A 111,526-nucleotide genomic window follows, 5' to 3' on the forward strand; every position below is an offset into this window, starting at 1 on the left:
GCGAAGGCGATGCACGGCTCGGCGACCTCGAATTCTCGATCATCGACACGGCCGGCCTCGAGGAGGTCAAGGACGCCTCGCTGGAAGCGCGCATGCGCGCCCAGACCGAAGAGGCGATCCGGCTCTGCGACGCCGTCCTGTTCATGGTCGATGCGCGCGTCGGCCTGACGCCGGCCGATCATGTCTTCGCCGATCTCGTCCGGCGCTCCGGCAAGCCGGTGATCCTTGCTGCCAACAAGAGCGAGGGCAAGGTCGGCATGGCCGGTGCCTACGAGTCGTTCGGGCTCGGTCTCGGCGATCCCGTGCCGCTCTCGGCCGAGCACGGCGAGGGCATCAATGAACTTTATGAGGCTCTGGCGGCGCTGATGCCGGTGCCCGTCTATGACGACGAGGAAGAGATCGAGGATACCGGCGAGGACATCGTCGATGATCCGAACAAGCCGATCTCGGTCGCCATTGTCGGCCGGCCGAATGCCGGCAAGTCCACGCTGGTCAATGCACTGATCGGGGAAGAGCGCATGCTCACCGGCCCCGAGGCCGGCATCACCCGTGATGCCATCTCCGTCGATTGGGACTGGGGTGGGCGCAAGTTCCGCCTGGTCGATACGGCCGGCCTGCGCAAGCGCGCGCGCATCGACGACAAGGTCGAGAAGCTGTCGGTGGCCGATGCGCTCAGGGCGATCCGCTTCGCCCAGGTCGTCGTTGTCTGCATGGACGCCGAGAAGCCCTTCGAGGACCAGGATCTTCGCATTGCTGATCTCGCCGCCAAGGAGGGCAGGGCGGTCGTGCTCGCCTTCACCAAATGGGACCTCGTGCCCCACAAGGGCGGCAAGGCGGCGAAGCTGCGCGAGGAGGCCGACCATTGGCTCCCGCAGATCAAGGGCTGCCCCGTCGTGGCCCTGTCAGCGCAGACCGATCAGGGGCTTGATCGCCTGATGACCGAGATCATCGCGGCGCGCGTGCCGTGGCAGAAGCGCATTCCGACCAATACGCTGGTGCGCTGGCTGCAGGAGACGACGGATCACCATCCGCCGCCGGCCGTCTCGGGTCGTCGCATCAAGATGCGCTACATGACCCAGGCAAAAACTCGCCCGCCGACCTTCGTCGCCTTCTGCTCGCGTCCCGAGGCGCTGCCGGAGAGCTATCTGCGCTACATGGTCAACACGCTGCGCGAGAGCTTTGACCTGCAGGGAACGCCGATCCGCTTCCATCTGAAGAAGACGGACAATCCTTATGCCGAGACCGGCCGCAAGATTCAGTGACGTGGCGCGTCAATCGTTCCCGCAGTTTCAACGGTAGACAATACGCCATTTCGTGAAATTTGCAGGCTGGCCGATGTGTGGCGTTGCTGCAACGGTATTTGACGCCGATTCTGATATTCTTCAGTCGCTCCAGGAACGCTTGGCCTGGATAAAGCTGCATTGAGGATATGGAATGAAGAAGCACCTTCTCCTGGCGTCCGCCCTTGTCTCGGCAAGCGTCCTCTGCGCGACGTCTGAATCGTTTGCCCAGCAGATCAATCGCTCTCCGGCTCCGGTCGCCGTGATGAGCTGGACCGGTTTCTATGCCGGCGTTCAACTCGGCTATGGCTGGCAGGGGCAGGTCTCCAATCAGGTCTATGCCGACCCCACTCTGGTGGCTGGCGGTTCGAGCATCGGTGCTGTCTACGGAGCGGGCGGCGTTGTGGGCGGCGCGCATGTTGGCTGGAACTATCAGCTCAACAGCCTGGTTCTCGGCATTGAGACCGATCTCGATCTGGCAGGCATCCGGCGCAGCCAATCGCCGCTGCTGTCATATTCGGTCGGCACAACACTCGACCCTTCGGGCACGAATGCTGGCGTCGCACGTGTCCAGGCCGACTGGCTCGGCTCTTTGCGGGCCCGGTTCGGTGTTCTGGTGTCGCCGAACCTCCTGCTCTACGCAACAGGCGGTCTTGCCTATGGCGGCTTGAAGAGCTCGGTCGTTGCCGATGGTTTGGTCAGTCTCGCTCTCAACCGGACAGCGGTCGGCTGGACGGCCGGCCTGGGTGCCGAATGGGCCTTCTCGCGCAACTGGACGGCCCGGCTTGAATATCGCCATATCGAGTTGGGTACCCAGCAGCTGAACATTCCGGCTGGCGTCATCAGCAACAATGCCGCCGTCTACCGCTCCAACCTTGGGCGCTTCGAGGTGGTGCGCGCGGGTGTCAGCTACCGTTTCTGAGCTGCAGTCTGTCGCGCGTTCGATGCCGCCGGATCATGTCCGGCGGCATTGCCCGTTTGGGCGCTAGCTGCCCTTCTTCAGGGCTTCACGCCGTGTCTTGAGGGTTGCGGCAAGGCTGCCGGAGAACGTGTGGTTGCCGACATGGTCGAGTGACGCCGCGAGATCGCACCAGACGGTGTGCCCAAGCCCGCGCCAGCGACGGAAGAAGGCATGGTCTTCGGCAACGAAGGTCCTGGTCTCCGGGTCGACGAAGGGGTCGAACAATCCGTAGAAGTGGCCGGCGGTCTGCGGCGTCACATAATGCGGGATGTCGGGCCGGTATTTCAGGTCCGGCAAGGACGCGCTGAGGGCCTGCAAGGCGTCCCGGCGGATCAGGAGAAGCCCGGCTCCCAGCGCCTGAACGGGTGCGAAGTCTCCCCGGAGACCTTGTGGCAGCGCTTCGCCGCTCATCACTTTCGGATCGTCGAACACAACGGAATAGTCCTGGACCGCGCGATGAAAGTCGTCGAGATCGCGGGGGGCGAAACGCTGCGTCCGTTCGTTCGGATAGGACTTCTTCGGGTAGGCGGCGCCCACGACCGGTTCGCCGAACTTGATCAATCTCAGGATGGTTGCCGGCTGGAATCGCACATCGGCATCGATGAAGAGCAGGTGGGTCGCATCGCGGTCGCCGAGCACGTCAGCGACAGCAAGATTGCGCACCCGCTGCACCACGGGGTCGCCCGGCAGGAACAGGAAGCGCGCCTCGATCTTGGCCGCGCGCAGTGCGCGGTCGAGCGCGATCAGCGAAGCCGCGCAGTCGGTATAGAGCTTGCGGTCATAGGCCGGTATCGCGATGACAATCTGGGTCTTTTCGGAAGCCATTGAGGGACCCTTCATGACAGCGCCCGCTCCAATGTGAGCGGGCGCGATGGTGCGTCTAAGGGGGACTTTAGCAGCTTCGCTGAAGCGACGGCTATGACCCAACCGCCAAGGGCTCAGTAACCGACGGTGAACCGCTTGCGGCTGTGCTTGGGTGTCTCCAACTCGTCCACCAGAGCGATCGCGAAATCCTCGGCCGAAATGGCGCTGTTGCCGGCGCCGTCGACGAGCAGATTGTCCAGGCCGAGCCGGAACTTGCCGGTCCGCTCACCGGGGCTGATCACAGCCGAGGGCGACAGGAAGGTCCAGTTGAGGCTTGCCTCCGTCTTCAGGAGGTCGAGGAAGACACCGCCGGCCTTCGCTTCGGCGAGATAGATTTCGGGGAATTGCGGTGTGCTGAAGAGCTGCACGCCGGGCGCAACCTCCAGGCTGCCGGCACCGCCGACGACCAGATAGCGCGGCACGCCACTGTCCTTTGCAGCCCCGATCAGGGTGTCGGCGTCGGAGGCGAGATAGTGAACCGAGGACATCACCGCATCATGGCCGGCATAGGCGGTCGCAAGGGCCTTGCGGTCGAAGGCGTCCACGGCCTTCGGGGTCACGCCCGGCAGCACGGCGATCTTGTCGATGTTGCGGGCGAGCGCCGTGACCTGATGGCCGCGGGACGAGAGTTCGGCGAGGATGCGCGATCCGATCATGCCGGAGGCGCCGAGCAGGGCAACTTTCATTGAGTGTCTCCATGTGGTAGTAACCGATGGCGACTAGGTGCAATAAGGTGAGCGACCTGTAAAGAAGGCACTTTTTGGTCACGAGGTCACCTTGGAGGAACCGCCCATGCTCAAGCCGAATGTCTTCAACGCCCAATGCTCGACACGAGTCGTCCTCGACCGTGTTGGCGACAAATGGGCCGTTCTGATCCTGATCCTGCTGCACGACGAGCCCCAGCGCTTCAATCAGTTGCGCCGCCGGATCGACGGGATCTCGCAGAAGATGCTGTCACAGACGCTGAAAAGCCTGGAGCGCGATGGCCTGATCAGGCGCACGGCCTTCGCGACTGTTCCGGTCACGGTCGAATATGCGATCACGCCGCTTGGCCGGACCTTGCATGCCGCAGTCGATGCCCTGCGCATTTGGGCGGAGGCCCATCTCGGCGAGGTGCAGAAGGCGCAGGCGCGCTACGACTCGGGTGACGCTGTCAGCGAGGCTGCATGACCCGTGTCTGGCCGGCCAGTCTCAGGCCGGTTCCTGGAAGCTTTTCAGTGTCTTGGTGGGATAGTCGAACAGCTTGCCGGTGAAGCTGACTTCGGGAAGGCAGAGCGACAGGATGGCGCGGGCCGGCTCTTCCGGCTTGTCGAGCGTCTCCGGATCCTCGCCCGGCATGGCCTGCGCGCGCATGGCGGTGCGGATCGGGCCGGGATTGAACAGGTTGACCCGGATGGCCGTCGTCTCGGTCTCGGCGGCGTAGGTGCGGGCAAGCGCGTCGAGCGCCGCCTTTGTCGCCGCATAGGGCCCCCAATAGGCACGGCAGCGCCAGGCCGCGCCTGAGGTGACGAACACCGCGCGCGCCGCATCGGCAGCCTGCAGCAGCGGATCGAACGAGCGGATCAGCCGCCACTGCGCCGTCAGGTTGATGCCGACGATCTGGTCCCATTCCTTCGGCGCGACGTGCCCGAGCGGCGAGATCGGTCCGAGGATCGCCCCATTGGCCACCAGGACGTCCAGCTTGCCCCAGCGCTCGTGAATGGCGAGGCCGAGACGGTCGAGACCGTCACCGTCGCGCAGGTCGAGCGGCACCAGCGTCGCTGGCTGCCCCCCCTGTTTCTGGATCTCGTCGTCGAGGGATTCCAGCCCGCCCTGGGTGCGCGCCAGCGCCACGACATGAGCGCCTGCGGCGGCGAGCGCCAGCGCGGTCGCCCGTCCGATGCCGCGGGACGCGCCCGTCACGCAGGCGATGCGCCCGGCAAGTGGCCTGTTGGTCATGGCAGGTGAATTCCGGCTCAGCTCGCTTCGGCGAGCAGCGACAATTGCTTGGCGCCTTCGCCGATCAGATCGGTGATCGTGGTCGGATAGTCGCCGGTGAAATAATGGTCGGTATATTGCGGGAGAGCCGCGTTGCGGCCGGTCTCGCCAAGTGCCCTGTAGAGCCCGTCGACCGAGATGAAGGCCAGGCTGTCGACGCCGAGATAGTCCTTCATCTCCTCGATCGACATCTTGGCAGCCAGGAGCTTGTCCTGGTCGGGCATGTCGATGCCGTAATAGTCCGGGAACTTGATCGGCGGCGAGGCGATGCGGAAATGCACTTCCCTCGCGCCGGCATCGCGCATCATCTTCACGATCTTGCGCGAGGTCGTGCCGCGCACGATCGAATCGTCGACCAGGATCAGCCGCTTGCCCTCGATCACCGCCTTGTTGGCGGAATGCTTCATGCGCACGCCAAGCTCGCGCACCGACTGGGTCGGCTGGATGAAGGTCCGGCCGACATAGTGATTGCGGATGATGCCGAGCTCATAGGGAATGCCGGAGGCCTGGGCATAGCCGATGGCCGCCGGCACGCCGGAATCGGGCACAGGCACCACCACATCGGCTTCCACGCCGGCCTCGGCCGCCAGGTTGGAGCCGATCTGCTTGCGCAGGCCATAGACATTCTTGCCGTCGACGATCGAATCCGGACGGGCGAAATAGACATATTCGAAGATGCACGGCCGCTTCTGGCGGGGCGGGAAGGGCTTGATCGATTCAATGCCCTTCTCGTCGATGATCACCACTTCGCCATTGGCGACCTCGCGCACGAAGCGCGCGCCGATGATGTCGAGGGCGACCGTCTCCGAGGTCAGGATATATTTGCCGTCGAGCTCACCGATCACCAGCGGGCGGATGCCGAGGGGATCGCGGGCGCCGATCAGCTTCTTGTTGGTCATGCCGACAAAGGCATAGCCGCCTTCGATTTGGCTGAGCGCGTCGATGAACCGGTCGGAGAAGCGGTTGCGGCGCGAGCGGGCGACCAGATGCAGGATTACCTCGGTATCCGAGGTCGCCTGGTAGATCGCACCATCGGCGATCAGCCGGCGGCGCAGCGTCAGGCCGTTGGTCAGGTTGCCGTTGTGGCACGCAGCGAAACCGCCGGTCTCAAGCTCAGCGAACAGCGGCTGCACATTGCGCAGGATATTGCCGCCAGTGGTGGAGTAGCGGGTGTGGCCGATGGCGTTGTCGCCGGGCAGGCGCTCGATCACCTCGCGGCGGGAGAAATTGTCGCCGACCAGACCGATGCGGCGCTCCGAGTGGAAGCGCTGGCCGTCGAACGACACGATGCCGGCTGCTTCCTGACCGCGATGCTGAAGGGCATGGAGCCCCAGCGCCGTCAGGGCCGCGGCATCCGGATGCGCGAACACGCCGAACACGCCGCATTCCTCGTGAAGCCGATCGGCCTCCGCGTCGAAGGCCTCACGATCGACCTCCTGGTACGCATGCTCCAGGTCCGCCTCGTGATGGCGGATGTCCATGGGTCGCGTCATGACGTCCTCGTCTGGGTCAAGGGTCCGATCGTCGGCCCATCGCGATATATGCGGGCCGATACGTCGGTTGGAAAGGTCGGTCCACCCCATGCACGGCGGCCATGCGCGCCAGGCGCGCATGGAGAGTGATCAGGGCCGGCGTGCCGGCGGCTGGGCCGCTGGCGGCGCGGCCGGCGGCGTGGTGCCATCGGCGGGCGGTGTCGCGGGCTGCGCGCGATTGAGGCGCTTGAGGATGTCAGACCCTTCAATGTCCTGCGGCAACTGGGAGATCAGCCAATCCTTGGCGCTGTCGAGCACCACGAAGGACTTGGCCTTGGTCATCCAGTCCGGGCGATTGGTGTTCGGCACCAGCCAGGTGAAGAAGGCGAAGGCGACGACCACGATGACCATGCCGCGGGCAAGGCCGAACAGGAAGCCGAGCGAGCGGTCGAGCACGCCGATCTTGGAATCGAGGATGGCGTCCGAAATGCGGATCGTGATCAGCGAGACCACCACCAGGACCGTCAGGAACACGCCCGCAATGACCACAGCCTTGGCGGCGAGCTCGTTGGGGATCTGGGTCTGGGCCAGCGGCAGGAGCCTCGGAAAGGCCCACCATGTCGTGAGAGCCGCCAGACCCCAGCTTGCAATCGACAGGACCTCGCGAACAAAGCCGCGCACCATGGCGAGAAGCGCCGAGATCAACATGATCACGGCGAGGCCTATGTCGAGATAGGTGACCGGCATCGGCGGTGGCTCCGGGGCAGCTTTGACTACGAGTCGTGTGCGCGCGACAGTCGCGCTTATAGCGGGGCGATGGTCGTCCGTCACCCCGTCAGAATCCCGCAAGATGTGCATAAAGTTTGGGCTCGCCACCAAAGCAGGCGGCGGCGATCATCGGCGTTGTTGCATTGCACACGGAGCCGCCATGATCACGCGCCGAAGCCTCGCCCTCGCGCCTCTCGCGGCCATGGCCCTTGCCGCCCCGGCCTTGGCCCAGACCCGCACGAAAGTTCGGTTCTCGCTGAATCTGCCGCGCAACGGCTCAAACCTGGCCTTCCTGTTCGGTCGCGACCGCGGCTATTTTGCTGACGAAGGCATCGAGATCACCGACATGGACCCGGCAAGCGGCTCCGATGCGCTGACCCGTGTGGCATCCGGTGCCTATGACGCGAGCTTCGCGGACACGACCGGCCTTCCGGATCTCGTCAGCCGGGCGCCCGATGCGGCGCCTCTGTCGGTCTTCAATATCTTCCGCGTGACACCAGCGTCAGTTGTCACCTGGTCGAAGGACAAGCTGACCAAGCCGGCCGACCTCGTCGGCAAGACGCTGGGTGGACCGATCACCGACAATGGCTATCGCCTGTTCCCGGTCTTCTTCAAGGTCAATGGCCTCGACCCCGCGAGCGTCAAGTTCAACAACATGGACCTGCGCATGCGCGAGCCCGCGTTCATCCGCCGCGAGGTCGATGGCGTCACCGGCTTCGATTCCACGATCTGGCTCAATCTCAAGCTGCTTGGCGTGAAGCGCGAGGACATTTCCATCATGTCCTATGCCGCCCATGGCCTCGACATCTATGGCAACGGCATTCTCGTGAGCCGCAAGTTCCTGCGCGACAACGAAGCGGCGATCCCGCCACTTCTGCGCGCCGTGGCGAAATCCTGGCGCGAGGCCGCGAAGGACCCGAAGGCTGCGGCAGCCGTGCTGACCAAGATCGACCCGATCATCCGCGCCGATATCGAGGAAGAGCGGTTTCGCTGGGTTCTGGAGCATCAGGTGATGACGCCGGAGACGGCAGCCACCGGCATCGGCCCGGTCGATGTCGGGCGCCTGCAGAAGGGGCTCGACCTGCAGGTCGAGGGCTTCGGCTTGCCGGCGAAGATCCCGGTCTCGCGCATCTGGTCGGACAAGTACCTGCCGGCACTCGATCAGCGGAAGATGGCGTGACAGCGCTCAGGCCGGCGGCCCGAGCCGGATCGATTTCGGCGATGACACACCCATCGTGACATAGATGCTCATCAGCTGGTCCATGCCGACATCCGCCTGGACCACCCAGCTCGCCGGCACATAGATCAGGCCGCCACCGATCGGCACCGGTGCCGATGGGACGAGGATCGCGTGATAGCTTTCCTCGCCGACCATGATCGGCTCCGGCGTCGGCAGCAGGGCCAGCACGGCCGCGCCCTTGTCGCCGCCGAAGAACACCCAGACCGGGCTCATCGACTTCAGTCCGTCGGCATCCTTGCGGTCGACCATGGAGACGAAGCGCCGCGACAGGTCATAGACAGTGCCGATCAGTGGGATGCGCCGCATGATCTGGTCGAGTGCGGTCTCCAGGCGCTCCTGCAGCACGGTGGCCACAAGGCCCAGCAGATAGATCACCGCCACCATCACGCCGATGCCGATGAGATAGGCGATGGCCGCGGAGCTGGAAAAACCGAAACCGATTGATGTCAGGAAACGGCCGACGAAGGTGCCGGGCCCGACGAAGCCATAGACCAGCGTCACCGTCCAGACGACCAGTGCCACCGTGACCGCCAATGGCAGAAGCAGGAGGACGCCTGCCAGAAACACCCGTTTCATATTGCCCATCTCTCCGACCGAACCCCCGGAAGCTCTCGACGCCACACACAATGTGTCGGCGATCCGCATGGCGTCCAGATGGCGGGCTAGTCGTCCGATGATTTCGTGCGTGGCCGGCCGACACCGGAAGCCGCAATATCGGCGACCAGGGTGGAGAGGCCGGTAACCGCCTGGGTCGCCAGACCCGGCTCGGACGGTTCGCCCCGCGCGACGTCCGGCACGACGGCCTTGGTGAAGCCGAGCTTCTTGGCTTCCTTCAGTCGCGCGGCGGCCTGCGCCACCGGCCGAACGGCGCCCGAGAGGCTGACCTCGCCGAAATAGACCGAGTCCGCCGGCAGGACCGCGCCGGTCAGCGAAGAAACCAGTGCCGCGGCAACGGCGAGATCGGCGGCGGGCTCGGCAATCCTGAGGCCCCCCGCGACATTCAGATAGACGTCGTGGCTGCCGAGGCGGACGCCGCAATGGGCATCCAGCACGGCGAGCACCATGGAGAGCCGCGCCGGATCCCATCCGACCACGGCGCGGCGCGGCGTGCCAAGTGTCGAGGGTGCCACCAGCGCCTGGATTTCCACCAGAACAGGCCTTGTGCCTTCCATGCCGGCGAACACCGCCGTGCCGGGCGCGCCGAGATCGCGCCCCGCGAGGAACAGTTCGGAGGGGTTGGGCACCTCGCGCAGGCCCTTGCCGGTCATTTCGAACACGCCGATCTCGTCGGTCGGGCCGAAGCGGTTCTTCACGGCGCGCAGGATGCGGAAATGGTGGCCGCCTTCGCCCTCGAAGCTCATGACCGCATCGACCATATGCTCGACCACGCGCGGGCCAGCGATCTGGCCATCCTTGGTGACATGGCCGACCAGGATGACGGCCGCGCCCGACTTCTTGGCGAAACGGATCAGCACCTGGGCTGCGGACCGCACCTGGCTCACCGTGCCCGGCGCGCTCTCCACCTTGTCGGTCCACATGGTCTGGATTGAATCGATCACCACGAGGCGCGGCACAGGCCCTTCCGACAGGGTGGCGACGATGTCCTCGACATTGGTCTCGGCTGCGAGTTCCACGGGGGAGGCGGTCAGGCCGAGCCGATCGGCGCGCAGCCGCACCTGGCCGACCGCCTCTTCGCCCGAAATATAGACGACCCGATGGCCCATCCGGGCGAGACGGGCGGAGGCCTGGATCAGCAGGGTCGACTTGCCGATGCCGGGATCGCCGCCGATCAGGATCACCGAACCCTTGACGAGGCCGCCGCCGAACACGCGGTCAAGCTCACCGACCTGCGTTTCGGTGCGGGGGGCCTGGTCATTGACGCCATCAAGGCCGGCCAGCGCGAAGGTGCGGCCCTTCGAGCGCGAGGAACTCTTGACCGGTGCGCCGCCGACCCCCGTCGCCGCCACGCTCTCCTCGGCAATCGTGTTCCAGCCGCCGCAGCTCTCGCACTTGCCCTGCCAGCGGCCATAGGTGGCCCCGCAGGACTGGCAGACGAAGGTGGATTGAGCCGCGCGCGCCATGGGGTCCCGTTGATTCCGCCGTGCTTATGGCACGGATTGGCGTGAGATCAAAACGAGAACATGTTGGTTGTTTCTAGCGCCCCCAGCGCTCCAGCTCACCGATGCGCTCGTTCATCGCGTCGCGCACGCAATTGGCGATATCGGCTGACCGGCGGCTGGTCACCATGGTGCAGGAATTGCGGGTCTCGATCCATGCCCGCTGGCTGTCCCGCAGCGATTGCCCTGCGACTGCCTGCGCCCGGCCACCGGCCGCCCGATAGGCCGCCGCAACCGAGCGGTCCAGCCCATGCAGCGAGGGATTGGCGCAGATGACATATTCCGCGCCGACCAGGTCGGGCGTGCAGCGGAAGCTGGGGCCTGTCTGGGCGAGGGCGGGTAAGGCGACAAGTCCCGACAGGCAGGTCATGGCGGCGAGAAGGAAGCGCTTCAACACGTCAGTCTCCGGCGAAGGTGAAGTCGGAAGGGACTCAGTGCGCGACAACCCGATGGTAGCGCCGTCCGAGTCCGGTCAGGATCTCGTAGCCGATCGTGCCGGCGGCCTCCGCGATATCGTCGACGGTGATTCCGTCGCCGATCAGGGTCGCCAGATCGCCGCGCCGGATCAGCCCGGCTTCGGTCACATCGATCGCCAGAAGGTCCATGGATACCCGGCCGGCCAGCGGGCAGACGACGCCGTTGACCCTGGCGGAAGCGCCGGATTTCCGATCGGTGGAGCCCGCGCCGCGCAGATAGCCGTCGGCATAGCCAACCGAGACAATGGCTATGCGCGACAGATGCGGGGCGCTCCATGTCGCGCCATAGCCGATCGTCTCGCCAGCCCGCACTTCGCGCACCTGGATGACCGGGGCCGCCAGCGTCACCACGCCCTCCAACGGCTCGCGGTCGGCGCGAAAGCGGCCGCCATAGAGCGCGATGCCCGGGCGCACGAGATCGTGGCGGGCGGCGGCGCCGAGCGTGCAGCCAGCCGAATTGGCGAGCGAACCCGGAACACCGGGGTAAAGACCGCGAACCTGTGAAAACCGGTCGATCTGCTTCGGGGTCAGGATATGGCCGGGCTCGTCGGCGCAGGCGAGATGGGTCATCACCAGCGCCGGCTCGAAATCGAGGTTCTGCGGACCTGGCTCGGCGAGCAATGCCGCCTCGGCGAGGTCGAGGCCCAGCCGGCTCATGCCGGTGTCGACGTGGATGGCTGCAGGCAGCCGCCTGCGGACCGTACGGCAGAAGGCCGAGAAGGCCTCGATCTCGTCCCGGCTGCCCAGCACCGGACGGATGTTCAGGCTGGCATAGAGGTCGAGCGCACCCTCGAACAGACCGTTCAGGATGTAGATCACCGCCTCAGGGCAGACCTGGCGCAGGCGCCTGGCCTCGCTCGGATGAGCAACGAAGAAGGTCCGTGCGCCGGCAGCAGCGAGCGCCGGGCCGGTGGTCTCGATGCCGGTGCCATAGGCATCGGCCTTCACCACCGCTGCGCATTCGGCGCCGGTCGTCATCCCCGCGATCCGCCGGTAATTGCGGGCGATGGCGGCGAGGTCGATCGTCAGCCGGGCTCCGGCTTCGCTGGCGGCAATGGTCATGATGCTATTCAAACCGTTCCGGCAGGCGTTCGTCCTCGGCGAGGTCCGAGAACCGGGTGACATTGGCCTCGAATTGCAGCGTGACTGTGCCGGTCGGGCCGTGGCGCTGCTTGCCGATGATCACTTCGGCCTTGCCATGCACACGGGCCATCTCATCGCGCCACTTGATGTGCTCTTCCGTGCCGGGCTTCGGCTCGCGGCTCTGCAGGTAATATTCCTCGCGAAACACGAACATCACGGCGTCGGCGTCCTGCTCGATCGAACCGGATTCACGAAGATCGGACAGCTGTGGGCGCTTGTCGTCGCGGCTTTCCACCTGACGGGAGAGCTGGGAGAGCGCCAGGATCGGCACGTTCAGCTCTTTCGCCAACGCCTTGAGGCCCGTAGTGATCTCGGTCAGCTCCTGCACGCGGTTCTGGTTGTTCTTCGACGAGCCCGACAGCAGCTGGAGATAGTCGACCACCATGAAGTCGAGCCCGCGTTGGCGCTTCAGCCGCCGTGCACGCGCGGTGAGCTGGGCAATCGAGATGCCGCCGGTATCGTCGATATAGAACGGGATCTGCTGGATCTCGCGGGCGGCTTCCGTCAGCCGGTAGAATTCCTCCTCCTGGATGTCGCCGCGGCGGATCTTGTAGGACGAAATCTGCGCCTGCTCGGCCACGATACGGGTCGCGAGCTGGTCGGAGCTCATTTCGAGCGAGAAGAAGCCGACAATGCCGCCATTGACGGTCTTGTTGGTGCCGTCAGGCTCAAGATCGAACTTGTAGGCCTTGGCGATATTGAAGGCGATGTTGGTGGCGAGCGCGGTCTTGCCCATGGCCGGGCGGCCCGCGAGGATCACGAGATCGGAGGGCTGCATGCCGCCGAGCGTCTTGTCGAGATCGCGCAGCCCAGTCGAGATGCCGGAGAGCTTGCCGTCGCGCTGATAGGCTTGGCCCGCCATGTCGATGGCGCGGGTGACGGCATCGGTGAAGCGCTGGAAGCCGCCGTCATATCGCCCGGTCTCGGCGATGGCGAAGAGATTGCGCTCGGCCTCCTCGATCTGCACCCGGGGTGGCATGTCCACCGGCGCGTCATAGGCGACATTGACCATGCCCTCGCCGATCTGGATCAGGTTGCGCCGGATCGCCAGGTCATAGATCGAGCGGCCGTAATCCTCGGCATTGATGACAGTGGTCGCCTCCGCCGCCAGCCGCGCCAGATACTGGGCGACCGTCATGCCGCCGATGTCGAGCGTCGGGTCGAGGAAGGTCTTGAGCGTCACCGGCGTGGCGAGCTTGCCCGAGCGGATCAGCTGCGAGCCGATATCGTAGATCTTTTGGTGCAGGGGGTCGAAGAAGTGCGGCGGCTCGAGAAAGTCCGAAACCCGGTAGAACGCCTCGTTATTGACCAGGACAGCGCCCAGCAAGGCCTGCTCGGCCTCGATATTGTGCGGAGCCTGGCGGAACGGCAGGTCGGCGGAGCCGATGGGGCGCAGGGCGGGCAGGGCGGACATGACAGGCTTTCGACCGGACGAATGGGTTCGGGGCGATTGGTCTAGCAGGCCGGGGCGGCAATCGGCAGTCGGGGCGCTTCAAAAACAGTCGCCTCCACCCTTGATCATACTCTTGTGCTCGATTCTCACAGCCCACGAAAAGACCTGGCGCTGGAGCCCATTGGCCATTGACTCCCGGTCACACCCGTAGTCGCCCCCCAATCCCCAGGAGCCGGGCGATGCCGGATGTCAGGCCGGGAACACCTGACCAAGCAACGCTGTCCCGGATTGAAGCGTTGCCGATGTAAACGCCGCCAATTCACAGCTGGAAAATGGCGCATTTGGGCATTTCCTTGGCAACCGAACGTTAACACTAACGTGCGATCCCTTATGTGATCCCGCAAGTGCGGTGAACCATTCGTAAAAGGGGCGCCCCTCCAATGTTCAAGCGTATCGCACTTCCCGTGGCCGCCCTGGCGGCCTTCGCATCGTTCAGTAGCGTTCAGGCCGCCGATCTCGGCGGCGCCGTGCTGCGTGGTTCGGAAGTTGTGGCGCCTGCCTACGCGCCGGACATGTGGTCAGGTGCCTATGTCGGTGGCCAGATCGGCCTGCAGACCATCCACAATTCCGGCTCTCACAGCAACGCCACCAACGGCCCGCTGGCCGATGGCAATGGCACGCTGCGCTATGACTTCAACTACGATTACGCCAAGACCGGCTTCAGCTACGGCCTGCACGCTGGCTATCAGCGGCTGTTCAACTCGGTGCTGCTCGGCATCGAAGCCGACATCGAAGGTCCGATGAACGCCTTGTCGTCATCCTGGTACGCGGGCAATCCGGACTTCGGCGCCGGCAACTTCTACCAGCAGCGCATCCAGTCGAACTGGCAGACGTCGATCCGCGCGCGCTTCGGCTTCGTGCACCACGCCACGCTGTTCTACATGACCGGCGGCGTCGCCATCGCCAACTTCAAGTACTGCACCGTCATCGACTCCTGCCAGGGCAACGGAGCCCAGCACGTGGTCAAGTTCAACTCGACCCGCATCGGCTGGACGGTCGGCGCCGGCTTCGAGCACAAGCTGAGCTACAATTGGTCGGTGCGGATGGAATATCGCTATTCCAACTACGGCTCGCGCAACTGCTTCTCGGCTGACGCCTGCTCGATCAACGCCAACTCCTCCGACATCGCCAACAAGGTCGAGAGCCACGCTGTGCGCGTCGGCGTCAGCTACCTGTTCGGTGCGCCGCCGGTGGCAGCTCCGATCATGGCTCGCTACTGAAGCCTCGAAGAGGGGCGCTCGCCGCCCCTCATTCGCTTCGTCCCACATGAAAACGCCCGGCCGATTGGCCGGGCGTTTTTGTTGATCTCTCCAAGGTGACGAGGGCTCAGCCCTCGTCGCTCTCGCCGCCGAACTCTTCCGGATTGAACGTCTCGAAGGTCGGTTCCTCGGCGCGCTGGGTCAGGTCCTCGCCCTGCACCTGGCGCTCGGCCTCGCCGGTCGAGCGGGCGACGTTGACGGTCACCTTGGCTTCGACTTCCGGATGCAGCACGACGGTCACATGGTGAAGGCCGATGGCCTTGATCGGCGTGGTCAGGTCGACCTGCGAGCGGGCGACCGAGATGCCGGCGGCGGTGATCGCGTCGGCGAGATCGCGGGCCGAAACCGAACCATAGAGGTGGCCGGTTTCGCCAGCCTGGCGGATCAGCACATAGGACGTGCCGTCGAGGCGCGCGGCAACGGCCTCGGCTTCCGACTTCAGCTCGAGATTGCGGGCCTCGAGCTGGGCCTTCATCGTCTCGAACTTCTTGCGGTTGGCTTCGGTGGCGCGCAGCGCCTTGCCGCGGGTCAGCAGGAAGTTACGGGCATAGCCCGCCTTGACGTTGACGACTTCGCCCATGTGGCCAAGCTTGGCGACGCGTTCGAGCAGGATCACTTCCATTGGTCTTCTCCTAGAGTGTGTCTGAAGGTGGTTCTAAAGGCTTGGCGGCGGCGCGCTGCGCCGCGACCGAAGGTCGAAAAGGGTGTCGGCAAGGCCGGCCATGGCGACGAAGATCATCGGCCAGCCGATCACGAAGGTCAGCGCATAAAGGAGGCCGAGCGCGAAGCCGCGCATGCCCCAGCCGCGCGTCATGTCGTGGGCGAGCGCAAATCCAGCCAGTGCGAAGATGGCGAGCCCGACCGACAGCACGATCACCCCGACATGTCCGGGCATTCCCGACAGGAACGAGAGGAGCGAGCCGAACAGCATCGCGCCGGCGGCGGCCTTCGGAAGGCGAAGGCTCGCCAGATCCGGCCAGGGGCGGGGCAGGCGGCCTGAGGCACGCACGATCTTGGCGGCGACATAGAGATTGAGGGTCGTGACAAAGGTCCAGATGATCGCCGCCGCGATCGGCAGGGCGACGGCCATGAAGGCGCCGAGCATCCTCTGCCCGTCGCTGGCCGGCAGCGCCATTGCCGCGAGCGCGCGATCGACCGACTGGCGCAGCGACGCCTGGTAGGCGTCGAAATCGAACCCGAACAGAACGACGATACCGAAAAGCGTCAGCAGCACCGCGCCGAGCCCGATGACGCTGAGGATCGTGCCGGGCTCGGACCAGCGGTATGGCTGGTCATCGTCGGACCGGGCCGGCAGCGTCGCCACCGTCAGGTAGGACAGGATCCAGGCGGGCAAGCCGACCGACAGGAAGAAGAAGACGCCAAGCTGCGAGCGCATCGCGATCGACAGCGCCAATGCGCCGATCGTGCCGGCGAAGGCGCCCGCATAATGGCCCCAGCCGAGGCCGGCGATCAGGACGGGGAGGGCGGCGAAATAGAACAGGACGAGCGCGATCGCACTCCCCGACGCAAGCGTCGCGAAGAGGAGGGCGGACGCCAGTCCGGCGCCGAAGGCGATGGCGAGGGTCGGTCCCATCGTCAGCTGTCCCGCTCGTGTCAGAGGGTTAGGGGCTCATTCCCCAGCTTCAGCCGCGGCGGGTCATCCCGGCACGGCCGACGATCAAAAGGCACTGCACGTCGAAGATGCGATGGGCGGAACCGGCTGGCGGCTCCGCCCGTCGTCAGATCACTTGATCACGTAGGGCAGCAGGCCGAGGAAGCGGGCGCGCTTGATCGCCTGGGCGAGCTCGCGCTGCTTCTTGGCGGAGACCGCCGTGATGCGCGACGGCACGATCTTGCCGCGCTCGGAAATGTAACGCTGCAGCAGGCGCACGTCCTTGTAGTCGATCTTCGGCGCATTCGGGCCGGAGAACGGGCAGGTCTTGCGACGGCGGAAGAAGGGGCGACGGGCGCCACCGGAAGCGGATGCGGCAGTCATGGTCACTCCTCCGTCGCGATAGCGTCGACAACCGGCTCGACATCGGCGCCGTCACGGTCACGGAACCGGCGCGGAGCGCCGCCACCACCACCGCCACCACCGAAGCCGCGGTCACGGCCACCGCCGCCACCGAAGCCGCGGTCACGATCGCCGAAGCCGCGCTCGCCGCGATCATCACGGTCGCGCTTCTGCAGCATGGCCGACGGGGCTTCCTCGAGCTCTTCGACGCGAACGGTCATGAAGCGCAGGATGTCTTCGTTGATCGACATCTGGCGTTCCATCTCCAGCACGGCGGCCGAGGGAGCGTCGATGTTCATCAGCGTGTAATGAGCCTTGCGGTTCTTGCGGACGCGGAAGGCAATGGACTTCAGACCCCAGGGCTCGACCTTGGGAACCGAGCCGCCATTGGCCTCGATCACTTCCTTGTACTGCGTGGCAAGCGCTTCCGCCTGCTGGGCAGTGACGTCCTGGCGCGCCAGGAACACATGTTCATAGAGAGGCATTCGGCCTGTCTCCGGTTCGAGTACCGCTTCTCGTCGGCGCGAAGCCCCTCAAGCCCTGGACAGGCCCGACAGTATTCTCGAAGGCGGAGACACCGGACGACGGCACCATAACAATGCCTGCAAGGCGGACCTTGCCGTCCGTTCAGCCACCAGCCGACCGAAGCGAAGCGCGGCTTATACGCGAAAATGCCGGGGTTTCAAGGGGTGACGCTGCCTTTGCCGGCAGCCGCGGCCTTGAAGGCCCGGGCGGTTGCGGCGGCTCCCACCTCGAACGGCGTGACATCCGACCAGAACCGCGCTTTGAACTTGGCCGCATCGACATGATAGGGCCGGTCCCACTGGAAGCGCATCTCGACCATTCCGCGCAGAAGCGGCACGAAAAGGCCGATCGCGGGCAGCAGCCACAAGGGCAGGGCGCTGATCTTCGGGGTCATGCCGATGGCGCGTGCCCCGATCTCCAGGATCTGGCGCGGTGTCAGCGTCGGCGCCGACGGCATGTGCCACACCTGTCCGAAGGCATCGTCGGTGGCGTCCAGCAGGCTGACGATGGCGCGGCCGACATCCGGCACATAGGCAAAATCGTGCGGCATGTCCGGCGGCGCGATGAGAAAGGCACGCTTGCCCCGCGCGATCGCACCGAAGCCGACATCGCCGATATGGGACAGGCCGACGCCCGGCCCATAGAAGTCGGGCGCCCGCAATGCGGCCACGCGCACCCGACCCGCGGTGGCAGCCGCCATCCATTGCCGCGTGATCTCTGCCCGCACCGCCGGCTTGGCGCCGAAGCTGGTGAGCGGCGTGTCCTCGCGCAGCGGCGTATCCTGCGGCCCGTACATGTAGAGATTGTCGAGGAAGACCATGCGGGCTCCCGCCACCTCGCAGGCTGCCAGCAGGTTTGACATGGCCAGCGGCCATGACTGGCGCCAGACCTCTCCATCATAGGCGAAGCCGATCGTCACCACGACCTGATCGGCGCCGGCCACGATGCGCATCACCTGTCCGGCCTGCAGCACGTCGCAGGCCACGAAATCGACGCCGTCAGGCAGTTCGGCCGGTCGGCTGCGCTGGGCGACGCGGACCTGCCGTCCCTGTGCGTGCAACCGCTCGACGGCGGCCTTACCAACCGGCCCATAACCAAACACCACGATCTGTTCGCTCATGTCGTCCTCCAAACTTGCGATGGATGACCTGTAAGGCGAGGCTGGTCATGACGAAAATGCATTGTTATCATCGTCACCATGCGTGAAGTGAATTTAGCCGGTGTCGACCTCAATCTCCTGCCGCCGCTGGAGGCCTTGCTGCGGCTGCGCAATGTCACCCATGCCGCAGCCGAGGTTGGCCTGAGCCAGCCGGCCATGAGCCGCGCGCTGGCGCGGCTTCGCCATCTGCTCGACGATCCGTTGCTGGTGCGCACCGGCGCCGGCTTCGTTCTGACGCCACGATCCCAGCAATTGCGGCCGGCCCTGGCAGCGGCTCTTGGCGACGTGCGGGGCCTGTTCCGGCAGCCCGACTTCGATCCGGCCGGTGAGCGGCGGATGTTTCGCATCGCCTGTTCCGATTCCCAGGCGATCCTGATCCTGCCGGCGCTTATGGCGCGGCTCGCCCGTGAGGCGCCCGGCATCGACCTGCGGCAGGTGTCCTATTCGACCGATATGGTCCAGCGTATGGAAGCTGGCACCCTCGACCTCGCCTTCGCTCTGTCGACGACACCCTTGCCGCCCGGCGCTCGCAGCGAGGTGGTTGCTCATGACCGGCTGGCGCTGATCATGCGGCGCGGCCACCCGTTGGCCGAAAGGCCTCTGACAATTGCTGATTATGCGGCGGCGGACCATGCCAGCATTGCGATTCTCGGCGATGGCCAGTCGGAGCTCGATGCGACCCTGGCCGCGTCGGGTGTCAGCCGGCGGATCGCGATGGTGACGCCGCACTTCGCGGCCGCGCTGGCGACAGTGGCGGCGACCGATCTGGTGACGACGCTGTCCCACGCCTTCGCGTCCCGCATGGCCGATGCCTTCGGCCTCGTCCTGCGCGAGCCGCCGCTGCCGGAAACGGCCATGACGGTAACGATCGTCTGGTCGCATCTGCGCTCGGGCGATCGCCTGTTGACCTGGCTACGCAGCCTGATCCGGGATGTGTCGGCGGAGGTGCATTCTGAGGGCGGAGCGGGCGCGTGAGCTAACATCGAGTTTGCGGCTCAGCGCCGTCTTGCGCTTGACTCTTGGGGCGCATCCCTCCAATCCCCCGCAACTCTTGAGATCGAGACGTTTGCGGGGAACGCCATGTCAATCGCACTCACCTTTCCCGGCCAGGGGTCCCAGGCTGTCGGCATGGGCAAGGCCTTGGCCGAAGCCTTCCCGCAGGCCCGCGCCGTATTCGACGAGGTCGATGCGGCGCTCTCGGAAAAGCTGTCCGCGATCATGTGGGACGGACCGATCGAGACACTGACGCTCACCGAGAACGCCCAGCCGGCCCTGATGGCGGTCTCCCTCGCGGTAGTGCGCGTGCTGGAAGCCGAGGCGGGCTTCGATATCGGCCGTGACGCGGCTTTCGTCGCGGGCCACTCGCTCGGCGAATATTCGGCTCTCGCAGCCGCCGGCACTTTCTCCATTTCAGATGCTGCCCGGCTTCTGCGCATTCGCGGCAAGGCCATGCAGGCGGCAACGCCGGTCGGCACCGGCGCCATGGCGGCGCTTCTTGGCCTCGACTACGAGGCGGCAGTGGCGGTCGCGGCCGAGGCGGCCCAGGGCGAGGTCTGCCAGGCCGCCAATGACAATGGTGGCGGCCAGGTGGTGGTCTCCGGCCACAAGGCTGCGGTCGAGCGCGCCTGCGAGATCGCCAAGGCAAAGGGCGCCAAGCGCGCGATCCTGCTGCCGGTCTCCGCGCCGTTCCATTGTGCCCTGATGCAGCCGGCCGCTGACGCCATGGCCGAGGCGCTCGCCAAGGTCACGGTCAGGGCACCCGTCGTGCCCGTGGTCGCCAATGTCCTGGCGGCCCCGATCTCCGCGCCGGACGACATCGTCAAGAGCCTGGTCGCCCAGGTGACGGGCACCGTGCGCTGGCGCGAATGCGTCGCTGCCATGGCCGGCCTCGGCGTCACGACATTCTATGAAGTCGGCGCCGGCAAGGTATTGTCCGGCCTCGTCAAGCGCATCGCCGATGGCGCCGCCGGCATCGCCATCGGAACGCCCGAGGATGTCGCCGCGTTCAAGACCGCGCGCCAGGGCTGAGAAAAGGACGTCGTCATGTTCGATCTGACTGGGAAGACCGCGCTTGTCACCGGAGCCACCGGCGGCATTGGTGGCGCCATCGCCAAGGCGCTGCATGGTCAGGGCGCGACCGTCGCGCTCTCCGGCACGCGCCGCGAGAAGCTCGAGGAACTGGCAGCCGAACTTGGCTCGCGCGCCCATGTCCTGCCGACCAACCTGACCTCCCTTGAGGAGGTCGAGGCGCTGGTTCCCGCAGCCGAAAAGGCCATGGGCGGGCTCGATATCCTGGTCAACAATGCCGGCATCACCCGCGACAACCTGTTCATCCGCATGAAGGATGAGGAATGGGACCAGGTGATCGCGGTCAATCTGACCGCCAATTTTCGCCTGACCCGCGCCGCGTCCAAGCTGATGATGCGCAAGCGCTGGGGCCGTATCGTCCAGATCACGTCGATCGTTGGCGTCACCGGCAATCCCGGCCAGGGCAATTACGCCGCCGCCAAGGCAGGCCTCATCGGCATGTCGAAATCGCTCGCCGCCGAGATCGCCTCGCGCAACGTGACGGTCAACTGCCTGGCCCCCGGCTTCATCGAAACGCCGATGACCGATGTGCTGAACGACAAGCAGAAGGAAACGATCCTGACGCGCGTTCCGGCCGGCCGGCTCGGCAAGGCAGATGAAATTGCGGCTGCAACCATCTATCTTGTGTCGGAGGAAGCAGCCTATGTTACGGGTCAAACCCTCCATGTAAATGGTGGCATGGCCATGATTTAACAGGCTTTTTTGCACAATCCCAGGCGCGCTAGTCAAAGCTTGGGGCCTGTGCTAGAGAGCCTTTCGGTTCGGGCGAGGGGCTTCCCGGAGCGATCCAGATTTCACGGCGAAGCGGTTCGCCACCCCCTAGACTTTGAAATGCCGACACCGCGTCCGTCGAGGGCGGTGCCCAATCGTCGGATGGAACGAGGATAAACTAATGAGCGATATCGCTGACCGCGTGAAGAAGATCGTCGTTGAGCAGCTTGGCGTCGACGCCGAGAAGGTGGTTACGGCCGCGAGCTTCATCGATGATCTCGGGGCCGACAGCCTCGACACGGTGGAACTTGTCATGGCCTTCGAGGAAGAGTTCGGCGTGGAAATCCCGGACGATGCCGCCGAGACCATCCTGACGGTGGGCGACGCCGTGAAGTTCCTCGAGAAGGCCGCCAGCGCCTGATCTTCGCATTCGCGACATCGACAGTCGACGTTAGAAGGGCCGGGGCGCATCACGCAGCTCCGGCTTTTCGCACGCAAGATTTGAATGGGATGAGGCGGTGATGCGGCGGGTGGTGGTGACGGGGCTTGGGATGGTGACGCCGCTTGGCTGCGGCGTGGAAACCACCTGGTCGCGGCTGATCGAAGGCCGTAGCGGCGCGAGCAAGGTCGACAATTTCGACGTTTCCGACATTGCCGCCAAGATCGCCTGCCAGATTCCCCGTGGCGACGGCACCGGCGGCACCTTCAATCCCGACGACTGGATGGAGCCGAAGGAGCAGCGCAAGGTCGACCAGTTCATCGTCTTCGCGATGGCGGCGGCCAAGCAGGCGCTCGACGATGCCAACTGGCATCCCACCTCCCGCGAGGACCAGGTCAATACCGGCGTTCTCATCGGTTCCGGCATTGGCGGCCTCGATGGCATTGCCGAAGCGGCCCTCATTTTGCGCGAGAAGGGCCCGCGCCGCATCTCGCCCTTCTTCATTCCCGGCCGGCTGATCAATCTCGCCGGCGGCTATGTCTCCATCGAGCATGGCCTGAAGGGCCCGAACCACGCGGTTGTCACCGCCTGTTCCACCGGCGCCCACGCCATTGGCGATGCCGCCCGTCTGGTCGCCTTTGGCGATGCCGACGTGATGGTGGCCGGCGGCACAGAATCGCCGGTCAGCCGCCTCTCGCTCGCGGGCTTTGCCGCCTGCCGCGCGCTCTCCACCGATTTCAACGAGGAGCCGACCCGCGCCTCCAGGCCCTATGATCGCGACCGCGACGGTTTCGTCATGGGCGAGGGTGCCGGTGTCGTGGTGCTCGAGGCCTACGAGCATGCCAAGGCTCGTGGCGCCAAGATCTATGCCGAAGTGATCGGCTATGGCCTGTCTGGCGACGCCCACCACATCACGGCACCCGCCGAGGATGGCGACGGCGCCTATCGCTGCATGCTGGCGGCTCTCAAGCGCGCGGGCATCTCGGCGTCCGACCTCGATTACATCAACGCCCACGGCACCTCGACCATGGCCGACACGATCGAACTCGGCGCGGTCGAGCGCGCCATCGGCAATGCCGCCTCCAAGGTGTCGATGTCGTCGACCAAGTCATCCATCGGCCACCTGCTCGGCGCAGCCGGTGCGGTCGAGGCAATCTTCTCGGTCCTGGCGATCCGCGATCAGATCGTGCCGCCGACCCTCAATCTCGACAATCCAAGCGTCGAGACGGCCATCGATCTGGTACCTCATGCCGCGCGCAAGCGGTCGGTGGAGACGGTTCTGTCCAACTCGTTCGGCTTTGGCGGCACCAATGCATCCCTCATCTTCCGCGCCGCTGCTTGAGGGCTGACCGCCTTTCGCCACAATCGCTTCGCATCAGTGACCTGATGCGAACAGCAACGAGTCAGAGCCCCGACGCATGAGCGATTATCCCGGTCAGAACCAGCCGCCGAACGGTTCGCGCCCGGCCATCAAGTCGCCGCGCGCAGCCCTTGAGCCGGAAGCAGCCCCGCCGGCGCCGCCTGCCTCCCGTCATGCCCGCAACCAGTGGGTTGTCATCGGCAACCTGATCCTGACGATTGCGCTTGTCGGCCTCGTCGGCTCGATGACGAGCTTCTTCTATGCCCGCCGCGCCTTCGTGTCGCCCGGACCGCTGCAGCAGGAACGCGCCGTGTTCATTCCGCGCGGCTCCAATGCCGAGCAGGTCGCCGAGATTCTCGAGCGCAACGGCGTCATTTCGTCGTCGCTGGTCTTCGTCGGTGCCGTCCAGCTCTACGGCGTGCGCGGTGACCTCAAATGGGGTGAATATCTGTTCCCGCGCCGGACCTCGACCGCCGAGGCCATGGCGATCGTGCTGGAAGGCAAGGCGATCGAATACCGGGTGACCATCCCCGAAGGCCTGACCTCCGAGCAGATCCTCGGCCGCCTGCGTGACAATGATGTGCTGACCGGCGACGTCGCGCGCATCCCGCGCGAGGGCTCGCTGATGCCGGACACCTACAAGTTCACCCGTGGCACGACCCGCCAGCAGATCGTTGACCAAATGGCGGCGTTCCAGACCCGCGCGGTCCAGCAGATCTGGGACCGCCGCGCGAGCGACCTGCCGATCCGCTCGCCGGAGGAAATGGTCATCCTGGCCTCCATCGTCGAGAAGGAGACCGGCAAGGCCGACGAGCGGCCGCGCGTCGCCGGCGTCTTCGTCAACCGCCTGAACCGTCGCATCCGTCTGCAGTCCGATCCGACCATCGTCTATGGCATTGTCGGCGGACGGGGCTCGCTCGGCCGCGCCATCAGCCAGGCCGATATCCAGCGCCTGACCCCTTACAACACCTACCAGATCGACGGACTGCCGCCGACGCCGATCGCCAATCCGGGCCGTGCGGCCATGGAGGCGGTGGTCAATCCGCTGCGCCACCGCGATGTCTATTTCGTCGCCGACGGCACCGGCGGCCACGCCTTCGCCGAGACGCTGGAACAGCACAACCGCAACGTCGCCAACTGGCGCCGCATCGAACGCGAGCGCGCCAATCCCGAGACGGTCCCGCCGGCGACCCCGCCGGCACCGGTCGCGCCCGGAGCGCCCCAGCGCTGAGGGCGACCGCTACCGGTCGTCCAGGATCGCCAGCGCAACCAGCATCAGCATGGCGGCCGGAACGGTCTTGACCATGCTGCCGACCGGATCGAGCCAGAGCTGCGGCGCAATCATCACCGAGCCGGCGAGATAGCCGACCGTCAGGCCGATGCCGGCGATCAGTCCGGCCCGGCTCCAGCGCCGCCAGGCGATCGCGCCGCCAATCGCAATATCGGCAAGACTGGTCGCCACAGTCAGCATGTCGGCCGCCGGCTTCGGCATGCCCTGGGCCATGAGGATGGCGCTTGCCGCATCGAAGCTGACGGTCAGGGCCACCAGCCCTGAGACCAGCCAGAACAGCGCGAGCGATCCGAAGATCAGCGCCTTGGCGAGATAGAGCCGGCCGAACCATCCCTCCTGCACGGTGGCAGGCACGCGCCTGAGAGCCTCGTCGAGCGACAGCGGCTCAATGCCGGTCTCGGCACTCCAGACGGAGGGATCGCCGGCTACGCCGCGGCGAAGCTCTGCCAGCGCCGTGCTGCGCACGGGCGGTGCCCAGCCGAGACGGGCTGCGGCATCGCCGAATCTTGCGCCAATCCCGAGCAGGAAAGCCGGCAGTGTGAGCCGGGGAGCAGGCCCGCCAAACCTTGCCCGGAACGCCGCGACAACGCCGCCGACATTCGTGGGATTGCGCTCCATCACGTCGTAGCTGGCCCGCCAATGACGTTCACCCGTCTGCCAGCGGCGCGCTACGATGCTCACCGTGCGGCCGATATCGCTGATGGCGGTCGCCGCGAAGGTCCGGCTCGCCTCGGAGGCGGGCAGGTCCAGCGGCAGGGCCGCAAGCGCCCGGATCAAGGCGCTGCCGCCATAGGCCGCCGGAGCGATCACGAAGCCCGGGCGCAGCACGACGAAGGGCAGGCCGCTTTCGGCGATCACGCGCTCGGCCTCCCGCTTGGTCCGGCTGAAGGCCGTTGCGTCGTCGTCGGGATCGCCGGGCACGGAGAGGTGCAGGAGCAAGGGCGCCCGGCCGGACAGGGCCATCGCTTCGGTCAGCCGCCGGACGAAGTCCACATGGACAGCTTCGGTCTTGCCGCGGGGGCCGTCCTGCAGCACGCCGATGCAGTTCACGACCATGTCGATGTGCCGCTCCCGGATGATGCGGGCGAGGCCGGAGGCATCGAGCGCCATGATCGGCGCCTCGATGGCCGTCGCACCAAACCGATGGGTCTGAGCCTGCGTCAGCCGGCGCGCCATCGCCACGACGGGATATCCTTCCAGCATCAGATGCTCGGCCAGCGCCTGGCCGATCAGGCCGGACGCGCCAAGGATGGCGATCGTGGGCAGAGCGTCAGGCATGGCGGGTCACCTCCTTGGCCGTCACCAGGTCGGCTTGGCGATCATCAGCCAGATGATCAGCATCACCGAACCGAAGCCGGGCAGCCCGAGCACCAGCCACCAGCGGAAGAGGCGGTGATAATCGGCCGGCAGATCCGCGCCCGAAGCGGCGGAAGCCCGGGCCAGATCGCGCAGACGCATCTGGATCCAGACCACCGGCAGCCAGGCGAGGCCGGCAACGCCATAGAGCAACAGCGACCCCGCAATCCAGGCCTCGCTGAGCGGCAGACCCAGTTCCCGCACGAGCAGATAGCCGGTCACCGGCTGCGCGATCACGGCGCTTGCGGTGAACACCATGTCGGCCAGAACGACGACGGAGGCGGTGCGCGCGACGAAGGCGGCATCGCGGCTCCGATGGGCCATCAGCATGAAGAAGGCGATCCCGGTGCCGGTGCCAAGCAGGACCATCGCACCGACGACGTGCAGGTATTTGAGAACGAAATAGGTCATCGGCCGGGATCAGCGGGAGAATGGCCGCCCTTCGTCTCATCTTGGCCTCGCGCCGTAAAGCCCGCTCGGCCGATGTGCCTGGCCGCTTGACCTTCTGCGCTGGCCGCCCTAACGCCGTCGCTCAAGATCGAACTTCAGGGGAATCCATGGCTCTCTCCAGCATGACGGGCTTTGCGCGGTCCGAGGGCGTCGTCGGGTCGACGGTCTGGGCCTGGGAGCTCAAGTCGGTCAATTCCAAGGGGCTGGACATCAAGCTGCGTCTTGGGCCGGGCATGGACGCGGCAGAGGCCGCCATCCGCCAGAAGATTGGCCAGGCGGTCGCCCGCGGTTCGATCTTTGCCAGCGCCAGTGTCAAGCGCGAGGGCGCGACCTCCGAGGTCCGGATCAACGATGCCGTGCTCGCCCAGGTCATCGAGGCCGCCCGCATCATTGCCGAGCGGGTCGATGCCCGCGCGCCGGGTGTCGACGGCTTGCTCAATATCCGGGGCGTCATCGACATCGTCGAGCCGGAAGAAACCGAAGAAGAGCGCGCGGCCTTCCATACGGCCATTCTCGATGGTCTCGACCTCGCGCTGGAAGGTCTGGTCGCCATGCGGCAGGCCGAGGGCAGCGCGCTCGCCCGCATTCTGATCGAACGGCTCGACGAGATCGCAGCCCTGAAGCACCAGGCTGAGACCAATCCCGGCCGCAAGCCCGAGGCGATCAAGGCCAAGCTCCTCGAAAGCCTCTCCGCCCTCATGGAGACCGGCAAGGGCTTCGACCCCGATCGCCTGCATCAGGAGGCGCTGCTGATGGCCTCCAAGGCCGATATCCGCGAGGAACTCGACCGTCTCGACGCCCATGTGGCGGCGGCCCGCAAGCTGATCGCCCAGGGCGGTCCGGTTGGCCGCAAGCTCGATTTCCTGGCACAGGAATTCAACCGCGAGACCAACACGCTCTGTTCCAAGGCGAACGACGTGTCGCTGACCGCGGTTGGTCTGGAGCTCAAGGCGGTGGTCGAGCAGTTCCGCGAACAGGTCCAGAATCTGGAGTAGGGCCATGGCCGATCCCGTCACGGCCCGTCGCGGCCTCATGCTGGTGCTCACCTCGCCCTCGGGCGCCGGCAAGTCGACGCTGACGCGCCAGCTCCTGCAGACCGAGACCGAGATCGCCCTGTCGGTCTCCGTCACCACCCGTCCGAAGCGGGCGGACGAGATCGACAAGGTCCATTATTTCTTCATCTCGCCCGAGCGCTTCATCCAGATGCGCGATGCCGGCGAATTGCTGGAATGGGCCGAGGTTCATGGCAATTTCTACGGGACGCCGAAGGCCGCCGTGGAACAGGCCCTGTCGGCCGGCAACGACGTGCTGTTTGACATCGATGTCGCCGGCGTCCGCCAGCTCTCCGCCATGGTGCGCGAGGACATGGCGACGATCTTCCTTCTGCCGCCGAGCGTTGCCGAGCAGATCTCCCGGCTGAAGCGCCGCGCCAGCGACGAGGACCAGCAGATCCTCAAACGGCTGAAAACGGCGCGCACCGAGATCGAGGCCTGGAGCGACTTCGACTATATCCTGGTCAATGACGACCTCGACCGCGCCTTCATGGAGCTGCGCGCCATCCTTCATGCCGAGCGGCTGAAGCAGCGCCGCCGCCCCAAGCTCGATGCCTTGATCACAGAACTCGGCCGCGACCTCGACCGGGTGCTGGAGAACGGGGATCTGGGGCTGCTGGCGCGCAAGTGAGGGGGCTACATCGCCTCGTCATTGCGGAGACGCCGCCGCCTGTCGAGCACCGCCAGGAAGGCCAGCGCGACCAGGCTGAAGGCCAGGGCGCAGATCAGAACGGCGGAGGATCCGCCATGGGTCAGCAAGGCCGACAGCAGCGGTGGCGCCGCCGCGTAGATCAGGTTCAGCGGCAGGGCGATCCGCGCCATGGCCAGCGCATAGGATGACGTGTCGAAAAACACGAGGGGCATCGTGGCGCGGGCAACCGCAAAGGCCCCGCTGCCGAGGCCGAACAGCAGCGCGAACAGGCCGATGGACCAATATGCGCCCCCACCGGCAAGCAGGAGCACGATCCCGAGCGGCATGACGATCGCGGCGATCACGCCGGTTGTCAGCCCGTCCCAGCGGCCACCGCCTGCGATGTCCAGCAATCGGCCGCCCACTTTCAGCATGCCGATGACAGACCCAAAGGCGACCGCCTCCGCAGCGCCAATCCCCATTGCACGCAGGGTCTCGATGATCACCGCTTCGAATCCGACGGTGACGAAACCATTGCAGATGATCGCGGCGACGATGAAGCCGAAGGCCCCGCCTGGCGCCCTTGCCTGATGATCTGCCTGCGCGCGCGCGCTGGCGTCGGTGCCAGCCGCAGCTTGTGGCAGACCGAATTGCAGCAAGGGCACCGCGACAATCACCAGGCTCATTGCATAGATCGCAACCGTCGCGCGCCAACCGATCTGGGCCGACAGAAAGGCGGTCAGCGGCCAGAAGATGCTGGAGGCCAGGCCCGTGACCAGCATGAGCGAGCCGATCATGCTCTTGGCGCGCTTGCCGGCCACCGCGTTGAGATAGACATAGGCCGAGGTTGTCAGCGATGCCGCGCTGAACAGGCCAAGGAACAGCCAGCCAGCAAAGAAGCCGAAAGGCCCTGTGGCCAGGGCGAGGACCGTCAGCCCGCCGGCGCCTGTCGCGAAGCCGGCCATCATCACACTGCGGGCGCCGGCACGGATCAGCGCCTGGCCGAGCATCGGTGCCGCGAGCGCGGTGACGACATACATGACGGAGGTTCCCAGGAATATGCTGGGCAAGGCCATGGAGAGATCGCCGGCAAGGTCGCGACCGATCACCGGCAGCAGGCTCAACACGCCCCAACCCAGCGTCTGGGTCACGGCGAGCACGAAGAGGATCCTTGGAAGGCTAGGAGCGGGTGTGTCGGTGGGGGCGAACATGACCGCAATCTAGCGAGGTCCGTCTCGCCGCATGTGACAGTGCCGTGACTTTGAACCCATGCCTCTGCAAGGCTGCGGCTGTCCGGGCGGGTAGCTTATTCTTGGCCGGTTGTCCGGTCGGCAAGCCGCGCCAGCATCGCGAACTCGGCGATCGTCAGGTTCTCGGCCCGCTCCGTCGGATCGAGCCCCGCCGCCTCGATCAGCGGCAGGGGATCGCGCACGAAGCCCTTCAGGCTCTGGCGGATCATCTTGCGGCGCTGCCCGAACGCGGCAGCGGTCAGCCGCTCCATGGTCTTCACCTTGGCGGGCAGGGGATCGGCACGCGGCACGAGGTGAACCACCGACGATGTGACCTTCGGCGGCGGCACGAAGGCCGAGGGGCCGACATCGAAGGCGATCTTCGCCTCCGTCCGCCAGCCGCAGAGCACGCCGAGCCTGCCATAGGGATCGGAGCCGGGGGGCGCCACGATCCGCTGCGCCACCTCCTTCTGGAACATCAGCGTCAGCGACTGGAACCAGGGCGGCCATGCCTCTGTTGTCAGCCAGCCGGTGAGCAGGGGTGTCGCGACATTGTAGGGCAGGTTGGCGACGATCCGGGCCGGCCCCTGGCCAAGCATGGCGGCGGCATCGACCTCCAGTGCATCGCCTTCGATCACTTCGAGACGGCCGGGATAATGCGCCGCGATTTCGGCCAGTGCCGGCAGGCAGCGCGGGTCGCGCTCGATGGCGACGACGCGGGCCGCACCATTGGCCAGCAGCGCCCGCGTCAATCCGCCGGGGCCAGGACCCACCTCCAGAACGGTGACGCCCTCCAGCGGCCCGGAGGCCCGCGCGATGCGGCTTGTCAGGTTGAGGTCGAGCAGGAAGTTCTGACCGAGCTGCTTCTTCGCCATCAGCCCATGGCGGGCGATCACCTCGCGCAGCGGCGGCAGGTCGTCGATCGCGCTCATGGCCCCGGCGCCGTCAGCCGCCCGGCCAGCGCGATCGCCTCGATCAGGCTCGACGGTCGCGCGCGACCGGTCCCGGCCAGCGAGAAGGCCGTGCCGTGGTCCGGCGAGGTGCGCACGAAGGGCAGGCCAAGCGTGACATTGACGCCGGTGTCGAAGGCGAGCGTCTTCACCGGCACCAGCACCTGGTCGTGATACATGCCGAGCGCCACGTCATAGGTTGCGCGGGCTGCCGGATGGAACAGCGTGTCGGCAGGATACGGGCCGGTGGCGTCGATGCCCAGCGCCTTCAGCTCGGCGATGGCCGGGCGGATGACATCGTCCTCCTCGTGACCGAGCAGCCCGTCCTCGCCGGCATGCGGATTGAGCCCGCAAATCGCCAGCCGCGGCCGGGCCATGCCGAACCGCGTCCGCATGTCGTGATCGACGATGGCCGCGGTGTCGACGATCAGCGCTTTTGTCAGGCGCTGCGGCACCTCCGCGAGCGGCATGTGGATGGTCACCGGCACCACGGCGAGATCACGGCTCCAGATCAGCATGACCGGCCGCGACGGGCCCTGGCGGAAGGTGCGGGCGAGTTCGCCGAGATATTCCGTATGGCCGGGATGGGCAAAGCCCGCGGCGGCCAGCACCGACTTGGCGATGGGGTTGGTGACGATCGCCCGCGCGCGGCCCATGCGCACGTCCTCGACGCCCGAACGGATGGATTCGATGACGAGGCCGCCGGTCGCCGGATCAGGCACGCCGGGCCTGTCGGCGGCGCTGCCCGACACTGCGACGACGGGAAGGCCATAGGGGAAGGTCTCGAAGGCCTCGTGAACCTCCACCGGCACCACGGGCACACCGATGCCGAGCCGCGCGGCGCGGGCCTCCATCAGGTCTGGATCGCCGATCAGATAGAAGGGCGGCAGATTGTTGGCGGCGCGGTCGCGCCAGGCCATCAGCGCGATATCCGGCCCAATTCCGGCCGGTTCGCCCATCGTCACGGCAAGTGGCAGCATGTCAGTTGAGCGGCCGGTGGCCGTTCTTGTACTCGATCACCGCGGTTCGGCGGATGCGGGCGAGATAATCGTTCGAGATGCGCCGCATCTCGGCCGTGGTGATCTCTTCGCGTACCTGGTTGCGGGTGGCGGTGTCGTCGGAGCTTGCTGGCTGCTTGGAGCACACCGCCACCATCTCGATGCCCTGCGGCGTGCGGGAGGGCGGCGTCAGTTTGCCGATCGCGGTCTGATCCAGAATGGTGCGGAAGGCCGGGCTGAGATCGGTCGAGGTGCGGCGGATCGGGTCGCGCACGGCCGCGTCCGACATGGTGCGGACCTGGTCGATATCGGCGACGCAATTGCTGAACCGCCCGCGCAGCGCATTGGCTTCACCCATGCGGCGGGCGACGACGGCGGGCGCCGCGGTCTGCGGCACCAGCAGGATCACCTGGCGCAGGTTATATTCCATCAGCTGGGCATTGCCGGTTGAACGGCGCGAGATGGCATTGGCGAGCTGGGTGTCGGTCACGAAGATGGTGCGGCCGAAACGGGCGCCCACAATGTTCGACCAGGAGAGATCGGCGCGGATCTTGCCGCGATAGACGCGCGGCTCGATGCCCTGCGAGCGCAGAACCTGGTCGAAGGCGCGCACATCGATGCCCGAGCGGCTGGCGACCTGGGCATAGGCGGCATTGACCTGGGCCTCATTGGCCTCGACGCGGAAGCGCCGGGCCTCGGCGAACTTGACGCGGTCGTTGATCAGGTCGTCGAGCGCCTGGGCCGCGGTGAAGGGCCGGCCTTCGCGCAATTGCAGCAGCCGCTGGCGCTGCGGGATATCGAAGGACGTGATCGGCACGCCATTGACGACGACGGCGACACTGCCCTCCTGCGCCCGGACGGGGGCGGCGGCAGTCATCACCATCAACCCCAGCGCGGCAGCGACGGTCATGAGGGGACGCGAAAGGTCCATGGGCGACGTTCCTAGCAGGCGGGTGAGGATGATCCTGCCTCGTCCCTTGCGCAAGACGGTGGCGCAATCAGGGCAGGGCGGTCAGTTCACGGGCGGATTGAACCAGTTCGACACGTTCTGCGAGACGCCGATCTCGCCGACGGTACGGACATTGAAGCGGAACATGAAGCGGTGGACATCGCGCGTCTCCGAAGCGCCGCTCGAGGTCACGACGGTGGATGCGAAGTCACGCGAATAGAAGAAGCCGAACTGGAAGCAGTCGTCGAGATAGTTCACGCCGACAGTCACGCCTTCGATCTTGTTGCGCTCGGCGATCGCGATCGTCGGGTCGAGATAGGTCGCGGACAGGTTCTGGCGCTGGAAGGAGAAGCGGGCGGCGCCGTAGAGCGTCCAGTTCTGCGAGACGTTGTACGAAACGGCCGCGCCAATGCCGCTGCGCGGCACCTGGTAGCCGAGGATCGGCTGCTCGGCGAGATAGGCATAGGTGCCGGTAAGCGCGAAAGCGCCGAACCGGCCGGTCGCCTCGATCTCGCCGCGCTGCACGGCCAGCGTCCGCTCGTCGAAGCGCCCGCGTGCCGAGAAGCGGAAATTCGGGTTCATCTGATAGGTGAACCGGGCAACATAGTCGGAGCGGGCCTTGTCGAGGCCGGAATTGGCGCCGGCGCCCGTCGGATCATAGGAACCGGCGACGGTCGGATCGCCATAGGCGAACGAGTTCAGCCCGAACAGGCTGACCGACTGGCCGAACATCACGTTGACCGTCGAGCCGTTGACGAAGCGATGGGTGATGTTGGCGCCATAGTTCAGGCGGCCGCCGCCCTCGATCCGGTCCCAGCCAGAAAACTTGTTGTAGGAGAACAGGTTGGTGTCGTCGAACACCAGGCTCTGCGAGTCCTCGTTGGGCAGCCGGCCGATCAGCGTCTCGCTCGGGCGGGCGATGAACTGGACAATCGGCTCCACCGTCGTCGTGCCGTATTCGGTCGCCGCGATCCACGGATAGCGATAGGTGAGCCCGACCGTCGGCATGAAGCGGGTGAAAACCCGCTCGTCATTGCTGAGATTGGTGAACGAGCCGAGCACGCTGCCGACATTGCGCAGCTGGTAGCCGGCGACGTCGCCGCGCACCGAGACGAAGGGTTCCCAGACCTGGCCGAGCGCATCGGTGATCCGGCGGCGCCAGGCAACCTCAAGCGATGCACGCGTATAGGTGCCGTCAATGCCATTCACCAGGCAATTCGAGCGGGTCAGATTCGACGCGCTGGGCGCCAGTGCCGTGTTGCAGGTGATCGGCACGCGCGGGTCGCGCACGCTCACATCGGCGGATTCGCGCGTCAGGCTGACAACGCTCGAACGCCACGAGAACTCGCCACCCAGCACTGACTGGTCGAGCACCTTGAAATAGTCGAGGACCGGATGGGTCGTCGGCAGGACCTTGTTGTTCACATCGGTCGCGGTGATGCCGACATAGCGCGTGGTCGACAGATCGAACCAGCTTCTTGGACCCTGGCCGCGCAGGTAGAGCCTGGAATTGGCTTCCGTCTGACCCGGCAGCATCAACGAATAATCGCGCAGGAAGGCGGCATCCGAGAGGATATTGACCTCCCAGCCCATCTGCCAGCGCTCGGTGATGCGGAACATGCCGGTTGACTGCAGGACCCCGCGGAACGTGCGGTTGCCGACTTCCGGAGTGCCATCCGAATAGGAGAAGACCGAAGGGTCCTTCTGCCAGATCGCGGCGCCGCGCAGCGTGTAATAGCCGCTCTCGAAGCCATGCCGCCATTCGGCCACCGGCATGAAGCCCTGGCGCGAATAATAGCGCGGCGAGATCAGCAGGTCGTAATTCGGCTGGATGTTCCAGAAATAGGGGATCTCGACGCCGGCGCCCGTGCGGTTCGAACTCGAGATCGTCGGGAACAGGAAGCCGGACGCCTTCCTGACCGTCGGGTCGGGCGACCACATATAGGGCACATAGGCGATCGGCACGCCGAGGATCTCGACGCGCGATTCCTCGAAATAGATCGTCCGCTCGCTCTCGCGATGGATGATCCGCTTGGATTTGATCTGCCAGGACGGGGGCCGCGTCGTATCCGTGCGGCAGGCCTCGCAGGCCGTGTAGACCGCGCGGTCGAAGATCGTGGTCTCGCCACCCTCGCGGGTCACGTTCGCGGCGCCGATATAGCGCCGGTCCGGCGTTTCCAGGTTCAACGAACGGACAAAGCCGTTCTGGAAGCTCTGATCGAAATCGAGTTCCTGCGCGTGGGCGATATTGCCCGAGGGCTCCGTCACCCGGACATTGCCGACGGCGCGCACGCGGTTGGCGGTGCGGTCGTAGATGACCTCGTCGGCCTCGATGGTCCGGCCATCATAATAGATCTGGACCCGGCCACGCGCCGTCACGCGCTGGGTGCGCTCGTCATAGACCAGCTGGTTGGCATTGACCTGCATGGCCGCGTTGCGGCTTGGCGTCGAGGCAAAGGTCGGAGCGGTCGCTGGCGACGACACCGTCGGCATGCCCGCGGCATTGCGCGACGGCTCGATCGGCAGGACCTGTGTCGGGTCGCCGATCAGAACCGAGCGGGGCACGGGCTGGCCATCAGCGGAAATCTGGGCGCGCAGGGGCGCGAGCCCGCCCGACGCGACGATCAGCGCACAAGCGCTGACGGCTGCGGCCGTGACGGACCGGGCGATTCGGGCCGAGAAGCCGGTCAGGCGGGTTGGTGCGTTCAGCATCAACCGTCCTCCTGCTTCAATAGAACCATGAAACCCATTAACGCACCGATGAATGCGGGCGACCAGGCCGCGAGCATGGGAGGCACCAGATTGGAGCGCCCCAGGTTCCCGGCAAGTTCGGATCCCACGTAAAGCAAAAATCCGGCGACCACGCCACCCAGAATCGTCCGGCCCAGTCCACCAAGGCGTGCGAAGCGCAGACTTGCCGCAGCGGCAACCAGCACCATGGCGACCAGAAGCAGCGGCCGCGCCAGCAGCAATTGGTACTGCAATTCGAACCGGGCGCTGGGAAGTCCCGATTTTCGGGCAATCTCAATGAATTGCGGCAGTTCCCAGAAGGACACCTGTTCCGGCATCACGAAACTCTGGCGCACCTGCTCGGCTGTGAGCTGGGTCGCCAGTCGATAGGTCGCATGGGTCTCTGGCTCACGGTCGAGCGGTGTCACCCGTGCCTTGGCGAGGTCCCAATAGCCATTGCCGAGTTCGGCGGTCTCGGCGTCGATCCGTTCCTTGAAATGGCCGTCGACGTCATAGACCAGCACGCTGACGCCGGAGAGACGCTGGCCGCGGTCGGTGGCCGCCGCCGCATTGATCACGGCCTGGCCGCCGGGCATGGCCTGGCGGAGCCAGAAATCGGTGCGGGACTCGCCGAGATAGGCGCGTCCGAACAATTGCGATTCAAGGCGCAGTCCGCGCTCCCGGAAGTCCGAGGCGACGGGATTGTAGACGGTTGCCGCGAACACGCCGGTCAGCCCCGCCACCACGAGGGCTGGCGCTAGGAATTGCCAGGCGGAGAGGCCGGCCGCGCGCGCCACCACCAGTTCAAGCTTCCTCGACAGGCCGAGGAAGCACAGCATGGCGCCGACCAGCACGGCAAAGGGCAGGATCAGCTCGACGAAAGCCGGCACTCGGTAGAGCGCCAGCAGGGCCACGAGCTGGGTCGGGGCGCGCCGGGAATCCTCGACGCGCCGGAGCTGTTCGACGAAATCCACCACCAGGACCAGGCCGAACGTCCCCAGAAACGCGCCGGCGACGGCGGCCGAGAACTTCCGGGTCATGTAGCGCTGGAAGGTGGAGACGATCATGAGCCGCCGTTCGCCGCAAAGCGGGCCGCGAAGCGCTCGGCCATCCGGTCGGTGAACTCGCCGAAGGCGCGGCTGATCGATTGCGGCACGCGCAGCCGGACCCAGCCGAGCGCCATGGCGCCGAACAGCACGATGGCGATCAGCGGCACGCCATAGACGAGCGGAATGGCCCAGGGCCGCGTCGCGACCATGCCGGAGACCGCGAAACCCAGACCGCGCACCACCACCATGGCGGTGATGGCGCCGGCAACCGCGGTGCCGCGGCTTTGCCGCGTCGTACGTGCATGTCCCAGCATGGCGAACGCAATACACATCAGAGCCAGTGGGTAGAGCGGCGCGGCGAAACGGTCGTGCAGCTCCTGGCGAAACCGCCCCTGCCACCGTTCGAACATCGGATCGGCAGGGTTCGGATTCATGAGTTCGGAAGTGTAGCGTTCAGATGGTCTATAAATCGTTTCCGCCGTCTGCGTCAGCTTCGACAGGTCGAAGGCGTAGCGCTCGAACACCACGATGGACGCCTGCCCGGTCTTGGTGTCGCGGCGCTGCAGATTGCCGTTCTCCAGCACGAAGAACGTGCCCTGCGGCTGCTCGCTGATCAGGCCGCGCTCGGCCACATAGGTCATGTGGACGGCGGCATCGCGCGTGTCCGACACCACGATGCCGAGCAGCACGCCGCCAGGCGCCCGGTCGCGGATATGGAAGGTCAGGCCTCGCTCGGCCTGGGTGAACTGGCCGGGCCTGACGATAGCGGTGAGCATGTTCGCCTGGACCTGGGTCAGGAGCAGGCGGAAATAGCGGATGGAGGAGGGGGTCAGGTGCAGCGACAGGGCGCCGACCGCCACCATCACGATCACCGTCAGCATCATCAGGGGCCGCATGATCCGGCTCGGCGGCACGCCGGCCGCCGACATGACGATCAGCTCGGAATCGCCGTTCAGCTTGTTCAGCGTCTGCACGCAGGCCATGAACATGGCGATGGGGGCAATCAGCGCCAGCAGCACGGGAATGCCGAGGCTGGTCATCAGGAAGAACAGCAGGATCGTCTGGCCGCTATTGGTGACGAGATCGAGCCGCTGCAGAACCTGGGTGATCCAGACGATCAGGGTCAGCACGAACAGGCCGCCCGCGAAGGCAACGGCCGCTTGCCGGAAGATGTAGCGTTCGAGCGATCCCATTCCCGGCCCGATATCCCCGGCAAGCATGCACTGAGGAGCGCGGCGGGCGCGATCCTGTTCCGACATTCAGCCGTAGAAGGCGATCATGGCGGCGGCAAGATGGCGGAGCCGATTCCCAACGGACCGTCTCCCGTCCGCCACATCGCCGCTGTAGTGTGAAACCATACGTCGCTTCGTCGATTCTGTCCCTTGCCCAAGCTTGGACCATGCCAGACACCATCAAGATCGCCTTCCAGCCCCTCGCCACTCCGGTCTCGGGCCTCGCCGTCATCCTCGTCGGGTCGGACCTGAAGCCGTCAAAGAATGCGGCGGCGCTCCTTGCGCCAGCGAAGGACCTGCTCGCCAAGGCTGCAGCGGCCGACGGGTTCAAGGGCAAGGGCGGGTCGTTCCTCGACATCCTGGCGCCCGACAAGGTGGCGGCCGACCGGGTGCTCGTGGCCGGGGTCGGCAAGCCCGCCGACTGGAAGGGCATCGACATCGTCAAGCTCGGCGGCCAGATCACCGCCCGCCTGCCGGACGCAATCTCCGAGGCAACCGTTCTGCTGGACACGGCCGAAGGGCCGCTGACGCCCGATCAGGCGGCCGAGGTCGCGCTCGGCATCCGCCTGCGCTTCTATGCCTTCGACCGCTACAAGACCAAGAAGAAGGACGGCGACGAGGGCCCGAAGAAGCGCACCATCACCTTGCTGGTCGGCGACGAGAAGGCTGCCCGCAAGGCCTTCAAGACCCGCGAGGCCATTGCCGATGGCGTCGATCTCGCCCGCGAACTGGTCAACGAGCCGCCGAATGTGCTGTTCCCGGCGGAATTCGCCAAGCGTATCGAGGCCCTCGACAAGCTTGGCGTCGATGTCGAGATCCTCGGCGAGAAGGAGATGAAGAAGCTCGGCATGGGCGCGCTGCTGGCGGTTGGCCAGGGCTCGCGCCGCGACAGCCAGATGGCGGTCATGCGCTGGGATGGCGGCAAGGACGGCGAGGCGCCGATCGCCTTCATCGGCAAGGGCGTCTGCTTCGACACCGGCGGCATCTCGATCAAGCCGGGCGAAGGCATGCAGGACATGAAGGGCGACATGGGCGGCGCTGCCGCCGTCACCGGCCTCATGCATGCGCTGGCCGCCCGCAAGGCCAAGGTCAATGTCGTGGGCCTGGTCGGCCTCGTCGAGAACATGCCGGACGGCAATGCCTACCGCCCCGGCGACATCGTCACCTCGATGTCCGGCCAGACCATCGAGATCATCAATACCGACGCCGAGGGCCGTCTCGTGCTCGCCGATGTGCTCTGGTACGCGAAAGAGCACTTCAAGCCGAAGATGATGATCAACCTGGCAACCCTGACCGGCGCCATCATGGTGGCGCTTGGCCAGGAGCATGCCGGCCTGTTCTCCAACGACGACAAGCTTGCCTCAGCCCTTGGCGAGGCCGGCCTTGCCACCGGCGAGAAGGTTTGGCGGATGCCGCTGACGCCCGAATATGACAAGATCATCGACAGCCAGTTCGCCGACATGAAGAATTCCGGCGGCAGGCTGGCGGGGGCCATCACGGCCGCGCAATTTCTTCAGCGCTTCGTCGACACCACGCCCTGGGCTCATCTCGATGTCGCCGGCACCGCGATGAACAGCATCAAGGGCGATCTCAACCGCTCCTGGGGCGGCGGCTGGGGCGTGCGCCTGCTCGACCGGCTGGTGGCCGACCATTACGAGAAGTGAGGCGGGCGACGCCCTTCCGCACCGCAGCAATTCCGGCTGCGTGCCATGTGCGCAAAGGCATGACACGGGACGCGTCTCTCGGCATATGATCGGCTGAGAGGCGCCCCCGTGACGGAAATCCTGTTCTATCATCTGCTGAACCAGCCGCTGGAGAAAGTGCTGCCGACGCTTGTCGAGCGCTCCTACGAACGCGGCTGGAAGGTGGCGATCGAGGCGACATCGCAGGAGCGGGTCGAGGCTCTGGACAGCCTCCTCTGGACCTTTGCCGAGGAGAGCTTCCTGCCGCACGGCACCGACCGCGAGCCCGATGCCGGCACCCAGCCGATCCTGGTCACCAGCCGTGCCGACCTCGCAACCGACGCCGCCGTGCGCTTCCTCGTCGATGGCGCGAGCCTGCCGGACAATGCCGGCAGCTATCAGCGCGTGGTCCTGATGTTCGACGGCAATGATCCCGACGCCGTCGATCGCGCGCGCAACGACTGGCGCCAGGCCAAGGCCGGCGGCCATGCCTGCACCTATTGGCAGCAGGGCGATACCGGGCGCTGGGAGAAGAAGGCGTGAGCAGCGAGCCGGTCGCGCCGCCGCTCGCGCCCGAACCGCCGACCCGCGGCTTCATCGACACACTCGCCCGCTCGGAATTCATCCGCCTCGGCATCATCCTGTTCCTCACCGCCATGACCAACCAGCAGGCCGTGCTGCTGGCGGTGATCTGGGAGCATGTCGGCTTCAGCCACGCCAATATCGGCATTCTGCTGGCGATCTATGGCGTGCCGCTGGTGGTGATGAGTTTCCTGTCTGGCGCGGTTGCCAACCGTATCGGGCTGATCGCGACGATGAAGCTCGGCTGCGCGCTGACGACCTTCGGTCTGGCGAGCCTCTATGTCACCCACGATTCATTCGCGGGGTCGCTTGCCTCGCGGCTGATCCAGGGCTGCGGCTTCGCGCTGTTCCATGCGCCCACCATGACCTATGGCACCACGCGTCTGACGCAGGCGCGGTTCATCCAGCTGTTCGGCATTCTCTCGGCCATGGCGCCGCTGCCCTATGCCTTCGCCCCCGTACTGGCCGAGGCGATCTTCCACACATTCGGCCCGAGCGTGTTCTTCCTCATCGGCTCGCTGCCGGGTCTCATCGCGTTGCCCATGCTGTTCACGCTGCGCCAGGTCGAGAAGGCCGGCCCGGAAGTTGGCGGCATGCGGGCTCTCTTCAAGGCGGGACGCATCGTCCTGCCGATGATCGCGGCCGTGGTCTATGGCGGCATGTTCGGCTTCGTTGCGGCCTATATGGCGCCGGTTCTGATCGACCGCGGCATGTCGATCGGCGTCTTCTTCACCAGCTTCACCCTGTCGATCTTCGTCGTGCGCCTCGGTCTTCTCAGCCCGCTGGAGCGGGTCGACCGTCGGCTGGTCGTCGCCGGTGGCGCGGTCATCCTCGGCGCCGGCATGATCATGGCGGCCTTCGCCCAATCGGTCCCAATGGCGGTGCTGGCCGGAGCCGTGTTCGGGCTCGGCCATTCCATCGGCTTTCCGGTGCTGTCGGCGTGGATCTGCGATGGCATTCCCCCGGAGCGCCGGGCAACGCCGCTTGCGCTGTTCAACGCCACTTTCTTCGCCGCGATCTACATGATCGCGCTGCCGGCGAGCGTCGCCATCGAGGCGGCTGGCTATGTGCCGGTCATGATCGCGATCGGTGCGTCAGGCTTCGTGCTGGCCGTCGGCATGGTGCTGGTCTGGGCGAAACGGTTCGATTGAGACAAAGGGTCAGTCTCGCATTGCGTCCGCGATGGTGACGCTCACCTATCCCCGCCTGCGGGGAGAGGTGAGTGCCCATCCCGGACTCACCCCACCGCTTCCAGTTCCTCGCTCACCGCCAGCCATTCCTCTTCCGCGCTCGCCAACTGGTCGGCCTTGACCGCCCGGATCCGGGTGGCCTCGGTCGCATTGTTCGGATGCGCCTGGAAATAGCCGGGCTGGGCGAGGATGCGGTCGATCTTGTCGATCTCGGCCTTGAGCTTGGCCATCTGCGCCTCGATCTCGCCGATCCGGCGGGCAAGACCCTTGGCGTCGAGCCGAGGGGCGGCGGGCTTCGCTGCGCTGACCGCCTCGGCGGCGGCACTGGCTTCCGCCTTCTCGGCGGCCTTGCCCGTGCCCTTGCCGGGCTTGGCGTTGGGCGAAGCCGGCCCGCTCAGCACGATCTTGCGGTAATCGTCGAGATCGCCGTCGAACGGCTTCACCGTGCCGTCATTGACCAGCCAGAGCCGGTCGACGGTCGCCTCCAGGAGGTGGCGATCATGCGACACGATCATCACGGCGCCCGGATAGCCGTTCAGCGCATCGACGAGAGCCGCGCGGCTGTCGATGTCGAGATGGTTGGTCGGCTCGTCGAGGATCAGAAGGTGAGGGCCCTCGGCTACCGCGAGCGCGAACAGGAGGCGCGCCTTCTCGCCGCCGGACAGCGAGGCGACCTTGGTGTCGGCGCGGTCGGACGAGAAGCCGGTGCGGGCGGCAGCCGAGCGCACCTTGGCCTCCGGCGCATCCGGCATCAGCCGGCGCATGTGCTGGTAGACGCTCTCCTGGGGCCTCAGCTCGTCCAGCTGGTGCTGGGCGAAATAGGCGATCTTCATCTTCTCGGCGCGCACGACGCGGCCGCCCATCGGCTTCAGCCGGTCGGAAATGAGCTTCAGGAAGGTCGACTTGCCGTTGCCGTTGGATCCGAGCAGACCGATGCGGTCGTCATCGTCGATCCGGAGGCTAAGTTGGGTGAGGATCGGCTTGCCCGGCTCGTAGCCGACGGAGGCGCCCTCCAGATTGATGATCGGCGGCGAGGCCTTCCGCTCCGGCGGCGGGATGATGAAAGGCGGCACATCGGTTTCGACGATGGCCGTCACCGTATCCATCTTCTCCAGCATCTTCAGACGCGACTGGGCCTGGCGGGCCTTGGAGGCCTTGGCGCGGAACCGGTCGACGAAGGCCTGCAGATCGGCGCGCTTGTCCTCCTGCTTGCGCACGGCCTTCTCGCGCACCGCGATCTCGATGGCGCGCGACTTGGCGAAGGTCGAGTAGGAACCCCGCCACAGCGTCAGCTTGCGCTGGTCGAGATGCAGGATGAAGTCGACCGAGGCATCGAGCAGGTCGCGGTCATGGCTGATCAGCAGGATCGAATGCGGGTAGGTCGCAAGATATTGCTGCAGCCAGAGCGTGCCTTCGAGATCGAGATAGTTGGTCGGCTCGTCGAGCAGCAGAAGGTCGGGCTCGGCGAACAGCACCGCGGCCAGCGCCACGCGCATCCGCCAGCCGCCGGAAAAATCCGAACAGGGCCGCGCCTGTGCCTCCGCGTCGAAGCCGAGGCCGGCAAGAATGATCGCCGCACGGGCAGGGGCCGAATGGGCGTCGATATCAGCGAGCCTGGTCTGCACCTCGGCGATGCGGTTGGGGTCGGTCGCGGTTTCGGCTTCGGCGAGCAGCGCGGCGCGCTCCTTGTCGGCCTTCAGCACGAAGTCGATCAGCGTCTCGGGTCCGCCGGGCGCTTCCTGGGCGACACCGCCGATCTTGGCGCGCGCCGGCAGCTTCACCGTGCCCTCGTCGGCGCCATAGTCGCCGGTGATCACCTTGAAGAGCGTGGTCTTCCCCGTGCCGTTGCGCCCGAGGAAGCCGACGCGCGCATTCGGCGGCAGCGCGACGGAGGCCTTGTCAATGAGGACACGGCCGGCAACCCGGACAGTAAGGTCGTTGATCTGGAGCATATAGGGCTTTTGGCCGAGGCGACCGCGGGATGCAAGTCACGCTACCAATCACAAACCGGGATGGTACAAAGCGTCATGCGATTCCGCCGCTCCCTCGCTGCCGTTGTTCTGGCGTTTCTGCCCGCCGCCGCAGAGGCTCAGGAGGCTGTCCGCCTGAAAAGCGCCGAGGCCCGCTGGCAGTCCGGCGTGGTGCATGTGGTGGTCCAGACCGACGTCCCCGACCCCTGCATCCGGCTTGGACGCGCGCGCCCCGTCGGCGTCGTCCGCAACACCCTCTCAATTGATGTGCCGGTGCTGCGCGATACCACGCCTGCGTGCCGGTCGCGTGCCGCAGGCCCGCAATCGAGCGACTACAATTTCCCGAGCATCGCCCGCGCTGCCAACACGGTCGCCCTGCGCCTGGTGCGCGATGGGGCGGAGATCGCCCGCGACACCGTCCCGATCCGCCCCGCCGCCTTGCGATGAGCGAAGTGCGCGACAGCCATTCCCCGGTGCTGACGGCCATGCCGCTCCGGCCGGGCCCATTCTCAACCCCCTGCGGCCGTATCAAGAGCCGCGCCGTCGACAGGACCACGCCATGAGCACATCCATGCAGAAATATACCGCCGAGTTCATCGGCTCGGCCGCGCTGGTCATCGTCGGTTGCGGCGCGATCACGATGGGAGGCCTCGGCGGCGTGCTTGGCTCCGGCCAGCCCTTCGCCAGCCTCGCCATCCTGCCGATCGGGCTCGCCTTCGGCCTGACGGTCATGGCCATGGCCTATGGCATCGGCCCGATCTCGGGCTGCCACATCAATCCGGCCGTGACGGTCGCCGCCTTCGTCGCCGGCCGCATGCCGGCCTCCGATGTGCCCGGCTACATCATCGCCCAGTTCCTCGGCGCGATCGTTGGCGCGGGCCTGCTCTACGTGATGCTGGCTGGCAAGGTGACCGGCTATGACGTCACGGCCGCGGGTCTCGGCCAGACCGGCTGGTCGAGCTTCTCGCTGAGCTCGGCCGTGCTCGCCGAATTCATTGCCACGTTCCTGTTCATCGTGGTCATCCTCGGCGCAACCTCCAAGGCTGGCACCACGCCGGTCGCGGGCCTGGCCATCGGCCTGACGCTCGCCGTGCTTCACCTCGCCTTCGTGCCAGTCTCGGGCAATTCGCTCAATCCGTCGCGCTCGTTCGGCCCGGCTGTCTTCGTCGGCGGCCAGGCGCTCGCCCAGGTCTGGATGTTCCTGATCGTGCCGACGATTGCCGGCGCGGTGGCTGGTCTCCTGTTCCGCAACAAGACGCTCGAAGCCTGATCCCGTCGCGTCCACACCACCACTGAAACGAGCGACGCGCCGTCCCGGATGTCCGGGGCGGCGCGTCTCTGTCAGCGCGGGAACGAAGGTGGGGCCAGGTTTATCCCGCGCAACTACTGAATTGGCGTGTCAGCGGCAGACGCGGACCGGGCGGGGACGCGGACCCCAGGGCGTTTCGACCCAGCGGCGTTCGACCCAGCAATGGCGCGGCGGGGGCGGGCCCCAACGCGGCGGCGGCGGGCGGTAGAAGCCCGGAGGCGGGCCATCCCAGTGCCGGCGGGGACCCCAGTCGCCACGATAGGGCGGCGGGTAATATTGCACCGGCTCGGCGATCATCGGGCTGGCGATGCCGAAGCCGATCGCCACCTGCGCGTCGGCCTTGGAGGGGGCGGCCGCCACGGCGCCGAGGCCGGCGACGGCAGCAAGGGCTGTGAGAACCAGTCTGCGCATTGTCTGTCTCCTTCGACGGCGGGGGGCTCGGGGAGGGCCTGTCCGTCATGAGGTCAAAGCTAGGCGCCGCGCGCTGAACCCATTCTGATGCGTCGTTTCATCAGGGGTTCATGTCTGTAACGTTGGGTCACTGACGCCGCGCGGCTCCGCTGCGTCCTGACGCGGGCAGGGAGATTGCGACCGGCGTGGCGCGCTGGTAGAAGCGCGCCACCTCATCCCTTTCAACCGGCATCCAAGGACCTCAACCGATGGCCATCGAGCGCACGTTCTCCATCCTCAAGCCTGACGCAACGACCCGCAACCTCACCGGCGCGATCAACGCCGTCATCGAGAAGGCCGGTCTCAAGATCGTCGCCCAGAAGCGCATGCGCATGTCGCTGCCCGAGGCGCGCCGCTTCTATGCCGTTCACAGCGAGCGTCCGTTCTTCGGCGAGCTCGTCGACTTCATGGTCTCGGCCCCGGTCGTCGTCCAGGTGCTGGAAGGCGAGAACGCCATCGCCAAGTACCGCGAAGTCATGGGCGCCACCAACCCGGCCCAGGCCGCCGAGGGCACCATCCGCAAGCTGTTCGCCCTGTCGGTCGGCGAGAACTCGGTCCACGGTTCGGACTCGGCCGACAACGCCAAGATCGAGATCGCCCAGTTCTTCTCCGAGAACGAGATCATCTCGGCCTGACATCGACGAAATCGGCTTCATGCAAAGGCGGGCTTCGGCCCGCCTTTTTCGTTGGAACAGTTCTGGCATAGGATCGGGGACGAACGGAGTGTCCCCCGCCATGAACGCCCAGCCGAAGATCGAGCGCCACCCCTCGACCTGCCCGCATGATTGCCCGTCTGCCTGCTCGCTGCAGGTGGAGGTGATCGACGGCAAGACCATCGGCCGCGTCCATGGCGATCCCGCCCAGAGCTACACGGCCGGCGTCATCTGCGCCAAGGTCGCCCGCTATGCCGAGCGCATCCACCATCCTGACCGCCTGCTGCACCCGCTGATCCGAAAAGGTCCGAAGGGCTCCGGCGAGTTCCAGCGCATTTCCTGGGACGAGGCGCTGGCCATGACCGCCGAGCGGTTCCTGGAGGCGGAGAAGCGCTACGGCTCGGAGACCGTCTGGCCCTATTATTACGCGGGCACGATGGGCTTCGTGCAGCGCGATGGCATCAACCGGCTGCGCCACGCCAAGAATTATTCCGGCTTCTTCTCCACCATCTGCGTGAACATGGCCTGGTCGGGTTTCATCGCCGGGACCGGACGGCTCGCTGGCGTCGATCCGCGTGAGATGGCGAAGTCCGATGTCGTGGTGATCTGGGGCACCAATCCCGTCTCCACCCAGGTCAATGTGATGACCCACGCCATGAAGGCCCGCAAGGAGCGCGGCGCCAAGATCGTGGTCATCGACCTCTATCGTACCGACACGCTGAAACAGGCCGATCTCGGCCTCGTCGTGCGCCCTGGCACTGACGGCGCGCTCGCCTGCGCGGTCATGCATGTGCTGTTCCGCGATGGCTTCGCCGATCGGGAATATCTCCGCGATTTCACAGACGTACCGGAAGAACTGGAATCACATCTTCAATCCCGCGATCCCGCCTGGGCCGCCGCCATCACCGGCCTGACGGTCGAGGAGATCGAGGCTTTCGCCAAACTGGTCGGCGAGAACAAGCGCACCTATCTGCGCCTCGGCTATGGCTTCGGCCGGCAGCGCAACGGCGCAGTCAACATGCATGCGGCCTCCTGCATCGCGGCCGTCACCGGCTCCTGGAAAGTCGAGGGCGGCGGCGCCTTCCACAACAATGGCGCGATCTATCATTGGCGGAAATCGCTGATCGAGGGGCTCGATATCCGCAACCCCAGGATCCGCATGCTCGACCAGTCGCGCATTGGCCCGATCCTGGTCGGCGAGCCGGACGCGCTCCGCCGCCCCGATGGTTCCGACGGGCCGCCGGTCACCGCGCTGCTCATCCAGAACACCAACCCGGTGAATGTCGCGCCCGAACAGGCCAAGGTGGTCCGCGGCTTTGCCCGCGAGGACCTGTTCACCGTGGTCCACGAGCAGTTCATGACCGATACGGCGAAAATGGCCGATCTGGTCCTGCCGGCGACCCAGTTCATGGAACATGACGACATGTACCAGGGCGGCGGCCACCAGCACATCATGCTCGGCCTGAAACTGGTCGAGCCGCCCGGCGAATGCCGCTCCAACCATGATCTCATCTGCGATCTTGCCCGCCGCCTCGGCGCCGAGCACGAGGGCTTCGCGATGAACGAGCGCGAGATCATCGACTGGACGCTGCAGAATTCCGGCTGGGGCACCTTCGACGAGCTCGCCACCGGCAATTTCCGCGATGTCCAGCCGAGCTTCGAGGAGGCGCACTACCTCAAGGGCTTCGCCTATGGCGACAAGCGCTTCAAGTTCAAGCCGGACTGGCCGAAAGTGCCCTTCGCCAATATCGGGCCGCTCGGCCCGTGGAAGGACATGCCGGGCCTGCCGGACCACTGGGCGGTGACGGAGGAGCCGGATGCCGAACATCCCTTCAAGCTCGCGACCTCGCCGGCCCGCTCCTTCCTCAATTCCACCTTCGTCGAGACGCCATCTTCCAAAAAGCGGGAAGGGCGCCCGGAGGTGATGATCAATCCGGCTGATGCTGCCCGTCTCGCCATTGCCGACGGCGCGAAGGTCGAACTCGGCAATGTCAGGGGCACGGTGATCCTCCACGCCAAGCTCACCGAGCAGACCAGGGCCGGTACGCTGGTCGCCGAGGGTATCTGGCCGAACGATGCCCATGAGGGCGGCCGTGGGATCAACACGTTGACCAGTGCCGATGCGGTCGCGCCCTTCGGTGGCGCCGCCTTCCACGACAACAAGGCGTGGATCCGCCCGCTCTGACCTCAGGGCGGGCTGCGGCACGCCCGTCAGCACGATCCAGTCCATGACATGACGCGCCCCGCCGCCATGGCCGGGGGGCGGACGCCCGCGTGCGTCATGGTATTCGGGTGCTGTTCCGGCCTGTGATGACGTTGGGGAACTGTATCGCCGAAAGCCTTACGTTACGAAAACACAAGATTGCAAGAAAACCAGGCAATAGATTCAAGTTTGACGAGTCTCTTAAATCTCCTTTATTTTGCCGGCAGGCATATCGGCGCATGTTTCGCACAAACCTATCGTTCTCGGGCGCCCCAATGCATCGGGACAACGATCCACGATCGGATATTGGTGATTTCGTCAGCGTCGAGCGGCGCGCCGAAGTCCGCGTCATCATGAGCCTGCCTGGAACCTATTCGCTGGCCTCCAGCCGCGACGAGGCCGGCCGCCGCCGCGAGTTCCGCTGCCGCGTCATCAACATGTCGAGCAAGGCGGCGATGATCGCCTGTCCGGTCAAGGGACCGGTCGGCGATCGCGCCATCGTCTATGTCTCCGCCTTCGGCAAGCTGTCGGGCCGCATCATCCGGGTGCTCGAGGGCGGCTTCGTCATGAGCCTGGTCATGACCGATGACGCCCGCCAGCGCCTGTTCGGGCAATTGGCCTGGATGGAGGACCACAAGAACCACGACACCCACGACATGAGGCTTCATGCCCGCGTCGTGCCGCGCGATCCCTTTTCCATGCTGACCTTCGCCGATGGTGGGGTGCTGTCCTGCCTGATCATGGACATGTCGGCGACCGGGGCTGCCATCTCCGCCGATATCGTACCGGAGATCGGCACGTTGCTGATTGTCGGACGGTTGCGCGCGCGCGTCTGCCGGCACTTCCCGGAAGGATTCGCGGTCGAATTCCTCGACACGATCGAACCGGCGTCCCTGGAGCGACTGCTGCTGCAGAAGTGAGAGGCCCACCGCGCGCCGCGGGTTAGATCAGCTTGTATTCTGTCGCGATCATCCGCAGCGCCTGCGGATAGATCTCATGCTCGACCTTGAGCACACGCGCAGCCAGCGTCTCCGGCGTGTCGCCGGGAACCACGTCAACCTCGCCCTGGAGGATGACGTCGCCGGCATCGAGCTCGGCGGTGACGAAATGGACGGTCGCGCCATGTTTCGTCACGCCGTCGGCAATCGCGCGGGCATGGGTATCGAGACCCTTGTAGGCCGGCAGGAGCGAGGGATGGATGTTGATCATCCGCCATTCCCATTGGCCGACCAGCCAGGGGGTGAGGATGCGCATGAAACCGGCGAGACAGACGATGTCGATCCGGTGTTCGACCAGATGTGCCTGCACTGCGCGTTCGAAGGCCTCGCGGTCGCGGCCGAACGGCTTCTGGTCGACGGTGACGGCGGCGATGCCGTTCGCCTCCGCCGTGGCAAGGCCGCCGGCGCCCGGAATGTTCGAGATGACCAGCACGATCTCGGCGGGATAATCCGCGGCCCTGGCCGCCTCGATCAGCGCGGCCATGTTGGATCCGCGCCCCGAGATCAGGACGGCAACCCGCTTGCGGCTCACAGCGAGAGAGCCCCGGTGAAGGTCACGCGCGGCTCGGCGGCGGCTTCCGTCACCTGGCCGAGGCGCACCACCGTTTCGCCCGAGGCCTGAAGTGTCGCGATCAGATGGTCGGCATCGGCGGCGGTCGTCACCGCCACCATGCCGATGCCGCAGTTGAACGTGCGGACCATTTCCGACTGTTCCAAGCCGCCGACCTTGGCGAGCCAGCCGAAGACCGGCGGCACTGGCACGGCCGAGAGATCGACCTCGACGCCGAAGCCCTCGGGCAGGACGCGCGGAATGTTATCGACAAAGCCGCCGCCGGTGATGTGCGCTAGCGCCTTGATCGTGCCGGTCGCGCGATGGGCTGCGATCAGGCTCTTCACATAGATGCGGGTCGGCTCCAGCAGCGCTTCGCCAAGGCTCACCTCCGGCTTGAACGGGGCCGGCGCGTCCCAGGCAAGGCCCGAGAGCTCGACGATCTTGCGCACCAGCGAATAGCCGTTGGAATGGACGCCGGAGGAGGCAAGTCCGAGCACGACATCGCCGACCTTCAGGTCGCCGCGCGGCAGGAGCGTGCCGCGTTCGGCAGCGCCCACCGAGAAGCCGGCGAGATCATAGTCGCCATCGGCATAGAGGCCCGGCATTTCGGCGGTCTCGCCGCCGATCAGGGCGCAGCCCGCTTCCTTGCAGCCCAGCGCGATGCCCTTGACCACCTGGGCGGCAGCCTCCGGCGAGAGTTTGCCGGTCGCGAAATAGTCGAGGAAGAACAGCGGCTCGGCGCCCTGGACCACCAGGTCGTTGACGCACATGGCGACGAGATCGATGCCGATCGTGTCGTGCTTGCCCGTCTCGATGGCGATCTTGATCTTGGTGCCGACGCCGTCATTGGCGGCGACCAGGACCGGATCCTTGAAGCCCGCGGCCTTCAGGTCGAACAGGCCGCCGAATCCGCCGATCTCGGCATCGGCGCCGGGACGCGCGGTGGCGCGCACCAGCGGCTTGATCATGTCGACCATGCGGTTGCCGGCATCGATGTCGACGCCTGCCTCGGCATAGGTGAGGCCGTTCTTGCGTTTCTCAGTGTCTGTCACGGGCTGACTTTCCGGTTCAGAGGACCGGATAACCCCTGCGCGCGCCGCCCGCAACGGCCAAGGGGCGTGGCCTTGTCTTTTCCCCCGTGGCAAGGATGCTCGTCACATCAGAGTCGTTCTGCCTCAGCATGAATCCTGACAGAGTTGACCCGGCGCGTCTTGCAGGCGCATCACCGCCTGACGGGGGTATTTTCCATGTCCAAGACCATCACCGACGATCTGAAAACCGGCGCACTGGTCTACCACCGGCTGCCGAAGCCCGGAAAACTGGAGATCCAGGCAACCAAGCCGCTCGGCAACCAGCGTGATCTGGCGCTGGCCTATTCGCCGGGCGTTGCGGCTGCCTGCGAGGCGATCGTCGCCGATCCCTCGGCTGCCGCCGAACTGACCATCCGCGCCAATCTCGTCGCCGTCATTTCCAACGGCACCGCGGTCCTCGGCCTCGGCAATATCGGCCCGCTCGCCTCCAAGCCGGTCATGGAGGGCAAGGCGGTCCTGTTCAAGAAATTCGCCGGCATCGACGTCTTCGATATCGAGATCGACGCGCTCGAGATCGACCGCATCGTCGATGTGGTGGCAGCGCTGGAGCCGACCTTCGGCGGCATCAATCTCGAGGACATCAAGGCCCCGGAATGTTTCGAGGTCGAGCGGCGCCTGCGCGAGCGCATGGCGATCCCGGTGTTCCATGACGACCAGCACGGCACCGCCATCATCGTCGGCGCGGCCGTCACCAATGCGCTGGAACTGATGGGCAAGAAATTCGAGGACGTGAAGATCGTCGCGTCCGGCGCGGGCGCTGCGGCCATCGCCTGCCTCAATCTGCTCCGCGAACTCGGAGCCAAGGTCGAGAACATCTGGGTCTCTGACCTTGAGGGCGTGGTCTACAAGGGCCGCGAGAAGCTGATGGACCCCTACAAGGAGGTCTATGCCAAGGACACCAACGCCCGCACCCTCGACGACATCATCGGCGATGCCGACATCTTCCTCGGCGTCTCGGCCGCCAATGTGCTGAAGCCCTCCATGGTCCAGAAGATGGCCAAGGGCCCGCTGATCATGGCGCTCGCCAACCCCAATCCGGAGATCATGCCGGACGAGGCGCGCGCCGTGCGTCCGGATGCCATGATCTGCACCGGACGGTCGGATTTCCCCAACCAGGTCAACAACGTCCTCTGCTTCCCCTACATCTTCCGCGGCGCGCTGGATTGCGGCGCGACCGCCATCAACGAGCCGATGAAGCTCGCAGCCGTGCGCGCCATTGCGGGCCTTGCCCGCGAAGCGCCGTCCGATGTGGTGGCGCGTGCCTATGGCGGCGAGGTCGGAACCTTCGGATCGGGCAGCCTGATCCCGTCGCCCTTCGACCCCCGGCTGATCCTGCGCATCGCGCCGGCTGTCGCGAAGGCGGCCATGGAGACCGGCGTCGCCACCCGCCCGATCAAGGATTTCGACGCCTACCACGCCGAGCTCTCGCGCTTCGTGTTCCGCTCCGGCCTCCTGATGAAGCCGGTCTTCGACAAGGCCAAGCAGGCGCCGAAGCGCGTCATCTATGCCGAGGGCGAGGACGAGCGCATCCTGCGCGCCGCCCAGGTCGTGGTCGAGGACGGGCTGGCCTTCCCGGTGCTCATCGGCCGCCCGGCGGTGGTCGAGCAGCGCTTGGAGCGCTTCGGCCTGTCGATCAAGATCGGCCGCGACTTCGAGCTGATCGATCCGCAATCCGATCCGCGCTACCGCGACTATGTCGCGACCTACAACGAGCGTGTCGGCCGGCGCGGCGTCACCCCCGATGCTGCGCGCACCATCATTCGCACGTCGAACTCGGCAATCGCTGCGGTTGCACTGCAGCGTGGCGACGTCGACGCGTTGATCTGCGGCGTGGAAGGCCGGTTCAACACCCATCTGCGCCATATCCGCCAGGTGATCGGCCTGAAGCAGGGGGCCAACGCCCTTGCCGCGCTGTCCTTGCTGATCACGTCCAAGGGGCCGCTGTTCATCGCCGACACCCATGTCAGCACCAATCCGACGCCGGCCGAACTGGCCGACATGACGATCGCCGCCGCCGCCCATGTCCGCCGCTTCGGCCTCGAGCCGAAGATCGCCATGGTCAGCCATTCGGATTTCGGCTCCTACGACGATGCCGACGCCGAGAAGCTGCAGCTGGCGCTGAAGATGATCTGGGAGCGCGCGCCGGAACTGGAGGTCGACGGCGAGATGCACGCCGACACGGCACTGCTGCCGGACCTGCGCGAGCGCGTCTTCCCGCAGTCGCGCCTCACCGGCGTCGCCAATGTCATGATCATGCCCAACATGGCGGCTGCCAATATTGCTTTCCAGGTCATCAAGGTGCTGGCCGACGCACTGCCTGTTGGCCCGATCCTGATCGGCCAGGCCAAGCCCGCCCATATCCTGACCTCGTCGGTGACCGCGCGCGGCGTCGTCAACATGACCGCGCTCGCCGTCGTGGAAGCCCAGGGCCGCGAGTGATTCAGCTGTTACATGACGTAACGGCAGTCAAGGGACCATTAAGGCGATCCATCTAAAGTGCTGAATTGTCTTGTTGATCTCCCGGCTGGTCGGGGGTCGCGGAGACAGCGCAGCGGGGCTGCTTTGGGCGCGGATTTCGGGGCAAGGGGCCTGAATCTTCTGGCGGCCGCGGTCATCGCGGTTTTGGCGCCCGTGACCGGCTATGTCGGCGCCGAAACCTATCTGCACTATGGCTTGCAGCAGCATCTTGCCGCCACCGCTGAACTGGTTGTTCAGCGCATCGACGGATCGATCGACCGCGCATCCGCCAATCTGCGCACGCTTGCGGCCAGCCCCGACGATGTCTGCGGCCCGCAAGCGCGCGATCGTCTCCGGCTGCTGGTGTTCAACTCGCCGGTCCTGAAGGAAGTCGCCGTTTTCGGGCCGGACGACAGGATCCGCTGCAGCAACAACGTCGATATCATGCAGATGCAGACAATCGGCACCATGCAGCCGACGTCTCAGCAGGACATCTTTTTGTCGATCGCAGTCGTGCCGCCGACAGATCGCCGCGTGCTGCGCGTCATCATGAGGCGCGATCGCCAGCAGGCTTTCGGCGGGCTCATTCCGGTCGAACTGTTCGTGCCATCGACCATGATCCGCACGGGAGAGACCGGGCTCGGGGTCCAGATCGAGGCGGGCGAAAGCGTTCGCATGATCTCGGAGGGCTTCGAGGGCGCCGAGAACAGCGGCAAGGACACCCGTGGCGCAGCAACGTCCCGCCGCTATCCGGTCCGCGTGCTGGTCGCAGCCTCGGGGCAGGTCTGGCGGCAGGCGCACTCCCACGTCTACCTCATCGCCATCGCCATTGCCGGTGCCTTCGGTCTGCTGATTGCCTGGCTGATCGTGCTCAACGCCCGCCGTCGCGGCGATGACCCGATCGCCGGCATGCAACGCGCTCTCGATCGCGGCGAGTTCATTCCCTATTACCAGCCGATCGTCGACATCGACACCGGCCGCATCTGCGGCTGCGAGGTGCTGGTGCGCTGGCGCAAGGCCGATGGGCAGATGATCCCGCCGGGCTCGTTCATCGGCGAGGCCGAGCGGTCCGGCTTCATCTTCCCGCTGACTCTGTCGCTGATGCGCCAGGCCGCCGCCGAACTCGGACCGTCCTACGCAACGCGCCCGTCGCTCAAATGCGGCTTCAACCTGTGCGCCGCCCATTTCCAGGACGACAAGATCGTCGACGACGTTCAGGAGATCTTCCAGCGCTCGCAGATGCACCTGAGCCAGGTGCTGCTCGAGGTGACGGAGCGCGATGCGCTGCCGGACATGGACACGGCCCGCAACATCATCGCCAGCCTGCAGGCCATGGGGGTCCGCGTGGCCCTTGACGACGTCGGCACCGGCCACGGCGGCATGAGCTATCTCCTCAAGCTCGGTGTCGATGTCATGAAGATCGACAAGCTGTTCATTGACGCGCTGGGCGCCGAGCGCCAGTCGACCGCCATCGTCGACAGCCTGATCGACCTTGCCGCCCATCTCAACATGGACGTGGTCGCCGAAGGCGTCGAGACCTTCGCCCAGGTCGAGGCCCTGCGCCGCCGCGGTGTCCGCCAGGCCCAGGGCTATGTGTTCTCGCCGCCACTGCCGGGCTCGTCCTTCGTGCAACTGGTCGAGGCCATGGAGCCGGCGGTCACCGACAGCCAGCCGGTCAAGAAAGCGCTCCGCGGCTGAGGTGACCTGCCGCGCCCTTCAGGCGTCGCCCTCCGCGCAGAAGGCACTTGTCTACCGAAGGCGACTTCCGTTACGTCAGATCGACGATGGTCGACGAGGCATCGCTCCGGGCGATCCCTTGCGCAGCGGGGGTGGCGATGCTGGACATCATCAAGGTGACATTGCGCCAGATTGCCTCGCCGGAATTCCGGCATGTCCTGGCCAAATCGGTGATGCTGGCGGTCGTCCTGCTGGTGGCGCTGTGGGGCCTGCTTTATCTGGCCTATCGCTGGTGGCTGCTCGGCTGGCTGGCCAGCCATGCCTGGGTTGCGCCCGACGGCTGGGCGGCGACCGTCCTCAACCTCGCTGCGGGCCTCGGCCTCGTCGTGTTGATGATCGCGCTGACGCTGCCGGTTCTCCGCTTCGTTGCCGGCAATTACCTGAATGAGGTTGCTGCCCTCGTCATTCCGCCGACGCTCGCGTCCGGCCTTTCGCGGCGTCAGGGGCCGGACGGGGCAAGCAACCTCGGTGCCTCGGCGGGTCTCGCGACCAGAAGCCTGCTGACCAATCTGGTCATGCTGCCGTTCGCGCTGGTCCCGGTCGTCGGCCCGGCGGCGATCTTCCTGGTGAACAGCCGCAATGTCGGTCGAAGCTACTTCGCGATGGTCAATGCATCCCGTTCGGACGAGGAGAGGGCGCGCCTGATGGCGCAGTTTCGCTGGGCAATCTGGGCTGCGGGTGGAGCGATCGTCGCGCTGTCGGCCGTGCCGGTGATCAACGTGGTCGTGCCGACATTTGGCAGCACGCTGATGATCCATCTGTCCCAGCGCTTGATGGATGAGCCGTCCTGAGCCTTCCGGCATCGGACCGCTGAATCCGTTTCTGAAGCAGCGGAATCAGAATCAGAAGTTCAACGCAGCCGCTCAAGTGATTCAGAATGTGAGCGAATTTCGCCAAATGCGAATCTGGATATGAAAGGGTGGAATCTGGATCTGCACGGCCGAAAAGCCACGCGCGGTGCTTTACCTCTCCCCGCGCGCGGGGAGAGGTGAGAAGCGCGCCCGGCGTTTCAGGCGTTCAAGGACCCCCATTCGCCGGGGGCCGCCCGCCCTCAGTTGGTCCGGCCGCGCCGCAGATCGGCCTCGATCCGGAGCCCCGACCCGCCGCCGAGGCGGGCGCGATAGACCTGCACATTCTCCATCACGCGCTGCACGTAGTTGCGGGTCTCCGAGAAGGGGATGCGCTCGACCCAGTCGACCGGATCGACGTTCGGGCTGCGCGGATCGCCGTATTTCTCGATCCATTCGCGGGCCCGCGACCGGCCGGCATTGTAGGCGACGAAGGTCAGGATGTAGCTGCCGTTGAACTCGGCCACGAGCTCGCCGAGATGGGCAGCGCCGATCCGCGCATTGTAGGCGGGGTCGGAAAGCAGCCGGGCCTGGTCGAAGGCGACGCCATAGGTGCGGGCGGTCGCGCGTGCGGTAGCCGGCATGAGCTGCAGCAGGCCGCGGGCCCCGGCATGGCTAAGGGCGCGCGGGTCGAACGTCGATTCCTGGCGCGCGATGGCATAGACCACGGACCGGTCGATCTCCGGCCCGACATGGGTATAGGCGGGAATGCCGAGCGTCGGGAAGGCATGGGTGTCAAAGGGCAGGCCGCGATTGTTGGCGAGCTTGCCAAGGGTCAAAACCCCCTTGGCGTCATTGTTGCGCGCTGCGATCTCGGCGGCGCCGCTCAACTGGCCCTGGTCGGTGGCGCGCAGTCCGAGATCGGCGAGGATCACACGTGCCAGATCCGGTTCGCCCGCTGCATAGAGCAGATTGACGGCGCGGACGAGCGGGCCGCCCATTTCTGCGGATTCCTGCGGGCGGCGGACGGGCAGGTCGGTCAGGCCGAGTTTGGCGCGGGCGAGCTGGCCGTAATAGTGGGTTGAATGGCGGGCCGCCTGCTCATAGGCGCGGCGGGCCTCGGCCTGGTGGCTCTGCGCCTCATGGGCCCGGCCGATCCAGTAGAGGGCACGCGACTGCGACATGGGCGTGTGGGCAGCGGCGCGGGCGGCCTCGAAATGGCGGAGGCCGGCGCCGGCATCGTTGAGATGGCGCAAAGCGACCCAACCGGCATGGAACTCGGCATCGACGCGCGACGCGCCCTCGCGCACCGCATGGGTGGAGGCGACCCGGTAAGCGGTGCGCGCGTCGCCGGCATCGATCAGCTTGCGCACCATGACGCGCCGCTCGGTCCACCAGTCCTCGGCCTTGCCAAGGATGGCGGGATCGCGCGGGGCATTGATCAGGATGGCTGCGGCTTCCGTCGCCCGGTCCTCGCGGCGGAGCCACTGGGCCTTCGCGAACAGATAGGCGGGGTCATGGTGCAGCGAGGCCGGCACATGGGCGAGAAGCGCGCCACCATTGGAGCGGCGGGCGCCGATGGCCAGGAAGGCGCGGGCGATTGCCACCTGTCCGGGGCCAAGCCGTTGCGCGGCACGGATCGCGGTCGCCTCCTGCTCCTCGTGCAGCATGCGATCCATCCGGGCCTTGTGGTCGGCATGGCTGATCGCCGAGGCAAAGCCGCCGAGCAGGGCCTGTTCGGTCTCGGCCGAGAGATCGAATGCGCGCCAGGTCTCGCGGGCGAGCCGGTTCGCCCGCTCCGTGTCGCCAGCCCGCTTCAGGGCCAGCGCCAGCGCGATGCGTCCCTTGGCGGAGGTCGGCTGGCGGTTGCCATAGAAGGCGCGGACGGTGGCGCCGTCGATATTCTCTTCCAGCAGCGTGCCCTCGGCCCGCATGCGGATGCGCTGTGCCGCAGGAAAGCCGGGATTCTCGCGTAGGAAGGCCGAAAGACGGGCAAAGCCCGGAGTTTCGGCCGAACGCAGGATCGCCCATTCGGCGACCACGCGCGCGACCGGGTCGGTTAGCTGGCCTCGGGCCGCGGTCGCCTGTTCGATCCGGCCGGCCTTGGCCGCTGCAATGATCCGTCCAAGGGCCGCGGCATCCGCCGTGCCCGTCGACGGACCGGTCGGGCGCCAGGCGCGTTCGGCCGCGCTCACCGAGCCGGTCGTGTCCGGGGCGGTGTTGCGGGCAAAGGTGAGGAGATGCAGCGGCGTGTCGCCGTCGCTCTCCTGGGCAAGGGCGGAGGAGGAGAAAGGTTCGCGCAGCACGATCGCGCCGACGACCAGGCCGGCGGACAATAAAAAGCGGGGCAGACGGCCACTAATCGGCACCATGGGAAGACCCGTCCTGATACGCGACGCGAACGGGCCCATCGCAAACGGCGATACCGGCCCTTGTGAGCTTGGTTATCAGGCTGTTTTCCTTGACGAGTCCTGAACGGACAGGGGGGCGTTCGGCGAACCTGGTTAAGCATTGGTTAGTGGCGAGGTCAGGGCGACGAGGTGGAGCGACACCTCTCTCCTGTTCCAGGTCGGCTCCTGATCGCCGCGCCTGTGGCCACCGCGCCCCGGCCCTGCGGCCCCTCGGCTTGAGCCATGATGTACTTGACCTTTTGGCGGCTTCGGGGCTTTGTGTCCGGCCGCAGCGCACCGGGCTCGTCCGGAGCGCGATCTCCCGTTCCGGAGCTCGTTATGTCCGCCAATCCGTTCAAGGGTTCGATCCCCGCCCTCGTCACCCCGTTCAAGGACGGCAAGGTCGACGAGAAGGCCTTTCGCGCCCATGTGGACTGGGTCATCACCGAGGGCTCGCATGGCATCGTGCCGGTCGGCACCACGGGCGAGAGCCCGACGCTGACCCATGACGAGCACAAGCGCGTCATCGAGATGGCGATCGACGAGGCGCGCGGCCGCGTGCCGGTGATCGCCGGCGCCGGCTCCAACAACACGCTCGACGCGATCGAGTTCTCCCAGCATGCGGAGAAGGTGGGCGCGCAGGCGCTGCTGCATGTCACGCCTTACTACAACAAGCCCAGCCAGGAGGGTTTGTTCCAGCATTTCAAGGCGATAGCCGAGGCGACCAGCCTGCCGATCTTCATCTACAACATCCCGCCGCGCTCGGTGGTGGACATGTCGGTGGAGACCATGGCCAGGCTCGCCGCGATCCCGAATATCGTCGGCGTCAAGGACGCCACCGCCAAGCTCGACCGCGTCTCGGCCCAGCGTGAGGCCTGTGGCGCCGACTTCATCCAGCTCTCGGGCGAGGACGGCACCGCGCTCGCGCACATGGCCCATGGCGGCCATGGCTGCATCTCGGTGACGGCCAATGTCGCGCCTAGGCTTTGCGCCGAGTTCCAGAACGCCTGCATGGCCGGTGACTATGCCAAGGCGCTCAAGCTGCAGGACAAGCTCTTCCCGCTGCACCAGGCCGTGTTCCTCGAGCCGAACCCGTGCCCGTCCAAGGCGGCGCTTGCCATGCTTGGCCGCATGTCGGACGAGGTGCGCCTGCCCATGGTCGGCGTCACCAGCCAGACCCGCGACGCCTTGAAGAAGGCGCTCGTCCACGCCGGTCTGATGAACTGATGGCGCCGAAGGCCGAACCCAAGATCAAGTCGATCGCGGAGAACCGGCGCGGTCGCTATGACTATGAGATCATGGAGACCTTCGAGGCCGGCCTGTCGCTGACCGGCACCGAGGTGAAGTCGCTCCGCGCCTCCAAGGCGACGATCGCCGAGAGCTATGCCGGCCCGTCTGGCGGCGAGTTCTTCCTGTTCAACTGCAACATCCCCGAATATCTGCAGGCCAACCGGTTCAACCACGAGCCGCGCCGGCCTCGCCGCCTTCTCCTGCACAAGAAGGAGATCGCCAAGCTGATCGGCGGCGTCCAGCGCGAGGGCATGACCGTCATCCCGCTCAAGATGTACTTCAACGAGCAGGGCAGGGCGAAGCTGCAGATCGCGCTCGCCCGCGGCAAGAAGCTGCACGACAAGCGCGATACCGAGAAGAAGCGCGACTGGCAGCGCGACCAGGCCCGCATCATGCGGGAGCGCGGCTGACCCTTTCCGGAGCGATATCATGGCCTTCAAGCTCGACCACGTCGTCATCCATGTGAGCGACTGGGCGCTCTCCAACGCGTTCTACCGCGACGTGTTCGATGCCGAGATCGTGCCGAGGGGCGCGGGCTTTGCCTACAAGATCGGCGACATCCGCCTGAACTGTCATGGCCCGGGCATCGGCCACGTCAATGCGGTGGCCAAGGTGCCGGTCATGCCCGGCAATTCCGACATCTGCTTCGAATGGGAAGGCCCGATCGAAGGCGCCGCCGCGCGTCTGAAGGCGCTCGGTGTCGACGTCGAACTCGGGCCGGTCGCGACCAATGGTGTGCGCGGGCCGGCGATCAGTGTCTACTTCCGCGATCCCGATGGCTCGCTGCTGGAATTCCTCAGCTATCACAAGGCATAAGCCCTTGCTCTAACGAAAACGCCGCCCCTGAGGGCGGCGTGTCGTTGGCGTGCGGCGAGGGGGGCTGTTTCGCCGCCCTGCCGGATCAGCCCATGGCCTTGGCGAAGTTGGCCTGTGCCTTGGTCCAGTTGACCGTGTTCCACCAGGACGTAACGTAGTCCGGGCGGCGGTTCTGGTACTTGAGGTAGTAGGCGTGCTCCCACACGTCGACGCCGAGCACCACGCCCTTGACACCGTCCATGAGCGGGTTGTCCTGGTTCGGCGTCGAGACGATGGCGAGCTTGCCGTCCTTGTCGACCACCAGCCAGGCCCAGCCCGATCCGAAGCGGCCCACGGCTGACGCCTGGAACTGCTGGCGGAACTTGGCATGGTCGCCGAAGGTCGAGTTGATCGCGGCGGCCAGCGTACCGGTCGCTTCCTTGGCACCGCCCGGCGTCATGATGTCCCAGAAGAACACGTGGTTCCACAGGCCGCCGGCATTGTTGCGCACGCCGGTGCGGATGCCCTCCGGCACGTCCGACAGCTTGCGCAGCACCGGCTCGATCGTATCAGGCTTCAGCGCGGCATACTGGCCGGCAAAGGTGTTGAGGTTGCCGATGAAGGCACCCTCGTGGCGCTGGTGGTGAATGGTCATGGTCTGCGTGTCGATATGCGGCTCGAGCGCCTCATAGGCATAGCCGAGCGGCGGCAGCGTGAACGGGCCGCTGGCGGCCTGCGCAAACACGCGGTGCGCGGCGGGGATCGGCAGGGTGGCTCCGATGGCAGCAGCGCCAAACAGCTTCAAGGCAAGACGACGGTTCATTGGTTCTCTCCCGTAGGTCGTTTGCCGCGCCTCGCAGCACGGTCCATTGGCTTACACGCCCGACACGACAGTTGGACGCCTCATGCATTCATCACGAAACCGTGAGCCCCATGTCAGGCCGCATCGAGATGGGCCTTGAGCTGGGAGAACACGGTGCGGAACATGTCTGGCGTCAGCACCCGCGTGTTGGTGTTGTAGCGCGAGCAATGATAGCTCGAAAACAGCGTCACCGCGCCGATCCGATGCATGCCGCCATGCTTGAAAGGAACCCGCGAAGGGCGCTCGCCCAGCGCTCTTACGACGCTGTCATGGCCGATCTTGCCAAGCGCCAGAACCGCCTTCAGCGCACCCATCTCGGCAAGGGTGGCGGAGAGGAAGGGTCGGCACGTGTGGATTTCCTCGGTGGTCGGCTTGTTCTCCGGCGGAACGCAGCGCACCGCGTTGGTGATCCGTGTCCCGACAAGGGCCAGCCCATCGTCGGGTCGCTGGCCATAGGTGCCTGTGGCAAGCCCGAAGCCGATCAGCGTCTCGTACAGCAGGTCGCCGGCATAGTCGCCGGTGAACGGCCGCCCGGTCCTGTTGGCCCCCTGCAGGCCCGGCGCGAGCCCGACGATCAGCAGTTTGCCATCCGCCGACCCGAAGGAGGGGACGGGGGCGTTCTGCCAATCCGGATGGGCGGCGCGCTGGCGCTGGCGAAACGCCACCAGCCGCGGGCAGAGCGGGCAGTCTCGACCGGGATCGGTTGCAGCCATCGTCTCAGCGATCGGCGAAATCGTCGTCGGGACCGGATCCGGCGGGTGTCGTCGGCGCGATCGGCCGGGCCGGCGGGCGGGGGCGCTCGCGCACGAAGCCAGGCACGTCCTGCCCGGCCTGGCGTGCAACGCGCTCGCTCGGGTCGCGGCCGACCCGCTGGGACAGATGGGCGAGATCGATGAACTCGTCGGCCTGGCGGCGCAGTTCATCGGCAATCATCGCGGGCTGGACGGCAACCGTCGAGACGACCGAGACCTTGACGCCCTTGCGCTGCAGCGCCTCGACCAGCGAGCGGAAGTCGCCATCGCCCGAGAAGAGCACGATATGGTCGATCCGGGGCGCGAGTTCCATGGCATCGACGGCGAGTTCGATGTCCATATTGCCCTTCACCTTCCGCCGGCCCATGGAATCGGTGAATTCCTTGGCCGTCTTGGTGATGACGGTGAAGCCATTGTAGTCCAGCCAGTCGATCAACGGCCGGATCGAGGAATATTCCTGATCCTCGATCAGCGCGGTGTAATAGTAGGCGCGCAGCAGATAGCCGCGGCCCTGGAACTCACGCAGCAGGCGCCGGTAATCGATGTCGAAGCCAAGCGCCTTGGCCGTGGCGTAGAGGTTGGCGCCATCAATGAAGAGGGCGATGCGTTCCTGTCCTTGCGACATGGTCGCTCCTTGTCAGGCGATGCGGCGCGGGCGCTGGGGGTAGCAAGGAATCTCAGCCACGCGGCGGCAATGGGTTTTCGCAGAATTCGGCCGGGCGCAATTGCCCGCCGCTTGTCTAGCACGTGAAGCCGCTCGGGCGCCAAGGCCTTGCGATCTGGGGTGTTGCATATCGCCTCAGCGGGTGCGCAGGCCGGTCGCGGTGCCCAGGGGCGCGATCTGTGCTTCGCGGATGACCTTCTCCCAACGAGTGTCCTCGGCCGCAATCTTGGCTGCGAATTCTGCCGGACCGAGTGGGGCCGGCAGCCCGCCAATCTCCATCATGGCGGTGCGCACGTCCGGTAATGCGAGGGCATGCAGCGTGGCCGCAGCAATCTGCTGAACCACAGACGGGGCTGTGGCTGCGGGCGCAAGCAGGCCGAACCACGCAGCTATATCGAGCCCATGGAGGCCGAGCTCGGCGAAGGTCGGCACATCCGGAAGGATCGCGAGGCGTTCCCTGGCCATGACGCCGATTGTCTGGAGCCGCCCCTCGCGCAGATGCTGGACGACATTCGAGCCCGTCTCGCAGACGACATCCAGCGCGCCCTTCACCAATGCTTCCTGAAGGGGGCCACCGCCTGCGAAGGGAATATGCAGGGTCGGGAAGCCGAGCGCGCGCCGCAGCACCTCGCTTGCCAGATGCTGGATCGATCCATTGCCCGATGAGCCGGTCACCAGGGCCCGGTTTCGGCCGGCGGCCACGACGTCCTCAAGCCGCGTGATCTTCAGCCGCTCATGGGCGCAGACCACGATCGGAAACGAGATGACCTGGGCGACCGGCGCCAGATCCTTCAGCGGATCGAAGAAGTGCTGGGAGAGCAGGTAATGGTTGATCGCGAGTGGCCCGGCATGGCCGAACAGCAGCGTGCGTCCGTCCGCCGGGGCACCGACGACGGTCAGAGCCGCGACGTCGCCGCCGGCGCCTGGCTTGTAGTCGAGGTGAACAGGCCCCCCGAGAGCCGCCGTCAGAGGGGCCAGCAGCGGTCGCATAGACGCGGTGCTGGTGCCGCCGGGCGGGAAGGCGATCACCACACGCGTCACCTGGCTGGTCGCGTGCGCAGCAGCCATCGGTGGCAGTGCCGCAAGACCTGCGATCAGCCGGCGCCGTGAAAGCCGGGGGAGGGTGAACATGGGGTGAGCCGGTTTGCAGGGGGAACATCCGCTGAACGATAGCCAATGGGTCGCTGTCGGTCGAGGCTGGAAAGCACCCGTGATCGATCTTCGCTTGCTCCAAGGGCCTGACGCGTCTATACAGCCCGACTTTCCGGACATCCGCCCCGCCTGTGGGCGCTGCCAAGAGGATCGGACCCATGGCCCGCGTCACTGTCGAAGATTGCATCGAAAAGGTCGACAACCGTTTCGAGCTGGTCCTCCTTTCCAGCCACCGCGCCCGCATGCTGGCGGCCGGCGCGCCCCTGACCATCGATCGCGATCGCGACAAGAATCCGGTCGTGGCATTGCGCGAGATCGCCGATTCGACGGTGTCGCCCGACGATCTCAAGGAAGACCTGATCCACTCGCTGCAGAAATATGTCGAGGTCGACGAGCCCGAGGCCGAGACCGTTCCGATGATCGCCGCCCCCGGCGGTTCGGATTCCGATGATTCGAACGTCGCCCTCGACCGTATGAGCGAGGAAGACCTGCTGCGCGGTCTCGAAGGCCTGAAGCCGCCGGAAGATACCGACGAAGACGACGGTCTCTGACGCGGCGCATGGCGCGCAGGATTGAACAAAGGCGGCCTCCGGGCCGCCTTTTGCGTTTGGAGCCGGAGGGAAACGAGTGCACTCCCGGCATCGTGAGCCAGCAATGACTTGCGGTCATTGGCAGCGGGGGTGATATCGTTGCTCGAGGCGGCCATGGAGGCCCTGGTCGCCGGTGGAGTCGATTAGCCTGACATGATGCGGCAATACGAGCTGGTGGAGCGCGTCAAACGCTACAACCCGAAGGCAGATGAGGCTCTGCTCGACCGCGCCTATGTCTATGCCATGCTGGCCCATGGCAACCAGAAGCGCGCCTCGGGCGACCCCTATTTCTCCCATCCGCTGGAAGTCGCGGCGATCCTCACCGACCTGAAGCTCGACGATGCCACCATCGTGGCGGCGCTGCTCCACGACACGATCGAGGATACCGACGCCACCAAGGACGACATTCGCGAGAAGTTCGGCGAGAACATCGCTGAACTGGTCGACGGTCTGACCAAGCTGAAGAAGCTCGATCTCGTCTCGAAACAGGCCGTGCAGGCCGAAAACCTGCGCAAGCTTCTGCTCGCCATCACGTCCGATGTGCGCGTCCTGTTGGTGAAACTCGCCGACCGCCTGCACAACATGCGCACCCTGCACTATGTGCCGCCGGCCAAGCGCAACAGGATTGCCCAGGAAACCCTCGACATCTATGCCCCGCTTGCCGGGCGCATGGGCATGCATGACATGCGCGAGGAGCTCGAGGACCTCGCCTTCCGGCAGATCAACGCGGTCGCCCACAGCGCGCTGACCGCAAGGCTCGACCGGCAGCGCGAGCTCTACGCGCAGATCATCGCCGAGATCGAGGGGCAGCTGACAGCCAAGCTTGCGGGCGAGGGGATCACGGCGGAGGTCTCGGGGCGCGCCAAGCTGCCTTACTCGATCTATCGCAAGATGGAGCGCAAATCGGTCTCCTTCGAGCAATTGTCCGACATCGTCGGCTTCCGGGTGGTCGTGGAGACCCTTGCGGATTGCTACCGGGCGGTTGGCGTCGTCCACACCACATGGCCGGCCGTGCCGCAGCGCTTCAAGGACTATATCTCGACACCAAAGGCCAACGACTACCGCTCGATCCACACCACTGTCATCGGACCGCGCAGCCAGCGCGTGGAAATGCAGATCCGGACGCGCGCCATGCACGACGTCGCGGAATATGGCATCGCCGCCCATGCGCTCTACAAGGACGGCGCTGAACTCGGGACCTTCGAGAACGAGAGCAATGCCTATGCCTGGCTGAGGCATACAGTGGAGATGCTCGCCCATGGCGACAATCCCGAGGAGTTCCTCGAGCACACCAAGCTCGAGCTGTTCTCCGACCAGGTCTATTGCTTCACGCCCAAGGGGCGCCTGATCGCCCTGCCGCGCAAGGCCAATTGCATCGACTTTGCCTATGCGGTCCACACCGACATCGGCAATCGCTGCTCTCGCGCCCGCATCAACGGCGTCGAGCGGCCTCTGGTCACCGAGCTGCAGAACGGCGACGAGGTGGAGATCATCACCGACATTCATGCCACGCCGTCGCCGGCCTGGGAAAACATTGTGGTCACAGGCCGGGCCCGGTCCGCGATCCGCCGGGCGACCCGTGCCGCAACCCGTGCGCAATATCTCGAACTTGGCCGGCGCATCGTCCAGAGCCTGTTTGCCCGAGCCGGCAAGCCTTTCTCCGACGACATCCTCAAGCTCGGCTTGAAGCGGTTGGCACGCTCCTCGGTGGAGGACGTCTATTGGGCGGTCGGGCGCGATGAGATCCCGGCTGACGACGTGATGAAGGCAGTCCATCCCGATTTCAAGGCGGCACCGAGCCTCGGCCCGAAGCCGACGGAAGGCTGGTTCGGGGTCGGTTCCACCGAGGCGTTGAAGTTCCAGGTGCCGGCGACCGAGGGCGCCATCCCGATCCGCGGCATCAATTTCGATCTGCCCGTGCACTTCGCGGCCGATGGCGGCGCAGTGCCCGGCGACCGCATCGTCGGGATCATGACGCCGGGCGAGGGGATCACGATCTATCCGATCCAGTCGCCGGCGCTGGCTGCCTACGACAATGAGCCGGATCGCTGGCTGGATGTCCGCTGGGACATCGAGGGTGCGGTCCCGAGCCGCTATCCCGTGCGCATCGCCGTGAAATCCCGGAACGAGCCGGGATCGCTTGCCCGGATCACCCAGATCATCGCCGACAATGACGGCAATATCGACAACCTACGCATGCACCGCAAAGCCGCGGACTATACCAATGTGATGATCGACCTGGAGGTCTGGGACCTGAAGCACCTCAACGCGATCATCGCCGGCATCAAGAGCCTGGCGATCGCCGCCGACGCCCACCGCGTCTTCGAGTGAGGTTGACAGGCCGGGCGGTTCGGCGTTGATCCCGCCAAACTCACGAAGGAAACTGACGCCATGACCCCGGACGACGTGCTCGCCGAATTCCGCGCCGCGGGCGCCCTGCTCGAAGGCCATTTCATACTGTCGTCGGGGCGCCGCAGCCCGGTCTTCCTGCAGAAGATGTTCGTGTTCATGGATCCGGAGCGCACCGCCAGGCTGTGTGCGGCGCTGGCTGAGAAGGTGAAGGCGACGTTCGGTCAGATCGACTATGTCGTCTCGCCGGCCGTTGGCGGCATCGTTCCCGGCTACGAGACGGCGAGGCAGCTCGGCGCCAAGGCGATCTTTGTCGAGCGCGAGGACGGCAAGTTCAAGCTGCGCCGGGGCTTCGAGATCCCGCCGGGCGCCCGCGTGCTGGTCGTCGAGGATATCGTCACCACCGGCCTCTCGACCCGCGAATGCCTGGAGGCGATCGAGGGCCATCTCGGAACCACCGTCGGCGCCGCTGTGCTGGTCGACCGCTCGGGTGGCAAGGTTGACGTCGGCGTGCCGCTGGTCTCGCTTCTGTCGTGGTACGTCCCGGATTTCGCGGCCGATGCTCTGCCTGAAAACCTCGCCAGGCTGCCGGCCGTCAAACCTGGCTCGCGCAGCATCCAGGGCGTCAAGGCATGAGCATGCCGGCTGAAACCGGCGCGGGGCCGAGCCGCACCAAACTGACGGTTGCGCTGCTCGTGCTGGTCACCGGCCTCATCGTGCTGGCCCCCAATGCCTGGGTGATCATCCAGTTCTGGCGGGTAGACACCAGCGAGACGGTCACCGCGCGCTGGGTGTCCTCCGTCGTGACCCATTCATCGCGCGATACGGTTGCCGTGCCGGCCTATGCATTCGAGCGCCGGATCGGCCCGATGGTCCAGGAGTGCAAGGTCGACATTCCCCGCTACCGCCATGCGCCCGATGGTAAGCCCCTGCGCGAGACGCTGCGCCTGGTGGCCGGCACGACCTGCGAGGATGTGACCGTGCTCGACGACCCGCCGCGCGAGCGCTTTCCTCTGGTTCTGCTTGGCCTCGCAATATCCGCCGCTGGCCTGGCGCTTGCCTGGCTTGCCCTGCGGAGGCCGTGATCCATGATCCTTGGCATCGGCTCGGACCTCATCGACATCCGCCGGATCGAGAAGTCGCTTGAGCGCCATGGTGAGAGGTTCACCCACCGCCTGTTCACTGAGGTTGAAAGGGCGCGGGCCGAGGGCCGAGCCCATCGTGCCGCGACCTATGCGAAGCGCTTCGCCGCCAAGGAGGCCTGCGCGAAGGCGCTCGGCACAGGGATTCGCGGCGGGGTATTCTGGCGGGATATGGGGGTTGCCAATCTGCGGTCCGGACAACCGACCATGGTCCTGACCCACGGCGCACTCGATCGGCTGAACTCCATGATTCCGCCGGGGCATCAGGCCAGGATCCACCTCACGATTACCGATGATTATCCGCTGGCACAGGCCTTCGTGATCATCGAGGCTGTTGCCGAGGTCGAAGGGCAGGCGTGAACGTCCGTTGAGCGCAGCCGTGATCCGGTCTGTGTCCATTCAGGAGCCGTTCACGGAGGAACTTCTAAGGTTGCCACACGTTTGACGAGAGAACTTGATGTCGAGGCGCGTCGCGCCACGGAGTTTTCAGGCAAACGACGAAAGGAGCATTCTCATGCTTTCCCGCTCTTTCAAGGCGCTCGTTGTGGGTGCGGTCGTCGCCGCAGGTGTTGCCATCTCGGTCGATCCGGCCGCCGCCCAGTACCGCCGCTATCATCGGGGCTACAATTACGGCCCGGCGGTTGGTGCAGGTGTGGCGCTCGGAATCATTGGTCTCGCCGGTGCGGCAATCGCCGCCGATCAGCGGCGCCAGGTCCGTGACGAATATTACGGCTATGGCCGCGGCTACTACGCTCCCCCGCCGCGCGTCTATTACGAGCCGGCACCTCGCGCCTACTATGCCCCGCCGCCGCGGGTCTACTATCGCGATGACGGCTATGGCCCTGCTCCGCGGCGCTACTATCGCCCGGAGGTCGATCGTCATGCCCCGGTGAATGGCAGCAATCGTCCCGGTTATGGCGGCTATCGTCCCGGCTATGGCAGCAGTCGTCCCGGTTATGGCGACGGCGTGCCGATGCCGTAAGGCATTGATCTGAGGACTGAAGAAAGGGCGGCCTTCGGGTCGCCCTTTCTCTTTTGCGCTTGGCGTCAGCCGCCGAAGGCGAGCACCAGAGGGACTGTCAGCACGGCAACCAGCGTCTGGACCGTCAGGATTTCCGCCATCAGCGGTGCGTCGCCGCCCATCTGTCGGGCCAGGATGTAAGAGCCGGAGGCTGTTGGCATGCCCGCCGACAGAAGCACCACCTGCATCGGTGCACCAGTCACACCCAGCGCATAGGCGATGCTGCCGGCCATGGCCGGCATGAGGGCGAGCTTCAGGACCGTGGTGATCCACGTGAGCATGCGCGGCTTGAGGGCCGCCTTGACGTCGAGGCCCGCGCCGACCAGCAACAGCCCCGCGCCCAGCGCTGCTGCACCCAGGATATCGCCGAACCGCATTGCGATCATCGGAACCGGGAGCCCCGACGCATTGATGACGATGCCGATGAACGACGACCAGATGAACGGGTTGGTGACGATGGCTTTGAGCGTCGGCCCCAGCACGACGGTGCGGCTTTGGGCAAAATGCTGAAGCATCACAACGGCGAGGATGTTCAGGAGCGGGATCATCGCGGCGACCGCGATCGCGGTCAGTGTCAGGCCGAGCTGGCTGTAGAGCGCGCCGGCGGTGGCAATCGCCACAAACGAGTTCCACCGTGTTGCGCCCTGGAACACCGAGGTGAAGGCCGGCCCGTCCATCCCGGTCCACCGGGCAAGCACAGGGCGCAGAGCCAGCAGCAGCACCGTCATGATCAGGATCGCGCCGATCAGCGAGACCGCGACTGCCAGAACGGGAACAGTTCTGAGATCTGCCTTGGCCAGCGTCATGATGATCATGGCAGGGAAGAAGATGTAATAGGTCGCCCGCTCCAGGCCGACCCAGCCGGCTTCCGCCATCAATCCGCGCCAATGCAGGATGGCCCCGAGCACGATGATCAGGAAGACCGGAGCGAGGCTGACGACGATCGGAGGCATGGGGACGGGCTATCGGGGCTTGGAGATGGCGCCAATGGCGCATCGGCGCCGGACGGGGCGGCACACAAGCACGGCGCATGGCCCATGGCGAGCCCCCGTTCAGACAGATGTGGCGTGCTGTGCTCCGGCGCGCTGGACACAGTCGAGCCATGACGCGACTATCTATAGCCTCCGTGGTCGGGGCAGCCTTGGCATCAGGGCTACCTGCTCACGATCGGTCCGTCGCCAACCATCCGGCGCGGACGGGCTTTCGAGCTTGAAGGGCATTCCCCCATGAGCATGCTTGGTCACCTCCTCACACGCTTTGTCCGGAACGGCCGCCTGACGGTCATTCACGCCGATGGCAGCCGCGAGAGCTTCGGCTCCGGCAGGGATGGTCCGGAGGTCACGGTCCGGTTGCACGATGACAAGGTGCAGCGGCAGCTGTTCTTCAATCCCGAGCTCGCCTCAGCCGAGGCCTATATGGACGGCCGCCTGACGGTGGAGGAGGGCGGCAGGATTCTCGATCTCCTGACGCTGTTCTCGATCAACCGCTCAGGCCTTGGATCGCATCCGGTTCAGCAGGCCCTGCGCAAGGTCTGGCGCCTGCTGAAGCGCCGGCACCAGTCGAATGCCGTCGGTCAGGCTGCCTCCAATGTCTCCAGCCATTACGACCACCCCAAGGCCTTCTACGAGCTCTGGCTCGATGAGACGATGAGCTATTCCTGCGCTTACTTTCAGCAGCCGGACATGGCCCTGAAGGACGCCCAGGTCGCCAAGATGCGCCATATCGCAGCGAAGCTACGGCTGGAGCCGGGCATGACGGTCGCCGAGATCGGCTCGGGCTGGGGTGGCCTTGCGACCTATCTGGCCGCCGTCTGCGGCGTCCATGTCACCGCCATCAATGTCTCGCCGGAACAGCTCGCCGCCTCCCGCGCGCGGGTCGAAAGCGCAGGCGTCGCCGACAAGGTCACCTTCTTCGAGAAGGACTACCGCGAACTCACAGGCCGCTTCGACCGCGTGGTCTCCGTAGGCATGATGGAACATGTCGGAGTGGGGCATTTCGACGACTACTTCTCCACCGTCCGCCGGCTGCTCGCGCCGGGCGGTTCGGCGATGATCCACGCCATCGGCCGCATGTCGCCCCCGGGGACAACCGCCCCCTTCATCCGCAAGTACATTTTCCCGGGGGGCTATGTTCCAGCCCTCTCGGAGGTCTTCGCCTCCACCGAGCGCACGGGCCTATGGGTCGCCGATTGCGAGGTGCTGCGCCTCCACTATTACTGGACCATCAAGGCCTGGCGCGAGCGGTTCGAGGCGGTGCGCGCTGAGGTTGTCACCATGCAGGGCGAGCGCTTCGCTCGCATGTGGGAGTTCTATCTCGCCGCCGTCGAGCTCGGCTTCCTCAACGGCTCCAACATGGTCTACCAGCTCCTGCTGGCCGAGACCCGCGACGCGGTCCCGGTGACCCGCGACTTCATCACCCAGGCCGAGGCCGAACTGAAGACGCGGGAAGGGGCGTTGCCGTGGCGATCCACCTGAAGATCACAGGCCTCGTGCAGGGCGTCGGCTACCGGCAGTGGTTCCGCCGGCATGCCGAAGCGCACGGTGCGTCCGGCTGGGTGCGAAACCGCGCCGATGGGTCGGTCGAGGCCCTTCTCCTGGCCAACGATCAGGCGCTGGAAGCGCTCATGCGCGAGGCAATGACCGGCCCGCTCGGCGCCAAGGTCGACAGCATCGACCAGACCTTCGTCACCCTGTCCGATCCCGAGCGCACACAGGTCGCAGGCTTCGAGATTCGCGCGACAATCTGAACGGCCTATGCAGCGGCCGTCGCTCCGAACCGCTGTTCAAACTCCGCCCTCAGCACCGAATCGACCTCTTCCATCGTCACCGGCAGGCCGAGATCGACGAGGCTGGTGATGCCATAGCGCGGGTCGGCGATGCCGCATGGCACGATCCCGTCGAAATGGCTGATATCGGGCTCCACATTGAGCGAAATGCCGTGAAGCGTCACCCAGCGCTTCACGCGGATGCCGATGGCGGCGATCTTGTCTTCGTGGCCCACGCCCTTGTCGGGCCGCTTGACCCAGACGCCGACGCGGTCCTCGCGCCGCTCGCCGCGCACGTTGAAGGCGGCGAGTGTGCCGATGATCCAGTCTTCCAGGGCTGCCACGAACAGACGGAGGTCGCGCCTGCGGCGGTTGAGGTCCAGCATCACATAGGCGACCCGCTGGCCCGGCCCGTGATAGGTCATCTGCCCTCCACGGCCGGCCTCGAACACCGGAAAGCGGTCATCGCGCAGGCCGCCGGCGCCCGTGCTGGTGCCGGATGTGTAAAGCGGCGGATGCTCGATCAGCCAGACCTGTTCGCGTGCCCCGCCCTCGTGAATGGCGGCAACGCGCGCTTCCATGGCGGCGAGTGCCGCTTGATAGCCGATGAGGCCCTCGGCGATCGCCCATTCCACCGGCGCCGAACCGTCCGACGGCAGCATGGACCCTGCAAGATCGTCCCGGCTGTTTACCACTCGTTCACCATGTTTCGTCAGGGTGGAAGCCTTCCCGCATGAGGCATGCATGGCGCAGCTTGAAACAGTCTCTCTCGACATCTCGGTGGTTCTCGGCACGACGAAGATGCCGATTCACCAGATGCTCCGCATGGCTCGCGGCGCCGTCATCGAACTCGATGCCACGGAGGACGACGAGGTGCAAATCCTGGCCAATGACATGCCCATCGCCCGTGGTCAGGTGGTGATCAACGGGAACAGAATCGGCGTCCAGATCACCGAGATGCTCCCGCGTCCTGTCGAACTGCGCTGAGAAATAATTGACTCCGTCAAGTAATTGGACGACCCTTCTCCCTTAATTTGGGGTCTGGGAGCGCGACGCGTCGTGGAACAGGACAGACATGTCGCTCCGGTTCGCCGGTTCAACCGGTTCTACACCCGCGCAGTCGGGCTGATCGGCCGCTATCTCGGCTCCTCGCTGACGCTGGCCGAGGCACGCGTCCTCTACGAACTCTACACCCGCGACGCGCTGACGGGGGCAAGTCTGGCAACCGAGCTCGCCCTCGACGCTGGCTATCTGTCGCGCATCCTCAAGCGGTTCGAGGATCAGGGCTGGATCGCGCGCACCCCGTCACCAGATGACGGCCGCCAGAACCTGATCGCGCTGACACCCGAGGGCCGGGCCTATTTCGCCCCGTTTGACGCGGCCTCGCGTGTCGAGATCGCCAGCCATATCGCCCATCTGGACGAGCCCGCCCGCGACCGGCTGGTCGCAGCCATGGGCCTCATAGAGCGGTTGATCTCGGGCACGCCCGAGGAGATCGTCATCCGGCCGCATCGGTCAGGCGATATCGGCGCGGTCATTGCCGGCCAGGCCAGGGTCTATACCCAGGAATATGGCTGGAACGACGAGTTCGAGGCCCTGGTCGCCGAGATCGGCGCGGCCTTCCTCAAGGCCAACGATCCCGCGCGTGAGCGCGCCTTCATTGCCGACCGGGCAGGCGAAGTGGTCGGTTCGGTCTTCTGCGTCGATGCGGGCGAGGGGATGGCTAAGCTCCGCATGCTCTATGTCGACCGCTCGACGCGCGGCACCGGTCTCGGCAAGCGGCTGGTGGCCGAGTGCATCGGCTTTGCCAAGGATGCCGGCTACCGGCGCATGACGCTCTGGACCAATGACATCCTCAGCGCGGCGCGGAAGATCTACCTGGCCGAGGGCTTCGGGCTGGTGGCGGAAGAGAACCACCATTCCTTCGGCGTCGATCTCGTCGGCCAGAACTGGGAGCTGGACCTGACGACGTGGCGGCCCGCGGGGTGATGGGGCTGGCGGGGCGCTCCTGCCGCACTTGTGCCTGACCTCACCCTGGGGTGCACCGGATCGAAGCGACGGTGCCTCGAAGGGCGCCCTTCCGCTGCCGGAATGCAAAGAGGTCCTTCGAGGCTCGCTGTCGCTCGCTCCTCAGGATGAGGTGTGCAGAGATCGCTCCTGTCGCGGCCACGCCCACATATCAAGCCATCATGACGGGCATCCATGTCGGCCGGCGCCAGATCACGCGATCACTCGCTCTGGAAATCGCCATATCCCAGCCGGTCGAGCGCGCCCTGCAGGATATAGGCGGCCGCCATCTTGTCGACGAGCTCGGCGCGCCGGGCCCGCGAGGCATCGGCCGCCAGCAGCGTCCGTGTCACCGCCGCAGTCGACATGCGCTCGTCCCAGAACACGATGGGCAGCGGCGTCTTTGGCACGAGGTTGCGCACGAAGGAGCGGGTCGATTGCGCGCGCGGCCCCTCGGTGCCGTCCATGTTCTTCGGCAGGCCGATTACCAGTGCGCCGACATCGAATTTCGCAGCGATCGCCAGCAGCGCCTCGACATCCGGGGTGAATTTGACCCGCTTGATGGTCTCGAGCGGGGTTGCGATCTGCCAGTTCACGTCCGACAGCGCCAGCCCGATGGTCTTGGTGCCAAGGTCGAGGCCCAGCAGGCGGCGGCCATTGGTCACAAGGGCGCGGAGGTCGGCAAGTTCGGTCAATGGGTCGCCCCTTCGGCTCCGTTGAGCCCTGGATGAACCGGTCTATAGTGCGCGCCCGGTCGCATCCCCATACAGGAGCCTGTCATGAAACTCACCTGGTTCGGCCATTCGGCCTTCCGCATCGAGATCGGCAAGGCCGTCGTCCTGCTCGATCCGTTCCTCACCGGCAATCCGTCGTTTACCGGCAACCGAGCCGAGGCGATCGCCGGCGCGACCCATGTGCTGCTGACGCACGGCCATTCCGACCATGTCGGCGACGCCCTGTCGATTGCCGAGGAAACCGGCGCCAAGGTCGTCACCAACTACGACCTCTGCATGTATCTCGCCGCCAAGGGCCTCAAGGCCTTCGACCCGATGAATTGCGGCGGCACCACCGACCAGGGCGATTTCACGGTCACGCTGACCAATGCGCTCCATTCCTCGTGCGACTTCCATGACGGCATCAGCCATGCGCTGGGCAATCCGAACGGGCTGATCATCAAGCAGAAGGGCGGGGTGGTGCTCTATGCGATGGGTGACACCGACATGATGCCGGACATGGGCCTGATCGCAGAATATCACAAGCCGACCCACGCGCTGGTGCCGGTCGGCGACCGTTTCACCATGGGCGGCGATGCCGCGGCCTTCGCCTGCCGCAAGTTCTTCAATTTCGACACCGTCCTGCCCTGCCACTACGCGACCTTCGGCCTGCTCGACCAGACGGCCGACAAGTTCGTCGCGGGTATGTCGGGTTCTAAGACCAGGGTCGCGGTGCCGAAGTCGGGCGACAGCGTCACGTTCTGAGGGAGTAAGGCGCCGCTGCAGCGGGATGCTTCCGTTCGTCATGGCCGGCCTTGTGCCGGCCATCCACGACTTAAAATAACGAAGGTCAGAAGGAAAAGACGTGGATGCCCGCCACAAGGGCGGGCATGACGACGATCAGTGGCAGACCTGACGGCTATTCCGTGCGTTGCCCGCCTTAGCTCAGCTCCTGAAGCCGCGCACCATGGTCATGAAGCGCACCTGTTCGGTGGCGTCGTCCTTGAACAGACCGGTGAATCCGGTGGTGACCGTCGAGACGCCCTGCTTCTGCACGCCGCGCATCGACATGCACATGTGCTCGGCCTCCACCAGCACGGCGAGGCCGCGCGGCCGCAGCGTCTCCTCGATGACGTTGGAGATCTCGGCCGTCATGTTCTCCTGCGTCTGCAGGCGGCGGGCGAAGATATCGACAACCTTGGCGAGCTTGGAGAGCCCCACCACGCCCTCGCGGGGGTAATAGGCGATATGCGCGCGGCCCATGATCGGCACGATATGGTGCTCGCAATGGGAGAAGAACGGGATGTCGCGCACCAGCACGATGTCGCCATAGCCGCCGACTTCCTCGAAGACGGTGCCGAGTTCCTTTTCCGCCGACTGGCCATAGCCGCGGAACAGGTCTTCCCAGGCCTTCGCCATGCGGCGCGGCGTATCAACCAGACCTTCGCGGTCCGGGTCGTCGCCAACCCATTCGATCAGCGTGCGGACGGCGGCCTCCGCTTCCTCGCGGGATGGGCGGCGCCGGTGCTTGACGTCGGATCCCTTGCCGACGGGAAGGGTCGTTACGACGGCGTCCATGACTCAACACTCCGAAACGGGCGGCGGGACTCTTCGCTCATAACGTCGCAGAAGCTGAACAGTTACGCGGGCGCGCGCATTTATTTGCGCGTCGGCGAACGGATCCTCCCCTACGTGAGCCCAGTCCGATCTCAGGCCGGACTTTAAGGACTACACGCGACGCATATATGATGGATGCATCTGAACGGCCCATGAACGATTGTTCATCTGGCGCCCCGCGAGGTTCTGTCCGTGATCAACGACATCTACAACCGCCGCATCCTGGAACTGGCCGCCGAAATCCCCCGTCAGGGGCGACTTGCCGCGCCGGATGCGAGTGCCACCGCCCATTCCAAGCTCTGCGGCTCGACCGTCACCATCGACCTCTCGATGGATGGCGACCGCGTCACCGATTTCGCCCATGAGGTGAAGGCCTGCGCGTTGGGGCAGGCCTCGTCCTCGATCATGGCGCGCCATGTGGTTGGCTCGACCGCGGAGGAGCTCCGCGCGCTGCGCGACACTGTCCGCCGCATGTTGAAGGAGGGCGGCAGCGCGCCCGAGGGCAAATGGGCCGATATCGCGGTCCTGGAGCCGGTGCGCGACTACAAGGCGCGCCATGCCTCCACGCTGCTGACCTTTGACGCCGTGGTCGATGCCATTGGCAAGATCGAGGCGGCGCGAGTGCAGGCTGCCGAATAGGACCGGTCAGGCCGCGGTGTGCGGCGGCGGCGCACCGCCGAACAGATCGGCCACCGTCTCCTCGGCAATGGCGAAGGAGGTCGAGGCGCCGGTGCCGCTGGTGACCATGACGAGGCGGACATTCGGTTCCGGCGCGTCGGTGAACATGACGCCCGGGCCGGAAGGATAAATGCCAGTCCAGCGCTCAGCGATCCGGCGGCCCGGCAGATCCAGCACCGCGTCGAGTTCGCCCATGATCAGGTCGTCGACGCTGGTCGGCGCGAAAGGATCGGGCGTTGGGCCGTAGTGATGGCTGTCGCCGACCACCAGCGAGCCGTCGGCCGATTGCACCGCGATCAGGTGGATGCCGTTGTCGAGCATGTCCGATCGCTCGGCCTTGAGCCGGGCTTTCAGCGGGGTGGCGGCGTCGAGATCGGCATAGCCGGCATAGCGCACCAGGCCGAAATCCGACATGACGGCCGCCCCGAGCGTCAGGGGGCGGGCAGGGGCGACGCGCATCATGTGCAGCTTGCACTTGGTGGGGCCGCGCGCCGCGATCCGATCGGCATAGAGGGTTAGGAAATCATCGTTCGGACAGACGATGACGGCGCCGGCCTCGAACACGCCCGCCGAGGTGTCGATCCGGGGCGGCTGGACGGCGGTGACCGCCACCTGCCGGCGGATCGTCACGCCATGGGCTTCTTCCAGATAGGCCGCGAGCTTGGGGATTGCGGTCCGGCTTTCGACGCGGATCTCCTCGTCGGACCAGAGCACTTCGCCAAGCGTTTCGCGGCGCAGCGCCGGCACCTTCTCCAGCGCCTCGGCGGTGGTCAGCAGCCGGCAGCGCTCTGCCATTTCGGTTGCGAGGAAGGCGGCAAGCACCTGGCGCGACTCGTCAAAGCGCGTCGCGACCGCGAGGCCCCGGTGCTCCACTGCGATCCCCGCCTTGGGCGCGATTTCCGCCCAGATGTCGCGCGAGCGTCGCGCCCGCCGCCAGGGCAGGCCGCGTTCCTGACCGGTGACGGTGACGAAGCCGAAATTGCGTACCGAGGCGCCGTTCGCCTGGGCGTCGCGGTCGAGCACGACGACCCGCAGCCCCCGCCTGGCGGCGGCAAGGGCATGGGCAAGGCCGAGAATGCCGGCACCGACAACGGCGAGATCGAAGATGTTGCTCATGCCAACCCGCTTAGCCGCGCTGCGTGACGGCTTCAACACCGCTCGCCGCTGTCATGCTAGACAACCGCCATGTCCGACCTCGACCGCCTGTTCGACGACATGCGTCCCCGCCGCTGGCCGCGGCTGATCGGGCACGGGCTCATCCGCACCTATCAGCTGACCATCTCCATGCTGGTCGGCCGCTGGTGCCGCCACATGCCGACCTGCTCGGCCTATATGGACGAGGCCATGCTGCGCCACGGCTTCTGGGCCGGCGGCTGGATGGGCGCTGCCAGGCTCTGCCGCTGCCATCCGCTGGGCACTGGCGGCATCGACAACCCGCCGACCGCTTTGCCGAGCAACGCCCGTTGGTTCCTGCCCTGGCGCTATGGCACCTGGCGCTGGAACCGCGGCGGACCGGTCTGCGAACCCCTCAGAAATCCGGATCCTTTGTGACCAGGCCATAGGTCTCCATCAGGCCGCGGGTCGGATAGAACGGCTCGTAGCGGTCGCCGTCGAGATAGACCGACAGCGTCGGGTCGAGCCCCATTTCAGTCAGATAGGCGCGCACGCGCTCCAGGGCCGCTCCGATCAGGCGGGCGCGCAGCGCATCGGGCAATTCGCCGCCGGCCTGATGCTTGAAGTCCACCGGTGCGATCGAGATCGTGGCGCCGGGCGCCGCCGACCGGTTCACACCCGCCGCCAGCAGGTAGAAGCAGGCGGCGTGACAATCGCCATCCATCGTGAGTGCGGGCATCTCGCCCGAGCGGTCCGTGCGGGCGACGATCGTGTCGAGGCCGGCGCGCCGCACGATACGGCCGAGCGCCAGCGTCACGTCGACGATCCCACCCTGCGAGTGGATGACCAGTGGCGGCCGGGCGCCGCCCAATTGCCGCGCGAAGGCGTCGAACGCGACCACGGTCCCCGGCAGCACGACGCCCTCCGCGACGATCCAGCTGGAACATCCGGGGCCGCAGGCATCCGCCGTCCCGGTGATCAGAGTGAAGGTCATGGCGACCGGCAGAGCGGGCGCCGGCGGCGCGGGCAGCGCGTTCTGCTGCTGGGCCAGCGCTCCACCCAGCCCGGCAAGGAGCGCGATCAGCAGCGGCAGGGCGGCGCGAGTCGTCATGCCCCGCACTCTAGGGGTTCGGCGGCGGCGCCGGAACGGCGTGGAAGTTCGGATGGAGCCGTGCGCGCCGCCGATTGCCCTTGGCGTCCCGGTCGGTTATTCCGGCGCCTCGGCCCTTGCGGGATGCTGCTTGTTCGTGCGCGGCAAGTCCTCTGACGGCCGTTCAACCCTGAAGACCAACCCCTTACCTGCTCTGTCGGCAGGAGTGAGCGGAGAGACCCAAAATGCCCGTCCTGACCTTCCCTGATGGCGCCAGCCGCACCTACGATGCCGGAATGAGCGGCCTCGATGTCGCCAAGGCCATCGCCCCCTCGCTTGCCAAGCGTTCCATTGCCGTGAAGCTCGATGGTGTCGTCACCGACATCACCGATCCGATCCTGCATGACGCGAAGATCGAATTCCTCACCCGCGAGAGCGCGGAAGCCCTCGAGCTGATCCGTCACGACGCCGCCCATGTGATGGCGGAAGCGGTGCAGAAGCTGTGGCCGGGCACCCAGGTGACCATCGGCCCGGTGATCGAGAACGGCTTCTACTATGATTTCTTCCGCGCCGAGCCGTTCACGCCCGATGATTTCGCGGCGATCGAGGCCGAGATGCGCAAGATCATCCAGGCCAACAAGCCCTTCACCAAGCGCGTCGTGTCGCGCGAGGAGGCCATGCAGATCTTCCGCGACAAGGGCGAGGCCTTCAAGGTCGAGCTCGTCGAGGCGATCCCGGGCAACCAGGACATCAAGCTCTACGACCAGGGCGGCTGGTTCGACCTCTGCCGCGGGCCGCACATGGCCTCCACGGGCCAGATCGGGAATTCCTTCAAGCTGATGAAGGTTGCCGGCGCCTATTGGCGTGGCGATTCCAACAATCCGATGCTGACGCGCATCTACGCCACCGCCTGGCGCACCGACGACGAGCTCAAGGCCTATACCCACATGCTGGAAGAGGCCGAGAAGCGGGATCACCGCAAGCTTGGCCGGGAACTCGACCTGTTCCACTTCCAGGAGGAAGGGCCGGGCGTCGTGTTCTGGCATCCCAAGGGCTGGTCGATGTTCCAGACGCTGGTGGCCTATATGCGCCGCCGCCTTGCCGAACACGGCTATGACGAGGTCAACGCGCCGCAGTTGCTCGACAAGTCGCTATGGGAGACCTCGGGTCACTGGGGCTGGTATCGCGAGGCCATGTTCGCGGCCCAGTCGGCCGGCGACGAGGCCGAGGACAAGCGCTGGTTCGCCCTCAAGCCGATGAACTGCCCGGGCCATGTGCAGATCTTCAAGCACGGCCTGAAGTCCTATCGCGACCTGCCGATGAAGCTTGCCGAATTCGGTGCGGTCCATCGCTACGAGCCGTCGGGCGCGCTTCACGGTCTGATGCGCGTGCGCGGCTTCACCCAGGACGACGCGCATGTGTTCTGCACCGACGAGCACATGGCCTCCGAGTGCATCCGCATCAACGACCTGATCCTGACGACCTATGCCGATTTCGGCTTCGACGAGATCGTGGTGAAACTGTCCACGCGCCCTGAAAAGCGCGTTGGCACCGATGCGATGTGGGATCGCGCCGAAAGCGTGATGAGCGAGGTCCTTCAGACCATCGCCGACCAGTCGGGCGGACGGATCAAGACCGCGATCAATCCGGGCGAGGGCGCCTTCTATGGCCCGAAGTTCGAATATGTGCTGCGCGACGCCATCGGCCGCGACTGGCAGTGCGGCACGACCCAGGTCGATTTCAACCTGCCGGAACGCTTCGGCGCCTTCTATATCGGCTCGGACGGCGAGAAGACCACGCCGGTGATGATCCATCGCGCCATCTGCGGCTCGATGGAGCGGTTCATCGGCATTCTCATCGAGAATTTCGCCGGTCATTTCCCGCTCTGGTTCGCACCGAAGCAGGCGGTGATCTGTCCGATCACCTCCGAGGCCGACGATTACGGCACCGAAGTGCTGGCGGCCTGCCGGAAGGCTGGGCTCCGGGTCGATGCGGATCTTCGCAACGAAAAGATCTCCTACAAGGTGCGCGAGCACTCGCTGCAGAAGATCCCGGTCATCATCGCGGTCGGCAAGAAGGAAGCGGCCGAGCGGACCGTCTCCATCCGACGCCTGGGAAGCCAGGCGCAGGAGACCATGACCCTCGACGCCCTGATCGCGACACTGGTGGAAGAGGCCCTGCCGCCGGATGTGAGGCGCAAGCGCGGGAATTGAGGCTGGGTCGCAGCGACGTCTTGGGGGGGCTCTGTTCTTTTGCCCAGTCCTCTCCATCGTCATGGCCGGGCTTGTCCCGGCCATCCACGCCTTCAATGGAGCGTCTCGTATAGGTCCGTCCAATCGGGATTGATCGCCATGATTGTGCGAACTTTCCAAGCGCGAGGCCATCGTTTCATCGAGGTCTCACGTTGGATGGCATCGCGGATGTCGTCGAAGCGCTCAAACCAGACCAGGTGCTTGAGACGATGGCGCCGTGTGAAGCCCGGTAGTGTTCCCTCACGATGCTCAAAGCATCTGCGCGACAAGTCACTGGTCACGCCAAGATAGAGCGTCCCATTGGGCCGATTGGTCATGATGTAAACCCAGCCGCCGCGCTCCACCGCGTCCCTCCGCCGACTTCGCGAAAAGCGGCTTCAGCATGCAAGACGTGGATGCCCGCCACAAGGGCGGGCATGACGCGGAGGGTTGGTGACCAAGCGGGGGCGTTGCTGACGCGCGAAGCAGCCAGGGCGCCATAGTGTCGGACGACCACGCTTGAGTTCAATCCTATCCACCGTCATGGCCGGGCTTGTCCCAGCCATCGACGCCTTTGCTTCTGTGGGCAGGTTTGAGACGTGGCTACGCCCCACGAGGGCGGGCATGACGGGGAGGGAGCGCGGCGAACGAAGCTGGCGCCTACCGCGCCACGACCTCGATCTGCAGGTCCTTGCCGGCTTCCACCTGGAACTTCCGGTTGAACACGCGGCCCTCGTGGCGGGCGATGGCGAGATATTCGCCTTCCTGCAGCACCATCTGCGGATAGGCGCCGATCGATTCCTTGATCACGTCGCCGCCTGGCGTCAGCACGGTCCAGGCGGCATTGCCGATTGGCTCGCCGCCCTCGCGGCCCTGTACCAGCCGGAGGCTGATATTGGCGGCGCGGTGATGGATGGTCGCATCCGTCACCTGGCCCGCGCGGATGCGAATGTCGGCGCGGATCAAGGCATTGGCGTCGCCATAGACCGAGACCACGTGATAGGTGCCCTCGGGCAGCGCGATCAGGTCGCCGGCCGGAGCCTGGCGCATGACGAGCTTGGGCTCACCGCCCTCGAACAGGCCGCCGGAAAAGATGTCGAACGACAGGCGGGCATTGCCAATGCCACGGTCACCGACCTTGCCGGCCAGCCGCAGCGCGCCCGCATTCATGGCAACCGTATCGCGGAACGGCTGGGTGCCGATCTCCATCCGCCTGGCGATGGCATAGGTGCCATAGGCGGCATGCAGGATATAGCCGCCGGGCCTGAGCGCGAAGGTCGGCGCGGCGTCGCGCGATTCGGCGACCAGCGCGAAGGCGCCATCGGCTTCGGGCCGGTCGGAAAACACCCGCCAATAGAGCCCGTCGCGGATATATTGGCCGTTGGCTCCGAATTTGGCGTCGAGGGCCACCGGCGTCCGGTCGGTGAATTGCGGCGTCACCGCATTGGGCCGAGGTTGCGTGCCCGGCAACATCAGCGCCGGGTTGGTGCCGGTCTGCGGTGCAAAGGGCAGGGCGGTGTCCGGCAGGGAGAAGAAGGGAGCCGCGGCTCCGCCCGGCGTGTGACGGCGCCGGCGCAGCGGTTCATTGACCAGCGGCGCCAGTTCGTTGCGGTTTTCCTGGGTCAGCGGCCGTCCGACGCGATTGGAAAAGGGGTCTCTGTCCTGCGCGACCGCAGGCAAGGCGGCGGCGACTAGCGCGGCGGCCATGACGAGACGGAAAAGGCGAAGCGGTGCCGGAGCCATGGCGCGAACATCTCGCGGTGGAATGTGGCCTTTTTGGTGCCTTGGCTCCAAGGAGGCAAGCGCAAAGCGCCACGCACCCAACTGTGAGCATCCGCCCCCTTGGCGAGGCGCGGGAAGACACGTAGGGGAAGGACGCAGATGAGAGACCGCACATGAGCCGCAATGCCTTGCTGACCGACTATCTGAAGACCCGCCGTTCCGTGCCGTTTCCGCTGATGGCGGAGCCCGGCCCCGATGCCGCGACACTGGCCGAGATGCTCGAGATCGCCGCGCGCGTGCCGGATCACGGCAAGCTCGCGCCCTGGCGATTCCTGATCATCGATCGCGCTGCCGGCGCGAAGCTCGCCGACAGGCTGGAAATGCTGGTGCGCGAGAAGGACCCGGAGGCCGACGCCAAGCGGATCGAGATGGAGCGCGGCCGGTTCACCCGCGCGCCGGTCTGCGTCGCCGTGATCTCACGTGCCGGTCCCCATGTGAAAATCCCCGAATGGGAGCAGGTGCTCTCGGCCGGCGCGGTCTGTCTCAACCTGCTGCATGCCGCCGTCGGCTTCGGCTTCGGCGGCAATTGGGTCACCGAATGGTGCGCCTATGACCGCCGCTTCCTCGATAGTCTCGGGCTCGCGCCGGATGAGAAGCTCGCCGGTTTCGTCCATCTGGGAGCCCCCACCGCCAAGGCCGAAGACCGGGTGCGCCCGGACATGGCCGCCATCACCTCCCGTCTCGAGATCTGAGCACCCCCCATGCATTACAATGTCACCGCCGCCGATCATGGCCTGCCGCACGACCCGTTCAAGGCGCTGGTGGCGCCGCGCCCCATCGGCTGGATCACGGCGATGGACGGCCAGGGCCGGCTCAATTGCTCGCCCTATTCGTTCTTCAATGCCATTTCCGACCGGCCGCACATGGTTGCCTTCGGCAGCGGCGGCGTGAAGGACGCCCAGGCTTTCATCGAGGAGACCGGTGAATTCACCTGCTCGATGGTGACCTGGGATCTGCGCGACGAGATGAACAAGACCTCCGCGCCTTTGCCACGCGGCGAGAGCGAATTCGCCTTCGCAGGCCTTGAGACGGCGCCGTCGTCATTCGTCAAGCCGCCGCGCGTCAAGGCGTCGCCTGCGGCGCTGGAGTGCAAGTGGCTGCAGACCGTGCCGCTCGTGTCGCTCGAAGGCCTCCAGCCCTATTCGCTGATCATCGGCCAGGTTGTCGGCATCTATATCGATGACGCCTTCATCAAGGACGGCCAGGTCGATACCGCCGCCATGGGGCCGATCATGCGCGCCGGCTACGACCAGTATTTCAAGGTCGGTCCCGACCAGATGTTCCGCATGACGCGGCCGCCGGGCGGCGGCAATTTCAACGAGCGCCGCTGACGCTTCTCACGCTCCGGCGCGCGCCAGCAGACGCTCGGCGCGCGTCAGGTGAGGGCGGTCGAACATCTCGCCGCCAATATTGACGACCCCGGCGCTTGGCTGGGCGGCAAACGCCGCCACCACCGCGCGGGCCTCCGCGATCGCCTCGGGCGTCGGGGTGAACACGGCGTTGATGATGGGCACCTGCGCCGGGTGGATCGCCATCTTGGCGAGAAACCCGTCACGGCGGGCTTCCTCGCATTCGATCCTCAGGCCCTCCGAATCGCGAAACGCCGGAAAGACCGTGTCGATCGGCTGGACGCCAGCTGCGACCGCGCCGAACAGGCAGAGCGAGCGCGCCATCCGGAATGGCTCGGTGTGGCGGCCATCGGTGCCGCGATTGGTCTCCGAGCCGATATCGGCCGAGAGATCCTCCGCCCCCCATGTCAGGCCCGACAGCCTTGGGCTTGATCCCTGGTAGCTGCCGAGGCCGAAGATCGCCTTCGCCGTCTCGGTCGCCACGACCAGGATCTTGATCGCGCCGTCATCTAGGCCGTGGATCGCCTCCTGCACCGTCAGCTTGGCGTCGAGCAGCGTGACGTCGGCGCCCTTTTCCGATTTCGGCAGCATGATCGCATCGGGCCTCGCCCCGACCACCGCCTCGAGATCGGCATCGGTCAGCCCGGTATCGAGCGCATTGACCCTGACCATCAGGAGCGGCCGGTCGGTCCGGCCGGCATGGGCGGCGAGGAACGCGCGGGCGGTCTCGCGGGCCAGCGGCTTGTTGGCCAGGCTGACCGAATCCTCGATGTCGAGGATCAGCGCGTCGGCACCCGATTCCAGCCCCTTGGCGAGCTTCTTCTCCGAATCGGCTGGAACGAACAGCAGCGAGCGCATCGGGTCAGGCCGGCTTCTTGAGAACGAGAGACTGGCGCGTGCATTCCGCCACCAGCTTGTCGTTCTGGTTAAAGGCGCGGTGATGGAACTCGATCACGCCCATGGTCGGGCGCGACTTGGAGTCGCGCTTGGCCGTCACCGTGCTCTCGCAGCGCACCGTGTCGTTCTCGAACAGGGGATGGGGGAACTTGACATCGGTCATGCCGAGATTGGCGAACAGCGTGCCGTTGGTCGTGTCAGGCACGGAAATGCCGATCATCAGGCCGAGCGTGAACAGCGAGTTCATCAAGGGCTGGCCCCATTCGGAGGCCTCCGAGAACTGGCGGTCGATGTGCAGCGGCTGCGGGTTCATCGTCATGTTCGAGAACAGGACATTGTCCATCTGGGTCACCGAACGGGTGAAGCGATGGCGGATCAACTGGCCGACTTCGAAATCGTCGAAATAGATGCCGCCGCGCGGGTGGCGCATGGCGTCGGTGATGAGCGTGGTCTGGGTCATGTCAGTCTCTGCAGAAGGCCGCGTTACGAATTCATTTACCATAATGAACGAGGATGAATCGTGGAGGTTTTCCTCCGGGGTCCAGCCAGAATGAATCTCTTCAGTTCGATCGCCGAACCGCAGAGCCGCCCGACATCCGCGGCGGAAGCGGGGGTGAATCGTGTTCTGGGCGCGATCCAGACCGCTGCCGAGAAGACCGGCGCGAGCTTCTCATATCTGCTGCGCACGGCTCAGCGCGAGTCGAGCCTCCAGCCGGCCGCGCAGGCATCGACTTCGTCGGCCCGTGGCCTCTACCAGTTCATCGATTCAACCTGGCTCACCATGATGCGCGACGAGGGCCGCAATCTCGGCCTGTCCGCCGTTGCCTCGCAGATCGGCTCCAACGCCAGCGGTCAGCCGGTGGTGGCCGATGCCTCCACCCGCCAGCAGATCCTCGCGCTGCGCGACGATCCGCAGGTTGCCGCCCTCATGGCCGGCGCACTCACCAACCGCAATGCCCAGAGCCTTCGCTCCGCCACCGGCCGCGATCCGACCGAAGGCGAGCTCTACATGGCGCATTTCCTCGGGTCGGCGGGCGCTGCCAGACTGATCAGCCTCAATGAGACCAATCCCCAGGGGACGGCGGCGCGCGCCTTCCCGGAGGCGGCAAGCGCCAATCGCCGCATTTTCTTCGATCAGGGTCGGCCGCGCACGGTGTCGGAGGTCTATTCGGTTCTCGCCGGGGGGCAGTCGAGCACAGTCGCCGCTTCGTCCGGGACGACCCAGACGCCCGCGACCAGCGGGCAGGCGGCCACCACCGCGACGACCGCAGCCCGCAGCGCCGTCCAGACCGATCCGGATCCGGGCTCCTGGTCGCCGGTAGCGCGCATCAATGCCGACCCGAACAAGCCGTTCCACTCGATGTTCTCGGGCAATGGCGGTCCGATCAACGCCTTCGTCGCGGCAACCTGGGCATCGCTCGGCCGCAGCAATGCCCAGCAGCCGTCGGTCGCCGTGCCGACCGCGCTGAGCAGCAGCCAGACAAGCGCATCGACGACCAGCACGGCTTCACTCGGGGGGGCCTCCTCGATCGGAACCGCAGCCTCGATCGCCAATGCCACGACCGCCACCGCCGTTGGTGGCCCCTACCTGCCGGTCCGGGTCTATCAGCAGGCCCGCTCAACCCCCCTCGATCTCTCGCAGTTCCTGCGCGCGCAGAGCAGCCGCTGAGCCGCGGCTCCCGGAAAAAATCCCTTAAAGGTCATGGTGAACGCTTTGTTAAGGCAGGCCCGGTTAGCCTTGCCCTGTGATGGCGTTCTGCCATCGCCTGGTGTCTCCCGCGTGGTTTATTCGATCCCATGATCGTGCGTCATTTCCTCAGGTGGATTCAGACCGCGCCGGCCGGTGACCGCGCGGATGCGACATCGGCGCTTGCGCGCGCCTTTCTCCATTCCGATCTGTCGGGCGACGATGCGGCCGCCACCGAAGCCGCTATGATCGTGCTGCTGGATGATCCCTCGCCGCTGGTGCGCCGCGCCCTTGCCGACGCGCTGGCAACCTCGGAAGAGGCGCCCCACACGGTTTTGGCCGGCCTCCTGCAGGACCAGCCCGAGATCGCCTCGATCGTCGCGCGCTACTCGCCACTGCTGATGGATGCCGAGCTGGTCGATCTTGTCGGCGCCGGCGAACCTCTCGTCCAATACGCCATTGCCCGGCGGGCCCATGTGCCGCCGCCGGTCGCCGCCGCCCTCGCCGAGGTCGGTTGCCTTGAGGCGTGCCTGGCCGTTGTCTCGCTCGACAGCGTGGAGGTCCCGGCCTTCTCGGTCGACCGGATCGTCGAGCGCTTCGGCGACCATGCCGATATCCGCGAAGCGCTGTTTGCCCGCGAGGACCTGTCGCCGGGCGCCCGCCAGGCGCTGGTGGTCAAGCTGTCCAAGGCGCTGTCGAGCTTCGTTGCCGGCCGCGCCTGGCTTGGCGCCGACCGTGCCGAGCGGATCGTCAAGGAAGCCGCCGAGAAGGCGACCGTGGCCATTGCCTGCGGTGCAGAACATGATCTCAGCCCGCTGGTCCGCCATCTGCGCAAGTCCGGCCAGTTGACCACCGGTCTTGTGCTGCGGGCACTGCTGTCGGGCCATGTCCGGCTGTTCGAGGAGGCGCTGGGCGAACTGTCCGGATTTGGCGTCAGGCGTGCGAGTGGCCTCATCCACGATCGCCGCGGTGCCGGCTTCCGGGCCCTCTACGATCAGGCCAAGCTCCCCGCCGCCGCCTATCCGGCCTTCCGGGCAGCGCTCGACGCCTGGCATGCGGATGGCGGCTTCAGCCTCAGGGGCGGGGATTCGCAACTTCGCCGCCGCATGGTCGAGCGGGTCCTCACCGCCTATGCGCCGCTTGCCGAGGGCGATCTCGACCAATTGCTCGCGCTGCTCCGCCGTTTCGCGGCCGAGGCTGCCCGCGACGAGGCGCGCGCCTTCACGCGCGACCTGATCGCCGGCAATGACGCTGTCGATGACGAGGATCTGGCGTTTCCGCTGGTGGCAGCCGCCTGAGGCGGGGCTGCCAACGTTTGCCGCAAGCGGTGTCCGGCCTAGCTGGGAGCGAGCGGCGGTGAGCCGGTAAGAGCCACGAGTGCGTCCGATGTCACCGAGACAAGCCGGTCACGCAGGGCAAGCGCAATCGGATGATTGTCGCCCTTGGCGCTTTCACGCACGATGGCGCGGATGGCATCCACATGCTGAAGCACAAGGCTGACCGGCACCCGGTCGGTCTCTGGAATGCCGTCGAGCAGCCCGCACAGGCTGTCAGCGATATGGCCGGCCAGCGGATAGCCGAAGGTCGCCGCTTCGCCCTTGATGTCATGTGAAGCGGTGTAGACTGCCGCGCGTATCGCGGCCGTCATGCCGTTCGCGGCATCGTCGCGGGCCGCGACCAGGCGGGCAACTTCCATGTCCATCCAGCTGTCGAACTCGCTCGACAACTCGGCAAGGGCTGCTTCCGCCCGCTCGATCGCGTCAAAATCGATCCCGCCCGAGCTATCGTCCCCGGTGTCCATCTTGCGGGCAAAATTGCGCAATGTGTGGCTTGGCGTGATGACCTCGTGATCGAGAAAGCCCTTCACATCGGCTTCATCGAGCTTCTTGGTCGGGCGTTTGGCGCCTGGCGACTTGCTCACCGGGATGTCCTCATGACGAGCTCTTGGTCTTGTCCAGCAGCGGCTGGACCTTGATCATCTCGGCCTTCTCGCCCTTGCGGCGCTCGGGGCCGACATAGCTGGAATGGTGGTTGCGGCGCCGGCAGGGGCCGAAGAAGGTCTTGGTCTTGATGAACGGGCGCGGATTGACCACGACGTTCAGAATGCGCTGGTAGAGCGCCTTGGCCGAGATCGGCTTGGCGAGGAATTCGGTGACCCCCGCATCGCGCGCTTCCAGCACTCGCTTCTTCTCCGAATGGCCGGTCAGCATGATGATGGCCACGTAAGGATTGGCATTGGCGCCGGGCTGGCGGATCATGCTGGTCAGTTCAAGACCATCGAAGATCGGCATCGCCCAGTCGGTGATGACGATGTCTGGCATGTAGTGCGTGAAGCCTTCAAGCCCGGCCGCGCCGTCTTCCGCTTCGTAAACCTCACGCGCGCCGAAGCCATGGAGCAGCGTTCGCACGATCCGGCGCATGTGCGCGTTATCGTCGATCACCAGGAATCGCAGGCGGTTGAAGTCGATGCGGATCATCGATTCTGATGCTACCGGCGTCCTGTTAACGAAGCGCTAAGGCTGATGGCAGATTGGCGATCTGCCGCAAGGTCACTCGCCGAATTGCTCGCGCAGAATCCGTTCGTCGAGCGAATGGCCCGGGTCGTGCAGCAGGACCATCGAGCGCGTGCGGTCCATCACGATGTCGACCTGCGCCACGTCGCGCACTTCGAAATGGTCGGCAGTGGCACTGACCGGCCGCTTCGGCGCTTCGAGCACTTCGATGCGCACCGGCACCCGGTCGGGCAGCAGCGCCCCGCGCCAGCGCCGGGGGCGGAACGGCGAGATCGGGGTGAGGGCGAGGAGAGGGGTGTTCAAGGGCAGGATCGGGCCATTGGCCGACAGGTTGTAGGCGGTCGAGCCGGCGGGCGTCGCCACCAGTAGGCCGTCGCAGGTCAGTTCGCCCATGCGTTCATGGTTGTCGACCAGGATGCGCAGCTTGGCCGCCTGGAACGACTGACGCAGCAGCGAGACCTCGTTGATCGCCAGCGCAAAGCTCTTCTCGCCGTGGATATCGACCGTGGTCATGGCGAGGGGATGGATCACCGATCGCTCGGCGTTCCAGATGCGCTCGACCAGCGCATCCTCCGCGAACTCGTTCATGAGGAAGCCGACCGAGCCGCGGTTCATGCCGTAGATCGGTTTGCCGGTGTCGATGAACCTGTGCAGCGTCTGCAGCATCAGGCCATCGCCACCTAGCGCCACCACCACGTCGGCATCGTCCGGCTCGACCGCGCCATAGCGCAGGGACAGCCGCTCTAGCGCCTCTTCGGCATCCCGCGCTGTCGATGCGACGAAGGCGATCTTGTTCGGATCTGGACGGAGGTCCTGCATGAAGGCCATCGGGCGAGACGTAAGGGAAAAGGTGTCGCCCGGAGGACGCCGGACGACATCGTGCTGGTCTGTGCTGTGGCGGCGACCCTCGGCGAGGCCGCGCCCATTGTCCAGCGGGTGATTGGCTCAGGCCACGGGGCCTGCGTCAACCACCTTGAGAGGGATCGGAAAGTCGGCTGACCGGTCTTAGCCGCGGCCGACGAAGGGCATGTCGTTCGCCATGACGGTCATGGTCAGCACGTTCACGTCGAGCGGCAGATTGGCAACATGGACCACCGCGTCGGCCACGTGCTTGACGTCCATGCGGGGCTCGACCTTCACGGAGAAATCGGCCTGCAGCACGCCATTGGTCATCCGCTCGGTCATTTCGGTGGCGGCATTGCCGACATCGATCTGCGAGCAGACGATCCGGTCGGCGCGTCCATCGAGCGAGATCGCCTTGGTCAGGCCGAGCACGGCGTGCTTGGTGGCGGTATAGGGCGCCGAATAGGGGCGGGGGGCATAGGCCGAGATCGAGCCATTGTTGATGATGCGGCCACCCTTCGGGTTCTGCACGCGCATCATTTTCATTGCCTCGCGGGCGCACAGGAACGAGCCCGTGAGATTGACATCGACCACCTGGCGCCACTTCTCGATCGGCAGCTCGTCGAGCGGTACAGCCTGGGCGCCCATGCCGGCATTGTTGAACAGAACGTCGATCCGGCCGTACTTGTCCTTCACCGCCTTGAATAGGGCGGCGACCGAGGCCTCATCCGAGACGTCGGTCGGAACCGCGATCACCGTTCCGCCGGTGGCAGCGGCCACGGTCTTGTCGAGCTCGTCCTTGCGGCGGCCCGCGACGAACACGGCGTAGCCGGCCTTGGCAAGCGCCAGCGCCGACGCCCGCCCGATGCCCGAACCTGCTCCCGTGACCACGGCAATGCGCTGCGACATGATAGTCCTCCCATGACGGTCCTCGACCGTCCGATTTGATTGGGCCGCAGACTGTCGCAAAGCCGCGCGCCTGTCGACAGGCGCGCGGCATCGCAGCGATGCGAAACGTTTGAAATTGGTCTAGCGGCTCATTCGCCGCCGAGCTTCACCCGCATGCCGGCATAAACGGCGGCGCCTGGCGACTGGTAGCCGTAGACCTGCTGGTAGCGCTGCCCGAGGAGGTTCTCGCCGCGGATATAGGCGGTGGCGTTGCGGGTCACGTCATAGCTCAGCTGGGCGCTGACCAGGGTGTAGGAGCCAAGCGTCACGTCAGTGGTGGCGAACGGGCCGAAGAAGCGGTCGCGCATCGGGCCGTTATGCGACAACCCCATGGTGAAGCGGGCGCGGTTCTCGGCGAACAGCGCGGTCGCCGACAGGCTGCCCGCGTGCTTCGGCCGGCGCAAGGCTTCCTTGAAATTGTAGCCGCCGAGGCCATCGCCCTCGGCGCTGCGGGTGTCGGTATAGGTGTAGGACGCCGTGACGCTCAGCCAGTCGAAGGGCTTGGCGGTCGCTGTCGCCTCGATGCCCTGGCGCGACGTGCCGAAGGGCAGGTTGGTGACCGTCGTGCCGGAGCCGACGATCTCGTTTTGCAGGCTGGCGCGGAAATAGGTGAGGTCGGTGACGAAGCGGCCGCCGAACCAGCGCTGTTCGATGCCGGCATCCCAGCCGATCGAGCTTTCCGGCGTCAGATTGGGATTGCCGACGAAAGTGTTGGAGAAGCCGAACTGCTCGAAGAAGGTGGGATTGGTGACGCCCTTGCCGATGGAGGCGTGGAGCTTGGTGCCCGTCCCGAAGGTCTGCGCCGCGGTCAGGCGCCAGGTGAGCGCATTGCGGAACGACGAGTTCCAGTCGTTGCGCAGCGCCGCCGACACCGAGAACCCGGTATTGAGCGCCAGCAGATACTCGCCATAGAGGCCCTTGCGCTCGCGGAACTGGCCGGCACCGGCATAGCCATTGTTCACATAGGGCCCGAAGAAGCCGTCGCTCTCGTAATAGTAGCGGAAATGTTCGCGCGAGAAATCGGCTCCGCCGACCACCGTGTGCTTGGCGCCGAGGAAGCTCGGCGTGTCGAACGTGTAGGCGGTGCGATATTCGGCGCGGTTGCGCTGGGTCGCCGACCAGAATGTCTGGCTCTCCAGGAAGCCGAAGTCGCTGGTATAGGAATCGCGAGCATTGGTCGTCTGCTGCGAGGAATCGGCCGAGAAGCGATGCGTCCAGGCGCCGTCGAGCAGCTTGAAAGTGCCCACGATGCGGCCCTGCGTGTCATTGGCGACATTGCGGCCAATCCCGTTGGCCAGGAATCCGTAGTTCGGATCGGCCACGAAGCCTGGCCCGAAGGCCGTGTTGCTCGGATTGTAGAACCCCGTGCGGCTGACCATCCGGAGCGTGCCCTCCAGGTTGAACCAGTCGGAGAGATCGACGCCGAGACGGGCATTGAGCGAGCCCATCTCCGAACCATTCGGGCGCGTCGTGCCCGGCGCGACGACGGTGCCGCCGGAGCGGAGACCGGAGATGGTCAGCGCGCCATAGAACGGGCCCTGCGCGCCGCGCACGCCGACCGACCCCTGCACCGTGCCGAACGAGCCGCCCTCGATACGGGCCGTCATCTCGGGCTTCGCCATGCCACGTCCGGATTTGGTGGTGATCGAAATCACGCCGGCCTGGGCGTTGGGACCCCAGATGCCGGATTGCGGGCCGCGGATCACCTCGATCCGCTCGATCGAGTCGACCGGCAGGTTGGCGAGATCGGCATCGCCGGAATTGACGTCATTGATCGGCATGCCGTCGACGACGACGAGCGTGTGATTGGCTTCCGCGCCGCGCACGCGCGTCTGGGTCAGGCCGCCACGGCCGCCGGACTGGTTGACCGCGAGGCCCGGGACCAGACGCAGCAGGTCGGGAACCGAGCTCGCTCCCTGGTTGCGGATGTCCTGCTCGGTGATGACCGTCACCGAGGAGCCGACGCGGGCCGAATCGATCGGCACGAGGCTCGCGCCATAGACCGTGATGTCGGGCAGGGCGGTCGGAGCCGTGCGGGATGCATCCTGCGCCAGCGCGGGAAGAGAAACGAAGGCTGAGGAGATTGTCAGAATCGAGAGAATGCGGCGCGACATGGCGACCTCCGCTGGGATCACACGGGAATCGCGGAGGCCTGTTCGGCCCAAATCTGAGCGTGGAAGCTCCGCGACGGCTCGGTGTCACGGAAAAGCGGATGACCGCTCCCGAACGCGCCATCCCGCACGTACGGATAGTGACGTCGCGCCGGCCGGTCTCCTGGCTTGCGGGTCGTCGCCGGCGCTCCGCCTTCCCGAGAGCCATGATGGCCGTCAGTGGCATTTGTGGAGCCGGCTCGCCGCTTACAGTTGCGGGGGCAGCTGCGGACTAGCGCTCATGCCCCGGAGGGGCGCTCGCGCTCACCGCATTCCCGTGGCCGATCCGTATCCGGAGCGGCCGCCGTCGCGAGGCCGGCAAAATGCGGCGAGAAGGCGGCAGATGTCAATCGGTCGCAGGGCGTGATCCCAAAGAAGAACCCGCTCCCCTGGGCAGGAGAGCGGGTCTGGAGCGATGTCGTTCAGGCGCCAGGGCGCTGGATCAGATGGCCGGCGTCCACTGCAGCGGCACCAGCTGGTAGCCCGTGCCGTCCTTGACGATGTGGCCGGCTGCCGGGAACGGCGCATGATAGAAATGCACCTGCGTCTTTTCGGTCGCAGCCATGTCGAGCATGCGGCGGCGGGTCGCCCGCGCCATGTCCGCATCCTGATCGAACACCGCCGACCAGTCGGGATGGCGCACGAACAGGGCCGGATGATTGGTCACATCCGACATGTTCAGAAGCTTGGCATTGCCGGACGCGATGACAAAGGCCGTGTGGCCCGGCGAATGGCCGAAGGCCGCAACCGAGGTGATGCCCGGCGCCACTTCCACGCCCGGATTGTACTTCTTCACCTGGGCTTCGATCGGCTTGAACACCCGGCGGACATTCTGGAACGCGCCGCGCATGGCTTCCGGCGCCTGGTTCATACGCTCGTCCGACATCCAGAACGCCCATTCAGGTGCGGGCACCTGAACCTCGGCATTCGGGAACTGGGCCGTGCCGTCGCGCAGGCGGATGCCGTTGATGTGGTCGCCGTGGAAATGGCTGATGACGACCGTGTCGACCTTGGCGGGGTCGAAGCCGGCGGCCTTGAAATTGGTCATCCAGACCCGCGAGGTCGGCGCGCCGGAATCGCCGTTGCCGGTATCGATCACCACGGTCTTGCCGCCGGTCTGCACCACCAGGGTGTTGAACGGAATCGGCAGGGCGGTGGTCGGCAGGAAGGCCGCGCTCATCGCCTGCTGGACGGCGGGCAATTGGGCGTTGCGCACGAAGCCTTCCAGCGGGCGCATGGCGAAGCCGTCGTTGATCGCGGTGACGGTGATGCTGCCGACCTTGTAGCGGTAGAAGCCGGGCGCCTGGGTGGCGGCCGCGGCGGCAGGGGCCGCGGGGGCAGCCGGCGCGGCTGGCGTGGTCTGGGCCTGGGCCTCGAGGCCTGCGACGAGGGCAGGCGCGGCGAGCGCGGCGGCGCCGGCGGCCAGGGCGTGACGGCGGGAGAGAACGGTCATGGAAGCCTCCGGGTGCACGGCAGGCAGGGCCTGCCGAAAGAATTGTTGGCGACGCTGTTACGAGCGCAAGCGGCTGGGAGATTGCGACGAACCCCGCCCGCTGTCCCTATCCGTAACGGCACGTAACGCAGTTGTGAATATGCGCCGGGAAAGGCGAAAAAATGGTGCCGGCGGAGAGGATCGAACTCCCGACCTTCGGTTTACAAAACCGCTGCACTACCGCTGTGCTACGCCGGCCCTGCGACACTGAAAGCCAGTGTCACGTCGGTATCCGTCAGGACCAGGCGCGGGATGCGCGCAGGATGCGGACGGCCTATCAGGCTCCAGTCCACCGTTCGTCGTCTGCGCGACATGCGGCGTGGCCCTCAGCCCATCGCCTAGCAATGGCAGCCGCCCGATGCAAGAGCACAGGGGCGCGATGCCGGTCCATCCCTCGGTCTGAGGACAAAAGAAAAGCGCCGGGGCGAACCCCGGCGCTTCGTTGTGTCAGGCCTGTGGGCCTGGGAGTTCAGCTGCCGAAGCCGTTACCCTGCGGCCACTCGGCCTGATAACCGGACTGGCTGGCCGGTGCGGCCGGACGCGACACGTTGCGCAGCGTGAATTCGCGCGGCGACGACACGTTGGTCACGGCCTGTTCGGCAGTGACCGGGCTCGAGAAGCTGCCGGCTTCCTGGGCCATGGCGGCCGAGCCGAGGGCGAGGGGAGCAAGCAGCGAGGCAGCAAGGATGATCTTCTTCATGGTCGTCATTCCATCTTCAAAACCGGCGCGGGAGGGACACTGGCTGGCCGGGGACTTTGAGTTCGGTGTCGGCGGGAGGTGTCCGCCGTCGACGTCCCTGAGATGGACCTCTCTTCGATCACATGCCAATCACGAAAATGAGAAAATGCAAGCAAATGAGACGTTAAAGGATTGCGGAATTGCACAATCGCACGGATGTGATCATTGATCGCGCCGCCGTGAAGCGCTGAGCACTGGCGGTGTCTGACAAAAAGAAAGCGCCGGGGGAGGGCCCCCGGCGCTTGTGGTCTTCGGATCGGAGATGGCGCTTACTTGTTGCCGTCGTAGGTGAAGATGTCGCGATCCTTGGTCTCGGGCACGAACAGGAGGCCGATGACGAAGGTCATCATGGCGATCACGATCGGGTACCAGAGGCCGTAGTAGATGTCGCCGGTTGCGGCCACCATGGCGAAGGAGGTGGCCGGCAGCAGGCCGCCGAACCAGCCGTTGCCGATATGGTAGGGCAGCGACATGGCGGTGTAGCGGATGCGGGTGGGGAACAGTTCCACCAGCGCCGCGGCGATCGGGCCGTAGACCATCGTCACGTAGATGACGAGGACCGTCAGGATGCCGATGATCCACAGCGAGCGGCCGCTGAACAGGGCGGAGAAGAAGCCGTTGACCTTGATGATCTGGGCATCGCCCGGAGCCGGGTAGCCGGCGGCCTGGGTGGCGCGACCGAGATTGGCGGCAAACTGCGCGTCGATCGCGATCGGCGTGCCGTTGACCGTGACGGCTGCGGCGGAACCCGCCGGGCCATTGGCGAAGTCATACTTGATGGCGGCATTGGCGAGCGCCACGCGGGACACGTCGCAAGGTGCGGTGAACACGCGGGTACCAACCGGGTTGAACACGTTGCCGCAGCCGGCCGGATCGGCGGTGAGCACCACCTTCACCGTGTCATGCGCCTTGGCGAGCGTCGGGTTGGCTGCCTTGGTGAGGGCACCGAACAGCGGGAAGAAGGTGACGGCGGCGATAAGGCAGCCGGCGAGGATGATCGGCTTGCGGCCGATCTTGTCGGACAGTGCACCGAACACGATGAAGAAGCCGGTGCCGAGGATCAGCGACCATGCGATCAGCACGTTGGCGGTGAACAGGTCGACCTTAAGGATGCTCTGCAAGAAGAACAGCGCGTAGAACTGGCCGGTGTACCAGACCACGGCCTGGCCGGCGGTGAGGCCGAACAGCGCGAGCAGCGCGATCTTGGCGTTCTTCCACTGACCGAAGGCTTCCGACAGCGGCGCCTTCGAGCCGGTGCCCTCGGCCTTCATCTTCTGGAAGGCCGGGCTCTCGTTCATCTGGAGACGGATCCAGACGGAGATGGCGAGCAGGAAGATCGACAGGAGGAACGGAATGCGCCAGCCCCAGGAAGCAAATTCCGCTTCGCCGAGATAGAGGCGGATGGTCAGGATGACCAGCAGCGAGAGAAGCAGGCCGACGGTGGCCGTCGTCTGGATCCATGACGTGTAGAAGCCGCGGCGGCCGGCAGGGGCGTGCTCGGCAACGTAGACGGCAGCGCCGCCATATTCACCACCGAGAGCCAGACCCTGAAGCATGCGCAGAGCGATCAGGATGACGGGCGCGAGCCAGCCGATGGTGGCATAGGAGGGCAACAGGCCGACCAGGAAGGTCGAGGTGCCCATGATCAGGATGGTGACGAGGAAGGTGTACTTGCGGCCAACCATGTCGCCAAGGCGGCCGAACACCAGAGCGCCGAAAGGGCGGACCAGGAAGCCGGCGGCGAAGGCCAGCAGCGCGAAGATGGCGCGGGTATTGGTATCGAACGGCGCGAAGAACTGGGCGCCGATCATCGCGGCCAGCGAGCCGTAGAGATAGAAGTCATACCATTCGAAGACGGTACCGAGGGAAGAGGCGAGAATCACCCGCTTCTCTTCCGGCGACATGGGGCGAGGCGCTGCTGCAGCTCCCGCAGATGAGCTCATTGACATGGGTCTTATCCTTCCTTGGGCCCAGAACGCGTGCCCCGCCTGATGGGGAGCCGCTGTTGTTGCTTTTGGTCGCGATCCAGTCGTGATTGCGACGAGTTGTCACGGATATTCCAGTGAAGCGGTGATGTCGCTTGGACAAACGTCGATAAGACTTTTGTCGCATGGCCACCGACCCGGCAAAGAAAACGCCGTTCGACCGGGGCGCGGTCGAACGGCGGAGAGGTTTGGGCATGCGGAAGTGGGTGGCCTCGCCCTTTGGGATAGACGAGGCCGCCGGTCGTCAGGTCCGGTCGTTGTCGGAGAAGATGTCCTTGTCCTTGTTTTCGGGCACGAACAACACGCCGATGACAACCGTCATCATCGCGATCACGATCGGATACCAGAGGCCGAAATAGATGTTTCCGGACTGGGCGATCATGGCGAAGGCGGTCGCCGGCATGAGCCCACCGAACCAGCCATTGCCGATATGGTAGGGCAGGGACATGCCGGTATAGCGGATACGCGTGGGGAACAGTTCGACCAGGGCCGCGGCGATCGGGCCGTAGACCATGGTCACCAGAACCACGAGATAGGTGAGCACGAGGACCAGCGGAAAGACCTGCTTGTTGAAGAGGTCGAAGAAGTGATTCATCCGCACGGTTGTCGGGTTGGCGGCCCCGGGCGGGGGATAGCCATTGGCCGCGAGCGCCGCATTCACGGTGCGCGTGAATTCGGCCGGCACGGTGCGCGCGGCATCGCCGCTCAGCGATCCGGCATCATAGGCGGTCACTTCGGTCGAACCGATGCGGATCTTGGTGATCGCGCCCTTCGGCGCATTCTCGACCGTGTAGTTCACCGAGGAGCGGGCAAGCTGCGCCTTGGCGATGTCGCAGGACGAGGTGAACCGGGCCGTTCCCGTCGGGTTGAACTGGAACGAGCACTGGTCCTTGTCTGCGACCACGACGACATTGGTCTTCTCATGGGCGGCGTGCAGGGCCGGATTGGCCGTGGCCGTGATGAACTTGAAGACCGGGAAATAGGTCGCCGCGGCCAGGATGCAGCCGGCGAGGATGATCGGCTTGCGGCCGATGCGGTCGGACAGCGAGCCGAACACGATGAAGCCGCCGGTGCCGAGGATGAGCGACCAGGCGATCAGCACATTGGCCGTGTACATGTCGACGCGCAGGATCGATTGCAGGAAGAACAGCGCGTAGAACTGGCCCGTGTACCAGACGACAGCCTGGCCGGCGACGAGGCCGAGCAGGGCGATGACCGCGAATTTCGCGTTCTTCCACTGGCCGAAGGCTTCCGAAAGCGGCGCCTTGGACTGGGTGCCTTCCGACTTCATCTTCTGGAAGGCCGGGCTCTCTTCCATCTGCAGCCGGATATAGAGCGAAATGCCGAGCAGGAAGATCGAGAGCAGGAACGGCACGCGCCAACCCCAGGCGGCGAAGGCTGCCTCGCCGGTCCACGAGCGAACGGCCAGGATCACCATCAGCGACAGCAGCAGGCCGAGCGTCGCGGTGGTCTGAATCCAGGACGTGTAGTAGCCGCGGCGGTTGTTGGGCGCGTGTTCCGCCACATAGACGACGGCGCCGCCATATTCGCCGCCCAGCGCCAGACCCTGCAGCATGCGCAGGATGATGAGCGTGACCGGAGCGATCCAGCCGATCGTCTCATAGCTGGGCAGCAGGCCGACCACGAAGGTCGAGATGCCCATGATGAGGATGGTCATCAGGAACGTGTATTTCCGGCCAACGATATCGCCAAGTCGTCCAAAGAAAAGCGCGCCGAACGGCCGAACCAGGAAGCCGGCCGCGAATGCCAGAAGCGCAAACACATTGCGCGTCGCTTCGGGGAATGATGAGAAAAATTGTGCGCCGATAATGGCTGCGAGAGATCCGTAAAGATAGAAATCATACCATTCAAAAATAGTACCCGCCGAGGAGGCCAGGATAACCTTGCGCTCCTCCTTGGTCATGGGTCGTCTGCGTTCGGCAATCACTGTCGTTGACGTCATGGCTGTTCCCTCCAGAGCCGTTGCGCCCTTTGATCGCTCGTCAGTTGGCAATCTTCAGGTACGTAAGGGTATCTGCGTATTTAAGAAAAGCGTCGCTGACAAGTGAAGTGCAATGTCCGGGTTGTTGTGCCGGTGGACCGCGATAAAATTTGAAAAATCCGAGATTTCAATCTGATATGACGTCGCAATGTGGCACAATGTCGCAAATATACTGGACGTTGCAGTGGCGCGGCAGCTCGTCGCGCTACTTTTGTCTTAATGACACATGCATCATGTGAAAAACGAGGCCGCCGCCCCGTCATGCCGTTCGTCCCAACTCCAGCTGGGCGCGAGAATTCACCCTGTTGGCGAATGGCGGCACAGGTGGCGGCCCTGGCGCTTCTCGCAGACCCCGGTTCCGCCTAGGGTGAGTTGAATGTGATCAGCCGATTGGCAGGGAGATGTCATGACCCCCCGCATGTTTGCAAGCGCGATGGTGCTGGCGGCCAGTCTGGCATCCGCCGTCGATGCCTCAGCCGAGACCTTCCGGCAGAACGAGATCGGCTATCGGGTGCGGCCGGACGGCACCGTCGTGGTTCATCGGAGCGAATGCCGGGGCTGCATCGTCTATCGCCGCGAGCGGGCAGGGCCGACCTTCATACCGCGACCGGTTGTCGACTATCGCCAGTCGCTGCCGGTCTACCAGCCGCCGATCTACGCCCATCCGCCCCAGGTGACGCCGGTCGACCGCCGCCGCCAGCGCTCGGGCGCCTATGCGGTCACCGGCACGCCGGGCTACCGCTATCAGCACGAGCCGCTGCGCCAGCAGCCGGCCTGGTATCCGGGCGGCGGGTCGGATGCCCGCGTCATCCGGCTGACCGATCCGCCGGGGCCGCGCCGTCCCTGATCAGCTTCTGAGGCCCAGCCGCGTGGTGACCGCATAAAGCGAGAGCGCGGCCGCGTTCGACACGTTGAGGCTCTTGATCACGCCGGGCATGTCGATGCGCGCCAGCACGTCGCAGGTATCGCGCGTCAGCTGCCTCAGGCCCTTGCCCTCGGCGCCCAGAACCAGCGCCACCGGCTCGCGCAGCTTGATCTGGTCGAGATCGGCATCGCCTTCGCTGTCCAGCCCGACCAGCAGGAAGCCGCGTTCGCGCAGCTCCAGCATGGCGCGCGACAGGTTCTGCACCATCACGAAGGGCACATGTTCAAGACCACCGGAGGCGCTCTTCGCCAGCACGCCGGTTGCTTCCGGCGAGTGACGGTTGGTGGTGACGATCGCCTTGACGCCGAAAGCGGCGGCCGAGCGCACGATGGCGCCGACATTGTGGGGGTCTGTGATCTGGTCGAGCAGCAGCAGCACGCCCTCGGCCGGCATCTCCGAGACATCCGGCGCGTCCAGCGCGTCGGCTTCGGCATAGAGGCCCTGATGCACGGCATCGGGGGTGGCTGCGAGTTTGCGGTCGATCTCTCGCACCGAGACGATGGTCGGCTCGGCCGCGATGCCCTCTTCCTCGAGCCGCTTGGCGCCATTCTCGGTCGCCAGCAGGACGCGAATCCGCCGCTTGCCGTTGCGCAGCGCCTCGGAGACGGTGTGCCAGCCATAGAGCAGCACGGTACCGGTCTCGAAATCGGGAGCGGCTTCGCGCAGCACGCGGCCGCCCCGGCCCTTGAACGGGCGGCCAGGCCGCGAAAACGGTTTGAAGGGCTTCTTGCCAGCCCGTGGAGGCGTGTTCGACATGCGCCCTCTTCCCATGACGCGGCCACCCACGCAATCGGGTTTTGCCGTGTCGCGCGCGCCAAATGACGGCTTTCCCCGTTTGACGGTTGACAGGGCAGGGACCCGTCCCTATCAAGCGCGCCTCACCTGCGGCCAGTTCGCGGGTCTGGGACGGGGGAATGTCCCGAGCGGCAAAGGGGGCGGACTGTAAATCCGCTGGCTACGCCTTCGTAGGTTCGAGTCCTACTTCCCCCACCACCAATTCACGTCAGCTTCGATGCCGATCATGACGCCGCAATGTCCGGCGCGTGACGGCGTCGGCGCACTTTCCGCTGGCGCGGCCGGGCCTTTGCCCTTAATCCCTTGATCTCATGAAGAAACAGCCGACAGAGGGCCGTGGCGTCCAGTCGATCGAGGTGGGGGGGCGTCTGCTCACCGCCATGGTCGAGCTTGCCCGGCCGGCCATGCTGCGCGACCTCGCCGCCATGGCCAATGTCACCTCCGCCCAGGCGCACGCCTACCTCGTCAGCTTCCGCAAGATGGGCCTGGTCGAGCAGGACGCGGTCAGCGGGCGCTACATGCTCGGGCCTTTCGCGCTGCAGCTCGGCCTGTCACGCATGCGCAGCCACGTGCCTCTGCACATGGCGGCCCGCGCCGCCGAGGATCTCGCCGCCGAAACCGGGCTCATGGTGACGATTTCAGTCTGGGGATCGCACGGGCCGACCATCATCCAGGTGGAGGAATCGGTTCAGCCGATCCATGTGAACCTGCGCGCCGGCACCAATTACACTGTCACGGGCACGGCGACCGGGCGGCTCTTTGCGGCGCTTCTGCCGGAGCGGATGACAAAGCCGCTGGTCGACCGCGAGATATCGGCTGCCGGCAACAGCCGCCGCATCGGCACGGCCCGGTCCAGCCGCGATGTCGCCGCCGATCTCGCTGAGATTCGCGCCCGCGGTTACGCCGTAACGGAGGGCGTGCCGGTGCCCGGCATCAATGCCGTCAGCGCACCGGTCTTCGACCATAGCGGCCAGGTCCAGTTCGTTATCACGGTGATCGGGCCGGACGAGGCCCTGGCGATCGACGAGGCGAGCCCGCAGCCCGCGTTCGTGCTGGCCTTCGCCGAGCGGCTGTCCGCCAATCTCGGCTATCGGGCCGAGACCGAGGCGCCGGATGGCACGATCCCGCTGCGTCGCAACGGCGCCGCCGATCTGGAAAGCCGGTCGCCGCGCCGCCGCAGCGGCCGCTCCTGATCGTTCAGTGGCCGCCACCGAGATAGGCGGCCCGGACTTCGGGGCTTGCCAGCATCTCGCGCCCGGTGCCCGTCAGTGTGATCCGGCCGGTCTCGATGACATAGGCGCGGTCGGCCGCGCGCAGGGCCTGGTTGGCCATCTGCTCGACCAGCAGGATGGTCATGCCGCGCTCGCGCAGGCGCCGGATCGCGGCGAAAATGTCCTTGATGATCAGCGGCGCCAGCCCCAGCGACGGCTCGTCCATGAGCAGGAGCTTCGGCCGGCTCATCAGAGCGCGGCCGATGGCCAGCATCTGCTGCTCACCGCCCGACAGCGTCACGGCGGGCTGCGCGCGCCGTTCCCTGAGTCTCGGGAAGATGTCGAACTGCTCCTCGATGGCCGCCGACAGGTCCGCCGCCGACAGGTTCAGCGCATAGGCCCCAAGCTCCAGATTGTCGGCCACCGTCTGGTCGGGAAACACCTGCCGGCCCTCGGGGCAAAGCGCGATGCCCGCGCTGACACGCCGATGGGCGGCAAGCGTCGTGATGTCCTGGCCGTTGAACCGGATCGAGCCGGATTTCGGCGGCACCAGTCCGGCAATCGCCTTCAGAAGCGTGCTCTTGCCCGCGCCATTGGCGCCGACGATGGCGACGATCTCGCCCTCGGCCACGTGGATGGATGCGCCCGACACGGCCTGGATCGGCCCGTAGAACAACGAGATGTCCTGGATTTCCAAGAGCATGGTCAAACTCCCGCGGCCTGGGTCGCCAGGGCCTCGTCATCGTCCTCGTCGACGCCGAGATAGGCGGCGGTCACCCGCGGGTCTGCCTGAACCTTGGCCGGCGGGCCCTCGGCGATCTTCTCGCCATAGTCGAGCACGATCACATGGTCGGAAATCGCCATGACGAGATCCATGTGATGCTCGACCAGCAGAATGGTGATGCCCTGGTCGCGGATGCGCACAAGGAGACGGCCGAGCTCTTCCGTCTCCTGCGGATTGAGGCCTGCCGCCGGCTCATCCAGCAGCAAGACTTCGGGCTCGGTCGCAAGCGCTCGCGCCAGTTCCACGCGCCGCTGCAGGCCATAGGGCAGGCTGCCGGCGGGCGCCTCGGCGTGGGCGGTGAGATCGAGGAAGGCGAGAATGCCCGCCACGCGGCGGCGAGCCTCGGCCTCCTCGCGGCGCGCCAGCGGCAACGCCAGCAGGGATGACAGGAAGCCGTTGCGCATGCGGCTGTGCTGGCCGATCAGCACATTGTCGGTGACCGTGAGATCGCGGAACAGCCGGAGATTCTGGAACGAGCGCGCAAGGCCGGCGCGGCAGATGCCGTGGACCGAGGCCTGCCTGAGGTCTTGCCCGTTCAGCACGATGTCGCCGGCATCCGGCCGGACGATGCCGGTGAGCATGTTGATGAACGTGCTCTTGCCCGCGCCATTCGGGCCGATCAGCGCGTGAATATGGCCCTTGGTGACATTGACGCTGACGTCGCGCGCCGGCTTCACGCCGCCATAGGCCTTGCTGAGGTGAGAGGCCGTCAGCACCGGATCCGTGCCGCCCGCGGCAATCGCCCGGACGGGAAGGGATGCTTCTGCCGCGGTCGCGCCTGGCAGGTCCGCCGGCTTGGCCGGGCGGAATCGTCTGAGCACTTGCGCGCCGATGCCGGCCAGGCCCTGAGGCATGACATAGAGCGCGAACAGCAGCAGGGCGCCGTTGACGAAATGCTCGATGAACGACCAGCGGGCGAGGAAGGCCGAGAGCAGCGTCAGCGTCACTGATCCGAGGAATGGGCCTGCCAGCGATCCGGAGCCGCCGAACAGCACGGTCAGCAGGATGAAGATCGACAGGTTGAAATTGACGAAGTCGGAGTTGAAATACTGGTTCTGCTGGGCGACCAGCGCGCCGGCGAGCCCGCAGGTGGCGGCCGCCACCACGAAGGCCAGCACCTTATAGCTGAGCACCGGCACGCCCATGGCGCTGGCGGCTATCTCGTCGCCCTGCACCGACAGCAGCGCCCGGCCGAAACGGCCGATCAGCAGGTTGCGGATGAGCAGGTGGGTGCCAAGCGACAGCGCGATGGCGAACAACACCCATTGCGTCATCGTGAAGGGCTGGCCGGCGAAGGTCAGCGGCTTGATCGCATAGATGCCCATGGCGCCGCCGAAAATGTCGGAGGCCTCCGTCACCAGCTTTTCCACCACCACACCGAAGGCGAGCGTCACCATGGCGAGGCTCGGGCCCTTCACCCTGAGCGAGGGTGCTGCGATCAGCACGCCGAACAGGGCGGAGACGATGGTGGCGAGCACCAGCGCCGCCCATGGGTTCATGTCGAAGCTCGTTGTGGCGAGCGCCGCCGCATAGGCGCCGGCCGCAAACAGGCCGGCCTGTCCAAGCGACTTCTGGCCGGCAAAGCCGAGCAGCACGTTCATGCCGGTCGCGCAGAGGAAATAGACGCAGGCCGAGAACAGGATGCGCAGGTAGAAATCATTGGCCGTCGAGAGCGCGAGCAGCGCCGCGAGAACCGCGATGGCAACGGCCGTCAGCACGTGGCGCATCGGATCAGACCTTGTCGAGGGAGCGCGACCCGAACAGCCCGTTCGGGAAGATCGCCAGCACCAGGATGATCAGCAGGAACACGACGATCTCGCGCCATTGCGCCTGCCAGAGCGCGACGCCCTGTTCGAGCACGCCGAGCATGAAGCCGCCGAGGATGCAGCCGCGCGGATTGTCGAGCCCGCCGAGGATCGCACCCGAGAAGGCCTTCAGCGCGATGCCCATGCCGAGGAACAGGGACGCCGACGAGATCGGCGCAACCATGAGACCGCCGACGCCGGCGAGCAGGCTGGAGAGCGCGAAGGCCCCCAGCATGATCGCGGTGACATTGATGCCCATGAGCGCCGCGACGGAGGGGCTGTGGGCAACCGCCCGCATCGCCTTGCCGAGCCGGGTGCGGCGCATCACCAGGTCAAGCCCCGCCATGAGGGCAACCGACACGACCAGCACGACGATTTCCTGCGGGCGGACGCCGATACCGGCGATCCGGATGACATCGTCGCCGAAGGGCGAGGGGACATTGACCGGGGCGGGGCCCCAGACGACGAGGCCAAGGCTCTGCAGGATCGTGCCGAACCCGATCGTGCTCATGATCCAGGCCATGCCGGGCTTCCCGGCAAAGGGCTTAACCGCCATGACGAACAGAAGGATGCCGAGCACGGCCATCACCACGCCGACGGCGATGACCGCCGCCGGGAAATTGATCCCGGCAGACGCCCCCTGATTGAGAGAACTCATCGGACCCGAAGCGCCGCTCAGGAGATAAAGGGCGGTGACACCGACAAAGGCGCCGATGCCAACAAACTCGCCCTGGGCGAAGTTCAGCGTCTTGGTTGTGGTGAAGGTGATGCTGAAACCGAGCGCGATCAGGGCATAGATGCCACCGACGGCAAGGCCGCTCACGAGGGCCTGAAGAGAGGTGGCCAGCACGATATTCCCCCGGGAGACGGAAATGGGTCGTTCTGAGAATGCGCCCGGCCTGCTTGTCCGCAAGCCGGGCGAAGGGCCAAGGGTCAGCCCTTGAAGTCGTCGGCCTTCAGGCTCTCGATCACCGGATCGGTGAAGGCGGCGAGCTTGCCACCGCGCCAGCAGGTCCAGCGCTGGTCGGCGGCGCCGAGCGCGTCGTGATCCGCCTTGGAGAAGGGCTTGGTGTAGGTCTTGGCATAGCCCTCGTAAGTGCCCTGGAGGTCTTCCAGCGCGGCACGCACCTTCGGGCCCTCGGTCGAGCCGGCCTGCTTGATGGCGAGCGCCAGCAGCATGGTCGCGTCATAGCCGTGGACGGCAAACGAGAAGGCGGAATCGGCGTCGAGCTTCGGCCGGATGCGATCGAACAGCGCCTGCTGGCGGGCCGTGCGGGTCTCCGACACGGTGCGCAGGAAGATCGGCTTTTCTGCAAGGGCCGGACCGGATGCGTTGATGAAGGACAGGTTGTCGGCCGCCCAGCTGGTCAGGGTGATCGGGAAATAGTTGATCTTGTCCATCGAGCGCATGAGCTGGCCGATCGGCGTGCCCTGGGCCCAGACCAGCGCGGTGTCGACACCGGCTGCCTTGAGCTTGGCAAGCTGCGAGGTCATGTCGGTGTCGGCAACGTTGAACTTCTCGTTGGCATGGACCTGCATGCCCTGGGCGGCCGCCACCTCGACGAGGTCCTTCAGGCCACCCTGGCCGTAGCCGGTGGTCTCTGTCAGGAAACCGATCTTCTTGGTGTTCGGATTCTTCTTGGCATAGCCCATCAGGGCCACGACCTGTGTGCGGTCGACGCTGCCGACGCGGAACATGTAATTGTCGGCGCCAGCGCTCACCGGCTTGGTGATGTCGGTGGCTGACCCGATGCAGCCCATCACCGGAATGCGCTTCTGGTTGGGAATGTGCTTCCAGGCCAGCGCGTTGCCGGAATTGGTCGGGCCGAACACCGCCACAACCTTCTCGTTGTCGATCAGGTCGCTCATGTTCTGGATCGACTTCGGCGGCTGCGAGAGGTCGTCACGCGACACCAGCGTGAACGGCGCCGGTGTGATGTTCAGCTTGGCGGCATCTTCCATCGCGGCCTGGATGCCGACGACGGCGGCACGGCCTGACTGGGCCGAAGGCGAGGCCGACAGGTCGCCATTGAAGCCGATCTTGATCGGATCGGCGGCAAAGGCGGCGCGGCCCGAGAGCGAGATGGCGGGGGCGGCGGCGAGACCGGCGACGACGTGGCGCCGGCTGAGCTTCGGGGTGCTGGTCATGTTTCCTCCTGCCGACGAGCCGGCTTTTTGCGCATCCGAACCGTCGCCCGTGGGGGCTTCTGGCAGATCGGGGACAGGACGGAGCTTTGGCGTGGAGGGCCCGCGCCTTTGCATTCACTCCCGGACCCGATCTTGTTGTTTTTGGCGTTGACGACGATCGGTTCAATTTTGTTAGCAATAGGCGAAGGCCTACGCAACCGACAAATCCGAGGCAAGTGGATTCGTCCCTTGCGAACTTGCTCGCCATATGAATAAGTCTGAGCCAACGGGTGGCCGGCGGCTCATGGAGCTCACGGCATCAAGAAAACGATATTCCGGGAAACGTCATCATGCTGCTGGATGGGCGCGTCGCCATCGTCACCGGGGCTGGCCAAGGCAATGGCGAGGCGATTGCTCTCGGCCTTGCCCGCGAAGGCGCGATCATTGTTGCGACCGATATCGACCCGGCGACCGCTGCCCGTACCGCGGAGCGGATCGTGGCCGAAGGCGGCAAGGCGACGTCGCATCGCCTCGATGTTGCCGATAGCGCGGCCTGCCGGGCTCTGGCGTCGGAGATCGCCACCTCGGGCCAGAGCGTCTCGCTGGTGGTCAACAATGCCGGCATCTGCCCGCGTCACACGCTCGACAGTCCCGATCTCGAGCGGATGTGGGACGCCGCGATGGACATCAACCTGCGCGGCACGCTCAACGTCTCGCTGGCCTTTCTCGGTCAACTCCGCGCAACCAAGGGGACGATCGTCAACATCGCCTCCATCGCGTCCTTCGTCTCGACCGCGACCTCGGTCAGCTATCCCGTGTCGAAGGCGGGCGTGAAGGCGCTGACCCAGAACATGGCGCACGAACTCGCCAAGGAGGGCATCCGCGTCAATGCCGTGGCGCCCGGCACCATCGCCACCGCCATGACGGAGGCGACCCGCAACAATCCCGAGCGGTCCGAGCGGTTTCTCGCCCGCATCCCGATGGGCCGCTATGGCGAGCCCGAGGAACTGGTCGGTCCCGTCGTGTTCCTGGCCTCGGCCATGTCCAGCTATGTCACCGGCACGACGCTTGTCGTCGACGGCGGCTATCTCGCGCTGTGAGCGCCCCCGCCATGATCGTCAGGATGGGCCTTCTCACCAGGCGGCCAGACGTGCCGGTGGATGCGTTCCGACGCCATTGGCGCGACGTTCACGGACCGCTTGCGGCCGAATTTCCGGGTTTGCGCGCCTATCATCAGAACCATGTCGTCGATCGCCGACACCTCGCCATCGACCACAAGGGTGGCCAATGGGACATTGACGGGATTTCGGAGCTCTGGTTCGACGACGAAGCGGCCATGCGCGCAGCGATCGCGTCGCCTGCCTACCGGCCGATTGTCGAGGATTCGCCCGAATTTCTCAGCGACACGCGCGTTCTTGTGGCGCGGCAGACGACCGTCGTCCCCCCAGCCGATGGTCCGTTGATCAAGCGCATGTCGCTTCTGAAGCGCCGGCCCGACATCAGCGCCGAGCGTTTCGCCCACGAATGGCAGGTCATCCACGCACCATTGATCGCGGCCTTTCCGGGGATCGCGGGCTATCGGCAGAATCTCGTTGTCGACCGTGAGGGTGTGCCCGGCGCATCGTCACCCTATGAGGCCGTGCCGGTCGATGGCGTCGTGGAGTTGTGGTTCCGCAGCGAGGCGGACCTCGTTGCTGCCTTCCGCTCGCCCGCGGCTGACAGGTCGCAAGCCCAAGCGCTCGACTTTATCGACGAAATTACTCCCTTCCTTGTCGAGGTTCATCATGTCGTCTGACAGCAAGCCGATGGCGGCTGCACCCAAGCGGGTCGAATGCGATGTGCTGGTCGTTGGTTCCGGCGCCGGGGGCCTCGCCGCAGCCGTCGCTGCCGCCGCCCGCGGCCTCAAGGTGATCGTCGCCGAAAAGGCGCCCTATGTCGGCGGCACGACGGCTTTGTCCGGCGGCTTCATGTGGGTGCCCAACAACCCGATCTCGAAAGCCGACGGCATTGTCGACAGCGTCGAGGAGGCCCGCACCTATCTGCGCCACGAGGCCGGCAACCACTTCAACGCCGATTGTGTCGATTCCTTCCTCGCCACCGGCCCCGAGGCGATAGACTTCTTCGAGACCAAGACCAAGGTCCAGTTCGAGCCGGCCTCCGCCTTTTCGGACTATCACCCGACCGCACCGGGGGGCCGCTCGGGCGGCCGCTCGATCAAGGCGCGGAACTTCGCCGGCCAGGAACTGGGGCCGGAACTGAAGCGCCTGCGCCCGCCGCTGCCGGAGCTCACCTTCGTCGGCCTGATGATCGGCTCGGGCCCCGAGTTGAAGCACTTCTTCAACGTGACCCGCTCGGTCGCCTCCGCCGCCTATGTTGCGAAGCGGCTTGTCAGCCACGCCCGCGATCTCGCCTTCAATGGCCGCGGCATGCTGCTCACCAACGGCAATGCGCTGGCGGCCCGGCTGTTTCGCTCAGCCCTCGACTTTGGCGCCGAGGTCTGGACCGATGCGCCGGTCGAGCGGCTGATCCGGGTCAATGGCGCGGTGACCGGCGCGATCGTCGGCACCAAGGACGGCGAGGTCGAGGTCATCACCCACCGTGGGGTGGTGCTGGCAGCCGGCGGCTTTCCGCAGGACAAGGCCCGCCGCCGCGCCATGTTCCCGCACGACCGCGACAATACCGGCCATTATTCCCCGGCGCCCGAGACCAATACGGGCGATGGTCTGGCGCTCGGCGAGACAGCCGGTGGGCTGGTCGAGAACGGCTATCCCAATGCCGCCGCCTGGGTGCCGGTGTCGCGCGTGCCGCGCAGCGATGGCACTTTCGGGGTATTTCCCCACTTCATCGACCGCGCCAAGCCCGGCCTCATCGCCGTGCTGCCCAATGGCCGGCGCTTCGTCAACGAGGCCAATTCCTATCACGACTTCTGCCAGGCGCTGTTCGCCGCAGGCGAACCGAACAAGCCGGCCCACGCCTTCCTGATCGTCGACCGGCCCTTCCTGCGCCGCTTCGGCCTGGGCTTCGTCAAGCCGTTTCCGGTGCCGGTCGGGCCGCAGGTCCGCTCCGGCTATCTCAAGACCGGAGGCACCATCCGCGATCTCGCCGCCAATGCCGGGATCGATCCCGCCGGGCTGGAGGCGACCATCGCCGAATGGAACCGCGACATGGCAAACGGCGAGGACCATGCCTTCGGCAAGGGCTCCACCGCCTATAACCGCTTCAACGGCGATCCGGAGTGGCAGCCCAATCCATGCCTTGCCCCCATCGAGACCGGGCCGTTCTATGCGGTCGAGGTGGTGGTCGGCGATCTCGGCACCTTCGCGGGCCTCAAGACCGACGGCGATGCCCGTGTGCTCGATGGCGCCGGCCGGCCGATCCCCGGCCTCTATGCCAGCGGCAATGACATGGCGAGCATCATGGGCGGCAATTATCCAGGCGGAGGCATCACGCTCGGCCCGGCGCTCACCTTCGGCTACATTGCAGCCCGACACATGGCCGGCGCTACCGCTGCCGACCTCACCGCGGCCTGACCGGCTGTCATTTCAGATTTCAAGGACCCCCAGCCATGACCGCAGGTTTCGCCAGCACCAATGACATGAGCGACAAGATCATCTCCTTCGAGGAGCTTGGTCCGGGCCTCTATGGCTATACCGCCGAGGGCGATCCGAATTCCGGCGTAGTGGTCGGTGACGACAGCGTGCTGGTCGTCGATGCCCAGGCGACGCCCGCCATGGCAGCCGATGTCATCGCGCGCATCCGCACGGTCACCGACAAGCCGGTGAAGCACATCGTTCTGTCGCACTATCACGCGGTGCGCGTGCTCGGCGCCTCCGGCTACCACGGTGCCGAGATCATCGCGTCGGAAGCGACCCGCGACCTGATCGTGGAGCGGGGCCAGCAGGACATGGATTCGGAGATCGGCCGCTTTCCGCGGCTGTTTCGTGGCCGCGAGAGCATTCCCGGCCTGACCTGGCCCCACATCACCTTCAAGAAGCAGATGACGCTCTGGATGGGCAAGCGCGAGGTCCAGATCATCCATGTCGGCCGCAGCCATTCGGCTGGCGACACGGTCGTCTGGCTGCCGAAGGAGAGGGTGATGTTCGCCGGCGACACCGTCGAGTTCGGCGCGACGCCCTATTGCGGCGACGCCCATTTCGCCGACTGGTCGGGCACGTTGGATGCCATCCGCAAGCTCGGGCCCCAGAAGCTGGTGCCGGGTCGCGGCCGCAGCCTGATGAACCCGACCGAAGTGGAGGAGGGGCTCTCCGGCACCGCCGCCTTCACCTCCGATCTCTTCGCCATCGCGAAGAAGTCCGTCGCCGCCGGCCACGATCTCGGCACGACCTATCATGCGGCCATGGAGGCCATGCGCCCGAAATACGGCCATTGGGTCATCTTCGAGCACTGCATGCCGTTCAATGTGTCGCGGGCCTATGACGAGGCCAAGGGGCTCGACCATCCCCAGATCTGGACCGCCGAGCGCGACGTCGCCATGTGGCGCGCCTTGGAAAAGGGCCAGCCGATGAAGGATGCCGAGATCCGGCGGTAAACAGGGGGAGCGTTCTCCCGGCCGTCCCGCCGGGAGAATTTGGCACTGCAGCATTTCTGTCTCTATCATGGGCGGACGAGACTATTCGCCCGAGTGATAGATGAACCTCCGCCAGCTCGAACTTCTGCGCGCCGTCATCCGTTGCGAGACAACGGTTGGCGCCGCGCGCGAACTGGGTCTGTCCCAGCCGGCGGTCTCCAACGCCATCAAGCATCTGGAGCAGCAGCTGGGCTTCGCGCTTTTCGAGCGGGTGAACAACCGCCTGTTCCCGACGGCCGAGGCCCGCGCGCTTTATCAGGATTCCGAGCCGATCTTCCTGATGCATGCGGCGCTGGAGGCCAAGGTCCAGGATCTCCGCGACACCAAGGCCGGCCAGATCCGCATTGTCGGCACACCGCCGCTCGGCTATGGCGCGATACCCTCCGCGCTCAGGCGGTTCCTCGCCAAGCGGCCCAAGGTCAAGGTCGCCTTCGACGTCCGCCGCCTGGAGCAGGTGGTGGAAACCGTCGAGATGGGTGTTGCCGAACTCGGCTTCGTGCTCGGCATCGGCGATCACCCGGCGCTTGATGTCGAACCGCTGCTGGCATCCCGCATGGTCTGCGTCGTGCGGCCCGATCATCCCTTGGCCGCCAAAGGGGTGGTGACGCCGGCCGATCTGCATGGCGAGCCGTTCATCGCCCTCGAACGCGGTTCGCGGTTGGGCACGGCGGTCCGCGAAGCCTTCCAGCAGGCGGCTGTCCCCTACAATTTCGCGGTCGAGGTGCGCTATTGCCAGACCGCCTGCGTGCTGGCCGAAAACGGCGTCGGCGTCACGGTGGTCGATCCGTTCTCGCCCAC

The 111,526-nt window shown here is 65.9% G+C and carries 109 protein-coding genes, 2 tRNA genes and 1 riboswitch (2 of these 112 running past the window's edge); of the genes, 53 read left to right on the forward strand and 58 right to left on the reverse strand.

From position 1 onward, the window contains the following. Both der and E8L99_RS15080 read left to right on the forward strand, forming a co-directional pair. Nucleotides 1-1,262, forward strand: partial view of a ribosome biogenesis GTPase Der gene (gene der / locus E8L99_RS15075; RefSeq protein ID WP_137100316.1) — the 3' portion only. The gene continues 121 nt to the left of window position 1, outside the view; the window shows 1,262 of its 1,383 coding nt (coding positions 122-1,383); the start codon falls outside the window, past its left edge; it ends in the stop codon at nt 1,260-1,262. 172 nt (nt 1,263-1,434) lie between these two features. Then, the gene (locus tag E8L99_RS15080; protein WP_137100317.1) at nt 1,435-2,202 is read left to right on the forward strand and encodes an outer membrane protein; all 768 of its coding nucleotides are present in this window, start codon (nt 1,435-1,437) and stop codon (nt 2,200-2,202) included. Nucleotides 2,203-2,265: 63 nt separating this feature from the next. On the opposite strand, the gene E8L99_RS15085 is transcribed toward E8L99_RS15080, so the two are convergent. After that, nucleotides 2,266-3,081, reverse strand: coding sequence for a hypothetical protein (locus tag E8L99_RS15085; protein ID WP_137100318.1), 816 nt, complete (start codon nt 3,079-3,081; stop codon nt 2,266-2,268). Nucleotides 3,082-3,179: 98 nt separating this feature from the next. Next, entirely contained in the window at nt 3,180-3,791 is a 612-nt protein-coding gene (locus E8L99_RS15090) for an NAD(P)-dependent oxidoreductase (RefSeq protein ID WP_137100319.1), read from the reverse strand. A 106-nt stretch (nt 3,792-3,897) separates the two neighbouring features. Here E8L99_RS15090 and E8L99_RS15095 point away from each other — a divergent pair, with 106 nt between their 5' ends. Further along, entirely contained in the window at nt 3,898-4,275 is a 378-nt protein-coding gene (locus tag E8L99_RS15095; protein ID WP_137100320.1) for a winged helix-turn-helix transcriptional regulator, read from the forward strand. Nucleotides 4,276-4,296: 21 nt separating this feature from the next. Here E8L99_RS15095 and E8L99_RS15100 read toward each other — a convergent pair whose 3' ends face one another. The 3 genes from E8L99_RS15100 to E8L99_RS15110 all read right to left on the reverse strand — a co-directional run bounded on the left by E8L99_RS15100 (nt 4,297) and on the right by E8L99_RS15110 (nt 7,301). After that, nucleotides 4,297-5,043, reverse strand: coding sequence for an SDR family NAD(P)-dependent oxidoreductase (locus E8L99_RS15100; protein ID WP_137100321.1), 747 nt, complete (start codon nt 5,041-5,043; stop codon nt 4,297-4,299). Nucleotides 5,044-5,060: 17 nt separating this feature from the next. Then, nucleotides 5,061-6,575: an amidophosphoribosyltransferase gene (gene purF / locus E8L99_RS15105; RefSeq protein ID WP_137100322.1), complete on the reverse strand. Its 1,515-nt coding sequence runs from the start codon at nt 6,573-6,575 to the stop codon at nt 5,061-5,063. A 129-nt stretch (nt 6,576-6,704) separates the two neighbouring features. Beyond that, the gene (locus E8L99_RS15110) at nt 6,705-7,301 is read right to left on the reverse strand and encodes a CvpA family protein (RefSeq protein WP_137100323.1); all 597 of its coding nucleotides are present in this window, start codon (nt 7,299-7,301) and stop codon (nt 6,705-6,707) included. 181 nt (nt 7,302-7,482) lie between these two features. Here E8L99_RS15110 and E8L99_RS15115 point away from each other — a divergent pair, with 181 nt between their 5' ends. After that, complete coding sequence (locus E8L99_RS15115) at nt 7,483-8,502, forward strand: ABC transporter substrate-binding protein (RefSeq protein ID WP_168201691.1); 1,020 nt, start codon at nt 7,483-7,485, stop codon at nt 8,500-8,502. A 6-nt stretch (nt 8,503-8,508) separates the two neighbouring features. Here E8L99_RS15115 and E8L99_RS15120 read toward each other — a convergent pair whose 3' ends face one another. The 5 genes from E8L99_RS15120 to E8L99_RS15140 all read right to left on the reverse strand — a co-directional run bounded on the left by E8L99_RS15120 (nt 8,509) and on the right by E8L99_RS15140 (nt 13,712). Next, the gene (locus tag E8L99_RS15120) at nt 8,509-9,138 is read right to left on the reverse strand and encodes a DUF502 domain-containing protein (RefSeq protein WP_252511122.1); all 630 of its coding nucleotides are present in this window, start codon (nt 9,136-9,138) and stop codon (nt 8,509-8,511) included. A gap of 86 nt (nt 9,139-9,224) precedes the next feature. Beyond that, the gene (radA, locus tag E8L99_RS15125) at nt 9,225-10,643 is read right to left on the reverse strand and encodes a DNA repair protein RadA (RefSeq protein ID WP_137100326.1); all 1,419 of its coding nucleotides are present in this window, start codon (nt 10,641-10,643) and stop codon (nt 9,225-9,227) included. 73 nt (nt 10,644-10,716) lie between these two features. After that, nucleotides 10,717-11,076 (reverse strand): lysozyme inhibitor LprI family protein, encoded by a 360-nt coding sequence (locus E8L99_RS15130; RefSeq protein WP_137100327.1) that lies wholly within the window; start codon nt 11,074-11,076, stop codon nt 10,717-10,719. Nucleotides 11,077-11,110: 34 nt separating this feature from the next. Next, nucleotides 11,111-12,217: an alanine racemase gene (gene alr, locus E8L99_RS15135; protein ID WP_137100328.1), complete on the reverse strand. Its 1,107-nt coding sequence runs from the start codon at nt 12,215-12,217 to the stop codon at nt 11,111-11,113. A gap of 4 nt (nt 12,218-12,221) precedes the next feature. Then, the gene (locus E8L99_RS15140) at nt 12,222-13,712 is read right to left on the reverse strand and encodes a replicative DNA helicase (RefSeq protein WP_137100329.1); all 1,491 of its coding nucleotides are present in this window, start codon (nt 13,710-13,712) and stop codon (nt 12,222-12,224) included. A 419-nt stretch (nt 13,713-14,131) separates the two neighbouring features. On the opposite strand from E8L99_RS15140, the gene E8L99_RS15145 reads away from it, so the two are divergent. Next, the gene (locus E8L99_RS15145) at nt 14,132-14,971 is read left to right on the forward strand and encodes an outer membrane protein (RefSeq protein WP_137100330.1); all 840 of its coding nucleotides are present in this window, start codon (nt 14,132-14,134) and stop codon (nt 14,969-14,971) included. A gap of 106 nt (nt 14,972-15,077) precedes the next feature. Here E8L99_RS15145 and rplI read toward each other — a convergent pair whose 3' ends face one another. From rplI to E8L99_RS15170, 5 genes are all read right to left on the reverse strand, one after another. After that, nucleotides 15,078-15,632 (reverse strand): 50S ribosomal protein L9, encoded by a 555-nt coding sequence (gene rplI / locus E8L99_RS15150; RefSeq protein ID WP_137100331.1) that lies wholly within the window; start codon nt 15,630-15,632, stop codon nt 15,078-15,080. 33 nt (nt 15,633-15,665) lie between these two features. Then, entirely contained in the window at nt 15,666-16,604 is a 939-nt protein-coding gene (locus tag E8L99_RS15155; protein WP_137100332.1) for a DUF2232 domain-containing protein, read from the reverse strand. 150 nt (nt 16,605-16,754) lie between these two features. Further along, nucleotides 16,755-17,006 carry a 30S ribosomal protein S18 gene (gene rpsR / locus E8L99_RS15160; protein ID WP_137100333.1) on the reverse strand — a complete coding sequence of 84 codons (252 nt, stop codon included), beginning with the start codon at nt 17,004-17,006 and terminating at the stop codon, nt 16,755-16,757. 2 nt (nt 17,007-17,008) lie between these two features. Beyond that, the gene (gene rpsF / locus E8L99_RS15165) at nt 17,009-17,509 is read right to left on the reverse strand and encodes a 30S ribosomal protein S6 (RefSeq protein ID WP_137100334.1); all 501 of its coding nucleotides are present in this window, start codon (nt 17,507-17,509) and stop codon (nt 17,009-17,011) included. A gap of 197 nt (nt 17,510-17,706) precedes the next feature. Beyond that, entirely contained in the window at nt 17,707-18,669 is a 963-nt protein-coding gene (locus E8L99_RS15170) for an NAD-dependent epimerase/dehydratase family protein (RefSeq protein WP_137100335.1), read from the reverse strand. A 78-nt stretch (nt 18,670-18,747) separates the two neighbouring features. On the opposite strand from E8L99_RS15170, the gene E8L99_RS15175 reads away from it, so the two are divergent. The 6 genes from E8L99_RS15175 to mltG all read left to right on the forward strand — a co-directional run bounded on the left by E8L99_RS15175 (nt 18,748) and on the right by mltG (nt 24,537). Further along, complete coding sequence (locus E8L99_RS15175) at nt 18,748-19,683, forward strand: LysR family transcriptional regulator (RefSeq protein WP_137100336.1); 936 nt, start codon at nt 18,748-18,750, stop codon at nt 19,681-19,683. A gap of 105 nt (nt 19,684-19,788) precedes the next feature. Next, nucleotides 19,789-20,736: an ACP S-malonyltransferase gene (gene fabD / locus E8L99_RS15180; RefSeq protein WP_137100337.1), complete on the forward strand. Its 948-nt coding sequence runs from the start codon at nt 19,789-19,791 to the stop codon at nt 20,734-20,736. Nucleotides 20,737-20,751: 15 nt separating this feature from the next. Then, nucleotides 20,752-21,489: a 3-oxoacyl-[acyl-carrier-protein] reductase gene (gene fabG / locus E8L99_RS15185; RefSeq protein ID WP_137100338.1), complete on the forward strand. Its 738-nt coding sequence runs from the start codon at nt 20,752-20,754 to the stop codon at nt 21,487-21,489. Nucleotides 21,490-21,688: 199 nt separating this feature from the next. Continuing rightward, nucleotides 21,689-21,928 (forward strand): acyl carrier protein, encoded by a 240-nt coding sequence (locus E8L99_RS15190; RefSeq protein WP_137100339.1) that lies wholly within the window; start codon nt 21,689-21,691, stop codon nt 21,926-21,928. A 100-nt stretch (nt 21,929-22,028) separates the two neighbouring features. Then, nucleotides 22,029-23,288, forward strand: a complete 1,260-nt coding sequence (fabF, locus tag E8L99_RS15195) for a beta-ketoacyl-ACP synthase II (RefSeq protein ID WP_137100340.1) — start codon at nt 22,029-22,031, stop codon at nt 23,286-23,288. 76 nt (nt 23,289-23,364) lie between these two features. Further along, nucleotides 23,365-24,537: an endolytic transglycosylase MltG gene (gene mltG, locus E8L99_RS15200; RefSeq protein WP_137100341.1), complete on the forward strand. Its 1,173-nt coding sequence runs from the start codon at nt 23,365-23,367 to the stop codon at nt 24,535-24,537. Between the two features lie 9 nt (nt 24,538-24,546). Here the strand turns inward: mltG and E8L99_RS15205 are convergent, their stop codons facing one another. Further along, nucleotides 24,547-25,875, reverse strand: a complete 1,329-nt coding sequence (locus tag E8L99_RS15205; protein WP_137100342.1) for an SDR family oxidoreductase — start codon at nt 25,873-25,875, stop codon at nt 24,547-24,549. A 21-nt stretch (nt 25,876-25,896) separates the two neighbouring features. Continuing rightward, nucleotides 25,897-26,364 (reverse strand): DUF2269 family protein, encoded by a 468-nt coding sequence (locus E8L99_RS15210; RefSeq protein ID WP_137100343.1) that lies wholly within the window; start codon nt 26,362-26,364, stop codon nt 25,897-25,899. A gap of 146 nt (nt 26,365-26,510) precedes the next feature. On the opposite strand from E8L99_RS15210, the gene E8L99_RS15215 reads away from it, so the two are divergent. Both E8L99_RS15215 and gmk read left to right on the forward strand, forming a co-directional pair. After that, nucleotides 26,511-27,398, forward strand: coding sequence for a YicC/YloC family endoribonuclease (locus E8L99_RS15215; protein WP_137100344.1), 888 nt, complete (start codon nt 26,511-26,513; stop codon nt 27,396-27,398). Nucleotides 27,399-27,402: 4 nt separating this feature from the next. After that, nucleotides 27,403-28,086, forward strand: a complete 684-nt coding sequence (gene gmk, locus E8L99_RS15220) for a guanylate kinase (RefSeq protein ID WP_137100345.1) — start codon at nt 27,403-27,405, stop codon at nt 28,084-28,086. Nucleotides 28,087-28,091: 5 nt separating this feature from the next. Here gmk and E8L99_RS15225 read toward each other — a convergent pair whose 3' ends face one another. The 7 genes from E8L99_RS15225 to lptF form a co-directional block, all read right to left on the reverse strand. Further along, entirely contained in the window at nt 28,092-29,246 is a 1,155-nt protein-coding gene (locus E8L99_RS15225) for an MFS transporter (RefSeq protein ID WP_252511123.1), read from the reverse strand. 146 nt (nt 29,247-29,392) lie between these two features. Further along, on the reverse strand, nt 29,393-30,247 hold the full coding sequence (rsmA, locus tag E8L99_RS15230) for a 16S rRNA (adenine(1518)-N(6)/adenine(1519)-N(6))-dimethyltransferase RsmA (protein ID WP_137100347.1): 855 nt from the start codon (nt 30,245-30,247) through the stop codon (nt 29,393-29,395). Then, a complete protein-coding gene (gene pdxA / locus E8L99_RS15235) occupies nt 30,244-31,245 on the reverse strand; it encodes a 4-hydroxythreonine-4-phosphate dehydrogenase PdxA (protein ID WP_137100348.1) in 1,002 nt (333 codons plus the stop codon). The genes rsmA and pdxA overlap by 4 nt, the downstream gene beginning before the upstream one ends. 1 nt (nt 31,246) lies before the next feature. Then, nucleotides 31,247-32,194 (reverse strand): SurA N-terminal domain-containing protein, encoded by a 948-nt coding sequence (locus E8L99_RS15240; RefSeq protein WP_137100349.1) that lies wholly within the window; start codon nt 32,192-32,194, stop codon nt 31,247-31,249. An 81-nt stretch (nt 32,195-32,275) separates the two neighbouring features. After that, on the reverse strand, nt 32,276-34,924 hold the full coding sequence (locus E8L99_RS15245; RefSeq protein ID WP_137100350.1) for an LPS-assembly protein LptD: 2,649 nt from the start codon (nt 34,922-34,924) through the stop codon (nt 32,276-32,278). Further along, the gene (gene lptG, locus E8L99_RS15250; protein WP_137100351.1) at nt 34,924-36,009 is read right to left on the reverse strand and encodes an LPS export ABC transporter permease LptG; all 1,086 of its coding nucleotides are present in this window, start codon (nt 36,007-36,009) and stop codon (nt 34,924-34,926) included. Before lptG ends, E8L99_RS15245 begins: the two co-directional genes overlap by 1 nt. Beyond that, on the reverse strand, nt 36,006-37,184 hold the full coding sequence (gene lptF, locus E8L99_RS15255) for an LPS export ABC transporter permease LptF (RefSeq protein WP_168201692.1): 1,179 nt from the start codon (nt 37,182-37,184) through the stop codon (nt 36,006-36,008). The genes lptG and lptF overlap by 4 nt, the downstream gene beginning before the upstream one ends. 206 nt (nt 37,185-37,390) lie before the next feature. Between lptF and E8L99_RS15260 the strand changes: the two genes are divergently transcribed. From E8L99_RS15260 to E8L99_RS15270, 3 genes are all read left to right on the forward strand, one after another. Next, nucleotides 37,391-38,887: a leucyl aminopeptidase gene (locus tag E8L99_RS15260; RefSeq protein ID WP_137100353.1), complete on the forward strand. Its 1,497-nt coding sequence runs from the start codon at nt 37,391-37,393 to the stop codon at nt 38,885-38,887. 108 nt (nt 38,888-38,995) lie between these two features. Next, entirely contained in the window at nt 38,996-39,448 is a 453-nt protein-coding gene (locus E8L99_RS15265) for a DNA polymerase III subunit chi (RefSeq protein WP_137100354.1), read from the forward strand. After that, the gene (locus E8L99_RS15270; protein WP_137100355.1) at nt 39,445-40,638 is read left to right on the forward strand and encodes an MFS transporter; all 1,194 of its coding nucleotides are present in this window, start codon (nt 39,445-39,447) and stop codon (nt 40,636-40,638) included. The genes E8L99_RS15265 and E8L99_RS15270 overlap by 4 nt, the downstream gene beginning before the upstream one ends. Before the next feature lie 86 nt (nt 40,639-40,724). On the opposite strand, the gene E8L99_RS15275 is transcribed toward E8L99_RS15270, so the two are convergent. Next, a complete protein-coding gene (locus E8L99_RS15275; protein WP_137100356.1) occupies nt 40,725-42,629 on the reverse strand; it encodes an ABC-F family ATP-binding cassette domain-containing protein in 1,905 nt (634 codons plus the stop codon). A 75-nt stretch (nt 42,630-42,704) separates the two neighbouring features. Here E8L99_RS15275 and E8L99_RS15280 point away from each other — a divergent pair, with 75 nt between their 5' ends. Continuing rightward, nucleotides 42,705-43,094 (forward strand): hypothetical protein, encoded by a 390-nt coding sequence (locus tag E8L99_RS15280; RefSeq protein ID WP_137100357.1) that lies wholly within the window; start codon nt 42,705-42,707, stop codon nt 43,092-43,094. 112 nt (nt 43,095-43,206) lie between these two features. After that, on the forward strand, nt 43,207-43,917 hold the full coding sequence (locus E8L99_RS15285; protein WP_252511124.1) for an aquaporin: 711 nt from the start codon (nt 43,207-43,209) through the stop codon (nt 43,915-43,917). A 129-nt stretch (nt 43,918-44,046) separates the two neighbouring features. On the opposite strand, the gene E8L99_RS15290 is transcribed toward E8L99_RS15285, so the two are convergent. Continuing rightward, on the reverse strand, nt 44,047-44,367 hold the full coding sequence (locus E8L99_RS15290) for a hypothetical protein (RefSeq protein WP_137100358.1): 321 nt from the start codon (nt 44,365-44,367) through the stop codon (nt 44,047-44,049). A gap of 248 nt (nt 44,368-44,615) precedes the next feature. Here E8L99_RS15290 and ndk point away from each other — a divergent pair, with 248 nt between their 5' ends. The 3 genes from ndk to E8L99_RS15305 all read left to right on the forward strand — a co-directional run bounded on the left by ndk (nt 44,616) and on the right by E8L99_RS15305 (nt 48,182). Next, complete coding sequence (gene ndk / locus E8L99_RS15295) at nt 44,616-45,041, forward strand: nucleoside-diphosphate kinase (RefSeq protein ID WP_137100359.1); 426 nt, start codon at nt 44,616-44,618, stop codon at nt 45,039-45,041. A 100-nt stretch (nt 45,042-45,141) separates the two neighbouring features. Next, nucleotides 45,142-47,244 (forward strand): molybdopterin-containing oxidoreductase family protein, encoded by a 2,103-nt coding sequence (locus E8L99_RS15300; RefSeq protein ID WP_137100360.1) that lies wholly within the window; start codon nt 45,142-45,144, stop codon nt 47,242-47,244. Nucleotides 47,245-47,537: 293 nt separating this feature from the next. Further along, entirely contained in the window at nt 47,538-48,182 is a 645-nt protein-coding gene (locus E8L99_RS15305; protein ID WP_137100361.1) for a PilZ domain-containing protein, read from the forward strand. 22 nt (nt 48,183-48,204) lie between these two features. On the opposite strand, the gene purN is transcribed toward E8L99_RS15305, so the two are convergent. Together purN and purM are read right to left on the reverse strand one after the other, a co-directional pair. Then, a complete protein-coding gene (gene purN / locus E8L99_RS15310; protein ID WP_137100362.1) occupies nt 48,205-48,792 on the reverse strand; it encodes a phosphoribosylglycinamide formyltransferase in 588 nt (195 codons plus the stop codon). After that, nucleotides 48,789-49,865, reverse strand: a complete 1,077-nt coding sequence (gene purM / locus E8L99_RS15315) for a phosphoribosylformylglycinamidine cyclo-ligase (RefSeq protein ID WP_137100363.1) — start codon at nt 49,863-49,865, stop codon at nt 48,789-48,791. The genes purN and purM overlap by 4 nt, the downstream gene beginning before the upstream one ends. 195 nt (nt 49,866-50,060) lie before the next feature. Between purM and E8L99_RS15320 the strand changes: the two genes are divergently transcribed. The 3 genes from E8L99_RS15320 to E8L99_RS15330 all read left to right on the forward strand — a co-directional run bounded on the left by E8L99_RS15320 (nt 50,061) and on the right by E8L99_RS15330 (nt 54,889). After that, the gene (locus tag E8L99_RS15320) at nt 50,061-52,343 is read left to right on the forward strand and encodes an NADP-dependent malic enzyme (protein WP_137100364.1); all 2,283 of its coding nucleotides are present in this window, start codon (nt 50,061-50,063) and stop codon (nt 52,341-52,343) included. 192 nt (nt 52,344-52,535) lie between these two features. Next, on the forward strand, nt 52,536-54,059 hold the full coding sequence (locus E8L99_RS15325) for an EAL domain-containing protein (RefSeq protein WP_168201693.1): 1,524 nt from the start codon (nt 52,536-52,538) through the stop codon (nt 54,057-54,059). Between the two features lie 137 nt (nt 54,060-54,196). Further along, nucleotides 54,197-54,889, forward strand: coding sequence for an EI24 domain-containing protein (locus E8L99_RS15330; protein ID WP_168201694.1), 693 nt, complete (start codon nt 54,197-54,199; stop codon nt 54,887-54,889). A 260-nt stretch (nt 54,890-55,149) separates the two neighbouring features. Here E8L99_RS15330 and E8L99_RS15335 read toward each other — a convergent pair whose 3' ends face one another. Continuing rightward, nucleotides 55,150-57,258, reverse strand: a complete 2,109-nt coding sequence (locus E8L99_RS15335; RefSeq protein WP_137100367.1) for a lytic transglycosylase domain-containing protein — start codon at nt 57,256-57,258, stop codon at nt 55,150-55,152. A 357-nt stretch (nt 57,259-57,615) separates the two neighbouring features. Here E8L99_RS15335 and dapA point away from each other — a divergent pair, with 357 nt between their 5' ends. From dapA to E8L99_RS15350, 3 genes are read left to right on the forward strand one after another with little or no spacing between them, the layout of a single operon-like run. After that, nucleotides 57,616-58,503 (forward strand): 4-hydroxy-tetrahydrodipicolinate synthase, encoded by an 888-nt coding sequence (gene dapA, locus E8L99_RS15340; RefSeq protein ID WP_137100368.1) that lies wholly within the window; start codon nt 57,616-57,618, stop codon nt 58,501-58,503. Beyond that, a complete protein-coding gene (gene smpB / locus E8L99_RS15345; protein ID WP_137100369.1) occupies nt 58,503-58,976 on the forward strand; it encodes an SsrA-binding protein SmpB in 474 nt (157 codons plus the stop codon). Before dapA ends, smpB begins: the two co-directional genes overlap by 1 nt. A 19-nt stretch (nt 58,977-58,995) precedes the next feature. Further along, on the forward strand, nt 58,996-59,382 hold the full coding sequence (locus E8L99_RS15350; RefSeq protein ID WP_137100370.1) for a VOC family protein: 387 nt from the start codon (nt 58,996-58,998) through the stop codon (nt 59,380-59,382). Between the two features lie 85 nt (nt 59,383-59,467). Here E8L99_RS15350 and E8L99_RS15355 read toward each other — a convergent pair whose 3' ends face one another. From E8L99_RS15355 to E8L99_RS15370, 4 genes are all read right to left on the reverse strand, one after another. After that, nucleotides 59,468-60,184: a superoxide dismutase gene (locus E8L99_RS15355; protein WP_137100371.1), complete on the reverse strand. Its 717-nt coding sequence runs from the start codon at nt 60,182-60,184 to the stop codon at nt 59,468-59,470. Between the two features lie 113 nt (nt 60,185-60,297). Further along, the gene (locus tag E8L99_RS15360; RefSeq protein WP_137100372.1) at nt 60,298-60,936 is read right to left on the reverse strand and encodes a uracil-DNA glycosylase; all 639 of its coding nucleotides are present in this window, start codon (nt 60,934-60,936) and stop codon (nt 60,298-60,300) included. 4 nt (nt 60,937-60,940) lie between these two features. Beyond that, nucleotides 60,941-61,600, reverse strand: a complete 660-nt coding sequence (locus E8L99_RS15365) for a LabA-like NYN domain-containing protein (protein ID WP_137100373.1) — start codon at nt 61,598-61,600, stop codon at nt 60,941-60,943. A gap of 174 nt (nt 61,601-61,774) precedes the next feature. Then, a complete protein-coding gene (locus E8L99_RS15370; protein WP_168201695.1) occupies nt 61,775-62,770 on the reverse strand; it encodes a Bug family tripartite tricarboxylate transporter substrate binding protein in 996 nt (331 codons plus the stop codon). Between the two features lie 179 nt (nt 62,771-62,949). Between E8L99_RS15370 and rpoZ the strand changes: the two genes are divergently transcribed. The 6 genes from rpoZ to E8L99_RS15400 all read left to right on the forward strand — a co-directional run bounded on the left by rpoZ (nt 62,950) and on the right by E8L99_RS15400 (nt 67,854). After that, nucleotides 62,950-63,342 carry a DNA-directed RNA polymerase subunit omega gene (rpoZ, locus tag E8L99_RS15375; protein WP_137100375.1) on the forward strand — a complete coding sequence of 131 codons (393 nt, stop codon included), beginning with the start codon at nt 62,950-62,952 and terminating at the stop codon, nt 63,340-63,342. Between the two features lie 192 nt (nt 63,343-63,534). Then, nucleotides 63,535-65,712, forward strand: a complete 2,178-nt coding sequence (locus tag E8L99_RS15380; RefSeq protein WP_137100376.1) for a RelA/SpoT family protein — start codon at nt 63,535-63,537, stop codon at nt 65,710-65,712. 60 nt (nt 65,713-65,772) lie between these two features. Further along, nucleotides 65,773-66,366, forward strand: a complete 594-nt coding sequence (gene pyrE / locus E8L99_RS15385; RefSeq protein ID WP_137100377.1) for an orotate phosphoribosyltransferase — start codon at nt 65,773-65,775, stop codon at nt 66,364-66,366. Then, complete coding sequence (locus E8L99_RS15390; RefSeq protein ID WP_137100378.1) at nt 66,363-66,815, forward strand: hypothetical protein; 453 nt, start codon at nt 66,363-66,365, stop codon at nt 66,813-66,815. The genes pyrE and E8L99_RS15390 overlap by 4 nt, the downstream gene beginning before the upstream one ends. A gap of 3 nt (nt 66,816-66,818) precedes the next feature. Next, the gene (acpS, locus tag E8L99_RS15395; protein ID WP_137100379.1) at nt 66,819-67,232 is read left to right on the forward strand and encodes a holo-ACP synthase; all 414 of its coding nucleotides are present in this window, start codon (nt 66,819-66,821) and stop codon (nt 67,230-67,232) included. Between the two features lie 154 nt (nt 67,233-67,386). Further along, a complete protein-coding gene (locus tag E8L99_RS15400) occupies nt 67,387-67,854 on the forward strand; it encodes a hypothetical protein (protein ID WP_137100380.1) in 468 nt (155 codons plus the stop codon). Between the two features lie 65 nt (nt 67,855-67,919). On the opposite strand, the gene E8L99_RS15405 is transcribed toward E8L99_RS15400, so the two are convergent. Continuing rightward, nucleotides 67,920-68,846 (reverse strand): AEC family transporter, encoded by a 927-nt coding sequence (locus E8L99_RS15405; RefSeq protein WP_137100381.1) that lies wholly within the window; start codon nt 68,844-68,846, stop codon nt 67,920-67,922. Nucleotides 68,847-69,119: 273 nt separating this feature from the next. Here E8L99_RS15405 and E8L99_RS15410 point away from each other — a divergent pair, with 273 nt between their 5' ends. Both E8L99_RS15410 and E8L99_RS15415 read left to right on the forward strand, forming a co-directional pair. Then, complete coding sequence (locus E8L99_RS15410; RefSeq protein WP_137100382.1) at nt 69,120-70,367, forward strand: SAM-dependent methyltransferase; 1,248 nt, start codon at nt 69,120-69,122, stop codon at nt 70,365-70,367. Further along, nucleotides 70,352-70,639 carry an acylphosphatase gene (locus tag E8L99_RS15415; protein WP_137100383.1) on the forward strand — a complete coding sequence of 96 codons (288 nt, stop codon included), beginning with the start codon at nt 70,352-70,354 and terminating at the stop codon, nt 70,637-70,639. The genes E8L99_RS15410 and E8L99_RS15415 overlap by 16 nt, the downstream gene beginning before the upstream one ends. A gap of 5 nt (nt 70,640-70,644) precedes the next feature. On the opposite strand, the gene lipB is transcribed toward E8L99_RS15415, so the two are convergent. Then, complete coding sequence (gene lipB / locus E8L99_RS15420; RefSeq protein WP_252511125.1) at nt 70,645-71,319, reverse strand: lipoyl(octanoyl) transferase LipB; 675 nt, start codon at nt 71,317-71,319, stop codon at nt 70,645-70,647. Between the two features lie 82 nt (nt 71,320-71,401). Here lipB and E8L99_RS15425 point away from each other — a divergent pair, with 82 nt between their 5' ends. Then, nucleotides 71,402-71,644, forward strand: a complete 243-nt coding sequence (locus E8L99_RS15425; RefSeq protein WP_137100385.1) for a FliM/FliN family flagellar motor switch protein — start codon at nt 71,402-71,404, stop codon at nt 71,642-71,644. A gap of 72 nt (nt 71,645-71,716) precedes the next feature. Beyond that, the gene (locus E8L99_RS15430) at nt 71,717-72,646 is read left to right on the forward strand and encodes a bifunctional helix-turn-helix transcriptional regulator/GNAT family N-acetyltransferase (protein ID WP_137100386.1); all 930 of its coding nucleotides are present in this window, start codon (nt 71,717-71,719) and stop codon (nt 72,644-72,646) included. A gap of 239 nt (nt 72,647-72,885) precedes the next feature. Here E8L99_RS15430 and ruvX read toward each other — a convergent pair whose 3' ends face one another. Then, on the reverse strand, nt 72,886-73,359 hold the full coding sequence (gene ruvX / locus E8L99_RS15435; protein WP_137100387.1) for a Holliday junction resolvase RuvX: 474 nt from the start codon (nt 73,357-73,359) through the stop codon (nt 72,886-72,888). Nucleotides 73,360-73,443: 84 nt separating this feature from the next. On the opposite strand from ruvX, the gene E8L99_RS15440 reads away from it, so the two are divergent. Further along, nucleotides 73,444-74,142: a metal-dependent hydrolase gene (locus tag E8L99_RS15440; RefSeq protein WP_137100388.1), complete on the forward strand. Its 699-nt coding sequence runs from the start codon at nt 73,444-73,446 to the stop codon at nt 74,140-74,142. Between the two features lie 180 nt (nt 74,143-74,322). On the opposite strand, the gene folE is transcribed toward E8L99_RS15440, so the two are convergent. Continuing rightward, nucleotides 74,323-74,955 (reverse strand): GTP cyclohydrolase I FolE, encoded by a 633-nt coding sequence (gene folE / locus E8L99_RS15445; protein WP_137100389.1) that lies wholly within the window; start codon nt 74,953-74,955, stop codon nt 74,323-74,325. Between the two features lie 231 nt (nt 74,956-75,186). On the opposite strand from folE, the gene E8L99_RS15450 reads away from it, so the two are divergent. Continuing rightward, nucleotides 75,187-75,633 carry an iron-sulfur cluster assembly scaffold protein gene (locus E8L99_RS15450; RefSeq protein WP_137100390.1) on the forward strand — a complete coding sequence of 149 codons (447 nt, stop codon included), beginning with the start codon at nt 75,187-75,189 and terminating at the stop codon, nt 75,631-75,633. Nucleotides 75,634-75,639: 6 nt separating this feature from the next. Here E8L99_RS15450 and E8L99_RS15455 read toward each other — a convergent pair whose 3' ends face one another. After that, the gene (locus tag E8L99_RS15455; protein ID WP_137100391.1) at nt 75,640-76,788 is read right to left on the reverse strand and encodes a TIGR03364 family FAD-dependent oxidoreductase; all 1,149 of its coding nucleotides are present in this window, start codon (nt 76,786-76,788) and stop codon (nt 75,640-75,642) included. 69 nt (nt 76,789-76,857) lie between these two features. Here E8L99_RS15455 and yidD point away from each other — a divergent pair, with 69 nt between their 5' ends. Next, complete coding sequence (gene yidD, locus E8L99_RS15460) at nt 76,858-77,223, forward strand: membrane protein insertion efficiency factor YidD (RefSeq protein ID WP_391527451.1); 366 nt, start codon at nt 76,858-76,860, stop codon at nt 77,221-77,223. Here yidD and E8L99_RS15465 read toward each other — a convergent pair. After that, nucleotides 77,201-77,896, reverse strand: coding sequence for a COG3904 family protein (locus E8L99_RS15465; protein ID WP_137100392.1), 696 nt, complete (start codon nt 77,894-77,896; stop codon nt 77,201-77,203). The two genes, yidD and E8L99_RS15465, sit on opposite strands and share 23 nt — an antisense overlap. A gap of 224 nt (nt 77,897-78,120) precedes the next feature. On the opposite strand from E8L99_RS15465, the gene thrS reads away from it, so the two are divergent. Further along, nucleotides 78,121-80,088, forward strand: coding sequence for a threonine--tRNA ligase (gene thrS, locus E8L99_RS15470; RefSeq protein ID WP_137100393.1), 1,968 nt, complete (start codon nt 78,121-78,123; stop codon nt 80,086-80,088). 92 nt (nt 80,089-80,180) lie between these two features. Here thrS and E8L99_RS15475 read toward each other — a convergent pair whose 3' ends face one another. Together E8L99_RS15475 and E8L99_RS15480 are read right to left on the reverse strand one after the other, a co-directional pair. Beyond that, nucleotides 80,181-80,471 carry a GIY-YIG nuclease family protein gene (locus E8L99_RS15475; RefSeq protein WP_391527452.1) on the reverse strand — a complete coding sequence of 97 codons (291 nt, stop codon included), beginning with the start codon at nt 80,469-80,471 and terminating at the stop codon, nt 80,181-80,183. Nucleotides 80,472-80,766: 295 nt separating this feature from the next. Beyond that, a complete protein-coding gene (locus E8L99_RS15480) occupies nt 80,767-81,849 on the reverse strand; it encodes a hypothetical protein (protein WP_137100395.1) in 1,083 nt (360 codons plus the stop codon). Nucleotides 81,850-82,001: 152 nt separating this feature from the next. On the opposite strand from E8L99_RS15480, the gene E8L99_RS15485 reads away from it, so the two are divergent. Both E8L99_RS15485 and E8L99_RS15490 read left to right on the forward strand, forming a co-directional pair. Then, nucleotides 82,002-82,580, forward strand: a complete 579-nt coding sequence (locus tag E8L99_RS15485) for a nitroreductase family protein (RefSeq protein ID WP_137100396.1) — start codon at nt 82,002-82,004, stop codon at nt 82,578-82,580. Between the two features lie 9 nt (nt 82,581-82,589). After that, entirely contained in the window at nt 82,590-83,219 is a 630-nt protein-coding gene (locus E8L99_RS15490) for a flavin reductase family protein (protein WP_137100397.1), read from the forward strand. A gap of 6 nt (nt 83,220-83,225) precedes the next feature. Here the strand turns inward: E8L99_RS15490 and E8L99_RS15495 are convergent, their stop codons facing one another. Beyond that, nucleotides 83,226-84,095 (reverse strand): HpcH/HpaI aldolase/citrate lyase family protein, encoded by an 870-nt coding sequence (locus tag E8L99_RS15495; RefSeq protein ID WP_137100398.1) that lies wholly within the window; start codon nt 84,093-84,095, stop codon nt 83,226-83,228. 4 nt (nt 84,096-84,099) lie between these two features. Beyond that, nucleotides 84,100-84,594 (reverse strand): MaoC family dehydratase, encoded by a 495-nt coding sequence (locus E8L99_RS15500; RefSeq protein WP_252511126.1) that lies wholly within the window; start codon nt 84,592-84,594, stop codon nt 84,100-84,102. A 153-nt stretch (nt 84,595-84,747) separates the two neighbouring features. On the opposite strand from E8L99_RS15500, the gene E8L99_RS15505 reads away from it, so the two are divergent. Then, on the forward strand, nt 84,748-85,803 hold the full coding sequence (locus tag E8L99_RS15505; RefSeq protein ID WP_137100399.1) for a transglycosylase SLT domain-containing protein: 1,056 nt from the start codon (nt 84,748-84,750) through the stop codon (nt 85,801-85,803). A 128-nt stretch (nt 85,804-85,931) separates the two neighbouring features. Continuing rightward, nucleotides 85,932-87,119 (forward strand): DUF2336 domain-containing protein, encoded by a 1,188-nt coding sequence (locus E8L99_RS15510; protein ID WP_137100400.1) that lies wholly within the window; start codon nt 85,932-85,934, stop codon nt 87,117-87,119. A gap of 38 nt (nt 87,120-87,157) precedes the next feature. On the opposite strand, the gene E8L99_RS15515 is transcribed toward E8L99_RS15510, so the two are convergent. The 10 genes from E8L99_RS15515 to E8L99_RS15560 all read right to left on the reverse strand — a co-directional run bounded on the left by E8L99_RS15515 (nt 87,158) and on the right by E8L99_RS15560 (nt 98,415). Beyond that, nucleotides 87,158-87,742 (reverse strand): Hpt domain-containing protein, encoded by a 585-nt coding sequence (locus tag E8L99_RS15515; RefSeq protein ID WP_137100401.1) that lies wholly within the window; start codon nt 87,740-87,742, stop codon nt 87,158-87,160. 10 nt (nt 87,743-87,752) lie between these two features. Continuing rightward, complete coding sequence (locus E8L99_RS15520) at nt 87,753-88,298, reverse strand: response regulator (protein ID WP_137100402.1); 546 nt, start codon at nt 88,296-88,298, stop codon at nt 87,753-87,755. A gap of 72 nt (nt 88,299-88,370) precedes the next feature. Then, a complete protein-coding gene (locus E8L99_RS15525; RefSeq protein ID WP_137100403.1) occupies nt 88,371-89,153 on the reverse strand; it encodes an NAD kinase in 783 nt (260 codons plus the stop codon). A gap of 186 nt (nt 89,154-89,339) precedes the next feature. Then, nucleotides 89,340-90,086: an SDR family oxidoreductase gene (locus E8L99_RS15530; RefSeq protein WP_137100404.1), complete on the reverse strand. Its 747-nt coding sequence runs from the start codon at nt 90,084-90,086 to the stop codon at nt 89,340-89,342. Nucleotides 90,087-90,214: 128 nt separating this feature from the next. Continuing rightward, nucleotides 90,215-92,239, reverse strand: coding sequence for a TonB-dependent receptor plug domain-containing protein (locus E8L99_RS15535; RefSeq protein ID WP_137100405.1), 2,025 nt, complete (start codon nt 92,237-92,239; stop codon nt 90,215-90,217). A gap of 133 nt (nt 92,240-92,372) precedes the next feature. Continuing rightward, nucleotides 92,373-92,599: riboswitch (cobalamin riboswitch) on the reverse strand. Between the two features lie 118 nt (nt 92,600-92,717). After that, the gene (locus E8L99_RS15540; protein WP_137100406.1) at nt 92,718-93,728 is read right to left on the reverse strand and encodes an MBL fold metallo-hydrolase; all 1,011 of its coding nucleotides are present in this window, start codon (nt 93,726-93,728) and stop codon (nt 92,718-92,720) included. Nucleotides 93,729-93,890: 162 nt separating this feature from the next. Beyond that, nucleotides 93,891-93,965, reverse strand: a tRNA-Thr gene (locus E8L99_RS15545). 271 nt (nt 93,966-94,236) lie between these two features. Continuing rightward, complete coding sequence (locus E8L99_RS15550) at nt 94,237-94,467, reverse strand: hypothetical protein (protein ID WP_137100407.1); 231 nt, start codon at nt 94,465-94,467, stop codon at nt 94,237-94,239. Between the two features lie 308 nt (nt 94,468-94,775). Continuing rightward, complete coding sequence (locus E8L99_RS15555) at nt 94,776-96,449, reverse strand: MFS transporter (RefSeq protein ID WP_391527494.1); 1,674 nt, start codon at nt 96,447-96,449, stop codon at nt 94,776-94,778. A gap of 286 nt (nt 96,450-96,735) precedes the next feature. Then, a complete protein-coding gene (locus E8L99_RS15560; RefSeq protein WP_137102143.1) occupies nt 96,736-98,415 on the reverse strand; it encodes an MFS transporter in 1,680 nt (559 codons plus the stop codon). A gap of 484 nt (nt 98,416-98,899) precedes the next feature. On the opposite strand from E8L99_RS15560, the gene E8L99_RS15565 reads away from it, so the two are divergent. Then, nucleotides 98,900-99,340 carry a hypothetical protein gene (locus E8L99_RS15565; protein WP_137100408.1) on the forward strand — a complete coding sequence of 147 codons (441 nt, stop codon included), beginning with the start codon at nt 98,900-98,902 and terminating at the stop codon, nt 99,338-99,340. Here the strand turns inward: E8L99_RS15565 and rlmB are convergent, their stop codons facing one another. Continuing rightward, entirely contained in the window at nt 99,341-100,174 is an 834-nt protein-coding gene (gene rlmB, locus E8L99_RS15570; protein WP_137100409.1) for a 23S rRNA (guanosine(2251)-2'-O)-methyltransferase RlmB, read from the reverse strand. Nucleotides 100,175-100,326: 152 nt separating this feature from the next. Here rlmB and E8L99_RS15575 point away from each other — a divergent pair. Next, nucleotides 100,327-100,411: transfer RNA gene (locus E8L99_RS15575), tRNA-Tyr, on the forward strand. 113 nt (nt 100,412-100,524) lie between these two features. Continuing rightward, on the forward strand, nt 100,525-101,406 hold the full coding sequence (locus tag E8L99_RS15580) for an IclR family transcriptional regulator (protein ID WP_137100410.1): 882 nt from the start codon (nt 100,525-100,527) through the stop codon (nt 101,404-101,406). A gap of 4 nt (nt 101,407-101,410) precedes the next feature. On the opposite strand, the gene E8L99_RS15585 is transcribed toward E8L99_RS15580, so the two are convergent. The 4 genes from E8L99_RS15585 to E8L99_RS15600 form a co-directional block, all read right to left on the reverse strand. Continuing rightward, the gene (locus E8L99_RS15585) at nt 101,411-102,127 is read right to left on the reverse strand and encodes an ABC transporter ATP-binding protein (RefSeq protein WP_137100411.1); all 717 of its coding nucleotides are present in this window, start codon (nt 102,125-102,127) and stop codon (nt 101,411-101,413) included. A gap of 2 nt (nt 102,128-102,129) precedes the next feature. Then, on the reverse strand, nt 102,130-103,935 hold the full coding sequence (locus E8L99_RS15590) for a branched-chain amino acid ABC transporter ATP-binding protein/permease (protein ID WP_137100412.1): 1,806 nt from the start codon (nt 103,933-103,935) through the stop codon (nt 102,130-102,132). Nucleotides 103,936-103,939: 4 nt separating this feature from the next. Further along, entirely contained in the window at nt 103,940-104,863 is a 924-nt protein-coding gene (locus tag E8L99_RS15595) for a branched-chain amino acid ABC transporter permease (RefSeq protein ID WP_137100413.1), read from the reverse strand. Nucleotides 104,864-104,946: 83 nt separating this feature from the next. Next, nucleotides 104,947-106,161, reverse strand: coding sequence for an ABC transporter substrate-binding protein (locus tag E8L99_RS15600; protein WP_137100414.1), 1,215 nt, complete (start codon nt 106,159-106,161; stop codon nt 104,947-104,949). Between the two features lie 329 nt (nt 106,162-106,490). On the opposite strand from E8L99_RS15600, the gene E8L99_RS15605 reads away from it, so the two are divergent. From E8L99_RS15605 to E8L99_RS15625, 5 genes are all read left to right on the forward strand, one after another. Then, nucleotides 106,491-107,240 carry an SDR family NAD(P)-dependent oxidoreductase gene (locus E8L99_RS15605; RefSeq protein ID WP_137100415.1) on the forward strand — a complete coding sequence of 250 codons (750 nt, stop codon included), beginning with the start codon at nt 106,491-106,493 and terminating at the stop codon, nt 107,238-107,240. Nucleotides 107,241-107,263: 23 nt separating this feature from the next. After that, nucleotides 107,264-107,935, forward strand: coding sequence for an EthD family reductase (locus E8L99_RS15610; protein ID WP_252511128.1), 672 nt, complete (start codon nt 107,264-107,266; stop codon nt 107,933-107,935). Next, complete coding sequence (locus E8L99_RS15615) at nt 107,925-109,670, forward strand: FAD-dependent oxidoreductase (RefSeq protein ID WP_252511129.1); 1,746 nt, start codon at nt 107,925-107,927, stop codon at nt 109,668-109,670. The genes E8L99_RS15610 and E8L99_RS15615 overlap by 11 nt, the downstream gene beginning before the upstream one ends. 35 nt (nt 109,671-109,705) lie before the next feature. Continuing rightward, a complete protein-coding gene (locus E8L99_RS15620; protein WP_137100417.1) occupies nt 109,706-110,689 on the forward strand; it encodes an MBL fold metallo-hydrolase in 984 nt (327 codons plus the stop codon). A 100-nt stretch (nt 110,690-110,789) separates the two neighbouring features. Continuing rightward, nucleotides 110,790-111,526: the 5' portion of a LysR family transcriptional regulator gene (locus E8L99_RS15625; protein ID WP_137100418.1), read on the forward strand. Its footprint extends 163 nt past the window's final position; the window shows 737 of its 900 coding nt (coding positions 1-737); its start codon is at nt 110,790-110,792; its stop codon lies off the right edge, out of view.

The organism is Phreatobacter aquaticus (genome assembly GCF_005160265.1).
In the GTDB taxonomy this organism is placed as follows: Bacteria; Pseudomonadota; Alphaproteobacteria; order Rhizobiales; family Phreatobacteraceae; genus Phreatobacter; species Phreatobacter aquaticus.

Excerpts from the sequence above, each read along its gene's own strand:
- E8L99_RS15080 (WP_137100317.1), top strand. The coding sequence starts at position 1,435 with ATGAAGAAGCACCTTCTCCTGGCGTCCGCCCTTGTCTCGGCAAGCGTC.
- E8L99_RS15085 (WP_137100318.1), bottom strand. The coding sequence starts at position 3,081 with ATGAAGGGTCCCTCAATGGCTTCCGAAAAGACCCAGATTGTCATCGCG.
- E8L99_RS15090 (WP_137100319.1), bottom strand. The coding sequence starts at position 3,791 with ATGAAAGTTGCCCTGCTCGGCGCCTCCGGCATGATCGGATCGCGCATC.
- E8L99_RS15095 (WP_137100320.1), top strand. The coding sequence starts at position 3,898 with ATGCTCAAGCCGAATGTCTTCAACGCCCAATGCTCGACACGAGTCGTC.
- E8L99_RS15100 (WP_137100321.1), bottom strand. The coding sequence starts at position 5,043 with ATGACCAACAGGCCACTTGCCGGGCGCATCGCCTGCGTGACGGGCGCG.
- purF (WP_137100322.1), bottom strand. The coding sequence starts at position 6,575 with ATGACGCGACCCATGGACATCCGCCATCACGAGGCGGACCTGGAGCAT.
- E8L99_RS15110 (WP_137100323.1), bottom strand. The coding sequence starts at position 7,301 with ATGCCGGTCACCTATCTCGACATAGGCCTCGCCGTGATCATGTTGATC.
- E8L99_RS15115 (WP_168201691.1), top strand. The coding sequence starts at position 7,483 with ATGATCACGCGCCGAAGCCTCGCCCTCGCGCCTCTCGCGGCCATGGCC.
- E8L99_RS15120 (WP_252511122.1), bottom strand. The coding sequence starts at position 9,138 with ATGAAACGGGTGTTTCTGGCAGGCGTCCTCCTGCTTCTGCCATTGGCG.
- radA (WP_137100326.1), bottom strand. The coding sequence starts at position 10,643 with ATGGCGCGCGCGGCTCAATCCACCTTCGTCTGCCAGTCCTGCGGGGCC.
- alr (WP_137100328.1), bottom strand. The coding sequence starts at position 12,217 with ATGACCATTGCCGCCAGCGAAGCCGGAGCCCGGCTGACGATCGACCTC.
- E8L99_RS15140 (WP_137100329.1), bottom strand. The coding sequence starts at position 13,712 with ATGTCCGCCCTGCCCGCCCTGCGCCCCATCGGCTCCGCCGACCTGCCG.
- E8L99_RS15145 (WP_137100330.1), top strand. The coding sequence starts at position 14,132 with ATGTTCAAGCGTATCGCACTTCCCGTGGCCGCCCTGGCGGCCTTCGCA.
- rplI (WP_137100331.1), bottom strand. The coding sequence starts at position 15,632 with ATGGAAGTGATCCTGCTCGAACGCGTCGCCAAGCTTGGCCACATGGGC.
- E8L99_RS15155 (WP_137100332.1), bottom strand. The coding sequence starts at position 16,604 with ATGGGACCGACCCTCGCCATCGCCTTCGGCGCCGGACTGGCGTCCGCC.
- rpsR (WP_137100333.1), bottom strand. The coding sequence starts at position 17,006 with ATGACTGCCGCATCCGCTTCCGGTGGCGCCCGTCGCCCCTTCTTCCGC.
- rpsF (WP_137100334.1), bottom strand. The coding sequence starts at position 17,509 with ATGCCTCTCTATGAACATGTGTTCCTGGCGCGCCAGGACGTCACTGCC.
- E8L99_RS15170 (WP_137100335.1), bottom strand. The coding sequence starts at position 18,669 with ATGAGCGAACAGATCGTGGTGTTTGGTTATGGGCCGGTTGGTAAGGCC.
- E8L99_RS15175 (WP_137100336.1), top strand. The coding sequence starts at position 18,748 with ATGCGTGAAGTGAATTTAGCCGGTGTCGACCTCAATCTCCTGCCGCCG.
- fabD (WP_137100337.1), top strand. The coding sequence starts at position 19,789 with ATGTCAATCGCACTCACCTTTCCCGGCCAGGGGTCCCAGGCTGTCGGC.
- fabG (WP_137100338.1), top strand. The coding sequence starts at position 20,752 with ATGTTCGATCTGACTGGGAAGACCGCGCTTGTCACCGGAGCCACCGGC.
- E8L99_RS15190 (WP_137100339.1), top strand. The coding sequence starts at position 21,689 with ATGAGCGATATCGCTGACCGCGTGAAGAAGATCGTCGTTGAGCAGCTT.
- fabF (WP_137100340.1), top strand. The coding sequence starts at position 22,029 with ATGCGGCGGGTGGTGGTGACGGGGCTTGGGATGGTGACGCCGCTTGGC.
- mltG (WP_137100341.1), top strand. The coding sequence starts at position 23,365 with ATGAGCGATTATCCCGGTCAGAACCAGCCGCCGAACGGTTCGCGCCCG.
- E8L99_RS15205 (WP_137100342.1), bottom strand. The coding sequence starts at position 25,875 with ATGCCTGACGCTCTGCCCACGATCGCCATCCTTGGCGCGTCCGGCCTG.
- E8L99_RS15210 (WP_137100343.1), bottom strand. The coding sequence starts at position 26,364 with ATGACCTATTTCGTTCTCAAATACCTGCACGTCGTCGGTGCGATGGTC.
- E8L99_RS15215 (WP_137100344.1), top strand. The coding sequence starts at position 26,511 with ATGGCTCTCTCCAGCATGACGGGCTTTGCGCGGTCCGAGGGCGTCGTC.
- gmk (WP_137100345.1), top strand. The coding sequence starts at position 27,403 with ATGGCCGATCCCGTCACGGCCCGTCGCGGCCTCATGCTGGTGCTCACC.
- rsmA (WP_137100347.1), bottom strand. The coding sequence starts at position 30,247 with ATGAGCGCGATCGACGACCTGCCGCCGCTGCGCGAGGTGATCGCCCGC.
- pdxA (WP_137100348.1), bottom strand. The coding sequence starts at position 31,245 with ATGCTGCCACTTGCCGTGACGATGGGCGAACCGGCCGGAATTGGGCCG.
- E8L99_RS15240 (WP_137100349.1), bottom strand. The coding sequence starts at position 32,194 with ATGGACCTTTCGCGTCCCCTCATGACCGTCGCTGCCGCGCTGGGGTTG.
- E8L99_RS15245 (WP_137100350.1), bottom strand. The coding sequence starts at position 34,924 with ATGCTGAACGCACCAACCCGCCTGACCGGCTTCTCGGCCCGAATCGCC.
- lptG (WP_137100351.1), bottom strand. The coding sequence starts at position 36,009 with ATGATCGTCTCCACCTTCCAGCGCTACATGACCCGGAAGTTCTCGGCC.
- lptF (WP_168201692.1), bottom strand. The coding sequence starts at position 37,184 with ATGGGATCGCTCGAACGCTACATCTTCCGGCAAGCGGCCGTTGCCTTC.
- E8L99_RS15260 (WP_137100353.1), top strand. The coding sequence starts at position 37,391 with ATGCCAGACACCATCAAGATCGCCTTCCAGCCCCTCGCCACTCCGGTC.
- E8L99_RS15275 (WP_137100356.1), bottom strand. The coding sequence starts at position 42,629 with ATGCTCCAGATCAACGACCTTACTGTCCGGGTTGCCGGCCGTGTCCTC.
- E8L99_RS15280 (WP_137100357.1), top strand. The coding sequence starts at position 42,705 with ATGCGATTCCGCCGCTCCCTCGCTGCCGTTGTTCTGGCGTTTCTGCCC.
- E8L99_RS15285 (WP_252511124.1), top strand. The coding sequence starts at position 43,207 with ATGAGCACATCCATGCAGAAATATACCGCCGAGTTCATCGGCTCGGCC.
- E8L99_RS15290 (WP_137100358.1), bottom strand. The coding sequence starts at position 44,367 with ATGCGCAGACTGGTTCTCACAGCCCTTGCTGCCGTCGCCGGCCTCGGC.
- ndk (WP_137100359.1), top strand. The coding sequence starts at position 44,616 with ATGGCCATCGAGCGCACGTTCTCCATCCTCAAGCCTGACGCAACGACC.
- E8L99_RS15300 (WP_137100360.1), top strand. The coding sequence starts at position 45,142 with ATGAACGCCCAGCCGAAGATCGAGCGCCACCCCTCGACCTGCCCGCAT.
- E8L99_RS15305 (WP_137100361.1), top strand. The coding sequence starts at position 47,538 with ATGCATCGGGACAACGATCCACGATCGGATATTGGTGATTTCGTCAGC.
- E8L99_RS15320 (WP_137100364.1), top strand. The coding sequence starts at position 50,061 with ATGTCCAAGACCATCACCGACGATCTGAAAACCGGCGCACTGGTCTAC.
- E8L99_RS15330 (WP_168201694.1), top strand. The coding sequence starts at position 54,197 with ATGCTGGACATCATCAAGGTGACATTGCGCCAGATTGCCTCGCCGGAA.
- E8L99_RS15335 (WP_137100367.1), bottom strand. The coding sequence starts at position 57,258 with ATGGTGCCGATTAGTGGCCGTCTGCCCCGCTTTTTATTGTCCGCCGGC.
- dapA (WP_137100368.1), top strand. The coding sequence starts at position 57,616 with ATGTCCGCCAATCCGTTCAAGGGTTCGATCCCCGCCCTCGTCACCCCG.
- smpB (WP_137100369.1), top strand. The coding sequence starts at position 58,503 with ATGGCGCCGAAGGCCGAACCCAAGATCAAGTCGATCGCGGAGAACCGG.
- E8L99_RS15350 (WP_137100370.1), top strand. The coding sequence starts at position 58,996 with ATGGCCTTCAAGCTCGACCACGTCGTCATCCATGTGAGCGACTGGGCG.
- E8L99_RS15355 (WP_137100371.1), bottom strand. The coding sequence starts at position 60,184 with ATGAACCGTCGTCTTGCCTTGAAGCTGTTTGGCGCTGCTGCCATCGGA.
- E8L99_RS15360 (WP_137100372.1), bottom strand. The coding sequence starts at position 60,936 with ATGGCTGCAACCGATCCCGGTCGAGACTGCCCGCTCTGCCCGCGGCTG.
- E8L99_RS15365 (WP_137100373.1), bottom strand. The coding sequence starts at position 61,600 with ATGTCGCAAGGACAGGAACGCATCGCCCTCTTCATTGATGGCGCCAAC.
- E8L99_RS15370 (WP_168201695.1), bottom strand. The coding sequence starts at position 62,770 with ATGTTCACCCTCCCCCGGCTTTCACGGCGCCGGCTGATCGCAGGTCTT.
- rpoZ (WP_137100375.1), top strand. The coding sequence starts at position 62,950 with ATGGCCCGCGTCACTGTCGAAGATTGCATCGAAAAGGTCGACAACCGT.
- E8L99_RS15380 (WP_137100376.1), top strand. The coding sequence starts at position 63,535 with ATGATGCGGCAATACGAGCTGGTGGAGCGCGTCAAACGCTACAACCCG.
- pyrE (WP_137100377.1), top strand. The coding sequence starts at position 65,773 with ATGACCCCGGACGACGTGCTCGCCGAATTCCGCGCCGCGGGCGCCCTG.
- E8L99_RS15390 (WP_137100378.1), top strand. The coding sequence starts at position 66,363 with ATGAGCATGCCGGCTGAAACCGGCGCGGGGCCGAGCCGCACCAAACTG.
- acpS (WP_137100379.1), top strand. The coding sequence starts at position 66,819 with ATGATCCTTGGCATCGGCTCGGACCTCATCGACATCCGCCGGATCGAG.
- E8L99_RS15400 (WP_137100380.1), top strand. The coding sequence starts at position 67,387 with ATGCTTTCCCGCTCTTTCAAGGCGCTCGTTGTGGGTGCGGTCGTCGCC.
- E8L99_RS15405 (WP_137100381.1), bottom strand. The coding sequence starts at position 68,846 with ATGCCTCCGATCGTCGTCAGCCTCGCTCCGGTCTTCCTGATCATCGTG.
- E8L99_RS15410 (WP_137100382.1), top strand. The coding sequence starts at position 69,120 with ATGAGCATGCTTGGTCACCTCCTCACACGCTTTGTCCGGAACGGCCGC.
- lipB (WP_252511125.1), bottom strand. The coding sequence starts at position 71,319 with ATGCTGCCGTCGGACGGTTCGGCGCCGGTGGAATGGGCGATCGCCGAG.
- E8L99_RS15425 (WP_137100385.1), top strand. The coding sequence starts at position 71,402 with ATGGCGCAGCTTGAAACAGTCTCTCTCGACATCTCGGTGGTTCTCGGC.
- E8L99_RS15440 (WP_137100388.1), top strand. The coding sequence starts at position 73,444 with ATGAAACTCACCTGGTTCGGCCATTCGGCCTTCCGCATCGAGATCGGC.
- folE (WP_137100389.1), bottom strand. The coding sequence starts at position 74,955 with ATGGACGCCGTCGTAACGACCCTTCCCGTCGGCAAGGGATCCGACGTC.
- E8L99_RS15455 (WP_137100391.1), bottom strand. The coding sequence starts at position 76,788 with ATGAGCAACATCTTCGATCTCGCCGTTGTCGGTGCCGGCATTCTCGGC.
- yidD (WP_391527451.1), top strand. The coding sequence starts at position 76,858 with ATGTCCGACCTCGACCGCCTGTTCGACGACATGCGTCCCCGCCGCTGG.
- E8L99_RS15465 (WP_137100392.1), bottom strand. The coding sequence starts at position 77,896 with ATGACGACTCGCGCCGCCCTGCCGCTGCTGATCGCGCTCCTTGCCGGG.
- thrS (WP_137100393.1), top strand. The coding sequence starts at position 78,121 with ATGCCCGTCCTGACCTTCCCTGATGGCGCCAGCCGCACCTACGATGCC.
- E8L99_RS15480 (WP_137100395.1), bottom strand. The coding sequence starts at position 81,849 with ATGGCTCCGGCACCGCTTCGCCTTTTCCGTCTCGTCATGGCCGCCGCG.
- E8L99_RS15485 (WP_137100396.1), top strand. The coding sequence starts at position 82,002 with ATGAGCCGCAATGCCTTGCTGACCGACTATCTGAAGACCCGCCGTTCC.
- E8L99_RS15490 (WP_137100397.1), top strand. The coding sequence starts at position 82,590 with ATGCATTACAATGTCACCGCCGCCGATCATGGCCTGCCGCACGACCCG.
- E8L99_RS15495 (WP_137100398.1), bottom strand. The coding sequence starts at position 84,095 with ATGCGCTCGCTGCTGTTCGTTCCAGCCGATTCGGAGAAGAAGCTCGCC.
- E8L99_RS15500 (WP_252511126.1), bottom strand. The coding sequence starts at position 84,594 with ATGACCCAGACCACGCTCATCACCGACGCCATGCGCCACCCGCGCGGC.
- E8L99_RS15510 (WP_137100400.1), top strand. The coding sequence starts at position 85,932 with ATGATCGTGCGTCATTTCCTCAGGTGGATTCAGACCGCGCCGGCCGGT.
- E8L99_RS15520 (WP_137100402.1), bottom strand. The coding sequence starts at position 88,298 with ATGATCCGCATCGACTTCAACCGCCTGCGATTCCTGGTGATCGACGAT.
- E8L99_RS15525 (WP_137100403.1), bottom strand. The coding sequence starts at position 89,153 with ATGCAGGACCTCCGTCCAGATCCGAACAAGATCGCCTTCGTCGCATCG.
- E8L99_RS15530 (WP_137100404.1), bottom strand. The coding sequence starts at position 90,086 with ATGTCGCAGCGCATTGCCGTGGTCACGGGAGCAGGTTCGGGCATCGGG.
- E8L99_RS15535 (WP_137100405.1), bottom strand. The coding sequence starts at position 92,239 with ATGTCGCGCCGCATTCTCTCGATTCTGACAATCTCCTCAGCCTTCGTT.
- E8L99_RS15540 (WP_137100406.1), bottom strand. The coding sequence starts at position 93,728 with ATGACCGTTCTCTCCCGCCGTCACGCCCTGGCCGCCGGCGCCGCCGCG.
- E8L99_RS15550 (WP_137100407.1), bottom strand. The coding sequence starts at position 94,467 with ATGAAGAAGATCATCCTTGCTGCCTCGCTGCTTGCTCCCCTCGCCCTC.
- E8L99_RS15555 (WP_391527494.1), bottom strand. The coding sequence starts at position 96,449 with ATGAGCTCATCTGCGGGAGCTGCAGCAGCGCCTCGCCCCATGTCGCCG.
- E8L99_RS15560 (WP_137102143.1), bottom strand. The coding sequence starts at position 98,415 with ATGACCAAGGAGGAGCGCAAGGTTATCCTGGCCTCCTCGGCGGGTACT.
- E8L99_RS15565 (WP_137100408.1), top strand. The coding sequence starts at position 98,900 with ATGACCCCCCGCATGTTTGCAAGCGCGATGGTGCTGGCGGCCAGTCTG.
- rlmB (WP_137100409.1), bottom strand. The coding sequence starts at position 100,174 with ATGTCGAACACGCCTCCACGGGCTGGCAAGAAGCCCTTCAAACCGTTT.
- E8L99_RS15580 (WP_137100410.1), top strand. The coding sequence starts at position 100,525 with ATGAAGAAACAGCCGACAGAGGGCCGTGGCGTCCAGTCGATCGAGGTG.
- E8L99_RS15585 (WP_137100411.1), bottom strand. The coding sequence starts at position 102,127 with ATGCTCTTGGAAATCCAGGACATCTCGTTGTTCTACGGGCCGATCCAG.
- E8L99_RS15590 (WP_137100412.1), bottom strand. The coding sequence starts at position 103,935 with ATGCGCCACGTGCTGACGGCCGTTGCCATCGCGGTTCTCGCGGCGCTG.
- E8L99_RS15600 (WP_137100414.1), bottom strand. The coding sequence starts at position 106,161 with ATGACCAGCACCCCGAAGCTCAGCCGGCGCCACGTCGTCGCCGGTCTC.
- E8L99_RS15605 (WP_137100415.1), top strand. The coding sequence starts at position 106,491 with ATGCTGCTGGATGGGCGCGTCGCCATCGTCACCGGGGCTGGCCAAGGC.
- E8L99_RS15610 (WP_252511128.1), top strand. The coding sequence starts at position 107,264 with ATGGGCCTTCTCACCAGGCGGCCAGACGTGCCGGTGGATGCGTTCCGA.
- E8L99_RS15615 (WP_252511129.1), top strand. The coding sequence starts at position 107,925 with ATGTCGTCTGACAGCAAGCCGATGGCGGCTGCACCCAAGCGGGTCGAA.
- E8L99_RS15620 (WP_137100417.1), top strand. The coding sequence starts at position 109,706 with ATGACCGCAGGTTTCGCCAGCACCAATGACATGAGCGACAAGATCATC.